Genomic DNA, 115,343 nt, shown 5'->3' on the forward strand with positions numbered 1-115,343 from the left:
GCTCTTTTTTTACGCTGCTGAATACATCTTGAAGTGAAGAGCCCCAAAGAAGATTTTCCTGCAAGATATAAGATTTGACCTCATTGCAGCTTTCGTCGAATGTATCGAGATAATTGCTGCCGGCCTCCTCCAGATGCTTTCTCGCTTGCTTGATCAAGGACTTATATTCATGGTACAGTTCGGATTGTATGAGTTTGGAATCGGGGGAGAGAGCTGCCCAAGCAAATGCTCCGCCTTCGACACATTCGGAAGAGCCTTGAACGTATTCAATATCGGAGTGCACCAATATCAACAGCCGGACCCGATTTTCCAGAGACTTATATTGCTCCTTTAATTGTTCCAGCAACTCCATCTAACACACTCCTTTCCAATTGTATTGCCATTGCAGAAAGAGGGTGTCTTCTTCGCGTTCTTCATTCCCATACCATAGAGTATAAGCTTTTTCCCAATCCTTGTATATATAGAATTTACAAAACCGTAACCTTTGAATGAAAAAAACGTCATTTCATTTCCGAAAATCAGTTAACTTGCTGTCTTCTTGTCAAAAAGCCCGCGTCGATGCATGATCGTAATCACCCGGTAAAAATCAAAACTACCTCCTTCAGGAGTATCGATCAGCGGGTAAGCCCGGTCGTAGCTGGCGGCGGCCTGTACCGCTTCTTTTGCCCAATCGGGTACCGGCATACTCGCTTTCCTTTCCAGTTCGGCAATCCGCTCCGCTTGCTTGGCCACCGTATCCAGCAGGGCTTCAAACCGCTTTTTCTCCTCGGCCGTCATCGGTTCATCCCCTTTCCGGGTATCATATTGATATAAATCATACATATCCATCAATGCGATCAATTTGGAAGCATATGACGGATCGGTCGCATAACCTGCAGCCGCAACCGCTTTAGCCGCCTCCTGCCCGGGACGCCGCAGCACGCCGGCATAACGCTTATTCTCCAACAGCCGCGTATGATCCGCGATCGATTCCGCCCATGAGCGGTATTTCCGGAAGGGGGCATTGATCCGTATCGGCGATCCGTTTCTGTATTCGGTCGTCGGCATCATCACACTGCCCGCAGGCCCGGTACCTTTTATCCCGAATAAATTGTTGGCTTGTCTCGCCAGACCGCTGGATCCCCAATTGGATTCCAGTGCGGCCTGGGCGATGGTAAGGGAAGCGGGAACTCCGCTTTCATGCCAATCTTTTACCGCGTTCGGAGCGAGTTTAGCGATGAATTCGATTCTGTCCATCCCATCACCTCCAAAATAAGCATATGTAGAGGTTTCTCCGGACGCTTGGACAAACGGGACAAAACAGGCTTATTCCATGATCTTGTCCGGATCAGCCGCTTTTTTAATCTTGTGTTCGACCTTCTGGTCGCTGCCGAGATAGTACTTCTCGACAGGTTTTAATTGATCGTCCAATGTGTAGACCAACGGGATCCCTGTCGGAATGTTGACATCCACGATCTCCTCATTGCTCAAATTCTCCAAATATTTCACCAATGCTCTGAGGCTGTTGCCATGGGCCGCGATCACAACACTTTTCCCCGCAAGGACCTGCGGCTTGATTTCCCGTTCCCAATAATCCTCCACTCGCACGATAGTCTCTTTCAAGCTTTCCGTCAGCGGAATTTGCGAATCCGGAACGTCGAGGTATTTCGGATCGTTACGCGGATAACGCTCATCCTCTTGGTTAAGGGACGGTGGAAGAACGTCGAAGCTTCTCCGCCACAACATGACCTGGTCCTCCCCGTATTGCTGCGCCGTCGTTAATTTACTTAGTCCTTGCAGAGCTCCATAGTGCCGTTCGTTTAGCTGCCATGTTTTATGTACTGGTATCCAGAGCAGGTTCATCGCATCCAGGATATAGTACAGCGTTTTGATCGCGCGTTTTAGATACGAAGTGTAAGCTACGTCGAAAACAAATTTTCCCTCCTTCAATAAAATCCCGGCATCTTTCGCCTCTTGGACCCCTTTTGCGGATAAGTCGACATCAGTCCATCCCGTAAACAGATTGGATTTATTCCACTCGCTCTCTCCATGTCTGACCAGCACCAACCGGTACATCCTCCATCACCTTTCTTTTTCTGAGTATGATTTTATTTCCAGAAAACTACATCTTTATCTTATTACAAAAACGCATATCAAGGTATATGGTGGGTAAGCTAACCATGATTCCCAATATCTAAATATTTAGGAGGACAAACTTCATGTTCAACAACGTGTCCCAGCAAGTTCGCGAAATCGAACAGCTTGTAAGACAATTGGAACAGCAAACCCGCCAGTCTACCGCCATGTACCAGCAAATGCTGGAACAGGAACAGCAAAACGCGATTCAACTGGAGCAACTGGCTCAACGTGAACGCAAGGCGGTTCAAACGATCCAAACTGCGATTCAGGAACACCAACAAGCTATGCAACAATTCCAGCAACTTTCGCAATTAACAAGCCAAATTGAGAGAACCTCCTTTACGGGAACCAGCCAATTTGGAAGTCAGGAATACAGACCGTCCAGCTCATTTGGAGCGGGATTTGGCCAATCGGGATTTAACCAAGGAAGCATTGGCTCGTCGATCGGATCTTCCTCGATCGGATCAACCACTTCCGTTGGCGCCGCTTCCGGCGGGTCGTCCATCGGGTCGGGTTCGTCCTTTGGCATGGGCTCTTCCATTGGGTCCGGTTCATCCTTCGGTACGGGCTCTTCCTTCGGTACAGGCGCCCCTATCGGTTCCGGCTCTTCCATCGGATCGGGTTCGTCCTTTAGCTCAGGCTCTTCCGTCGGGTCCGGTTCGTCTTTCGGGGCAGGCTCTTCCATCGGATCTTCGTCCGTAAATTCGTCGTTTGGATCCACCGGATCGTCTGCTGGTTCCTTTGGATCCGCTTCGCTCAGATCGTCGGCTGGAACGTCCTTCGGATCTTCCACCGGCTCCATCGGATCCGTGGGTTCCGCGGGTTCCGTGGGTTCCATCGGATCCGTGGGAACCACCGGGTCCGCCGGATCCATCGGGTCCATCGGGTCCACCGGATCATCCTTCGGATCGTCGATCGGCCAAACGTCCGGGTCGCAATTCAACCCATCCAACACCGGTTCGACTATGCGCGGTTTACAATAACGCACGGACAACGGACCGTTCAGAAGCCGCCCACGGGCGGCTTCCTTTAATGATATCTACTCATTAATACCCAAACAGCCGCTCAACTATAATCCTTCATCGCCTAATCTATGCTATAATTGGGAAATACAAAGACAGGTGGAGGAACTTATGAGCAAGTTTATGTTTTTTATTTTATTGTCCTGGCTGACGGGGAATCCTTTTATCGCGATTATTGTTCTGCTGGCCATAATTTATTTTGTCGATCGGCGCTTTGTCGGCGTTTTCCCGAGCATTTCCAAACCGTTCAAAAGGCATCGCAGCATATTTAAGCTTCGCCAGCAGCTTTCCCTAAGCCCGCATGATGTTTCCGCGAAGCGTGAGCTGGCACGTTTGTTACTGGAACGCAAAAGGTATAAGGAAGCCCATGATCTTCTGGAGGAAGTGAGAGACTACTCCGAGGATTCCGCGGAATATTGGGACGATTTAGGCACGGCTACAATTGGACTGAAACGTGTAAAAGAAGGCGAGGCCATGAAACTTCATGCCTTAAAATTAAATGAACGCGTGAGATACGGCCAACCATATTTAACGCTGGCGTTGGCCTTTCGGGAACAAGATCCCGAACATGCGCTGGCCTATGCCGCCAAATACGGTGAAATCCAGTCCTCCTCCAGCGAAGCCTGCTTTCTGCTCGGCAGCCTCTATCGCTCCCTGGGACGCAAGGAAGAAGCGCAGCGTGCCTTTCAGGAATCCATTGCCATTTACAGAAGCCTGCCAAAATTCAAAAAGCGTCACGAACGAAAATGGGCGGTACGGAGTTATTTTTCTTTTCTGTTTACTTAGCGCGAAAGCCAAAAAAGCCGCATCCCCGGTTTACCCGGCGGCTGCGGTTTTTTCTATTCATCCGATTCTTCTTCCTCTGACCGATACACGCACCGGAACTCCTCATACCCGCTCTGCGAAACATAATCTTGAACCGAAAATCCGATATTCCGGAAAAAATCGGCCCCTTCTTCATCCGTTACCGCCGTGATGACCCGGGGTTGTTTTAGAAGTAATGTTTCCAGTATGATTCCGCGCCCGTAACCTTTCAACCGGTCTTCCGGATGCACCGCAAGATGGAGAATTTCCATCTGAGCGCCCTCCCGGAACGCAAAACCGATTAACCCGATCCATTCGCCCTCCTCTTCATAACCGTACAGCTCGGCTTGTCCGGCCGATGCGTAAAGGTCCCAGGCCTGCCGTTCCCGATCGGAGTCAAAGCCGGTGGCATATTCCATCAGTTCCTGAAGCGCCTCCCCGGCGGGAAAAGATGTCACTTGAACGAGCACGCTTTCGTTCCTCCCTTCTTCCTTTTTATTTCTTTTTCTCGATGACTTCTGTTCTTCCGTCCTCATAACCTACGATAACCGTATCGGCAATATCCACAAACAGTCCATGATCCACGACACCGGTGGTCATTTTTAGTTCATGGCTTAATTGGGCAGGAGAAACGATCTTTCCAAAAGACGCATCCGCAATATAGTTTCCGTTGTCGGTCACATACAGTTGTCCGTCCCGTTTACGCATTTCAAATTCAACATTATAGCGGTTTTGGAGCTGCCCGAGCGTCCACTCATAGCAAAAAGGAACGATCTCGATCGGGAGCTTGAACTGTCCCAAATGAGGCACCATTTTCCCGCTGTCGGCGATGACAATGAACCGGTCGCTGTTGATGGCCACCAGTTTTTCGCGAAGCAAGGCGCCGCCGCCCCCTTTGATCAACGCCATCTGGGGATCCACTTCGTCCGCTCCGTCGATCGCGAGATCCAACCGGGTCACCTCGGAGGCCGCTACCAGCGGAATCCCGTATTTCACCGCGAGCTCTTCGGAAGCCTTCGATGTGGCGATCGCCCGAATCTTCAGGCCTTGACTCACCATCTCTCCAATTTTTTCAATGGCATAATATGCCGTGGACCCCGTCCCCAAACCGACGGTCATTCCGTCTCGAACCCATTCGGCCGCCTTGTGCCCCGCAGCTTGTTTAGCATTCATCCTTATGCCTCCTTATTTTGCCGCATCCTGTTACCGATGAGCAATTCAACACCTTATGTAACGAATTTCATTTTTTTGTGGAACCAGCTAATATCATACCAAAAACAAGCATAAAAAAGAACAGCGCATCCCGATCACTGCCCCTTCGGTGCATTCAGGATAACGCTGTTCTCTATTTGTTCTTAGAAGTGGCGGGATTAAGGATTGTATTCTAATCTTAGTCAGGCCTGATGAATCGGTCTCGGCGCCTTTCCTTTGCCGCCCTCTCCTTTTCCGGATTCGGGCTTGACCATCAGCAGCAGCAGAACAACCGCGATCAGCGCCACGGCCCCGATTGTGATGAACATCATCGCGTGGCCCGCCCCCACGAGCAAGGAGATTACCGGCGGTCCCAACGAAACACCGATAAAGCGCATGCTGCTGTAAATGGACGTGATGGTGCCGCGCAGCTCTTTATCAATCCCCTCGGTGATTAAAGCGTCCGAACTGGGAAGGACGGTCCCGATCCCGACCCCGCACACGATCAGACAGGCGATGACGAAATAAATATTGTTCAAAAAGCTGATCCCGAACAATGCGCCCGTCGCCATGACCAGGCCGACAACACCGCACCATTTCATCAGCTTTTTGTTCTTTCCGATTTTTTTGCCCGTAATGTATGAAGCCAAACATAAGGCCGCCAAAGGAATGGCAAGGACCAGACCTTTCAGTACCCCGTCCAGACCATGCCGTTTTTCCAACTGGTCGGACAGATAAAACAGAACACCGAAGAGCAAAAACATACAAATGCAGCCGATCGCGAATATCGCATACAGCCAGCGTCCTTTTTCGGCAAACACTTTTTTCAGGGAAGTGAAAAACTCCCTCAGAGGCTTGGCCTCATCGCGGCGCTCGGGCTCCTTGACCAGGAAAACGACCAATAGAAGGGAAACCAGACACATTACCGGTATCGCCAAAAACGGCATATACCAAATCCATGCGCCCAGAAGCGCTCCCAAGATCGGGCTGAGCACCTTGCCGAACGTATTCGAGGTCTCGATGATCCCGAGACTGTGGCTCACCTCATCTTCTTCGTCAAACAAATCCCCCACCAGCGGCAAGACGATCGGAAAAGCGCCGGCTGCGCCAATCCCTTGCAAAAAGCGGCCAGCAAGGATAACCCAATATACCGCCAGGCCTTCCGTAAACCAGGGAGCTACTCCGGAAACCGCCCCCCCGAGCCCGGCGATAATCAGGCTGGGAATAATGATTTTTTTCCGGCCCCATTTGTCCGAAAGATACCCGGCCACCGGAATAAGCAGGATGGCCACAACCGCATACACCGTAATCAGCAAACTAACCTGAAACGAGGAAATATGAAGCTTGCGGGCAATTTGCGGAAGAATCGGAATCAGCATGGAATTGCCCAATGTCATGATGAGCGGGATGGAAGCGAGCGCAGCCAAATCGCCTTTTTTACTATCCATTAAGATGGCCACCCTTCACAGTCAATAAATCATTCCATAAAGGGTAGTTTGGTTGTAATTCGCGAAAATATACTCCAGGTCTTTATTCACAGCTATACAAGGATATACGTATCCTCCCGGGCTTCGCGGATAAATCGGCTGGGCGCTCCGACGGAATAAACATGCAGCAGATGCATGGCCCGGGTACATGCCGTGTAAAAGAGCTTGCGCTCCGTTTCACGGGTATATTTCTCGTCCGAACCGTCGTAAATCAGGACGGCGTCAAATTCAACCCCTTTTGCCAGGTAAGCCGGTATAATATGGATCCCCTTCTCAAAGGAGAGCGTCGTCTTCTTGATCAGCTTCACCGGCAATTCTTTCGACAGCTCCTCGTGAGCCTGCTGGCTTTCGGCCGCCGTCTTGCAGATCACCGCGATCATGTCATACCCCTCGGCACGCAGGCCCGCAATATCGCGACGGATTCGCTCATGCAATTCAGAAACGTCGCGCAGTACACGCACCTCTGGTTTTTCGCCTTCCCGGTTAAACGGTACGATCGCTTCACCTCCGGGAATCATGCCGCGCGTAAACTCGACGATCTCCCGGGTGGATCGATAGCTCTGCACCAAAGTAATCAGTTCGCTCTGCTGCTCACCGTAAAGCTCCGTCAGCGACGTGGATTGCTGAAGAACGGAGGCATGCGCGTAAATCGCCTGGTTCAGATCGCCGAGCGCCGTCATGCGGGCACGGGGAAAGAGCCGCTTGAGAAAGTACAGCTGAAAAGGCGAATAATCCTGCGCTTCGTCGATAATGACATGGCGAATCGAGGTATTGGAGCGGAATCCCAAAATAAGTTCTTTCAAATACAGAAAAGGTGTAGCATCCTCGTAAAACAGCTCCCCTTCCCTGATCTTTTCCAAAGTCTGTTCACAAATGGCGTCCCAGTCCGCCGGAAGCTCGTCGCCGTGAATCTCCTTGAACAGCTCCCGACTTTGAAACAACTGGCTGTAAAGCGCCGTCCCATCGACGAAGCGCAGCGACTTCACCCATCTGCGCAACGGTTTCAATCGGTCGCTGACCACCATTTTGGATAAAATGACGCTTTCCTCGTCATAATCGCTGAAATGATCCTCCCGCCCTTTTTGATTGCGGCGCATCCGTTGAAAGGCCCGTTGATAATCCTCTTTATCCAGAAGTTGAATTTGTTCCTCGACCCAAGGCTCACCCAGTTCACTCTTTCCGAAGGCGGCCAGTTCCTTGAGCAGCCAATCCTTTAAAAGCTCGCAGCGGTTGGCCAGCCGAATCGCCGGATCGAAAGCGTAAAATTTCTCCGCGATCGCGTCCGCGTCCACGACCACCTTGCCCATAAACCTTAACGGCTTGAACCTCATCTCCTTGCGTTCCAAAAGCTCCTTATACCGGTTTATCGCATCAAGAAACGAAGCCGAGGACTTATAACGAATCCCGCTGACGCGCGCGGCGTAGGCTTCATCCTCCCGGCTCGAAAGCACATACTCGATCTGGATAAAAGGATCCTCCAGCTGAAATTCGCGGCCAAGCCGGTGTTCCAGGTATTCCTGAAACGTCGTCTGCAGCATGTTCTCTTCTCCGAGCTCCGGCAGAACGGTGGACACATAGCTGTTGAACATCGGATTCGGCGAAAAAAGAATCATCTGGTCCGCCTGCAGCGTGTCCCGATGCTTATAAAGCAAGTAAGCGACGCGCTGGAGAGCGGCGGAGGTCTTTCCGCTGCCGGCGGCCCCCTGTACGATCAACATCCGGCTTTTGTCATTGCGGATGATCCGGTTCTGTTCCCGCTGAATCGTGGCGACGATGCTCTTCATCTGGGCGTCGGAACTGCGGCTCAGCACCCGCTGCAGCAACTCGTCTCCGATCGTGACGCCGGTATCGAACATCACTTTGATTTCGCGGCCCCGAATGACAAACTGCCGCTTCAGCGTCATCGTCCCTTCAATCGTACCGGAAGGTGTCTCGTAAGAAGCCGGCCCCGGGACGCTATCGTAGTAAAGATTCGAAATCGGGGCGCGCCAGTCGTAGACGAGGAACGTCTCGTCCCCTTCTTCCAGCAGCGAAGCGATTCCCAAATAAATCGATTCGGTCCCGTAGCCTTCTTCTTCAAAGTCGATACGTCCGAAATAAGGCGATTGCTTGAGCCGCTTCATTTTTCCGAGCGCCGCCGAAGCGTGCTGGTGACTCTTCTCCCGCTCGGATAACACTTGCGACTGCTGGCGCAAGCTGGTGGAGGTTTCTCCGACATCGTCGGCTTCGGAAAAATTGACGGTCACCTCATCCCAAAATTCCTTCCGCATGGCCACAACATCTCCGCGTACGCTTCCCACTTCGCGCTCCAGCCGCGCGATCTGTTCATCAATCCGGTCGGAGACAAATTCAACGCGCTGCTGTTCTTCTTTCCATGCTTGATCCGTTCCGTTCACACTGATCGCTCCCCTTGTAAACTTCTGTATTCCGATTTTACGGACAAGGCAAACATCCTATTGACAATCAAACGATAATATGATAAAATCCAATTAGGATATTTTCACTTTTCCATAATTAATGAATCCAACTTTTATTGTAACCATTTTATGCAGCTTTTTCAACTTGATATTAACGTTTAATGGATGAAAGTCCTGCCGATCGGCAGGACTTTTTTTTGGTATTTAAGAATCTCCGTGAGTATGGCGGTGATCCGCCAACCGGTTTAGCCTCTCCAGTTGATGACCGTATTCATACATCTCCGCCGAGACGATGGACAGACGCAGAACGCCGACCCGCTCGGAAGCATACCTGTCCAGCATACGGCGGAGAAACTCGTCGTTATCCTGCTCGAACTGCTCGGCCTCACGGTTGTTCGGCTTCAGCTTGTCGTCAAACTTGAGCATGATATGCTCGTGAAATTTGGTCAGCTTCTCGAGCTGCTGATCGAATTCACGGTTCATTTCCGGCGTCCGGACGACCGCTTGAAAGTAATGCTGCTCCACGGCATCCAGCACCTCGTACCCTTTTCTCAGCGTTCTCAGCATTTGTTTATATACGACCAATTGGCGGCTGTCGCTGAACTTTGGCGTTTTCAGTTTCTTCTGATCTTCTTCCATCAACTTATATTTGTCCGTTAGGGCATTGATTTTGTCTTCCAGCTTCCGCTTCTCGCTCCGGAATACCGTTTCTTTCATTTCATCGGAGACCGCCGTCCGCAACAGCAAGGAAAGCTGATCGAATGTCTCCTTGATCTGGTTCAGAAACTGTACCTTGGGCTTGGGCGGCATGACCAGGACATTGATCACGAATGCCGAAACGATTCCGATCAAACTTAGAGCAAACCGATTCAGGGCGAACTCCCATTGTCCCGAAGCTTCCATCACCGATACGACGGTAACCAGTGTAATTCCGATGGTCTCTCCCATCTTCAGCTTCAGACAGATCATAATGACCAGAATACAGACCAGCCCTACCGCAATCGGCTCGTTGGAGAACAGCATTCCGCCCAGCATGGCGAGAACGGCCCCGAGCGTATTGGTCTGGAGCTGGTCGAGCAAATATCTCCAGGACCGGTAAATCGTCGGCTGCATCGCAAAAATAGAGGCAACCGCCGCGATGACCGGCGAAGATAAATTGAGCCAGCTCACCACATATAAAGCTAAAGTTACCGCAAGGCCGGTTTTTAGCATTCTCGCGCCAAACGTCACATCGATACCTCCTGTTGCTTCTCTCTTTCTCATTTTTACCCGAATTGATATGAATCCGCTCATTTTGTCTACACTAAGAAGGCAAGGCCCAAATTATTCTAAACGATGAGGTGAAAAAAGTCTATGGACCAGCTTAAGCGTCCGGCAATTACCACGTTCCTTGCAGCGGTAGTGTTGTGGGGACTCTTTGCTTCCTCTCCCGCATTCGCTCATTTGTCGCCGGCGGATAACTCTTCTCCGAATACGGAGAACGGCGAACGGCAAGGCAAGCCGCATCGCCTGCCTTTCCGGCACTCCCGCGGCGGGCACCTTGTTAAAGATACGGCGGCCATGCTCGGTATGGAGCCGAAAGAGCTCCTCGACCGCCTTCGGAAAGGCAAATCCCTGATGCAGGTCGTGCAAGCCGAGAAGGGCTGGAGTGAAGTCGAGTACATCAAAAAATTAACGGAAGCGGCGTCCCGTCATTTGGACGAAGCCGTTACCGAAGGCAAGCTTGCGCCGGAGCAGGCCGCCAAAATAAAACAACGCCTGCCGGACAAGCTGAACAAAATAATTCACCGGACTTGGAAAAACGGCACCCCCGGACATCCGGCGCTGGATATGCACCATAACCACATTGTTTGGCCTAATCCGGATTTCAAACCGGCGGACGAACAAAATTAAGCAAAAAAGGGACGGAGCCAACCGCCTGCCCGGCGAGGGCTCCATCCCTTTAGCCTCGTTTGATTACTTATTGGCCGGTGACAGCTTCTCCGTCTTCTTCGCCGTACCGATCGGCACTTCCAGAATATCAAGCAAAAACATGAAGATCGGTATCCCGATGATCAACCCCCAAACTCCGAGGAAATGCTCCGAAACGAGCAGGATCAGGAAAGTGTAGAAGATCGGGAGATGCGTTTTATTGGAGTAAAATTTCGGATTCAGGAAATAGGTTTCCAAGGCATGCACCAGGGCGATCATCACGAGGACATAGACGATCTTGACCAGGCCGCCGATCTTAAAAGCGATCGCGCACAGCGGAATCAGCGAGATAATCACGCCCATGACCGGAATCAGCCCCAGCAAAAAGATCATGATAAATAGAGCCACCAAATTCGGGAACCCGAAAATCCACAGAAAGATTGTGGAGAGCGCCGCATTCACGAACGCGATCATAAATTGGACTTCAATTACTTTACCGAAAGACGAGACGAATTTCTTGCCGAAGTATTCCAGTTCGACGAACAGTGCGGAAAACTTGCTCGCTTTAAACCTCGCAGTGAAGTGGGTCACCTTCTCTTTCTCCAACAGGAAGAACAGGCTGAGAATAATGGCGACGAACAGATTCAGACTCCATTTTCCGATATCGGATAAAGCATTGACTGCAAAACTGAACCCATCTTTGATGTAAGCAGAGAGATCGATATCCTTAAGGGAATCCACTAAAAAATTCAAAATGAGATTATCGGGTAAGTCCGTGGGAGGGTTATCGTAAAATGAAATGACCTGATTTACCAGATCCGTCAGTTCGTCGAGAAAGACGGGTAAATATCGGACAATCGCCAGCACGAGCAGAGAAATCATCACGATGTAAATCAAAAGTATTGAAATGCTCCGGTGGATCCGGACAACCTTCTCTACGTTCCGGGCGATGAAATTATGAATCCGGTTAATTAAATAGGTTAAGATAAACGTGATTAACATCATGTTGAGCATGCTGCGCGAAAAATAAAGCACCAGTATGACAAACGACAGGGCCAGCACCCTGCGAAAACCCGGCATTTGAAATAATTCCCTAAAAAACGTCATAATTTGCAACCTGCTCCCCTTAAGTGGTCTTCGAAAAACCTATGGGTTTATCTTATGTCAGCTCCTGCCCGAAAAGCAAGTGAGCAAACAGAACAATTTCCGCTTAATGGCTCCCTCCTTGTGAATAAACCACAGCTTTAACGAAACATTGCGTCACAGTTTCCAAGCGGGATAGCGTTCTCTTGCCAGTTTTTGCGGTAAGGTCTATAATCTCGAATAATTACGTAATTGATAATAAACGCCAGAAACGACGATGACGGAGAAAAGTAAGCGAATGCGACCAGACAGGGACGGCGGTGCCGGAGATTGAGAGCACCCCGATGGAGCCGCGCCGCCGAAGTTCGCTCCCGAGTCGATTTCCCGAACCCTCAGGGTAGTAAGGAGATCCGGCCTCACACCGTTATCCGTGTCCAAGCTGAGAAACCAGAAGGTTGTCTAATGAGGGTGGTACCGCGGAAACTTCCGTCCCTCACGAGACGGCCTTTTTTTGTTTTCAGCCTCCATCCCATCTATTCAGAGGAGTGTTTAAACATGAGCCAAACCTTAGAGGAATTGCGCGCCCAACTAAGCCGCATGAATCACGAGCTGCTGCGCCTGCTAAACGAGCGTGCGGAGGTCTCCCGCGCCATCGGAGAAATCAAGGAGAAACAGGGGGTTCCGAAGTTTGATCCGGTGCGGGAAAAAGCCATGCTCGATGAACTGACGAAACTGAACCCCGGACCGTTCCGCGACGCCGAGATCAAGCATATTTTCAAGGAGATCTTTAAAGCTTCGCTTCATCTGCAAGAAGAAGAGCATAAACGACAATTGCTGGTCAGCCGGAAAAAACAACCGGAAAATACGGTCATCGATGTGAACGGCACATTCATCGGCGGGGAAGCTCAAGTTATGATCGCCGGTCCTTGCTCCGTAGAATCCTACGAGCAGTTAAGGACGGTGGCCTCCGCTCTTCGGAAGGCCGGGATCAAAGTGATGCGGGGTGGCGCCTTTAAACCGCGCACCTCTCCGTACGATTTCCAGGGCCTTGGGGTAGAGGGGTTGAAGATGCTGAAAGAGGTGGCCGAGGAATTCGGTTTGTCGACGATCAGCGAGATCGTTCACCCTGCTCACATCGAGCTGGCGGAACGGTATATCGATATCATTCAAATCGGGGCCAGAAATATGCAGAATTTCGAGCTCCTCAAAGAGGCGGGCAAAGCCGGAATTCCCGTTCTGCTAAAACGGGGGCTTGCCGCCACATTGGAGGAGTTCGTGCATGCGGCGGAATATATCGCGGTGAGCGGAAACAGCCGGGTCATGCTCATCGAGCGCGGCATCCGCACTTACGAGAAGTGGACGCGCAATACGCTGGACATTTCGGCCGTCCCGCTGCTGAAACAGGAAACCCATCTTCCGGTTCTCGTCGACGTGACTCACTCCACAGGAAGAAAGGACATCCTGCTGCCTTGCGCGAAGGCGGCTCTCGCCGCCGGTGCCGACGGGATTATGGTGGAGGTTCACCCGGACCCGCAGACCGCCCTGTCCGACGCCGCCCAGCAGCTTGATATTCCGCAGTTTGAAAAACTGTGGGAAGGTATTGCGTCATCCGGTCTATTCAACAAATCGGTTTCCGCCGAAGTTTAACCGAACAGAACGGGACGCACGCACACCGGCTTCGATACGGATACGGTCTTCCCTGTAAATTGCAGCCGGCCGCTATCCCGATCGACGCGGAACAGGACCAGGTTATTCGCATCCCGGTTTGCCGCGATTAGGTAGCCGCCGTCCGGCGTCAGGGCAAAGTGACGGGGATGTCCGCCTTGGGTAGGCACATGCTCCACGAGGGAAAGCCGGCCGCTGTCCTGATCGATGCTGAACTGCACGATGCTGTCATGTCCGCGATTGGAGCCGTAAAGAAAACGGCCGTCCTTCGATACTGCCACTTCCGCGGTCGTATTTTCGCCTTGGAAATGCTCGGGCAGCGTGGAGATCGTTTCGATTGGCGTCAAACGCCCGGACTCGGCATCATACTGATATGTCGTCATCGAATTGCCGACTTCATTAATGGAGAAAACCCACTTCCCATTCGGATGGAAGGTCATATGCCGGGGGCCGGAGCCGGGCGGCGTGACTGCATCAGAGATCGGGCTGAGCGTTCCCGTTTCGGCGTCAAATGCATAAGTACGCACCAGATCCAGGCCCAGATCAGCAACGAGCATATAACGGTTATCCGGGCTGAACAGCGCGGAGTGCGGGTGCGGCCGATCCTGTCTCTCGGGGTCGGCCCCCTTTCCCGTATGCCGCTGTTCGTCGACAAGGCGGCCTGCAAGCCCTCCTCCTTCCAGTTTGACCAGTCCTACATTCCCGCCATGGTAGCCGGACAAAGCGATGTACCGGTTCTCTCCGTCCAGAGCGATATGTGAGGACGAGGGTTGAATCGTGCGGGCCCGATTCAGTTCACTGAGCCGCCCGGTTTCCGGATCGACAGTGAATGCGACGGCTTCCCCGATTCGTTCGCCCGACTCATTATGGGTTTCGGCAATGCTGTAAATTTTGCGGTGGTCGGCATCCACGCACAGGAACGTCGGGTTTTTCAAGCCGGATACGGCCTCTAAACGATGGAAGGCCTCTTGGGCAGGATCAAATTCATAGACGTAAACGCCGGTGTTGTCCGCTTCGGCATATGATCCCACGAATACAAGCTGACGTTGCGATAAGGTTGACAAGAAAGTCGGCCTCCTTTATATATAGCTTCTTTCTAATATTCTTCCGTAAAAAAAGGAAAAAGTCCAGCCGTTTGTCCCGGAAGTGTTTAAATTTTAATCATATCCCCTACACAAACGCGTAAAAATATGGTATACTGCAAGCGCTTCCACAACATCATCTGAAGGGGGATTTGGAATGATGAATGTCGGATTGGAGAAGAAGGACGTCTATGCGGATTTTGATCCGCATGACACGTATTTCTTCAAAATTGGGGCTCACGGACTCGTTTGTTTTCACGGCAGAAATTATAGTATAAAACAGAGACTTTCCGCCGAACAAACCTCCAAACTTGTATCGGACCCTTCCTTCTACCGCATCAGCACCAACTTTTACGTCAATTTGCCGAAAATCGCGGAGATTCGGGACAATGTCGTATGGTTCCGTGATGAGGTCCACGGGATCAAGACGATTCAGGTACCCCGGCGGAACCTGGAACAGATCAAGCGCCTGCTTCCCGTATCCCACCGCAGAAAGGCCGGTATGAATCAGGTAGGCTGAGTGAAACCCAACAAAAAGCGCGGGTTGCCGGGGAGGATGCTCCCTTCGCAAACCCGCGCTTTTTGCTTTCCATAATTGCCGTGCACCGGAAATTCCCTTGCTCTTACTTTACGTAAAAACGAGCGGTCTCTTCCCAGATTTCCCCCGGCGCCAGACTGAACAGGCCGATTTCCTCCGCAGGCAGATCCACATTCGGCGCGTTCACCAAGTTGATTTGGGGTTCCGGACAGAAAAATCCTTCGGTTGCCCCGTTGTTCCAGATCATCCACTGTTTGTAGGAGGTGCCTACATCATAGACCAGCGTTTTGCCGATCTTCGTGTCGGTCAGTTCCATCCGGTTTCGGCCGTTTTGGGGTACGGCTGTATAGTGATTATCCATCGGCGCGTAGAAAGGATAGACGCCCTCGCCTTGCAGCTTCTTCTCCTCTTCGGTCAGCGCTTGATGGCCGCCTGTAGGGAGCATCCGGTTATCGAGTTCCCAGCGCTTGCCGACCGTCAATTTGACGCGGTAATCCTGCGCCTCGCTGCCCGGCGCAAACGGCGCATTAACCGCCGTGTGAAAGGCCAGCAGACAGGGTATCTCCTGCTCGTCCTGGTTATGCACGAACAAATGTTGGGAGAGCCCTTCTTCGCTCAAACTGTACTTCAATCTCACCGTAAAGCGGAACGGGAGATAGCGGAATGCTTCATGCTGCTCATCCACTGCCGCTTTGACCGTGACATAACTTTCCAGCTTCGTTTGACCGAAATCTTCCACTTCCCAGGCTACCGTGTGAAAAAAACCGTGCAGATGGTTTCCGGTCGCTTCCTCATTCACCGGGAAGCGGTACTCCTTCCCTTTCCAGGGGAATACTCCGTCCTGATAACGGTTCGGCGGAAATAATACCGGAATTCCGTAGATGCCCGGATTGCGTTTGAAATCCTCCATCTCTCCTTCCGCCGGTTCGCGCAGAAAACGGTAACCGCTTTCGGTATCGCGAAAAGCTAACAGATTACCACCGACACTGGGTACCATAGCAGCTTCATATTTGCCGGCTTGCAGCCAGACCGCCGGTTCCCCATGAAACGAACCCTCATATGCCTTCAAGTGTGCCATATTGCCCTCTCCCCTCAAGTCTAAATATGATTGCTTCCTTAACCTGGTAAGGATTATACCGAATGCCGGTTCAAAAGTCATCTTTTCCTATCACATTCCCATGGACCGCTCATGATGTCATCCGGCTAGGCATCCCGCAAAATTCGCCGGCCGATCGTCATCGCCAGCACAATCATCAGGACGCCGACGACCAATTGCAAGCCAAAGACCTGGGTCCATTTCGGCCAATGCTCGATCCACTCATACATTTGCCCGCCGATGAGCGGACCGAAAAAGGACGCTACCCCCGTAATCGCCGAATACATCGCCATGTACATCGGTCTCTCCGCCTTCGGCGTATCGCCGATCATGAAATTAAACGCCAACTGGTTAAAGCCCCCCACTCCGATGCCAAAAAGAATATGCGCAAGAAACAAGACCGGCAGCACCGGAAACACCGAAGTAAGTCCCCAGGTCAAAACGGCCAGCGCGATCAAAGGCATTGTCCAGAGAAGCAGCCTCCGGTTGCTGTATCTGGCATTCAGATTGCCCCAGACATAAAAACTCCCCATCATAAAGAGGGTCTGCGTCACGTTCAGCAACGAGATCGTTTTGTAGTTGATTTCCAGCAGTTCCAGCATGACGTAGGAATACATCGGTACGATCAGATTTTGCAAAAATAGAAAACCGGCGATAAAACCCGTCGCTTTGATAAAAGAACGATCCCGCAGCGGCCGCTTAAGCATGGGCAGAAACTTGGTCTCTTCCGAGCGTTCAAACGGCAGATCAGGGTAGAAGAAAAAGGTCACGATATTGGCGGTGATGCAGATCCAGGCGACGATATACAGATACAGAAAACCCTGCCCTCCGGGGAAACGGTCGAGCAGCATTCCGCCGATAAACATAAAAAGGGTCCCCAGCCCGTTCAAAATCATGTTCCGGATTCCGAAGTACCTTCCCCTTACCCTCGCCGGAACGATATCGCTGATCAAGGAATTCCAAAGCATCCCCACAAACGTATTCAGCAAAAAAGCCGAGACATACAGCCCGATATAGGCGGCGACCCAATATTTCTGGGGAAACAGAAACGGAGCCAGGCCCGTCGCTCCCCACAACACCCGCTGAATGGTGCCGAAGATGACAAACGCCCATTTACGGCTGCGGATTTTTTGAATCAAAAATGCCACAAACAGCTGACCGATATTCACAAAGGTCGTAATCGCCAACACAAAGCCAAGTTCCCCGGAAGTCGCCCCGAGATAAAGTAAAAAGCCTGTTAAAAATTGACCGCCCAACAGCGTCTGAAAAATAACGGAAGGAACTCCTTCCCAGGTCGCCATCGCCAAATTTCTGCGCTGCTCCGACGGTTTACGCTGGGTACTGTGCTTTATCATGATGCCGCCCCTCATAAGACACGCTCCTTGTTTTGTCAACAAAACCTCGATCAACCGGGAAATTCCCCCAGCTTACATAAAATAAACAGACTATTACATACTTCTACATATCCGATCCTTTCCCGAAGGCGATTTTCCATCGTCATTTCCGGGATTTAATCCACAGAATGGAGTGCGATACGCAAATGAGCATTGCTCCGAAAAAAACTTGGGTCCCCCTGCTTCTCGGGCTTCTATTGTTGGCCGCCACCGCCTGCGGGAATCAACAGCCCGGCCCAGCCGCCCGATCCGTCCCCAAGCCGGAAAACCCTTTGATGCGAACCGGCCCGGAGGGCACTCCGGCGGATAACGAATGGATTCCCCTTACACAGGTTGCCGATTCCCTCGGGCTGCGGCTCAAAGAAAGCCAGAACAGCGCGCAAATGGGCTTTACCGATGTCATGTTCGAGCTTACGCCAAGCCAGAGATCGGCCATTTCGTTCGGCAAGCAGGTGACTTTGGCTCAACCGCCATTAAGACAAAACGGCAAAACCTATCTGACGGCCGCTGCCCTTTCAGACCTGCTGCAAGGACAAGTTTCCAAAAATCCGAAGACCGGGGAGCTGCATATCGCTTCCGTCGGCGGCGATCAGGCCCCTAACGTTGCCGCACAGCCCCGAAAGCGGGGATTCCAGGCGTTCGGTCTGGCCGAAAACCGCGATGAGCTCATTTCCTACGCCAGACAATTTTTGGGCGTTCCCTACGAATTCGGAGCCGCCCCTTACGAGCAATCCAACACTTTTGACTGTTCCTCCTTTACGCGTCATGTGTTTAAGCGGTTTGGCATCGATCTTCACCGTCTCGCCAGGGATCAAGCCAAACAGGGAACTCCCGTCGAACGATCCGAGCTGCTTCCCGGCGATCTGATCTTCTTTACGGTACCCGGCCGGTTTGACAGCGAGAAAATTCCCGGCCATGTCGGCATTTATATCGGTAACGGAAAATTTATTCATACATGGGGAGACCCCGGCGTACAGATCAGTTCGTTGGACAGCGGTTACTGGAATGACGTCATCCTGTCGATGCGCCGGGTGCAATAAATCCCTATCAACGCTACTCCTAATACCGGGAGACCTCAGGTCCCCGGTATTTTTCGTCCGTCAACGCCCCCTCTCCCCACCATTTCCCTTCGTTACAAATACAAAGTATAATGAATGGTAGGACTACTATCCATATCATTTCTAGAACAATAGAGAGCAAAAAGCACTTACAATTAGAGGAGATTGGCGATGGACGAACTGAAAAGAGCTTATGAGACTTTAGGACTTTCCGAGAACGCTTCCAGAGAAGAGGTTGAGAAAGCCTTCGAGCGGGTGCTTAAGAAGTCCCGTTCCAAGTCGGCTGAAGACGAAACCGGCGAATCCGATTATGACTTAAAGCTGAAAGCCTACAAAACGATTGTGGAGCATGAAGAACGCAGCAAAATCAACGAAATGAGCCGGAAGCGCTACGACAAATGGGGGAAATTCGCAGGAACCGCCGAGAAAATCGATGATTTTTTTCGATTGTACCGGACCCATGTCATTATATCCGCCATCGCGGTCATTGTGCTGGTAGCCGGAACGGTCGCCTTCATCAACCACCAGGAAGAACAAAAGCGGCTTGCCGCCCTGCCTCCGGTCGATTTGTCGATTATGTTTATAGGTAATTATATGTCTGACCAGAATCAAGGTGGGGATGAAGGTCTCGAACAAGCGATGACCGCCCAATTCCCGGAGTGGAAGCGGCTTGAGGTGCTCCTCACCTATCTTCCCTCGCAAGGCCAGGGGGCGGGAGCGACGGAGATCGCTTTTCAGCAAAAGGCCATGGCGGTCGTGGCGACGGAAACGCCGGATATATATATTTTGGATGAGAGCTCTTTCAAATGGCTGGGCGGCGGTGGCGTTCTTGAACCCCTGGACGATGAGGCCGAAGGCGTACTAAAGCCGCTTCTGAAAGAGGACTCACTCGTAAAGGGCCGTACGGAAGAAGATACGGAGGACCACATTTACGGCATCCGGGTCACCGACAGCGCCCTGGCCAAAGCGCTGCCGCTTGGCATGGACGATATGATCATTACGCTGCGGATCGGCAGCCAAAACAAGGACAAAGCGCTGCATTTCATCGAACGGTATCTGGAACCGGGCGTAGCGGCCAAGTAGCCGCCATTCACCTCCCGAAATCGAAGCGGATTTCGGGAGGTTTTTTGCAACATCAAAAATAAGGAATTGATTTCGTCCGGGGCATCCACTAAAATAGACTCATAAACGCGCGTTTACAAGAAAGTAGGGAACCACATGCGCAGCGAAGATATAGCCAAATTGGCGGGGGTATCCCGAAGCACCGTTTCCCGCGTCATCAACAACTATCCCAACGTTCCCGAAGCTACCCGGGCCAAGGTGCTGCGCGTGATCGAGCAGTACCAGTACGAGCCCAACAGCTTCGCCAGAGCGCTGGCCGGCAAACGGACCGATACGATCGGCCTGTTCGCCATCAGTATGAACGAGAAGGAAAACGCGAGCCGGATATACCAGAACAGCTATTTCGCCCCGATCGTCGACCTTGTCGTCGATACGGCGAATGCCCGCGGTTTCTACGTCCTCATTCATACGGTTTACTCGCCGGAGGATTTCCAGAAGATCAAGCAGGCTTTCTTGCAAAAGCGGATTGACGGAGGCATCCTGGTCGGAACGCAGAAGGACATCGAACTGGTTCGGGAACTGGTGGGCCAGAACGCTCCGCTCGTGCTCATCGACTACGATATTTCCGAAATTATGGCCGAGCGGCTGAACAAGAGCCACCTTGCCGTCATCAATTCCATGGACTACGAAGGCACGGTCGAGGCGATCGAATACTTGATCGGGCTGGGGCACCGGGAAATCGGTATTATTAAAGGCAGAATGAATACGTTCTCGGGACGGGAGCGCTATACGGCCTTCGTGAACACGCTGCAAAAGCACGGTCTTCCGGTCCGGGAGGAATTCATTCTGGAGGGCGACTTTTTGAAGGAAACCGCCTACCGGGAAGCGCAGCGCCTCGCTGCGGGCGGACGGCTTCCGACAGCCTTGTTCAGCTCCAATGACGATATGGCGATTGCGGCGATGGAAGCGTTTGCCGAACAAAACATTTCGGTGCCCGAACACCTGTCGCTTATCGGTTTCGACGATGTGCAGCTCGCCGCCGTCATCAGTCCCAAGCTGACTTCCGTCAAGCTGCCGATCGACGACATGGCCAAGGCGGCCGTCTCGAAGGTCATCGATCTGTGCAGCGCGGAGGAGCCCACGTTCAGCACCGTAAGCTTTCCGACTCGGCTCATTATCCGCGACTCCTGCAAACCGCCGGAAGCTTGACCGACAAAGAACGACAGTCAAGCAAGCTATCGATTCGGCCGTCCATGCCGCCCGTAAATTTGGGCCATCCGTCCGGTTCGCCCCTATTCTGCCCCATGAAGCAGGTTGGGGCGGTACTTTTCACCAAAATAAACGCGCGTTCACAAACGAAGGGAGAGCATTAATTCATGAAATTCGGACATTTTGACGACGTTCGCAAAGAATATGTCATCAGCACCCCGCAGACCCCGTATCCTTGGATCAACTATTTGGGCAACGAGCAATTTTTTGGTCTGATCTCCAATACGGCCGGCGGCTATACCTTTTACCGCGACGCCCGCCTGCGCCGGCTGACGCGTTACCGTTACAACAATATCCCGCTGGACACCGGCGGACGTTACTACTATCTCCGCGATCATGATACGCAGGATTTCTGGACGCCGGGCTGGATGCCGGTGAAGCGAGATCTGGACTTTTACGAGTGCCGCCACGGTCTCGGCTATACCTCGATTACGGGCGAGCGCGGCGGCGTCTCCGTGACTCAACTGGCCTTCATTCCGCTCGGCTACAACGGTGAAGTTCATCGCTTGACCGTCAAAAATACGAGCGCGGCGGCCAAAACGGTCTCCCTCTTCTCTTTTGCCGAATTCTGCCTGTGGAACGCCCAGGACGACATGACAAACTTCCAGCGTAATCTCAGCACCGGCGAAGTGGAAGTGAAGGACTCCGTCATTTATCACAAAACCGAATACCGCGAACGCAGAAACCACTACGCGTTCTATTCCGTCAACCGGGCCATCGACGGGTTCGACACGGACCGCGAATCGTTCGTCGGTCTTTATAACGGCCTTCATGAACCGCAAGCGGTCGTCCAGGGCAAAGCGAACAATTCCGTAGCCAGCGGCTGGTCTCCGATCGGTTCCCACGAAGTGAAGCTGAACCTGGCGCCGGGCGAGGAGCAAAGCCTTGTCTTTATTTTGGGCTATGTGGAAGTGCCGGAGGAAGACAAATGGGAAGCGCCTAGCGTCATCAATAAAAAACCGGCGCTCGCCATGATCGAGAAATTCGCCACGGATGCCGACGTGGATCGCGCGATGGAAGAGCTTGCCGCCTATTGGAATGGACTGCTCTCCAAATATCAAATCAACAGCGGCGATGATAAGTTGAACCGGATGGTCAATATTTGGAATCCGTACCAGTGCATGGTGACGTTCAACATGTCCCGCTCCGCCTCCTATTTCGAATCCGGCATCGGCCGCGGCATGGGCTTCCGGGATTCGAACCAGGACCTGCTCGGCTTCGTACACCAAATTCCGGAACGCGCCAGAGAGCGGATTCTCGATATCGCCGCCACGCAGTTTGAGGACGGCAGCGCTTATCACCAATACCAGCCGTTGACCAAGAAAGGCAACAACGAAGTGGGCAGCGGATTTAACGACGACCCGCTCTGGCTCATTCTCGGAACGGCGGCTTACATTAAAGAGACCGGAGACGTTAGCATTCTGGATGAACAGGTGCCGTTTGACAGCAATCCGAACAACACGGCAACCCTGTTCGAGCACTTGAAGCGTTCCTATTATCATGTCATCCATAACCTCGGGCCTCACGGCTTGCCGCTGATCGGCCGGGCGGACTGGAACGACTGCCTGAATCTGAACTGCTTCTCCAAAGAGCCGGGCGAATCGTTCCAGACGACGGAGAACATCGCCGGACGCACGGCGGAATCGGTATTTATCGCCGGATTGTTTGTGTTTGTCAGCCCGGATTTTGCGGAAATCTGCCGGATGCGCGGCCTGGAAGACGAAGCTTCCGCAGCGGTGGCCCATATGGAAAAAATGCGCTCCGTTACGCTGGAACACGGCTTTGACGGCGAATGGTTCCTGCGCGCTTATGACCACTACGGCCAAAAAATCGGCAGCAAAGAGAACGAGGAAGGCCAAATCTTTATCGAGCCGCAAGGGATCTGCGTTATGGCCGGTATCGGTGTGGAGGAAGGACTTGCCGACCAGGCGATGACCTCCGTGAAGGAAAGGCTCGACACCAAATACGGCATCGTGCTGCAGCAGCCTCCTTACTCCAAGTACTACTTGAACCTGGGCGAAATCTCCACATATCCGCCAGGGTATAAGGAAAACGCCGGCATTTTCTGCCACAACAACCCGTGGATCATGATCGCGGAAACCGTGCTTGGCCACGGGGACAGAGCGTTTGAAGTTTATTCGAAGATCGCTCCGGCTTATCTGGAGGACATCAGCGAAATCCACCGGATGGAGCCGTATGTATATTCGCAGATGATCGCCGGTAAAGACGCGGTTCGTCACGGGGAGGCGAAGAACTCCTGGCTGACGGGAACCGCCGCTTGGAACTATGTGGCGATTACTCAGGCGATCCTGGGCATCCAGCCGGACTTCCGCGGCCTGAAGGTTGAGCCTTGCATCCCTGCCGCATGGGATGAGTTCGAGATTACCCGCGTATTCCGCGGCGACATCTTTGTGATCAAAGTGCTGAATCCGGGCCGCGTTTCTAAAGGCGTCAAGAGCATGACGGTCGACGGTCAAGCGGTGGAAGGCAACATTATCGCTCCGATCGGCGACGGCGGCGTGCACCAGGTTGAAGTGGTCTTAGGCTAACTAAAAAAACAGGGAAGGGGATTTTCTCCCCTTCCCTGTTTTTTTACCACATATCACGCGGGCACGCATTATTGTTCTGCCTCACGTTTATGTAAGATTCAAATACTCTTTTATACCATCGACAATAGCTTGGGCCGCCTTGTATTGCATATCCTCGGAAAACATCGCTTCCTCATCCGACGGGTTGCTTAGAAACCCGACCTCCAAAAGAACCGCAGCCATATGGGTCTCTCTAATGACCTGATAATTACCGTCCTTGACTCCTCGGTCTTTTAAACCCATGGCTTCCACCAACCGCTTATGAATAGATTCGGCTAATTGTTTGCTGCTGCTCCGCTTATAATAAAATGTTTCCGTTCCGGTCGTTTGCGGTGAGGAGGGCACACTATTGCCATGAATCGAGACAAAGACATCGGCATTTCCTTCATTGGCCAACGCCACGCGCTCTGAACGGGTAGGATAAACATCGCTTTCACGAGTCATTACGAGATGAATCCCGGGCTCCCGTAAAAGTAACTCCTGGACTTTCAAGGCTAACGGTAAAGTAAATTCCTTTTCGGCTCTCTTGCTGTAGCTGGTTGTCCCCGGATCGCTGCCGCCATGTCCCGCGTCAATCACTACCGTTTTCATTCCCGGTTCGGCAACAGGATTTTGAGGATTAACAGGGTCAGCAGGATCTAGAGGATCGGTAGTATTCTCCGGATGGTTTAAATTAACGATTAGGTTGCCTTCATTAAATTCATAGTTAAGCGGCATGTTTTGATCCTCGTTTAACTCAACAACGATCCGGACTTGCTTTGGATCTTGATTAAACAGTGAATATCTAATGTCTGCTATCTGTGAATTTCCGCTTACGTCCAATCTCCCGTTTAGGCCGGCATCCACTGACTGGAACGTATCCGCAAATGCGGTATTCGGCAAATCGATTACGATCCTTTTAGGGTCCGGCAGCGAAAATAGGCTTGGAGTAACTTGCCCGTTCATGGAAATAACAAGCTGATTATCGTTAAATTGGATTTCGTTTATATATGTTAATGAGTCATCGGTATGATCTTTGGGCGGAATAACATTTTCTTCTTTACTTGCAAGATATACTGTCTTGTCGGCATTATTCCAATTTACCTCGAGCCCCATTTGTTCACTGACGAAACGAATCGGAACTAAAACTGTATTCTTTTGCACCAGGGGTGCGGTATTTAGCAAAACTTGCTTATTGGTGACTTTAGCTTCTTTTTGACCCACTTTTAAAGAGATCGTATTCGAATTATTTTCAATTTTAACGTTTTGCGTCTTTTGCTCCCACTTTACATTAAATTGTAAATTTTCAGCCACGACTCTTATGGGGATCATCACGTTATTATTTATACTGGCAACTTCCACGCCTTCTGGAAGAACTATTTCCTGGCCATCCAGTACGATTTTTGATGAAGCGGCTTTTGCATGAATTTCATACGGGAAGAGAACGATTAAGAAAATCAAACTTAAAAAATATAAAAAAAATGCCTTTTTCATTTTCACACCTCTATTAATCGTCGCAATCTATGATTTTGTTATGGCTTTTATTTGGCCACAAAGGTCTGCCCCCCCTTGCTAAGTAGTGTAATCAACAAATTGTCATCATGGATATTTCTACATGAATATATACCTTCCCTTCTAAAACTACATTATTTTGCAAAATTTGTTTTGCTTCTAATCGATTATTGCAGTCTGAGGCCCACAGACATCCGAATCTGTATTAAGCCCCCGGCTATCAAGGTGCCGAGCGCATTTCCAAATCCAAAAGATGCAAATCTGCAGGTATTTAGGACGATCCACGGGGCTATGCGAAAAAGGTTGTCTGATGGGACGCTAGATAAAAGACCTATCCTCATTTCATAGTCGGTGATATAATCAATGGTAGATATATCCTATTTTTCAAGGGAGGCATCATACTTATGACATGGTTCAACGGACTTCCTCTATCCAAAAAAATCTCCGCCGCCTGCTATATGGTGGCCGCCATGTTTGCCGTGCCTACGCTGGTTTTGTTTGTGGTCGTCGGGAAACTGCTGGCGGGAATTATTTTGATCATTGTATTGGGAGCGCTTACTTACCCGCTTACCGTTTACGTTCAGAAGTCTTTGACCGGCTCTTTCGACGACATTTCAAACGCGTCCGCCAAAATCGCCAAAGGGGATTTCACCGTTCGGATCATGGAAACCGGGGGCATGGAAGAACTGAACCGCGCCTTCAACAACATGGCCGACAAACTGCGTAAAATTCTGCAAGAAACCTCGGAAATCACCCGGAAAGTGATGGATTCCAGCAGGTCGATCGCCGACCGGAACCAGGAGCTCATCCGCGTCATGACCCAGGTGACCCAATCGTCGAACGAGCTCGCGCTCGGGGCCAACGAAATCTCCGAGGATGTCACCGGAATGAAAGGTTCGATCGGTGAAATCGAGCTTAAAGTGAGTAATTATGCCGGTTCTACGCGAGAGATGAACCAGCGCTCCATGGAGATGCTGAATCTCGTGGAGCGGGGGCAGGAGTCGGTAGCACAGCAGGCCGAGGGGATGCGGCGCAATATTGAAGCGACCAACCGCGTGGCCGAGTCCATCGAGGCGTTGGCTCAAAATGCCCGGGGGATCACGAAGATTACGAGTACGATCTCGGAAATCGCGGAGCAAACCAACCTTCTCTCCCTGAATGCTTCGATCGAGGCAGCGCGGGCGGGCGAACACGGTGCCGGCTTTGCCGTAGTCGCGCATGAGGTCCGCAAGCTGGCCGAGGAGTCCACCGCTTCCACCAAAGAGGTGTTTAGCCTCGTCCGCAGCATTGAGCAGGATGTTGTGCGGGCCGGACAAAATATCAAAATCAATGAAGACGTCGTACGCAAGCAGAATGAGATGATCCGGGAAGCGGAACGCGTCTTTCAGCAAATCGTAGATAGTGTTCAATATATTTCGGAGCAAATTTCCGTCTTCTCCCAGGAAAGCGAAGCGATGCTGGAAGGCGCCCAGCATATTTCGTCGGCCATCCAGAATATTTCAGCGATCACGCAGCAGTCGGCGGCCGGAACCGAGCAGGTTTCCGCTTCTATGAATGAACAGATTACGTCGATTCAGGCGATGGCCGATGAAGCCGAAGAAATGAAGAACGCGGTATTCCAGTTGCAAAAGACGATACATATCTTCAAATTCTAAAATGACTTAAACCGCCGTCTATTTTTGAGACACGGCGGTCTTTTTTTTGGTATATTGGGATAATCAAATCGATAGAACGTATTGAAAGGAGACAACCGTTTCATGTCAACGCCATGGGAAGAATTTTACCGCGGACATAAATCGTCATTCATAGCCATGGCCTATCGGTTAACGGGTTCATGGGCAGAAGCGGAGGATATCGTCCAGGACACCTTTACTTCCTTGATGGAAACCCCCACTTCATTTGAACATGTGCGGAATCCGCTGCCTTACTTTCGGCAAGCCGTCGTCAATCGCAGTTTGAATGTGCTGAAGTCCCCGCGGTTTTCCCGCGAAACATATCCGGGGACATGGCTTCCCGAGCCGCTTTTTCAAATCTCCTCCGGAATGGATGATTCCGTGCTCTGCGAGGAGCAGGTTTCATATGCCTTTTTGGTTATGTTGGAGCGGCTTTCCCCTGAAGAGCGGGCCGTGGTTGTTCTGCGGGAGTCATTCGCAGTGGATTATCAGGAAATAGCATCCATCCTGAACAAAACCGAGGCCGCCTGCCGAAAACTGCTGAGCCGGGCCCGGAAAAAACTGAACCTTAGCGGGCTGGACGAAGCGCAGGTTCCGGGGGACCGGGTTTCCAAATGGGTTCAGGCTTTTCTTCAAGCCTCCCGGCAAGGGGAGTTCTCCCCCCTGCTGGCGATGATACGCGAGGATGCCGTCCTTTGGAGCGATGGCGGCGGAAAAGTGCGGTCGGCGCTGCGTCCGATCTATACCCGGAAACGGATTATGGCCTTTTGGAACGGCATTTTGCGTAAAGGAGCTTTATCCGGCAATTTGGTGCCGGTACTCTTAAACGGAGACTGGGGACTACTCCTTTATCAAGAAGGCCAACCCGTCAAAGCCATCGCTTTTGAAGGGGATGCCGACGGGCGAATCCAGAATATGTATTTGGTTACCAACCCGGATAAATTAGCGCTGGCTCCTCCTCTTTCCCTGCTTGTGTCTCATTAATTTTACGGTCCGGTCACAAAATCCCTTCCTTCTTTGTCTTATCTTTGTAAATCATAAACAGACCATTGGGAGGGATTTGCCATGAAAATGAGACTGAACCATTACGCTGTGAATCCGGAGGTTTACCGGGCCATGACTCAATTGGAGAATCGCGTCAAGGAAAGCGGATTGGACCGGGTTGCGTATGAACTGATCAAAATTCGAGCTTCGCAAATCAACGGCTGCGCTTTTTGCCTCAACATGCACACCGAGGAACTGCGGAAGATGGGCGAATCCGAACAGCGGATCGCTTTAATCAGCGTCTGGAAGGAGTCCCCGTGCTACAGCGACCGGGAAAAAGCCGTGCTGGAACTGACCGAAGCTGTTACCCTCATCTCCAAGGAGGGTGTGCCGGAGGAACTGTATCAACGCGTGCGGAGTTTTTACAGCGAGAAGGAATACGTCGATCTGATTTTTGCCATCAACCTGATCAATGCCTGGAATCGCATCGCCATTTCCACGGGGATGTTTCCCGGGTGCATGGACAAATAATGCCGCTGTTCTCCCCGTACAACAAGAAAGCCTGGAGCCACGCTCCAGGCTTTCTGTGTATTATGATCACACCAAAACTAAAGATTATTGTACGGCTGTCAAACGCACCCACATGCTCGAAAAATCACCATGCAGAGAAGATACCGGTATGCCCGCGTGCATCATACGATCCCCGCCGAACACCTCTCCGCTTGGCTCTAACCGGTAGTTTTTGACCGGATCCAGCCCCTCCAGCTTTACGCTGCGCAGCGGCGCATTCGGTTCCGCCAACACGCGGAAGTAGAACAGCAGCGCCTCTTCCCGATCACCGCTCACAAACATCCAGGAAGTGTCATTGCCCTCAAACGGGCTGCGCAAGCGGTAGAGGTCGCCTTGCTGCACCAGGCCGCGGATTTGCTTGTAGAATTCGATCTGGCGTTTTGCCGTTTCCTTCTCTTCTTGCGTGAACTTGGTCAGGTCCAGTTCGTAGCCGAAATTTCCGGACATAGCGACATCCCCGCGGAAGGCAAGTGAAGTGATCCGATCCACCTGGTGATTCGGAACGGCGGAGACATGCGCCCCCATCGTGGAGACCGGATACACCAGGCTCGTACCGTACTGGATTTTTAACCGCTCCACGCCATCGGTATCGTCGCTGGTCCAAGTTTGCGGCATATAGTAAAGCATGCCCGGATCAAACCGGCCGCCGCCGCCGGAGCAGCTTTCAAACAAGATACCCGGAAACTCGCTCGTCAGACGTTCCATAAGGTCATAGAGGCCGAGGATATAACGGTGGGCAATTTCTTTCTGCCGTTCGGCCGGAACTTGCGCGGAGCCGATTTCCGTCATATTGCGGTTCATATCCCATTTGACGTACGAAATCGGGACGTTTCGGAAAATATCGCTAAGCCGCTCGTACAGATAGTTCCGGACATCCTCCCGGGACATATCGAGCACGAGCTGGTCCCGCGCTTCCGTCCGGCGGCGGTTCGGCACATGCAGGCACCAGTCCGGGTGGCTCCGGTACAGATCGCTGTCCGGAGAAACCATTTCCGGCTCGACCCACAGGCCGAATTGCAGACCGGTCGCTTCAACCCGGCGGGCCAAATCCTCCAGACCGCCCGGCAGCTTGCGGCGGTCCTCAAACCAGTCGCCGAGCGAGCTGTTATCCTTGTCGCGGCGGCCGAACCAGCCGTCATCCAGCACGAACAGCTCGATCCCGAGCTCACTGCCCGATTTTGCGATGGCCTCGATTTTGTCGGCGTTGAAATCGAAGTAGGTCGCCTCCCAGTTGTTGACCAGAATCGGCCGCACTTGATCGCGGTGCTGTCCGCGGCAGAGCCGGGTCCGGTACAACCGATGGTATGTCCGCGACATGCCGCCCAGGCCTTCGTCGGAATATACCATTACCACTTCCGGGGTCTGGAAGCGGTCTCCCGGCTCAAGCCGCCAGCCGAAATCGAACGGATTGATGCCGATTTGCAGCCGTGTCGTCCCAAACTGCTCGACTTCGGCTTCCGCCACAAAATTGCCGCTGTATACGAGGCTGAACCCGTATACGTCGCCTTGACGCTCATTGGCATCCGGACGAAGCAGGGCGATAAACGGATTTTGCTGGTGGGAGCTCGATCCTCTGCGGCTGCTGATCCCCGTGACTCCGGGAGCCAACTTCCGCCGTTGAATATGGCGTTCGCGGGCCCAGGCACCGGACAGATACAAGGCGTCGTAGTCGCTGTCGGCAAAATCGAGGGACGCGCTCAAAACGCGTTCCAATTCCACCGTGTTAGGGCCCGCGTTCGCGATGTTCACCGAACGGATAATGGCGGTAAAATCGGAGAATACCGTATAGAACAAGGTCACCGTTAGCCCGGAAACCGCATCGCTCAGTTCGAGTTCCAATGTCTCGGCTTCGGAATCTCCTTCCGTATAAACGGCGGGCAATCCCGCGAGAGCCGGCTTTCCGGAAACGATCCGGTGCGAACTGTAATTCAATTCCGTAATCCGGGTACCGTCGGCCAATTTCACTTGATAGGCCGGACTGCGGAAATCGCTGGTCCCGTATCCGGGGTATTCCTGCGGCAGCGTGTCAAGGGAAATTCTTTTATCCTCCGGAATCGGGTTTGGAGAGAAAGACGCCCTCTCCGTAAGCTGCACCAGGTTCGACAAATTAGCGTCGTTGCGCAGCTTGGGCCCGTAATATACATGAGCCGGATAGCCACGCACCAATTGGATCAAATAGCTGGAATTTTGCGATTGCAGATGGAACAGACCCTGAACTTTATCAAAGAAAATGGGCATAGTAAAATCCTCCTGATTGGTTATGATATCTGGATTAGCACTTACCTCATTCTACTATGATATCCAGGAGGAGTAACGTTAATAAAGTGATCTGATACATGGATTTTTGTGTCTTTTTTTGTCACACCACATTTTCCTTGTCCCCGCCAACCTGCCCATCGGGAGCCGGCCTGGAAAAGACATAATATCGGTTTTTGCCTAAACGTTTGGCATGGTACATCGCCCGGTCCGCTTCTTCCAGCATCCGGGCCCGGTCCACTTTGGAAGCATGGCACAGGCTAATCCCTATACTGCCCGTTACGGACATATCCCGCTCTTGAATGTGATAGGGCCTGCTGATTTTGCTTAAAATTAAGCCTGCGAGAATCTCAACCTGGTTCGGGTCGCGATTTTTCATAATGAACAAGAATTCGTCTCCGCCCATCCGAAAAGCGAGCAAATTTTTATTCGTCACCTGCTGCAAATCCTCGCTGACCTCCTTGAGCAATTGGTCGCCCGCATTATGACCGTAAGAATCGTTAATCTCTTTAAACCGGTCTAAATCCAGACTTAGCAGGGCCAGATTGTCCTTGCCTTTAAAGGTCGACCAAAAATGTTCGAATCCGTTCCGGTTTAACAACCCGGTCACCGGATCCCGATACGCCAGCTCCCTCAGCGTATTTCTCTCCGCCAAAAGGGTACGGATATAAAAAATTCCAGCGAGCAGTACTATAAAGACAAAACCATAAAGAATATAGTGCAGGTTTATTTCGGATAAATTCATTGTCATCACCTATACATCCCCATTTCTGCCTTACTTGTTGTCTGCCGCTGTTTGGGGACTTGGAATTTCACGGTCGTCCCCCGGTGGGGGACGCTGGAAATCTGTAAACCCTGCCCGTAAATTTGCTTCAACCGGCGATCCGTATTGATCAGCCCGACCCCGCCAGGAGGTGTAAGTGTTCCGACCAACAACTGCTTCATTGTTTCCTCCCCGATGCCCACCCCGTCGTCCGATACCGCGAATTCCCATTCGGCCTGGCATTCCGCAATCCGAATGGTTACCGTGCCGCCGCTGGCCCGGGCAAGTATACCGTGCCGAACCGCATTTTCAACCAACGTTTGAAGGGAGAGAGGCGGTATTTCCGCTTCCACCGAGGCGGGAATCTGCCAATCTATATTGAGCCGCTCCCCGAAGCGTTCTTTTTCAATATATAAGTAAGAATGGAGAAGTTCAAGTTCATGCGCCAACGGTACGACACGCTCCAAATTTTTCAAGTCGAAGCTCTTCCGCAAATAATTGCCGAATTCCTCGAGCAGAATGACCATTCTTGCGGGATCGCTTTCGCTGAGGGAAGCGATGGAATTTAACGTATTGAACAGAAAATGCGGCTGAATTTGAGCTTGGAGCCATGCGGCTTCCATCTGGAGCCGTTCATGGATCGAGTGCTTGAGCTCAACCAAAGCCCGCACTCTCGCTTTCAACTCCATCGCCCCTACCGGCTTGGCGACATAGTCGTTAGCCCCGGAAGAAAAGCCCGTGAACACATCTTCCGGCCGGCTCCGGGCCGTTAACAGCAATACGGGCAGTTCGGAGATGGAGTAATGGAAGCGGATTTTCCGGGTAAGCTCATAGCCGGACATCTGCGGCATCATAACATCGGCAATCACCAGATCCCATTCACGCAGCTCCAGTTGTTTAAGAGCGTCTTCTCCGTTTGTGACGACAACGACATGGTATTGCTCCTGAGCCAGCATGTCCTCTAAAATCTTCAGATTAATGGGGTCGTCGTCCACCGCCAAAATATGCGGCCGATCCTCCGCTAACCCTTGAGAATCAAGCGCGGTTTCTTCAATGACGGGGTCCTCGATTTGTAACGGAGACGTTTCAATTATCCCAACCGCACTCGCGGCCGCCTCCAGATACGACGGGGGCGACAGAGCCTCCTTGTGCTGTAGATCCACCGGGATTGTAAATGTAAATACAGACCCTTGACCGGGGACCGACTGAGCGGTGAGCGTACCGCCATGTAGCTCAACCAACTGCCTGCAAATGCTGAGCCCCAGCCCGATCCCGCCTCCGGTCGCCGTGATCCCCGAATCTCCTTGTTCATAAGGCTCAAAGATCCTTTCCAGGGTTTCCCGATCCATCCCCATTCCCGTATCCTTCACATGAATGCAGACGGTCTCCTCTTTGATCTCGGCTTCCACGGTCACCTTTCCTTCACGAGTATATTTTATGGCGTTATGCACCAGATTGAACAAAATTTGAACCAGACGATTCTCATCGGCAATGACGTTAGGGAACGGGGTTTGAAATCTCTGTTCCAAGGCCACCGGCTTGCCTTCGGTTAAGTAACGCACCATATCGAACACCCCGGCCACTATGCCCTCCAAATTGACGCTCTGTTTTTGCAGCCGAACGTCTCGGTTCCGCAGAAGCGTAGCGTCCAGCAAATCGTTCAGCAGCAAAGACATCCGCTGGCCGACGGTGACGAGCAGTTGCAGTTTGTCCCGGTGCTGAGGCCGAAGACGGCTCCCTTCCTCATCCAGGACCGTCTGCGCCATATTGATCATGCCGTGAAGCGGATTGCGCAGTTCATGAGACGTATTGGCCAGAAAGTCATCCTTTTGCTTGTCCGCCTTAAGCAGTTGTTCCGCCAGCTTTCCGGCACGGATCGAAGTTTGGCTGAACCGGATAAACCAAAAGGAAGCAAAGCTGAGAAACGCAATGACAAGGTCTACCGGATAGTAGGGCATATCCTGCCAAAACCGAGCTTTGACAACTCCACCGATCAAAATATTCATCGACAGGGCCGTTGCCGCCAGGAGGAAGGAAAACGCCGTCTTCTCCCCGCTGCGGATCACATTTACAATCGTCATTGTCACGAGAAGGCTCATACCTACGTTGAGCGCGAGCAGCAGGAGCCGGAAGTAGGTAACATACTCCACCGGCAGGCACAACGTGATAAGCATACTGACCATACCCAGAGCTGTAAGAGCGCGAATCGGTGTTTTTAATTTGCGTTCCTCCAGCAAAGACCTTGTGCACAAGGTGATAAATAAGGCCAGAGCCATATAAATCACGAGCCTTAATTTCACGGACCACACGACATCCAGCTGCAGCCAAGCGATCAGCATCCGATCGTCCTCCGACAGCACGGACAGAACCGCAAAAACGTTCATTACGGCAAAATAAACCAGCCCTTTTCCGCGATACCCCATCATTAGCAGAATCAAGGCGCAAAGGCCGTGCAGCAGCATCACAATCGTGACGATGATTTGCATCGTTTTGGTGAAAAATTCTTCCCGGGTTATGGCCTCCGCCATTCCGAACTTGATGGACTGGTTGATGCCGCCCTTCCCCGAGTACTCGTGATTCGAAACGTGAATCACGATATCCAGATAAGGCCTGTCCGATTTGAACAGCACGGAGTACGGGATATTGCTCGATTGGCTGTCCGGGGCGCTTTCGCCCGGGTTCCCGGCCTGCTTCAGCAACTTTCCGTTGACGAACAGTTTGGACGCCGTATCGATGCTGTAGATGCGCATACCGTACAATAACTCACTGTCTTTAAGAAGTACGCGCAAATGATAAGTGGCAAATTTATGTTTACGGTAGAGTTCGGACTGATTGACCCAATTCGCCGGGACATGAATGAATTGTTGATCCAACCTGCCCTCCGACTTCAAGAACGTTTCCGGCTCCACGAAGACCCCGGGATAAAACTCCCACTCTCCATTTAACGTAATCACCTGGTTATCGGAGAAATTCCATTCCCGCAAATTCTGGATTCCATGCTCCGCTTGCGGATGCTCCGGAATCATCCGGAATTGGAACCATAATAACCGAAGGCCCAGAAGGAGCAAAATAAAGAGGAGCAAATACAGAAGCATCTTTCGCTTGGAGTTCAGCTTGAGAGGTGCGAGCGGCAATCGGTTCCATTCCTTTCGAAGTGTACCCCTAGGACTCGATTCTGGCTTGAATGATCAGCCGATGCGTTGGATTCTTTAAGGGGTGACAAGTAATCAGGGTGAGGATTTTATCTTGGCCATTTCCTTCAAGCACGGACAAATCCGTAGGTTCAACTACCGAAGTATCATAGACGGTATATTCATAGGTCCCGTCCATCGTGCTTATCCTGATCTTATCTCCAATCTCCACTTCATTCAAGCGGTTAAAAAGTCTCCCCTTGGTTCGGGCACGGTGGGCGGCCACCGCCGCATTGCCGACTTGACCAAAAGGCACCGTCTCCATCATATGCGCAGCCGCGTGTTTCATGTTTTTCTGGGTCGCCCCCTCAAGCACGGGAAGCTTTAAATCAATCTTTTCAATTTCGATCGTCGCCAGAGTCCCCTCCTTCACAGTTTCCTTGGCCACAGGGGGCGGAGCTTCTTCTTCCCCGTGATCTTGTTCAAGCAGCCGGGACACTCGTTCATATCCTGCCGCCAGTTCGGAGTTCGGACCTCCGGTGTCCCTTAACCTCTGGAGTGCTTCCGCTTCCTGAAGCAGCTTCTTCTCCTCCCGATTGGCATTCCATTCTATGGCGTAAGGAGCCGCAATCAGAATCAACCCCGCAATGATGAGCAAGTAAGGCCACTTTCGCATCGGTTTTGTCCACCTTTGACTATGTTGTTGAAATCAGCTTAACGCACCCGGCTCTACAATTTCTCAACGAAAAAAGAAGGAATACCGGGTCAAGAGCCGGCCGTTCCTTCTTTCCAGTATTCCAGCGTATCCTCGGCCAGTTCTCCCAATCGCCACAGCGAGAAGCTGTTTATGCCTTCTTCCCGAGCCGTTTGTACCCAGCTGTTAAGGGTCATCCGGTCGGCAAACCATACGGTATGCTGCTCCCCATCCTTCGAGCGGTATTCAAAGTGCAGACTGCCGCTGTCTTTGTCCCTCTGCAGAGAGGCCCCTTCCGCTTGCGCCAGCTCCTTCGCTTTCTTCTCGGTCACGGCCGTCACTTCTCCGGACGCCGACCAGTCGAAGCCGCCGGCGGCAAGCGCGATGACCGGCTTTCCGGGAAGGCTTTTCAGTTTGCCGGACACCTTACGGATGAATGCGAGGTCTGCTTTGGGCCCGGGACCGCTATGGCTTCCAAATAAGTTATAAGCCATCATGACATATTCGGGCCCTTCCGGAAGCGTCACAGATTCAACCGGAGCTTTCGGCTCCAGCACGATGCGAAGTGTTTTCCCTTGCGCCTTCAGCTGTTCGTAGAGCTCTTCATAAAAAAGGCTGACGGACGTCCAGTCTTCCTTGTTGATCTTTTCGTAATCGATTTCCACCCGATTCAATCCATGTTCTTCAAGAGTATCGATGATTTGCCTGATATGTCGGCCGCGGCTTTCCTCGGTAGCCACCAGGCGGGTGACCAGGTCCGCATCCTTTTGCGCCGAGCTCCCGTCCGTCCGGACGATGTCGTTAACGAGGGTTAATCCGATCTCGGCGGCGGGTTCGGCACGGAGCTCGGTTATTCGGGACAGCGCCTTTTTCATATCCTCGCTGAAGTATAACGCGTCCGTTTCATCAAAATAAGCGGCAAACAACTGCAGCCCTTGCGGGGGGCCGCCCGCCAGCTTTTGCGCTTCCTCCATACCGGCATCCAACTGCCAATCGACGAGCCAGGCGGAAAATTCCGCCCGGTCCGCCGGAATGGGGTCCGGCTTGTCGCGGCCGGTCTCTCCCCGCAGAGAGAACCAGACGGCGGCGGCTCCGACCAACAGCAGCGCTCCGGCTCCCGCCAGGGCGATTCGCGTTCCTCTGCCTGCAGGCATTAGCCCACCTCCACTTGCGTTGATGTAATCAACCTAGAATGTTTCGATCGCCCAGTCAACAGCGGCGTTTACCGCCGCTTTTACGCGGTCAGCCGCCCCTTGCCAGCCATGGGGGGCATTGCTGAACAGAACCTGGTCACCCGCTGTAATCTCCATATTTTCAAACCGGGCATCGTAGATATTTTCCTTCTTATTCTTCTCGTTGTATTCCGCTTCGACAGCCACCGTACCGGATCGTATGGAATCATCGATCTGCCGCTTGTCCAGCATCGCCTCGTCGTCCACCCGCACAGTCAAGGAACCGCCGTCCAGCGAAATGTCGACCTGCCGCTCGTCATTGATATTGATCGGATGGGCATCGTCATCCTTATTCACTCCGGCCGAGGTCTGCTCATACGTATAGACGGAAGCCTTGTCAAAGCTCAGATCTTCGGATGACCAGGAGACGGCGTCCAGCTTGCGCGCAAGCAAGACTTCAGGATCGGCACCGGATTTCTTCTGTTCCACTTGAAGGGTGTTGTTGTCCAAAGTGACCCGGATATAAGAATCTTTCGCACGGTCATACCGGACATAAATGCTCTGCTTGCCCACCACATTTCCGGTCACTTTGGCGGAAAAGTGCAAATTCCCGCTCTTTGCCGGTTCCTTTAATTCGAGCCATCCGCTTCTTCCCGGCGGGGAGGTCAGAATCAGCTCATGATCTTTAAACTGCGCCGCCCCATCCTTGACGTTCCACTGTCCGGCATCCTCCTCATTTCCGGTTATGAACGGCAGCGCTTCGCCCGTATCCTCCCGCAGCCTCATTAAAAGATGGTTCGTCGACCAATAAGGTGCGGGCTGAAGCCGGGTCAGATTGAGAATATCGGCACTTTTGGAATTATAAGCCTCACCCTCCCGGTTGAAATGAATCTGGAACAGTTGACGGATATTTTCCTGGTTGGCCTCCGTCACCAGACGGTTCATTCCTTCGCCGAGCGCGTTGGCATGCATGATCATATAGACCGAAGGCACATAACCCATCTGTTTCGTATATATTCCTTGGATATTCTCATAATCGGCGCTGATCCGCGCATTCATCTCATCCCGGTTCTCGGCCGGGATCATATTCTCGTCCCGAATAAAGTCCATTAAATAGTGGTTATAGTACGCCACATTGGACTTATCCCGCAGTTCATTCTCGTTCTTCATCCCGATAAAACGGCCATCATTATCGAACACATTAATGTAGCTGAGACGGTACCCGTTCGTCCCCATTTCCCAAAAACCGGTCTTCTCCATCTTCTTCATTTCTTCCGGCTGGACGAATTTCCGCTCTTTATTGTCTCCCAGCTTGTCGGCATAGGAAAAAAATGTCGCCTTAAAATTATACTTCTCCAGCATCGGACGGGCAAACAAACTCGAATCATTTCTCCCGTCTTCGAAGGACAGGAACAGCGCCTTGTCCGGAAGCGGTTTGCCTTTCGTATAAAAGTTCATGATATCCTGCTGCGATATCGTCTGATAGCCCAAATCGTGCAGCACCCGAAGCTGCTCGTCCAGGTCGCTTTTGTCCACCAATTTGGAGGTCCCGGAACGCCCCACACCGAAATAGGACAGGGCGATAAACCCGCCCTGCTGCTGCCATTTCGCCCGGTCGGGCTCCTGATAAGTCTCTACATCAAACACAGCATGAAACAAAACGACCCCCAACAAGACCAATATGACGGACTGGATCAACGTTTTGACCAGCTTCTTCGTGTTTTTTCTGCGTACATCCAGGGCAGAACCTTGTTTTTTCTTTACCATGTCTGCCATCCTCACTTGACTCGGTTTTTATTTTTAAGTTTCCGTGCTTCTTTCTTCTTCCTGGCCTCTATGTCCTGCGGCGTTTCCCGCGTTCCCCAAGTGGACTTCCAGAAGGTCACCCAAGCTACAGGCATCTGCCAGAGCAAGATGAACTCATAAAAGACACAGAAGACGAAGCCGAATACCCAAAGCCGGCTCTTCCGGAACATCAGGTGCGCCAAACTCATCAGCAAAGCCATCATCAATAACCCCAACAGGAAGGTCGTGGGGAAAACGCGGTAAACCGCCGGTACGTAAACGAGGTTATACAGCACAACAACCGGCGCGGCGATCGGCACGATTAAACCTATGTAGAAAAATAAGGCCATAAAAGGCTCCTTCCGCCAAATAAACGTCGCGGCCCGGAGCGATTCGCGAAGCCAGGAACGTTTCCACCGCATTTGCTGCTTCAGAAATACGTCCATCTTCGAAGGAACGATCGTGGAGCAGATCGCGGAATCCTGGTATGCCGTCCGATGCGTTTTCAATATAAAGTTGGTCATGCTCCGGTCATCCCCGAAGGTTGCGGGCTGTCCAAGAAACTTCTGATTCAGCCAGGCCTCGGCATGCTGCTGAATGAGATCCTTCCGGTAGCATGACAAAGGACCGGAAAGACAGGTGACGCTGTCAAACCAGGATTCCGCCGCCTTCATTATGCGAAATGCGATATAATAGCGAACCGTCTGAAGCTTGGTGACGGTGTTCGTGTATTTGTTCTCCACATCCGTCCGCCCTGCCACGCCGCCCATATTCGGGTCTTGAAAAGGCTGGACCAGATGCCGGATCGCCGTAGGTTCCAGGAAACTGTCCGAATCAACGAAGACGACGAGATCATGTTGGGCCAACTCGACCCCTTTGACCAGCGCCTCCCGCTTTCCGCCGTTCTTCTCCAGAACGGTGTACTTCAGCCGATCCCTGGTAGCAAAGCGCTCCGCCTCGTTATGAATCAACTCCACGGTTTGTCGAATATGGCTCACCGAACCGTCCGTGGAACGATCATCCACCACAATCACCTCCAGCTTGTCCACCGGATAGTCCTGATTGATACAGCTCATGATCGTCCTGCTGATCCATTCTTCTTCGTTAAAGCAAGGGATGATGATAGAAACGCCCGGCGTATAGTCGGGATTGATCGGGACATCGCGGTAAAAGGCGCCGAATAAATAGCGGGTCAGCAAAAAAGCCGCCGCAATCAAGCTGTATAAATAAAGCACCAGGTTGTAGCGGAAGTAAATGACACTCTCCACGCGCATCAGCATAATAAACAAGACGGCTACAAAAAGGATCGCGCTCGCGGAGTAGACGGAATATCCCCAACGTTTTCTTTGAAAGTAAGCAGTCAGAGGCTTGGAAAATTCCACGGCCAACATGAGCTTGGCTTCCTGCCCGTCCTCACGTGTAAAACGGCGTACAACCTTAGCGTCAATGGTAACGGCGGATTCAAACCCCTCCGGCATCGTTCCGGGAGGAATACGGAAGCGGGCGCTCACCCGGTTTCCTTCCATCAAGTCCGCATCTTTCCCCAGTTCGATCAAGAGACCCGTTGCCGAGATATCGACCGCCCTGCCCCGGGTTCCCTCTTTTTTCCGCTTGCCCTCCGGCACGAGCAGTACTTCAAAGTCGGCCATATATCGCAAACTTAACATCCGCAGCTTGTTGATATACTCCGGATCAACATCTCCGTCCCCGGATCCCGCCAATTGCGAGCCTCTTCGGTCCGCGCTCTTGCGGACCTGTTCCGGATCGGGAACATACGAAAGCGTCCGCCGGTCCGTTCGAGTCATTGTTAATTTTTCTTCTTTATTTTCTTTTTTCTTAATGATCACTTGAGAAAACCCCAATCGCTATATTACAGGCTCCAGTAATGGAAGCCTTTGTGTTTGAACACGTTTTTGTCATAAATCCCTTTAATATCGATCATTGCCTTGGGCTGGTCGTCGCTGCACATGCTGTCGATTTCCATCGGACCCATTGAGGCAAAACAATCATGCGCCACAGCCACAACGACTATATTGAGTTCCTTCAGCGCCTCGGCTCCCGATAGCTCCACGCCATACTCCTCACACGCTTCCGCGGGGTCGACCAGCGGATCGAAGACAAGCGGTTCGACGCCGTACTCCTGAAGCTCCCGGATGATATCGATGACTTTGGAGTTGCGGATATCCCGGCAATTTTCTTTGAAGGCCAGCCCTAAAATGCCTACCTTCGTCCGGCTCAGATCCAGGCGTTCCCGAACCATCATTTTAATGATGTTTAATGCGATATATTTCCCCATGCCGTCATTGACATGTCGGCCGGCCAAAATGATTTTGGAATGATATCCGCTGTCTTCCGCCTTATACGTTAAATAATACGGATCGATTCCGATGCAATGTCCTCCGACCAGACCCGGACGGAAATTCAGGAAGTTCCATTTGGTCCCCGCCGCCCGCAGCACGGCATTCGTGTCGATATCCATCTCGTGAAACAGCATGGACAGTTCGTTCATAAAGGCGATATTGATATCGCGCTGGGCATTTTCAATGACTTTGGCCGCCTCGGCGACCTTGATCGTTTCGGCCCGGTGTACCCCGGCCTCAATGATCAGTTCGTACAACTTCGCAACGGTGCCCAGCGCCTCTTCGTCGCTGCCCGAAACGATCTTCACGATATTCTCCAGGCGGTGAACCGGGTCGCCCGGATTAATCCGTTCGGGTGAGTAGCCGACCTTGAAATCGGTGCCGCAGCGGAGACCCGATTGCGATTCGAGCACCGGCACGCAAACTTCCTCCGTCACTCCGGGATAGACCGTTGACTCGAAAACGACGAGCGATCCGGGCCTCATCTTTCCGGCGACCAGCGCGCTGGCCTTCTTCACGAACTGCAGGTCGGGGACGTTCCCGCTCTTGACCGGCGTCGGCACCGCCACAATGAAGCATCGCACCCCGTCAAGATCGGCCGGATCGGACGTAAATTTCACGCGGCAGTCGGATATGGCCTCGTCCCCCAGATCCCCCGTGACATCGATTCCCCGCTGATAACTCGCCACTTTGGCGACATTGACATCGAAGCCGATCACCTCGGCTTTTTTGGAAAAAGCGACCGCGATCGGAAGGCCGACATACCCGAGGCCGATGACCGCGATTTTTTCACGCCGATCGACGATATTTTCATATAGTCCAGTGTTCATATTCTTACTTCCCCGCTGTCCTAATTTTTTTGTTCCTTGATCAAATCCGCCATTTTCACAAACGTATAGCCTTTGCCTTCCAGACTGTCGATCAACCTTGGCAGAGCTTCAATCGTATGAATGTCATCCAGCATATGAAGCAGGATCACGCTGCCCGGCTTCGTCTGCGTTAAGGCGCCGTTCACGATATCGTCGGCGCTGTTGGAGGCATCCCAGTCGAGCATCGTCACATCGTACATCGCGATGTCCGGATAGCCTACCGCCGCGATCGCTTTGGCTCTTTCGTCGTCGACTACACCGGTAGGCGGGCGGAAGAGCATAACCGGCTGCTCTTGAATCGCGTCGGTGATCACCTGGTGCGCCTTGACAATATCCTTCTGCAGTTCTTCGGCCGTCAGGGAAGTGACCACCGGGTGGCTGTAGGAATGGTTGGCGACATCATGCCCTTCCTCCACCATCGCCCTGGCCAGATTCGGGTTGGTTTCTACGCCTTTTGCCCGCAGGAAGAACGTAGCGTGCACGCCCTTCTCGGCCAGGATGTCGAGAATTTTCGTGACGGTTTTGTCGCTCCCCCAATCGTCGAAGGTGAGGGCTATATGTTTCTTGGGAGTGTCCACCTGGTAGATGAGACGATAGTCCGCCTTTTGGTACTCGGGGTTGATGCGCGCCGCATCGTAACCCGGAATCTGCTCGAGCGGCTTTCGTACGCCGCCGCCGCTGACGAGCTTGTCCAGCGTAACCAGCTTATATCCGACCTCGTCCGCCGCCGCGGCGATAAAGGGAATCGACGCGATCACTTCCGGATTAATGTCGGTGTTCAATGAGATAATGCCGCCCCGGTGGATATATTTTTTCACATAGTCGCCAATCTCCTTGGCGCTCTTCATATCCCGGTCCTTCGGGTTGATATTGTAGCTGACCACCGCCTTCATGCCGAGCTGGGCCGCCACCAAAGGCAGATCCGCGGGATAGTCCCCCGAGCGGGTGCGCACATATTTCGGGCGCGTTCCGGTTTTCTCTTCGATCACGTCGCTGGCCAGCTTGACCTCTTTGTAGATTTGCTGGTAGTTCAGCTTGTTCATGTCCAACTGGTTTAATGTGTTGTTCTCAATCTCATGCCCGCCGGCCAAGATCGCCGCGGCAATATCAGGTTCCTCCGCAACCCGTATGCCGGGAAGAAAAAAGGTCGCCTTCACCTTGTATTTGTCCAACTGAGCCAGCAGTTTCGTCATTGTGTCTCTATCCCCCATCCCGTTAAACGTCAGGGATAATTCCTTCTTGGCCGTGTATACAAAAGGGAGTTCCAGACTCTTTCCGCCGGTATACTTCTCGACAACCTCCGTCGGCTTCACGACAGGCTGATCCGAACCCTTTCCGGTCTCCGCCGAACATCCCGCCAACAGAATGAAGAAGGCCGAGATCATCACTCCCGCTTTGCGCAGCGGCCGTTTCATTACTTCCATCTTTCCTTAGCTCCTTTAAAAATCGTAAATAAACATAGTATAATAGGAATTTCCTCACAGCACCAAGATTATTTTTCTAGTAAAATAGCCCCACTATTACAATACCTCATTCTTCTTTACAATTTCTATACAAACTAAGAGAATTTTCGGGCAAAAGAAAAGCGCTCCCCAGGAGAGGAAAGGTCTCCTTTGGGGAACGCTCGGTGTCAAACTACTTTTTGAGTGCCATTCTTCTCTTAAGCAACAAGCCTAGAGCAATCAAGGAAACCCCGGCCAATTGCACCGGCAAAGCGCTCTCTTCACCGGTTTTCGGCAGCACTTTCACGCCACTGCCTTTCTGACCGGCATCAACTCCGGCTTCACCGCCTGAATTTCCTAATGAGCTATTTTTGCCGTCTTGCTTCGTATCCTGATCAGGTTTTTGATCCGGCCCGGTGGTATCTCCGGCAGAACCGTTACCTGTGCCTGGAGCCTCCGTATTTCCTTGATCATTATTGTTTCCTCCGTCCCCATCTTCCGCAGGAGGGGTTGAAGGATCATTCGGCTTATTCGGTTGCGAAGGGGTTTGCGGTTGGCTGGATCCGCCTTTGTTTCCGGATTTTCCGCCACCGCGGTTTCCGTTATTGCCGCCAGAGTTTCCTGGGTTTCCGGGAACCTGCGGCTTTTTGACGTTGGGAATAGGGAGTATGAATTTGCCGTCCACCAGCTCGGTGCTCGAACCGATCGTTACGGGACGCTCGGTCGCATCGAGCAGATAGCCCGCCGGTGCCGCCGTTTCCTTAAGGATATACTCCCCGTATCGAAGATTCGGGAACACCGCCACACCATAAGTATCCGTTGTCACCGTCAACGGGTCCCTCAGCTTTGCGGCATCCTGGAGTACGAAGGTCGCTCCGGCCAGCTTCTTGGAAACATCGTCCTTGTCGACCTTGACGATTTCCAGTGAAGCGACAGGGTCAGGCTGTTTTTCATTCTCCACCGTTAACGTCACGATGGATTCCTTGTCGATGGCGATTTTACGCTCCGTGGGGTCCAGTACATAACCTGCAGGAGCCTCGATCTCTTTCAGGGTGTAATCCCCAAAGGTAAGTCCGTTAATCCGTGCACGCCCTGTTTCATCCGTCGTCAAGACAATCGGGTCTTTTTGCTTACCCGCATCCTGCAATTGGAATTTGGCCCCTGCCAGTCTTTTCGAGGTATCCTCTTGGGCCACTTTCTGGATTTCCAAACCGCCGAGCGGAATGTATGGGATTTTTTCGTTAGGTACCGGGAGCACTTTCACGCCGCCTGTGCTTTGCACCTCTTTATCGATTTTCACCGTTAGAGGAGCCGTCAGCGGTTCATAGCCCGCCGGCGCTTGAAGCTCGGTCAGCGTATAGGTGTCGTAAAGCAGCTTGGTGAACGTAATTTTCCCGTCCGCTCCGGTTTCTTTTACTCCGATCGATTCGCCCTTGCTGTTTTTCAGCTCAAACTTGGCGCCGGGCAATACCGTGTCCGGTCTGTCCTTGTCCACTTTCGTGATTTCCAGACCGCCGCGAACGCCAGAGCCGGTACCGGAACCGGAGGATAAGCGAATTTCAATCTCCTTCCCCGTTTCCCGCGTACCTACCGATACACCGTCTCCCGTAAAGTTCACTTGGTTCGTGATCTTTTCTTTGTCGACGGATACGGCGATTTCCGACTGATATTTCAGGATATAGGCCGTTTCGATGGCCTTGGGAAGAATCACTTCGAAGCTCTTCAATTCACCCGAATCATCGGTGTGAAGCACAACATCATAGTCCTTGCCTTTTTCCTGAAGCTTAGCGGCCGAAACGTTGCCATTTGCATCCACTTTACCTTCGTACAGCTCGAAAGTTTCCGGCTTCACGATTTGATTGGCACTTGGCGTATCGATGATTTTCGGATTCTCGACGTAGGATTGACCTTCGTTGATTTTGATTTGCCAAAAGATTTTGTCGGCGTCTTTGCCGGCGCCGCGTTCACCGGTCTTGCTGACATATACTTCGCCGTGCGGGATTGTTACGGTATGGCCCCAATTCCATTTTGCTCCGCCTTCCCCGCTCAATGCAGCGACGTTCGGTATTTTGTCCGCCACCAATGTGTTATCAAGCTTCGTTTGGAAGGTAATCCAGTAGGGTTCATGGATGTTTCCAAAATCGAGCTGAATCTGGCCGTTGGTGGTATCAACCTTTTTATTAGTGAGATCGACTTCCGAACGTTGCAAAGGATCGCCGTTTTCCTGAACAGACATTTGGTAGACTTTTAGTGAATCCTCGACCAAAGTTTGATTTTCCAGCAGAGGATCCTTAAAGATCGCACTATCTACTTTGAACCCATTGTAATTGGCATAGATTGTCCAGGTTAATTTCTTGGTTTGAGGATCATAGCTGCCTGTCTTGGCACCGTTGTTCTTGGTATAGGGGTTAGGATCAAAAGAATCACTCAAAGTTTGATAATCAGCTGTCTTTTCCGCCCAGTCTAATTTAGCATTGTTCCCGAACTCCGATTTACTAGGATCAAACGCAGTCTTATAAGTGATCACGTATTCTTCGGAGAACTCTCCCGAGAAGCTTAGCTTAAAACCCTGATCAACTGCTATACTACTATCCAAGCTATGGGGTATTACATTTCCGGATTTAGAGGTTACCTTAAGTTCACTTGGAATCAAGGTCAATCCTCCACCTGTGAAGTTGTCATCGATAACTAGGTCCGTCATTTTCTGAAGGTCACTGTTAACAACGATTTTCCAGGTAAGTTCCTTGGTAGCATAATTTGTAGCGGACTTTACAAGGCTCTTAGTTCCGATCCCGCTGCTAAAGGTTTGAGATGCGGACTTCTTGGTTTCTTCCCCTTTGTATGTCGTGGATACTACATTCGTGACCTTAACATTATCGTATACCCTTGATTTGTATTTAGTCTTGTATTTAATCGTGTACCCTGAATTTATGCCTGAATTGAATTTCAATTTGAAACCGTTTTGGCCCGGAGCCAGATCATCGGGTTTTGTTACTTCAAATTTGCTTTTGTCCACTTCCCCGGCTCCAACCTGAGTAACGATGAGGTCTCCAACCAAATCCATGGTGTCAGGAAATCGGTCCACAATAAACGCCTCGGCCTCAATGATAGGTTTTTCCCCGTGATTATAATCAATCGTCCATTCCACCGTCTGATTGACCGGATCATAATTACCGGCTTTTTTTGTCACCAGTTCCTTACGTTGAATGGTAACATCATCGGAGGCACTCACAGTGGTAGAGTTGCTCTTTAACGTGGCTGTATTATTGAAATAGGTTTCTTTCTCATCGATCACGTCCGTTTTAAAGCGAATCCGGTATGCCGAAGTAACCTCAGCATCGTTAAATTTGATGCTAAAAGCGGAACCATCCGGTTCGGCTGCCACTGTGTAGCTCCCGTCCGCAGGGGAAACCTCGCTCCCTTCGCCCGGTGCCCGGTCAATGTTCAGGTTAAGTCCGTAAACCTTGATGCTGGTCTTATCCAACTTAAGTCCAGCAGGAATTTGATCCGAAATCTCAGGAGCGTTCAGTTTTTTAGCATCTGTGTTAACATCCAAGGTCCAATCAATATACTTTTCCCCAGTTGGCGTACCTTGCTTTACTAACGGCTTCCCGCCAAACGGCGCAAATTTAACCTTTGTTACCTGGTCCCCTCCACGTATCGGGAAGGTGATGGGTACTTCGATGCTTCCTTTAATCTCAGTCTTGCTGAATTCGGTGTGCATCTCCATGGTGCCCCGAACTTCCGAGTTATCCACCTGATCATTGAAGACCACCGTTACGTGACCGTTCGTTTCAACGGTAAACTCCCCAATGCTGCTGCCGTCATCAATGAACAGCGGCTGGGTAAACCCACTGTAAATTGTGAATTCCTTAGGGATGTCAAATTCAAACGATTGGCCGCCTGTATAGCCGTGTCCGTTCTCCAATGACCATTCATATTCAATTCGAACGGGATCCCCGGGCTTGGAAAATCCTTCACGGCTCGGATTGTACACCGCATCGATCACGGTGTTGTTTTGGTCCAGGAGCCTAACCTTAGTGATCATGCTCTCTTTCCCGGCAGCCATCAACGAAACCGGTCCATAGACCGCATCCGTTATCGTTGCCGCATCCCCCGGAGGGAAAGCATTCGAATCCGCGCTGGCCGTAGGCATCCACGCTCCAAACACCGTTTGAAGCAGAAGAACCCAGGCTATCGTTATCCCAATCATTCTTTTCTTCATTGGGTTACTTACTCACCTTCTTTTTATTTTTTTTTCAAGGATCAAACGAAGTTTGTTTTTCCTGACCCCTCCTATCAGGTTTGTTGTATAAAAAGTCACAATAAATATACTAGTTCCTGGTTCTGAACAAATTCTCTACAATACTCCACATATTTCTCAACAAGCTTCTCGACAAAAAAAGAGCGCCTTCCGGCACTCTGAAAACTTGCTCCTAGTATTGGAGACTGCTATTAGGTTCGTCTGCCGGCGGCCAGCCTTGTTTTAATAAGCCGCGCAGGAGGGTGCTGCTTATTTTGAAACTTGTCGCCTCGGTGTGGCGAGTTGGATCCGGCGTGCCCCATTTCCCTAACCGCCGTCGCATGAGCAGCCTTGCAAGAAAGACGAAAATTAACGCTAACGGTTGCCACAGCCGTTATTTGTCCTGAAAACGCCGATTTCCCATTCTAACGGTCATCACGGCGCTTATTTTCGCACAAACAGGCTGTTAAGGCGAGTATCCAGGGGAATAACGGCGCTCACGACCGTTAGAATTTCGAAAGGGCTACTTTTCGTTAAATAGCGGCTGCTACAGCCGTTAGACTCCTCCCAGGCGTTAGTACCAGCCGGAAAGCCTGACCTTCTGCAGGAATTCATACTCGATTATATCAATGCAGGTAAGTCTTCATCAAGGAGAATCAAGAGGCGATACCGCTGTGTGCCCTAACCTGAATCGGCTCTAAACCTTCCGGACTGCCTCCCGAGCTTGGCACCAGGCTTCATACCAGTCGGTGATATATTTGCTCGGCGTTACATCCAATTCCTCTTTCAAAATGTATTGAAGCTCTTTATATTGCTGCTCGACCAATACGGAGTTTTGCGCAGAAGCATAGATCTTCATAAGCTCAAAATAAGTTCGTTCTTCCTGCGGATATAGAGATCTCAAACGTTGGTAGCAAGAGACCGCCTTATCCCAAATTTCCTGCTGCTGGTACCATTCCGCGATCGCGAAAGAAACGCCCAGCCCTTGCTCCTTTAAGCGCTGACATTCGCTCTCGGTCCACCAGTACCCGTATTCCTGCAAATAATCCCCTGAATAAAGCTTCATCGTATCTATGTAATCTTCCAAGGAGACCTCGCTGATCGGGGGGAGCTTGCCGATCCGTTCCTCCCACTCCTCGATGTCCAGCCGGACTCCCGTCAAGCTTAAAATATACCCTTCGGTGGTATTTGTAATTTGAATGTATTTCGCATATGGCTTTAACGTTTTACGAATATGATAAACCGCGGTATAGAGCTGCGAATAAACTTTGTCCAGCTCATATTCGGGCCACAACAAGTCGGTCAAGGTAGATTTGCGAACCAACTGCCCGCGATGCTGAAGCAGATACAAAAACAGTTCCTGCGCCTTCGTTGTCCGCCACTGGAGCAAGTGTTGCCCCTCCTCTGCGGCGATACTGAACTGTCTGAACAAGTTCAGGCGAAGATCTTGAGCCGATTCCGTTTCAGCCACAGATGGCTGCTTCAGAGACAAGCTGTCCCGGACACGCGACAAGGTTTTTGAAAGACGCTCCAGACGTACCGGCTTCACAATATAATCCAGTGCATTGAGCTCAAAGGCTTTGACGGCAAATTCGTTGTAAGCCGTTACGAACACAACGGCAAGCTCCGGCTTGGCCTCCAAAATTTGTTCGGCCATTTCGATACCGCTTATCTCCGGCAGATGGATATCCAAAAAAGCTACATCCGCCTGATTTTGCAGCAAAAACCGCTTCCCCTCAAGGGGATCGGTAAACTTCCCGACGATGTCGGCAGAGATATCCGTGATTTTCGCGATTTGCCGCTCCAGGTAATCCAAAGCCAATTGTTCATCATCCACAATGACTACTCTCATAGATTTAACTCCTCAATCGCTTTGAGTGTATTGCACTTACATGGCTTGCTTACTAAGAAGGATAACATAATTAACTTCAACAAAGAAGCCTCGAACCTGCTACGTCCGAGGCGAACCATTCTCCTTCTACCTTACATCTCCTTCATCGGGGCCGGTGGAATCGAGGCTTTCGGGGCGCTCCGCTTCGCGTACGGACTGCCTTTTCCCGCGCTTCTTCCGCAGTGGGACATAAATGGCCACGATCAATGCGGCGATCAGGATAACCGGCAAGGCGCCGGCAATGACGATGACGACCCATTGCAAGATCATCGAAATCACCTTCATACTGCCGTTCAACGCTTGTTCGGCGCGCTGCAGGAGCGGAGCCTGCTCTTTTTCAAGCTTGGTTGCGGCGTCATCCAACGGTTGAAAAACCCGAATCTCCACCGTGGAGAACGCCACGTGATTATCGATAAACCGCATGCGCCCCTTGATTTGTTCGATTTCAGTCTGTATCCGCTCCAGTTCGTTGGCGAACTGAACCAATTGCTCGGTTTTGGTGGCCTCATTCATAAACTTCAGATAGCGCGCCTCCATCGCCTGCTTCACCTTGAGCCGGGACTCCAGATCCACATACTCTTCGGAAACATCCTGCCCGTGAATACTTTGCTGGAAAGATTCGGATTTCAACTTTCCAAGCTCATCGAGAAAGGAAGAGAACCCGCTGGCCGGAACCTTTAGAATGAACGTGCCGCCTCGCTCGCTGCCGGACTGGTTGTCGGAAAATTCAACAATGTAACCTCCAGTCAATGTGACCAGACTGCGGATATCCAATTGAACCTTATTGAAATCTTTCACTTCGAGGGTCACATTCGCTTCGTAGATCAGCTTCTTGTTAAGACCCGTTTCCGAACTCGACGCCTGAAACCCGCCGCCAGCCCCAGCCGAGGAAGAGTAAGAGTCCGCGGCCTTCTCACCCGGCCGAACCGCCGTTTCCGCCTCACTCCCCTCCACCCCGCCATCTGCGGGACTCTTTTCATCCATCACCGCCTTATCTTCTGCGGTAGCAACCGACATCTCTTCCGCCGCATAGCCGCCGGCTCCGCCGGGATCGGCCGAACTGGCATTGCCGGCCGAATTGTGGGCGCTCCCGCAGCCTCCCAACAGCATCGCCAGCACAAGACTTAAAGCAACTGCGCAACTGCCCCATCGTTTCATTTCAATCGCCCCCTGAAATGGATTCGTCAGGAAATCCGGTTGAATCGCGGCGGCTCATCTTTATAAGTTTCTATGACAGCGATCAACCGATCCTGATTACCTGACGTTTCCAGAGGCTGGAAGGTTGCCGGAAAATCCCTAATCTTAATCTATCAGATTGCTTTCCGGAACGGTTTCCGATTCCGTCTTCTTGGTGACTGCAAGCTTACGAATCCGGCGCTGCCCCACTTCCCGAACGGCAAAGATATAGCCGTTATACTCCAGTTGCGGCTTTTCCTGCGTCGTCGGAATCCGTTTCAGTTGACCGATCATAAACCCGCTCAAAGTATCGAAGTCCTCAACCGGGAGGCTGATTCCCAGCAGCTCCTGCGCATCGTGAAGCGACACCGTTCCCCGGAAAAGATAGCTGCCCTCCTGCAATTGCTCGTATTCCGCCTCTTCTACATCATGTTCGTCATAGATATTACCGACGATTTCTTCCAACAAATCCTCCATCGTGACAATCCCGGCCGTCCCACCGTATTCATCGACGACGACCGCCAAATGAATCCGGTTTTGCTGCAGATCTTCAAACAATTCATTCGTCTTCATGGATACCGGGACGAAATAAGGCCGGGTTAACATCGAACGCAAATCCCACAAACGAGGTTCCGCCTGCTTCAGATAACGGATCAAATCCTTCACATGCAACACCCCGATCACGTTATCGATCGTGTCCTCGTATACCGGGAAACGGGTGTATTGTTCCCGGTCCGCCAGTTCAGCCACCGTTTGTAAATCGGCATCCACCGGCAAAGCAACCACATCGATCCGATGGGTCATAATGTCGGAAACGTTCATATTGTCAAAATCGAAAATATTGTTAATCATCAGTTTCTCACTGGCCTGTATCGTCCCGAGCTCGGTTCCGGTATCCAGCATCATCCGGATCTCTTCTTCGGATACTTCTTCATCCTTCGCGTTGGGGTCTATTCCGAACAGACGAACGAGCAGATTGGTGGATAACGTAAGCATTTTGACAAAGGGGGCCGTGGCTTTTGAAAGCACATATAGCGCGTTTACCGCAAACATCGCCATGCCCTCCGCCTTTTTCATCGCTACCCGCTTGGGTACCAGTTCTCCGAGAACAAGTTGAAAATACGAGAGAAACAAGGTGATGATGACGAGTGAAATGGTACTTAAGACCGTTGGCGACAGCGGTACTCCACGCTCGATGAGAAACGCCGCCAGATCCCCCGCAAAGCTGTCTCCCGCATAAGCGCTGGCAAAGAAGCCGGCCAGCGTAATCCCGATTTGAATCGTGGCCAAAAACCGGCTGGGCTCTCCCAGCAGTTCAACCAGTTTTTTCGCCTTCTTATGCCCCTGCTGCGCCATCAACCGGATCTTATTATCGTTCAGTGAAATCAACGCGATTTCCGAGGCGGCAAAAAAAGCATTGATCAGGATCAAAATGAAAATAATGATAAGTTCAAACAAAAGAAAACACCTCCAAATTTATGGAACGCTTTAAAACGCAAAAAGGCACAACCCGACGTCAAATTAGACGCAGGTTATGCCTGGTATGCCTGGATAATATTATTTCCCTGATCAGGGTTGGGGTTGTTACTGTCCGGGTCGTCCGTATCGCTCATCGTAACTAAACCTCTTTCCGAATATTAAAATATATTATAAAGAGCCGATTATCGGGGTGTCAAGCTTTTGCAATTCGAGCCCTCCCAACCCGGTAGATGAGCGGCGGATTCACTCTCCCCTTTGAAGCAGAATGGCGGCGTTATGTCCGCCAAAACCGAAGGAATTCGAGAGGCCGATGTTTAATTGGGCCTGACGGGCAACGTGCGGGACATAGTCCAGGTCACACGCCGGGTCCGGATGATCGAGATTGATCGTTGGCGGAATTACGCCTTCTTTCAAGCTTTGGATCAAGGCGATGGCCTCTACCCCTCCGGCGGCACCGAACATATGGCCGGTCATCGATTTATTGGCCGTAACCGGAGTGCGGGCGGCCTGCTCGCCGAACAACTTCTTAAGCGCGGTCGTTTCCGCCAAATCTCCGACCTGGGTCCCCGTGGCATGGGCGCTGACGACATCCACGTCCGCCGCCGAAATGCCGGCCGATTGCAGCGCCCGTTTCATCGCCAGGAAAGCCCCTTCCCCTTCCGGATGCGAGGCCACGACATGATAGGCGTCCGAACTGGCACCGTAACCGATAACCTCGGCATGGATGCGGGCACCCCTGCGCCGGGCATGGTCAAGCGACTCCAGGACAAGGAGGCCCGCTCCTTCGGCCATGACGAAACCGTCCCGCTCCGCATCGAACGGACGGCTGGCCCGCTCCGGCGCCTCGTTCCGCTTCGACAGGGCCGTTGCGTTGCCGAAGCTGGCGAGGGACAGCGGATGCACCGCCGCTTCGGTCCCTCCGGCGATGATCACGTCGGCCTCGCCGCTTCGGATCAGGCGGAGCGCTTCTCCGATCGCCGTATTGCCGATGGAACAAGCCGTGACGGGGGACAAGGTCGGCCCCATGGCACCGTACCTGATACTGATCTGCGCGGCGGCCATGTTGGAGATCATCATCGGCACGAGACTCGGGCTGACGCGGCCCGGACCGCGCTGCTGATAGGCCTCCATATTGTCCGTCAGCGTCGTGATACCGCCGATTCCGGTGCCGACATATACCCCGAAGCGCTCCCGGTCGATCCGCTCGGGATCAAGTGCGGCGTCCCTCACCGCCTGTTCCGCGGCATATACGGCGAACTGGACGAAGCGGTCCATCTTTCTCGCGTCCTTACGCCCAAACAGGGCTTCCGGATCGAAGTCCCGCACAATTCCCGCGATTTTTGTCCCGAAACCGGACACATCAAAATGATCGATAACGGAAATGCCGGAGCGTCCCGCTTTCAGCCCGTTCCAGAAAAGTTCAACATCATGGCCCAGCGGCGAAACGATTCCCATGCCGGTCACAACAACTCTTTGCATTCGTTTGTGCCTCCTCATAAAGTCCCGTCCCATTCTTGGATCGGGAGCCGTTTGTCCCTATTGTACCCTTTGTTTATCCTATTACAAGTTTTTGGTTATCCTAGTATAATTGATAATACAATAAGAACAGGAGGTCTTTCGCATGCATAATGATCCCCGACTTAAGGCGTTATCGGATTTCCTGAAAAGCCAAAGGTCCAAACTGCATCCGGCCGCGGTCGGTTTGCCGCCGGGCGCGCGGAGGCGGACTCCCGGACTGCGGCGTGAAGAAGTCGCCCAGTTGGCCGGGGTCAGTACAACGTGGTATACCTGGCTGGAACAGGGCCGGGATATCAAGGTTTCCGCCGTCGTTTTGGACGCCATAGCCGGAGCGCTCCGGCTGAATAGCGATGAGCGTAAGTACTTGTTTGATCTGGCGCTCGATAACGGCTTTCATCCCGAGCTTGCCCCGGGGCGGGAGGCCGAGATCAGTCCGTCGCTCAACAAAATCCTCGAAGAGCTGAAATTTTGTCCTACGCTTATTTCCGACCGTCACTGTCATATCGTAGGCTGGAATACAGCCGCTTCCCACGTGTTTCTGAACTTTGAACAGGTGCCCGAAGCCGAGCGCAATTTAATCTATCTTCTGTTTCGCAAAAAAGAGCTGCGTACGCTTGCCGTGAACTGGGCCCAATTTGTTCGGGGATTTTTGGCGATTTTCCGCGCCTACTACGGTCAATATGTGGCCGATCCCTGGTACTCGGCTTTTATCGGGCGGATGTCGGGGGAATTCCCCGACTTTGAGGAGCTGTGGAATCAGAGTGAAGTGAGTGCGGCTCCCGAAGTTATGATCGAATTCCGCCACGCCCGGGCCGGAAAAATGCTGTTTAATCTGTCCTCCCTCCAGGTCCAAGGGGAATCCGACCTCAGGATGAGCATTTACACCCCTGCCCCACAAACCGCTACGGAGACGAAGCTCAGAAAACTGCTGGAGGGGTAAAGCCGCGACAGCGAAACAGGCAAAAAAACAGCGTTCCCCATTCAAGCGGGGAACGCTGTTTTTCCTATCTACCCCGGTGCTTCTGCTTCGCTTTCAGCACCTTTTGCTCGCGCTTGTACGCTTGCTGACGTTCACGCTCGTCCCGGCCGAGACTTTTCCGCTCCTTCTTGCGAAGCAGCAGTTCTTCCTTCAAGGCCTCCTGCGCAAACGTCGAGATTCCTCGACGGTTCAACTCACGAGCAGCCAGGCGGGCCAGCCGTTTCGGATTGACTCTGCGGGCACCGGTATCGAGTTCCCCTTCCACGCCTCTCGAACGCGACAGCACATCCGCAACGCGGGACAGCTCTTGAATCACAAACTGAAAAATCTCGGGATCTTTCGGCTCGGACCCAAAAATATGCCGATACGCTTTCAACTGCCCTCCAATGGTCTCCTCCACCACGCCAACCCAAAACTGTCCCTCAAAATAAACCGTCAACTTCATGGTAAATCCCCCTCTTATTATGCATCGAAGCGCCGGACATCCCGAGGGGGGAAGGTTACTGACACGGCAAAAAACCATGCTTCTGGACTACCAACCAGAATGTGTTTTTGCGCTCCGGGTTTCAGTATAGCAAATCTTGCGGGATTTCGGCATCACTCTTCAGGAAAAAGCGGTGTCGATAAGTAACGTTCGCCCGTATCCGGCAGAAGAACGACGATATTCTTCCCCGCGTTCTCCGGGCGTTTCGCAAGCTGAAGCGCGGCGAAAGCGGCCGCACCGGACGAGATGCCGACAAGCAAGCCTTCGGTCCGGGCGAGCAGTCGGGAAGTCGCGAAGGCATCCTCATCTTTTACCGGGAAAATCTCGTCCACGACCTCGCGGTTGTAATTTTGCGGCACAAAGCCGGCCCCGATGCCCTGAATCTTATGGAATCCGCGCGCTCCGCCCGACAGCACCGGCGATTCATGGGGCTCCACAGCCACGATTTGCACCTTGGGATTTCTTTCTTTCAATACCGCTCCCACGCCGGAAATCGTCCCTCCGGTTCCTACGCCGGCCACGAATATATCGACCTTGCCATCCATATCGCTCCAGATTTCCTCCGCGGTGGTCCGTTTATGTATTTCCGGGTTGGCCGGATTCTCAAACTGTTGGGGAATAAACGCATTTGGCGTCCCATTGGCCAGTTCCTCAGCCCTGCGGATCGCTCCCCCCATGCCTTCCGCGGCCGGCGTCAGCACCAGTTCGGCACCCAGCGCCACAAGCAGCTTTCTCCGTTCGATGCTGAAGCTTTCGGGGAGCGTAATAATCAGCTTATAGCCGAGAGCCGCCGCGGCGAAAGCCAGCCCCACGCCGGTATTTCCGCTCGTCGGCTCGATAATGACCGAACCGGGCTTCAGCAAGCCGCGTTCCTCGGCATCCTTGATCATGGCAAAACCGATCCTGTCCTTTACGCTGCCCGCCGGATTAAAATATTCCAGCTTCGCGACAAGCCGGGCATCCGCCTTGGAAGCGGCGGAGAAATTGTTCAATTCCAGCATCGGCGTATTTCCGATCAGATCCGTTAAATTTTTGGCGATATTCGACAACATTCATCCCTCACTTTTTATAGTTCAACAATTCCACTTTAACACCCGCAATTGGGGATGTAAATTTGGAAACCAACTCCTCGTCCGTCCAATCTGTCAAATCCAGCAACCGAAGGTAAGGATCCCCTTCCAATCCCAGCAAGGAAGCAAAGGCCGGCTCGGTCTTGAAGCCCTGCTGTTTGAGCTGAATCACCGCCCGCTTGAAATCCTCGCCGAAGAGGCGCAGCACCCGGGCTTCCGCCATCATATGCCGATACCCGTTTTGCTGGTGGGCGGGGATCGGCTGCGCAAACACTTCAACAGGCCAATTCCCGCAATTAAAATTGGCCTTGAGTCTTTCTACCCCATGCACCCGCCGGCGGGTAAGCGTAAAACCCGGAAAGTGGCCGAAGTGCCGACGTACATGATCCGCGAAACGATGAAAATGAAAAACTTCACAAATGAGATCAAGGTCACTGCCCGGAATTTGGAGATCAAGCGGAACCGTCCCGACGAGAACCGGATGATAATCTTTTAACATTTCGCAAAGACCGTACCGCTGGATCAAGTAGTAAACTTCCTGCTGAACGGGAGTTCCGCCCATTAAATAATCAAGGTCTTTGCCGTCCGGCAAGGCCATGAAACCTCCTCCTCCGGTTGCTTATTCAAGTTAGTCCAATCGAACCTCATGACGGTTCCCCCTGGTTTCAAACATTTTATAAACATGCCATGGCGCAGGAGGATGGTCATGGAAGCATCGTTCAGTCCCCTCTCACGAAAAAGATATAATCCGTTGCCGGCGGCACAATCTCCGCCATCCTCAGGGAAGCGGCGATTTGTCCCCGATGATAGCTGCCGTGAAGCGCAACATGCGTCAATATATCTTCGATCGATGTAGCGAACGACTCCCCGTTGCTTGTTCGGTAATGAATCTGTTCCTTCAGCTTCCCGTCATTCACTTCGGCCATAAATTGCCGGAATCCTTCGATGCTCTCCTCCGCAAGCTCGGAGTAATGCTCGATCTTCCCCTTTCCGGCGGACCAGAGGGGCCCTGCCTTTCCTTCCGCTCCCTGCAGTCTGGCGAGCCACGTTGCTTCCGCCGCTAAAATATGGCCAAACAGTTGAAGAGGGCGTTCCGGCAATGATTCCTCCTCTTGTAGCGCATTCACGATTTCCCGGTTGGCCCAGGCCATATGCCTAAACATCCGAAGCAGCTGCATTTTGACAGGAGAGCCTTCCTCCAGGCTAGCCCGCTCCCGCTCCAACAGTTCTTCTCTGGCTCCGATCAGCCAGGAATGCACCAGCTTCATTTGCTCCCTTCGCTCCCATACCTGATTAAGATAGGTAAGTACGGCACCGTTCAACTTCAAATCATCCACCAGGCGGCGAATCTCCTGGAGATAGGCATGTTCGCCGGGCAAATCCCAGGCCACCTTATCGGCGATAAAGACCACTTTGTCAAACAGGGAGGCCTGAGGCTTTAACGTGGTATGGCATTCAATGGCCTGCAAGATGTCGGTGTCCCGGATCCCGAAGATCGCTTCAGCCATAGCCCGGGACAGCTTCTGGTGCAGAATGCGGGGATAACGCAGTTCTTCCTCCAGCACCTTAACCCCGCTCAGCTCGGCTACCTGAGGCATCAAGCCGACCGGGATGACGTTGCTGATATCATGTAACAGGGCGGCTTGCTCCGCTTTGCGGGCATCGGCGCCGTAAAGCCGGGCAATGCGGACCGCTTGGGAGGTTACCTTCAGCGTATGGTCCCAGGTATCCTGGTCTTTGTGCAGCTTAAAAAAGGTGCCGACATCCTGAAGCAGGCTTCCCGTCAACTCCAAACCTGCCGAGAAAGCTTTCACTCCGGTTTGCGGCACACGATTTTCTTGACTCTCCATATTGGCCTCCTCTTCTTCCCAAAACAAATTAGGCTATGTCTTTTAATTTAGCATATTTTGCTAATGATGTTTAGGAAGAATCGCGGGCTTATCGGGTCGAGGACCCGAAATCGGTAATATGCAAATCGATATCAAAGGTCACTGGAACCTCGGTAAACACGTCATCCCATCGGTCTTTTACTTTTTCCCAGGTTTTGGGGGACTGAATGCGCAAGCTCTCCCCGAAACCGGCCACCTCCGCTTTATACTGGAATTGAATCTTCCGCATAAATTCGTGGAGCATGACCTTCAGCCTTTCTTCGAACAGCTCCTCCACCTTTTCCAAATACTCCTGTTTGGACGGATTCTCCTGAGCATCCCAATTTTCGATGAATCGTCCTTCGGATTTGATCTCAACATGAAAAGAAATGTCGTCGCCCTTCACTTTCGCTTTTCTCTTACTCTTCATGGATTTGATTTCATAAACGATCGGCTCCCCGCGCCAGTCATACGTTTTTAAGGCTCCGCCTTGTCCGTTGCCCTGAATCCAGGATATACTCTCCACATCGGTCTGACTCAACGCACCGATCCATTTTCCGCTGTGCCCTTTGATGATGCCGGCACCCGAAATCTCCAATTCGCCGTTGGCGGAAATAACATTTTGCAGCACAAAACTTTGCCGGCTGCTCAGCAAGGCATTGAGGCTGGTTAAGTTCACGCCTTTCATGATTTTGTTCGTTCTGAAGCGGTTCTGCAGAAAGTCCCTCATTTGCTGGGCAGGTACCGTACCTGACGAATTTTTTTCAAACGTATCGAGCGCCCGCCCTTCGGTCAAAAAGACAACACAGCTGGGCCGGATGTCATTGTCCCGGTGCACGAAATCCATGATCGAATCAATCCTGTGTTTTTGCAGAAGCCGGGTCGAAACGACGAGCGTCTTGAGATGGTGGCCGATGACGGCCCGTTCCCGGCGGATTGAATAGGTCCGCATGATCTCAAACATGGAGTCCCCGGTTTCCGTTGTGTTTAAAAAATTGGGCGCCTTTCCTTTCGACGACTTGTCCTGATTATTCCCGAGAGAATGAGCTGGCACGATCTGAATGGTCGCGGTGATCTCGTTTTTTTTGTCATAGGCGGCACCTTTTCGTTCCAGTTCCTGTTCCAACGGTGTGGGTTCCCCGACATCCAGAGCCAGGCCCACGTACATACTCAAATCCTCGATTTCTTTACTGCTCCAGCAACCGCTTAATAGCGCCATCACTGCAATAGAAAGGAATCCCCGTCGTATCGAACGCCTACACATTCTGCTTCAACCCCTTCTTCCGAATCCAGTAGATCGCCGAGAGAAGCGCGGGTAACAGGGCGAAAAAAAAGATGCCGATGTAACCGATCGCCCCGCCAAGTTGAAACACATCATTAATTCGCTTAGGGATCATCGCGGAGAGGAAAATGACGGGCATCAGCGCGAAAAGGACAAAACCGAACCTGATCCGAAAAACTTGCGAGACCCCCAGAGAGGCGCTGAAATAAAAGCTCGTGAAATTGCAAAACATCTGCATCATCCAAATGACCAGGAACGGAAATTCCAAACGCTCAAAGAAGAGCCCCGCCACTTCAAAGCTCCGCAATAGGTCGATCGTAGGCCACGTGCTCCTTAAAACCGCATCCACGGACATCCCCCCAATCACCATCACGATGGTGGCAAGGTATATCAAGATCGGTATCCCGATACCGGTAAGCGCAGCCTTAACCGCCCGCTCAGGGTGCTGCATATGGGCAATCAGAACCATGATGACTTCACAGCCCGTGAACACCAGGATGGTATTCTTTAACCCTTTGATCACAGGCATAATTCCTCCGCCTAACACCGGCCGCAAATGATTGAGATCGAAAACCCGGGTACTAAACGAATAGGACAGAATCAGAAAAAAGAGACTGATCGGAAAAATAATCTGAAATACGCGGGCTATAGAGTTTATTCCGCCACAAGCCAAATAAGCCCCCGTCCAAATAAACGGTATCAAAATCGCCCATATCGGCGTTCCCTCCAGCAAATAGAGCATCGCGACTTCGGCGAGTACACGAATTTCAAAACCGCCGACGATGATAAAGTAGATGATCAACAGCAGACATAATATGGCCCCGGGAATCGTGCCTAGAATCCTTTTGGTATATTCAAAGATCGTCTTCCCGGGAAACTGCTGGCTTAATTTCACCATGACAAGAACAAGCAGCAGAATGATCGCGCCGCCCAGCAGAATGGACAGCCAAACATCGGGCGTTTTCACCGCTTCCGCCACCGACCGGGGCAAAGTCAGAATACCGGCTCCCAATACGGTATCCGTCAGAAAAATGGAGGCTTGAGTTGTCGTGATTTTGTCGTCTTTGCGTAAAAACACAGCAGGTCACATCCCTCTCGTTGCTTTTCTAAGATCTGCGGCGGTGATTCCTGGTCTTCATCATTTCCGGTCGGCGTTTCATTAAAGTTAAGGGCGCGCGTATGAACAAATCTTTAAAATCGTTCAGGCGGAACGGCGAAAATGGCGTAATATAGGGAACTCCAAAGCTTTTCAGTTTGGAGATGTGGCTGCAAATCAGCAGGAAGAACAGTATGGTACCGAACATGCCTAGCGTGGCGGCAAACAGCATGCCGGCAAATCTTAAAACGCGCAAAGCGATCCCCGCGCTGTACATGGGAATGGAGAACGAGGAGATTGCGGTGACCGCAACGACGATGACCAGAAAGGGACTGACGATCCCGGCTTGTACCGCCGCTTCCCCGATGATGAGACCTCCGACGATCCCCATCGCGGGACCGATCGGTTTGGGTAACCGGAGGCCGGCCTCTCGCAGGATTTCAATGGAAATCTCCAGAATCAACACTTCGATCAGGGACGGAAAAGGGACTCCCTGCCTGGCCTCAATGATCGTGATGGCCAGCTCCGTCGGGATCAAGCCGGGATGAAACGAGATGAAGGAAATATATAAAGCGGGGGCCATAAGCGCCAAGAAGGATGCAAAAAACCGCAGCGTCCGCAAAAGTGACCCAGGCATCCATCGTTCAAAATAATCCTCCGGCGACTGCAGGAGCATGCTGAACGTAACGGGTACGATCAGAGCAAAAGGAGTGCCTTCCATCAAAATGGCCACTCTGCCTTCCAATAACGCGTTGATTACCCGGTCGGGGCGTTCGGTATTTTGCACCTGTTGAAACGGGCTGAGCGGATTGTCCTCAATCAACTGCTCCACATAGCCGGACTCGGCGATAAAATCGATATCGATTTGGGATATTCGTCCCACCACCTCCTGAAGCAGCTCCGGGTGTACGATATCCCTGAAGTAAGCGATAACAAGGTCTTTTTTTAGCAGACTGCCGACCACATATTTTTTTATCTCCAGGTTTTCGCTTTTCCCCTGCATGCGCAGCATTGCCGTATTCTCGCTCAGCACTTCCGTAAACCCGATCCGCGAACCGCGTAAAAGCGCCTCCGAGGTCGGCTCCGAAATGGCCCTTGTTTTTCCGTTCGGTAAACCGACCAGCAGGGCATGGGGCATCCCATCCATCAAGAGGGCCGTAAATCCCTTCAGAATCGATTGGGTCAACTCGAGCTTCTCCGAAACTTCCATGATATCGATGAGAGGCAGAACCTTTTCCTTGAGGTGAGTAGTAAACTCCGGGGTATTTAGGGCCCCCTCCTTTCCCTTCAATTGCGGATCGGCCTCCCGCATCAACACTTGCATTACATGCTTATTGATGAAATCTTCGGTCTGCATGCCGTCCACAAAAACAAGGGTGGCCCTGACGTTTAATCCGGTGATTTTAAACTCCCGGAAATGAACATCGCTGTTCGTTCCGATCGTTTGTCTAAGAAACCCCAAATCACGCTCGTATTCTCCGGATAACGGGTCTTTGGGAGAGGTTGTGCGCCCGGCGGTCGTTCGTTTCGTCGGGTTGTTCTTATTTGAAATAAGCGAGGAAATTTTATTATATCCAAAGTTTATGATCAAAGGGATCAGCAGCACCAATCCCGCTTGCATAAACGTTTTCCAGTCAGGGATGTAAGAAAGTACTTTGGACCACATCGCATATCATCCTTACCTTATGTACTATCTTCATCCTGCCCTGGAAGTCGTTTTACCATGCATGATGTTCTAATGAGGCCGCCTTTTTGCGGGCAACGATGATAAGATGTTCGGTTGATTCACGGTACTGCGGCGCTTCACTCGTTTCGCTGGCAGCTTGCAGCAAATTGTCGTAGACTTGCCGATCCTCACGGTATAACCGGGTCACCTCCGCCGACATTCCGGCCAAAAAGCTTTCCGCTCCGGCATAGGAAAGGATGTCAAACCCGCCGGCCCGGACCTCTTCCAGCGCTTTTCCCGGTATCGTGAAGTAGCTCTCGGTAAATCCCCGGTTGTCATCCAACTTCTGCTCCCTCAAATAACCGTATATTTGCTCGGGGTCCCGATAAGATTCACTGAACTCGGTGACCCCGGCCTTCAAGACGCCCCAGGAATTAATGTAAGAAAACAGAGCGACGCCGTCCGCCTTTAAAATCCCGGCCGTCTGCCGGATCACCTGCAGGCGTTGCTCCTCCTCTAAGATGTGGTATAGCGGCCCAAGCACCAGGGCGCCTTCATACTGATCCGCCTCCAGAAGATGAAGATTTCTTGCATCCTCGCAAATATATGCTTCCGCTTGCAGTCCAAGCTTGCCGATCTCTTGTTCGGCCAAAGCCAATTCCCTGGCTGACAAATCCATCAGGGTAACCCGATAACCTTGTTGAAGCAATTCGACGGCATATCTCCCGGGGCCCGAACCGATATCGCAAATGTGACCGGTATCCGGAAGATACCGATCCATTAAACGGAGGGTAGACAACCACTCCACCTTGCTGTAGGGCTGCTCCAAGCGCAGCCACTCCCGCTCCGCGCTGTCGTCATAGTAGCGTTTGACCGTTTCGCTCATGTTCTTCCACCCTCCATTCACGTATGACTCGTTTTAAATTTGAATTAACTTCTCGGCTTAATGGGCAAGAAAAGATCCACCTTACTTTTCCCCTCCGGATCCGTCGCCGGATTGTTCATGCAGTATTCCAGACAAGGTTTATCCTCCGCCTCATACCCGCTTTGCGGAAGCCACTGCCCAAATAATGTCTGGTAGGCAATGCCTAATTGGTCTATGGAGTCGTAGAATGAATAAAGCGCATAGGTCCCCCCTTGCAGCGTAACGAATCGGATTTCATCCGCGTGTCCCGTCCGGTCAAATCCCTCCGGCAAGGTGACGCAGGCGTCATAGCGGCAAGCATGCTCCTCGACCAGTGCCGGGTCGTCCAGCGAGATCCCGATAAATTGCTGCTCCGGAGCGTATATACCGTTTCTGGCCGCCCATGTCCCGAGTTTATCCCACGCTTGATAAGTATCCAAGTAACTGCCGACATGCCTGACATAGGCCACCTCAACATCGGCTAATTGACGAATGGAAATGTTCATGTCCCAAATCCTCCTTAAAAAGTTTGTTGTTACTTCTCTAGCATAGGAGGATTGCTTCGATTCATCATCCTGCATCTTGCGGTCTAATAGCGGAATATTGCGATCCGCCCGGGAAGAAATTCTGATTTCGCTCGGCGTCTTCTGAAAATGCCTTTTAAACACCGAGTTAAAGCCCGACGGCGACTCGAATCCGCACAGCATCGAAATTTCCAATACCGTCTTGTCCGTTTCCACCAACAATCGGACGGCCTCCCTTAAGCGCAGGCGGGTTAAATAGACGGCAGGCGTGCTGCCGGTTATGGAGGAAAAAATCCGGCTGAAATGATATTTGGAGAAACCGGAAATATCGGCAAGACGATCCAGCGTGATCTTTTGCGCGAAATGCTTCTCCATGTAACCGACTACGCCGTCCATTCTCTCCTTGTAGTATGAACTCATAGTCCGCTCTCTCTCCTCGGTTATTTTTCGGGCAAGAGCAGCCCCATGCCGATAACATCGACATAATGGCCGTCCTGGAGCTTAATTTGCCGGAGCAGCAGGCTTTCCCGGATAAACCCCATCTTCGTGTAAAGCTCAATGGCTTTGACATTGGTCGCAAACACCTCCAGGCTGATTTTTTCCAGCCTCGGGTGCTTCCCGGCCCACTCGATAAGCGCTTGCAAGAGCGCTTTTCCGATGCCTCCCCCCTGGTAATCGCCATGAACGCTCATCCCGAACGAACCGGTGTGAGCAATCCTCCGTTTCCGCCCGCTCTTAAAATCCAGAAAACCGACAATCCGCCCCTGGTCCTCCGCAATGATGACCAGGTTATTGTCGTTGCCGCGCATCTGTTCAATCCAGCTTCTTTCCTGCTCGACCGTCAACGTAAACTCCTCGGGCACCGTCAGCAGATGGGCTTCCGATGAAATGACGGTCCGGTTATATTCCAAAATGTTCTCGGCGTCTTTCCCTTCCGCGGTCCGAAGATCAATGTAACGGTTGTATTTGTCGACGATTTTGATCGGTGCGATCCACCCCATATTACATCCTCCTCCCAAGCGGGACCTAGTTCTCCTTCCAATCTCCGGCCAACATGCCGTACACCATATGATCGATAAAATGATCATACAGCCACTCCGATTGCCGGATCTTGCCTTCCAGCACAAAACCGAGCCGTTCCGGAATCGCCCGGCTGCGGCGGTTGCCTTCGCCGGCCCGGATCTCCACCCGGTTCATGTCCAACGACTGAAACGCATAGCTCGTTACCGCCCGGCAGGAGCGGGTCATAATCCCTTTTCCTTGGAAATCGCGGCCGAGCCAGTAACCGATGGAGGTCTTTCGGTTGCTTCTTTCGATGCCATGAAAGCCGATACAGCCAGCGATCTCGCCCTTGTAGAAGATACCGGCATGACATCCGTTTCCCGCAGCCGCCTGCTGTTCGGCCGATTCGATATAGGCGAGGGAATCTTCCCAGGTCTTGGTGGCGTCCACCCAGGGCAGCCATTCCCGCAAATACGGCCTTTGTCCGTCAATTAGGGTAAACAGTGGCTTGGCCATCCGTTGATCCAACTGTTTTACATGCACCTCTTCATCGATTCTAACTTCAAACATGCCGGTACGGCCTCCTATGAAGAAATATTTATGTTCCGCACATATCCCCGGGAAGAACGGAAGAAAAACCTGCAAATCTGCAGGTATTTTTGGCGCAATGAACCACTTATTTTGAAATTCATGCAAATCTGCAAGCTTTTTTATACAAGAAGCCCTAATTCCTTAGAAGCGAAGAAAATTCCTGCAGCATTGCATCCTTTTACCTTAATTCTCCTCATTTGGCGGAAATTCCTGCACTATTGCATCTTTTGCAAATGAGGGATCCCTCCGGCAGACTTCTATACGAATCGGCTGCAAGCTTCACTTCCGCCCATGCTGTAGAGCGAGTAAGGTTCCGCATAGGTCCAGCCGGAAATCTCGACGGCCAAATCCCGGGTCATCGGCTGAAAACAAAATAAGGTCTCGATCACGATCACCTCCGCACCGATAATTCCTCCTTAGTCCGTCGATTCAGGTCCTTTTTTCCCCGTTTCTCTTTCGCTCATAAGCCTCGAGCTCTTCCTCTATAATGTAACGTTCCTCCTCTTCAGGGGTGAGAAGATGCCATTTGTTTTTGATTTTTTGCAAATCGGTATGGATTTCCCGGCTTCTCCGGTTCATGTCGAACACCATGGCGAACAGGATCACAATACACAACGCCACTCCATAAGGTCCGGCAAAAAGGCCAAGCGCCGCTATTCCGGCCCCGAACAGCAAACCCAACCAGCTCACGGGAGTCCCTCCTTTCCTCATAGATAACCGTTCAAGTCCCGGAGATCCCGGATGAACGCGCGGGGAAAGACCTCCATCTCCTTCATTTTAGCTTCGTCCCCGCAATAGGCGATAAACGGGATGCCCGCAAGCGCGGAAGCTTTGCCGTCTATCCAGGAGTCGCCCACCGAAATCCACGCCCCGGGGGACAAACCGCCATAGTGGCGCAGCACGTGTAAAAAAGCGTCGGGGGCCGGTTTGAGCAGCCGAACTTGTTCCCTGCCAACAACCTGATCAAAAAAGCGCAAAACGTCATGGTCCCGAAGGGCTGCCTCCGCCGCCTCGAGGGAATTGTTCGTGACGACGACCAAATGATACAGGCCCTGCCACTCATTGAGCAGTTCTTTTACGCCGGGCTCAAGCTCCGCATCCTTCATGCCAATAAGCTCGTGTTTTTTGGGAACATCCCACAGGTCCTTCATCAAAGACTCATTCATCCGGTTTGTCTTTACGGCCGCTTCAATCAAGGTGGAGGCCGTGTGCCGGTTTAAATCAAAGCCATCCGGTAATATGCCGTGTGACACTAAAAATTGATATACGTCTTGTTTCATCGCCTCGAAATCAATCCGGGACCGCAGCAGCGTATTGTCCATATCAAAAATAACGCCCTTAACCATCGGCCACCCTACGGAAGCTCCAATCTTAAGCGGACCATATCCCTGCACTGAATTCCGTTTTCAAAGATTTCCTCATCATAATGTCGGACAAAAAAGTCCGGATCCACGCCTACGATACGAAACCCGCATTTTTGATATAACGCCAGCTGCTGGACCCCCGAGTTGCCGGTGCCGATCTCCACGGTCTTCATATTGTCCTTTTTGGCCGTTTCAATCGCGTGCAGGACCAGCTTCTTTCCGATGCCTCTGCCCTGATAATCTTCACGCACGGCGACATTGACGATTTCAACCGTTTCGGGGCGGGTTTTGATCAAGACGTACTCACCGATGATTTCATCATTCAGATAAGCCGCATAACAGATCCCCCGATTTACGTACTCTTCCACAATCCCCCGCGAGGGGTCCGCCAGAAGCAGCAAATCATAGGGAAATCCGTCTGCCTGTATGATTTTTCTAATTTCAAGTTCCATTCCGGAGATCCAATCCTCCCATATACCGTCTTTTCAATTATATTATCGTTGCACAGTACCCCGTGCCTCTCCCTTTTTCTACCGCCTGCATGTAGCCCGAAAAATAGAAGGGGATATTGTCCTCCGTCCCGTTTCGAATTCGCCCCCTTACTTTATCGAAAGCGAATAGCGAGACCGAAAAGTCCGGTTCCCCCGTAATCAAAACAGGCTGCTGCCGATCCGGGCTCCAAACGTAGACGCCGCCAAAATTTCTTCGGGCCACCTCAAACATATAACAACCCGCCATAGAGGAGATGGAGTCCAGTTGTTCTTCTTCCAGATCGAAGTCGCCAGCCTCTTCCAGCAATTCATCGAGCGACTGCAGACTTTCAATACTAAAATCAAAATTCCCGCGATCCGCAAAGTTACGGGCAAGGCTCTCCGCCGTGAATCTAATGTCTTCTTCTAATTTTCTTGTCATGGGTGAACTGTCCTCCCTTATCCGTTCTCCGGCTCCGTTTCCACAATTCCAGCAGCATTGTCCGGGCCTCTTCCAGCTTCCCCGATTCTCATAACCGGATGGCCGAATCTAAATTTCTCATAATCCCTCCCTTCCTGATACGAGTATTGTACCAGCTTCTGCCAACCGGGAGAATAGCGCTTCATTGACAACTAATTAGTTTAAACACTAAACTATGGGAGAAACATCTGCCATGTGAGAAGAAGCGAAAGGAAGTTACAAACATGGACAAAAAACAAGGATCCCGTTCTACCGGCAAAGAAGTCATCACGGGAAGCCAACTCTTGGGACGCCTGTTTATGCAATTGCAAAAAATGGATCGCCAGCCCCGCCATTATGGCGATGCGGGACCGTTGACACCGAGCGAAATCCATACGATCGACGCCATTGGCTGCGGTGACGGGATACTAATGAGCGAGCTTGCTTCCCGGCTCGGCGTGACGAAAGGGGCCGTAACCCAGTTGATCGGCCGCCTGGTGTCCAAGCAGCTTGTCCGGCGTTCCCCCCATCCGCAGGATTCCAGGGCCGTGCTGCTTTCGCTGACGGAATCCGGACGAAATGCCTACCGAGCTCACGAGCGGGTGCATCAAAGCTTCTATCGGAGCTCAGTGAGCAATTAAGCGAAGAAGAAATGCTTATTTTCGAAACCAGCATTCAAAAGCTGATTGAATTTATGAAGGATTAATCGGAGCGGGCGCTCAGGGAACGGGTTTGCCGTTCAGTCTGGCCTCCATGGTGACGGACTCCCGAATGGACGGCAGCACGTCTTCAAGCTCAAAGAGCTGCTCAATATGAAACACGCCTTGCGGGAATCGGGTTACATAGAGCGCGGCAGCTACTGCGGCGGCTACTTTACCGGTGATTTCGGCTTCCCGATCCCCGTGGATGGAGCATTCCAGAACGGCTTTCTCGCCCCCCTGCTTGCCATAAGCCTCGATTTTTACCGCATAACTCTCCGCCCCAAACGGAAGTCGCATTCCGCTAATGAGCTTGGTAACCGCGCTGCGAACCAGGGCAGTACGTAAACCGTGATACAATCCCGACGCCCGTATCCATCTTAGCAATCGAGTTCCCCAGGCCGCATCAAAGCAAAGTCGGGTTGATACCGAAGGGATTCCCAATGTCCGCGGAATGGCATGCTGATCCGAAAAATTAAACCGGTACGCTTTTTTGCGTCCAACCCCCGTGCCGAAGTCCACGACTTTTCCGTCGCTAAAGCTTGCCACTTGCATTCGCCTGCCCTCGTGCAGCACCTCAAAACGGGTGCCGAGATGGTCGAGCATCCACTCCATGGCCGCCTTGCCGTGTTCATCCCCGAGCCCCAACATGACGCTAATCTCTATAGCATCTGTCTCATCCAACCGGGCATGGGCATACTTCGCCAGTAAATTTCTGTCAATCATCTATTTTTTAAATAGCTCTTTTGATCCTGACACCCGTGATGTCAGAATTAATGGAGTAGGATGATAACGAACCACCGATAAGTTTGGAATCGAGGAGCGAAACGGAATGGTACGGAAACCGCTAGAACGGTTGAGCCCGCTCCAGCTGTACTGGGAGCAAGGGGCTTGGTACTTAAAATGAAAGAGATGCACTACCATAGGGTGTGCATCTCACTATTCTACTCTGCAACGAATTGTTTACTGTTTTTGTCAAAGCTATATTTTGTAGTTAATGTATCACTCTCTGTCTGTCCTTCGGTATTTCTCGTGGTTACGACCAGCTTTTCGTTTGTATTAACAGGAATACTACCTTTTTCATAGTTAATAGTTTCTTGAACATTTTCAGCCTTTTAAAAGTGATTGCAAATCCTTCTCCACTTTTTTTATCAATGCCAAAAGCATAAGAATTATATCCTCTTGAAGCTGTGTATTCAGGAGTGAGCAAGAAAACGTCCATTTCTTTAAAACTGATTTTCTCGAAGGAAATGGGTTGCTCAGAAGGTTGAATAAAAACAAGCTTCTTAAATTCTTTTATTTCTTTTATTTCCTCATTATGCTTGTAATTCACGGAGTAATTACCTTGATAAGAAAAATCGCCTTCACTTCCTAGAACACTTGGTGTAGTGATGTGGCCAAGCGCTTCTTTTCCTTTAGAAACAACATAAAGCTCACCACTATCCGTGTTTATCCGTGCACGAACTGTCGGATTTTCTTGAGTGGTATCAATCTTAATTATATTAGTATAAACCGAATTGGGATCTTGAGTTTCCAATTCACTACTCTTATTCGTTTCCGTCGACGAAGTTTCTTGTTTGACAATAGGTTTTTCTGAACTCCCAGTACCACATCCAGATAATAAAATACTTAATGTACTTACTGCAACTACGGAGTTTAGAACGAATCCAGGCTTCTTCAAAATTACAAACGCTTCCTTTCTAAATGTTAGTAAATTTTACAGAGATCATTATACATGATAAATAACCCACAAAAAGTTGAAAATATGTAGTTTATTTCTTAAAAATTAGTAACTTACGAATCATAACGTTAAAGGGCGTTCCCGGAATTGTGAGGAGCGTCTTTTTTCATGTGCGCCCGGCATGGGCGATAACTTAGCGGTGAAAGTTCGCTACAGGCAGGGATACTGCCTGCTGCGGCAGGCCAACCGGATGTTCCGGGTCTCCAGAATCTCCGGGTTGCAGGTGACCGAAGAAAAGTTTACGGCAAGGAACGCAGAGCCGGAGGAAGACGAGGAAAACCATCCCCAAGGCATAGGGGTGCACCTAAGGTTTGCACCGGGGGTCAGGCTGCGCGCGATGGAGCAGTTTCCATGAGAATACCTGGTTCGCGACGGCCATCTGGAGGTCAAAACGGTCTGCTACATGAAAGACTATGCTCTTTCTATCGTACATAGCTATCCCATTAGCCTGGTTGTCACCGCCGTCCGGGGACTTATGAACGGAACGGCCGGGGCGGGAAATCCGCCCCCACCCCGGCCTGTTTATCTCAGCTTATTGTACGCTCTGGTTATATCCGCTCTTCGTCGTCACGGTACTCTTTTAACTCGACAAACTCAAATCCCGATGCTTGCAAGAAGTCCTGCAAATAGGCCTCCTGCTTGTCCAAAGGGACGTGATAGGGGCCCGAAACCTCCTTTAAGTTTGCGAACAGCACCCAGCCTACGTCCGGATGGGAAAACTTGCTTTTTCCCTCCACATCCCGATTCGGATAAATTTCGACATAAACCTGCATCTCTTTGTTCAAATTCCAGTAGAAATGCCGATAGACATATGGAAGCCTGGCTTCCAGCATTCCTTTATTTTTTGACTTGGAGAACGTCCGGTTCAAAGGCTCCAGAAACCCCAAGAGCGCGTTGATCAGTTTCTTCTCGTCTTTGGCCTCGCACAAAAAGCCGTATTCCAGCATTCTTCCCATTTTCCTTATCTCCTCGGTACGCACCATTTATTTCGATTTGTACTCCACCAGCTTCATTTCCACGTAATTCCAGGCGTCCTCCAGACTGCGGAACACCCAGCCCGTTTCTTCGATGCCTTTGGGACTATACAGCCCCTGCAGCAAAGTTCTTATGCCTTCCTCGCATCTTTCGCTGACGACCATGGCTTTGGGGAAAGGGCGGTTGGCATACTTATCCACCCCCAGATCAAAGACATAATCCAACATATCTCCCCACTCATATTCAAGATGACTCAAATCCAGGATAAGCGCGTCCGGATCCCAAGCCTCCAACGCTGCTTCCCCCATGGCCCGCATATAGTTGGCGTCACTATTACCGCCCGAACCGAACCCGTAGCTGCCGATAAATTTCAGAATCATCACTTCACGGTATTCCACGGCCGCCGACTTGCCGATATGTATTTCATAATCGATTTGACTTAAATCTTCCAGCCTTACTCGGGTTGTTTCTAGATTCATCGATCTTTTCTCCTCTCCGCTTGTTAACAGCATTACAGCTTTGTCCAGGTCGCTCGGGTGTACCCGATTTTCATCCCTGCCCGCTCCAAAACGTTTCACTTCAACCCCCTCGGGATTTCCTTCTCGAGCTCGAATCGCCTCCAGACCATCCGACATACAATCCGTTTCGGATTGCTCCAGCATATCCGCTAACGCCTGGCTTATGATCACTGTGAGGGCTCCTCTTTTTCGGATGCTTAAGTTCGGCGGCTAAACGTCATGATTCCCTTTTTCGTAATCACATGTCCCTCCGGTAAACACGTGGTGCCGGGGTGGTTTTTGCAGCGCTCATAAAGTTCTTTCAGATCGTTTTGAAAATCGCCCCGCGGCTTTTTGGGTTCGGGAATCCCCCAATTTTCCATACATTCGAGAATCAGGCTCTGCGTTTCGGGATAGCGAGAGGCTGTATCCAGGAGGCACCCCACCGCCCCTAGTCTTGTATCCTCGTCTATCTTTTTCTTCATCTTCGCCACACAGCTTGTGACAAGATGCCAAAGCCAAATGTGGCAGGTTTTATCGCTCCCCGGAATCGGAGAATCGAAAAATCCCTGGCGGACGGCCGCCCAGAGGGCTAATATACTATTTTGCGCCAAGATAGGCGTCTCATAATTGTGAAGCGACGTTAACAGCGAATTCAGGCGACCGGAAATATCGATTCCCCGTTCGGCTAATGCCCACCATATATGACATATTAATTCTTGGGTCAACGGATCTCTGATGTAAAAGTCGGTAAGCAGCAGTTCAACGGCCTCCCGCGTCAATGGAACTTCCGACATAAGCAAATGGTCCATTAGGGCAGCCGCCCGATATTGAACATATTCTTCCGCCTTCGACTTGTCGGAAGCCCTTTTGTCGATATATAAAAGCCTTGCCACCGGGGTTACATAGGGCTCGGTGGTTTCCGCTCCGCTTAGGGTTTCGTGTGCCAGCTCCATCAAATCCGCGGTGAGATCCGGGTCCTCCAAGGCCGTAAAAAATCCCTTCTCCCCCTGCTCACTGCCCGCGCAGGAAAGACGGTTTGCAATCCAGGCGGCAGCTTCCGACGCCGTGCCGGAGGAACAAATCTCGTCGATCAATTCCCCTTTTATCGCCTCTCTCATGCCTCGGTCCGTTTCAGCAAATCGCTCCAGCTTTTCAAGTAATGTTAGATCCCTTGTCATCGTCCGGTCGTTCTCCTCCAGTTACTGAATTTTAGACCCAAATCACCGGGTTTCCCGTCTGAATCGAAGCTTCAAACAGCTTTCTTAATACTCGAATTGCCCGCACATCCGAACTTGTCAGCCCCCGGTTCACAACCTGGAAAGATGCGGGATAATACAGTTCCTCGACCCCCCAGATTTTCTTGGAGATCGGAGACGTTGTTTCGCAGGTGCTTCCGGTATCCGAATCACTAAACCGCGCATTGAACCGCTGCCAACCGCTTCGGTTTGTCTCCACAGCTTCTTGGGTAAAAGCCCTGGACTGGAACAATACCCGCCCTTCCCTATTCTGCACACAAAATCCTTCCGGGTTAAGCCGGTAAGTGATTTCGTTACCCGCTGAGTAAAACCACCTGTCCTCGCCTACGAGCGTCATCTGATATTCCTCCATGGACCCCGATTCCAGCAGGAAAATGCCTTCCACCTCCCCCATCCTGCGCTCAAGCTGCTCGAGCTCGGTGAGAGCCTTATGCGATTCCTCGGGGGTAAAAGGCGAGCCCCAGATGCGGCGCAAAAGCGGAAACCGCTCTTCCCCCAACCGCTCCAGCACGCCATAGTAGACGTTCATTCCAGACGTATTCCCTACACGGTCCGAGTAAATTTGCATATCCTCATGGGGACAAGCATGTTCCTTCCATTCATGATAAAGATAAAAGATTTCGTCTTCCACCGTGTCCGGCATTTCTATCCCGTCATCCGTCCACTCCAACAGACTTAAATCAAAGGGGGCCGGCTTTACCCTGCCCTCTTTGAGACAATTGCAGTTCACAAAAGCATCCAATCCCATGTTCGGCCCGCTCCCCTTACCCTATATCTTCGCACCTAATCGTTTATTCCCTCCAGGTTATCCGGTCAATAAGTACGTAACAAGCGCAATGATGAGAAACGGGATCCCAAACAGAAACAACACCTTCGCCGCCTTGTTTCTGAACGCCCTGTCCTCGGGAGTCTCAATGCTTTCATTGGCTCTGGAACGGTCCCCGTTGATGTAGGACCCGGTAAAAATCCCGGCCACCAGCCAGGCACCAATACCGATTCCACCCGTTACTTTTAAAGACATGCTCCAGGAGTCCAGTATCCCGAATCCCAGTGCGATAAGGAAACCAGAGGTAGTTGCGAGAAGCAAAGTGATTCTCACGTTTCTCACGTTTTCCCCTCCCCTTAGAGATAGCTCAATTTTTCTACCGCCTCATGCTCGCTGGTCAGGAAAAAGATGTCTTTACCGTGGTTGCACTCGTAGATAAAATCGCGAAGACTCTTGCTGGAGTAAGCGGAAAAGTCACCCACGATGGCAATTTTCGTTTGATAGTTAATAAACTTTTGCAAAATCTCCCCGGCCAGTTTCGTTTTCAAATCAAAGAAAGTTTCCGTAATCGCCGTTTTATGAAGTACGATCCGATGGCACCCGGTTTCATAATGGACGGTCGCTATGAAGTCCAAAGCCGATTGAACATCCGTAATCAGTTCTTCATTGCTGTGAATTAGGGCTATATCCGCCCCGTTGTTTTGAACCGTCTTAAAATTCATCCTAAATCCCCCATTTACGTATCATTTAGAAAAAAAACCTCACACCGAGGTCTTTTCAAGGACCTCTTGAATCAAGGACTTTTGGGAATCCGGTAACCTGCCGGCCAGGAGCCGACCCCGCAATAAAGAATGTCCGAGATCTCCGCACAGGGTCTGAACGTCCCGCTTCGTACTTTTCCGCGAAAAATCAATTCCACTCGGTCGGGATCTTTTTGATAGACCGCACGGTAAATCCCCGTAATCTCTACCGAAAGCCCGGTTTCTTCCTCGATTTCACGCTTGAGTCCTTTCTCCGGGGCCTCCAGCTCCATCCAGCCTCCCGGGATGCCCCAAGGCTCTTCACGATAAACATGGTTTAACAACAGAACCTGGCCCGACTCATTCGTGATGACCCCCAGAACCGCAACAAGAAACTTATCCTGGGCTTTATAGACGATCCAGTTTTTTAGTCCTTTAAAGGGCATAGCTCTGTATAAACGCACCAGTAAGTCGCTGGGGAGCCGCCTCATTAATCTTTTTATCATCGCCCGCACCAACTTCGCTTAAATGGCTATTGCCAATTTATTTTTTCAACGTCGTGATAGATCAGCCTTAAATTTTGCGGCAGCGGCAGATCGTGGTGAAAATGACCGAAAAACCAAGACCGGTAGGTCAAACGCTGCTGAATATGTTCCAAGTAATCGCTTAACTCGTCCGCTTCGACAGGGGTGCCCAGCGCCTCTTTCAACGATGTTACGGTGGATGTGGGACAAGTGTGCGTAATCACGAGATCGACTTCCCAATGATGCCTCGCCAAATTGTCCAATCCCTCCTGGTACTCCTCCTGTGTCGGCATTTCTCCCCGCCACCAGTTGACGTTTTCTTTTCTGTACGCTTTATCATGGGACTGGGCTCCGCCAAAAGTAAACACCTTTAGCCCGTGGATCGAAAAGACCTGGCCCCTCATCAAATGAAGAATGCTGTCGTTAATTTTATGGATCTTCCCGCCGTTCCATTGCTCTACAGGATAGGAGTTTAACAAATCGAAGTTCTCATGGTTTCCGTCGATAAATAACGTGGTGAAGTTCTTGCGCGCCAACCATTTTCTCCAATACAGCTCATCTTGCTGATGATTCCACACAAGCCCAAAGTCGCCCGCAACGATCACATAATCTTCTTTGGTCAGGTGCTTATTGGCGGGAAAGCGTTTGGAATTCAGTTTACTGATGTCCTCATAGCCATGCAGATCCCCTGTAACAAACATACCGTTATGACCTCTGTTGATAACTGCCGGTTAAGGCAACGATCAAATCGGCTAACGTAGACATGAAAATGCCGTTGGGGTCCTGCTCCAGATTGCCGAAGCTCCCGTAATCCGTATCGATCCATTCGACAGCACCCGTTTCATTGTTAAAGACCAACAGGATCTGGCCGATATTCGCAAAGATTTCCCCGACCCAAAACCGCTGGCCGAAGTCATATCCGCCGGTCCAGACTTGATAAGCTCGCATGATCTGTTCTTTCAAATCTTTGCCTCTTTCCGGACCGTGTAGCGTGACGGGGAGTTTGAACTCCTGATTAAATTCAAACCAATGCCCCCATTTCTCCGTGGCTGGGACCTGGGATGAAGCCAGGATTCCTTCAATTTCATCAAAATAATAGCTTCCGAAATAAGCCTGCAAATCAGGGTGAAGCTTAAATCCCAATTCCTGCTCGATCATTGAGAAGTCGTGGAAATCGGTGTTTTCCACTAGTGAGTTAGGAGCATTAGTTTTAAAATAGTCGTAAATCATATCTTTGAGGTTCATCGTTTCTTCTCCTATTGCGATAGATTAGGCTGTGGCTATATATGTCCTGCTATTTTTTGACCTCACCCGTCAGCTCAATATTCAATCCCTCATCTAAACCTTCAGGTATGAATGGAACCCATAGCTTTTCAAATCCCGTTTTGTCATTCACCAGGGTGTAGTAAGCCATCAATATGCCTTTAACGGCATTTTCGCGAACCGGTTCGCATACCAGCATTTCAACGATGCTTACTTCTCTTTCATTCTCAGCATGTTCCAGAGCAACATGAAAATCAAAAAAAGGGATGGAACTCTTGCTTCCGGCCCGACATATGATCGGAAAGCGCTGCTTGGCAAAATCGTGAACGACAGCCTCAGCTTCTTCCTGCGTGAACGTCTTGGGGACAGCATCCAGGTTACTTATTCCACGACGAATTATCGGTGCATAGGGAAAGTTGATGAGGTGATCTTTAAACTCCTGAATTAACGCACCTCTTAGAAAACCGGGACCGATCATTTACAAAGCCTCCTATTCCTCATTCAGCCATTCCTCCCATATAGGGCTTAGAAGCTTATTTTTCTTCAAATACGCTTGAAGTTGGGACAGATAGGTTTGACATATGAGGATGTATTCGGTTCGTTCAAAATTCCTTGCTTGCATTTCCCTTCTTGCCCTCCGAATAAATAAGGCTGCCTCATCATAGGAACCACTGAGCAGCAGTGCGATGGTATGATTGATATAAGAAATTAATGGATAGTATATCGAGTTGCGTCTTAACCCGGTCTCGGGGAGCGTCTCCTTGGTATTTAAACGTTCGATGAGCTCCCATAGTTCGCTATTTAACGTCGGCTTCAATATTGCCCCCTCCAAAAAAAAGGAATTCCGTATCAAATCCCATCTGATCCAAAATATCCAGCCCATTGGGATATTCAATACTTGTTTCTCCGGTCCATCCGTGATCCAGCGCGTATATAATTAACTCCTTGATCCGTTTAGGGTGGTGCAAATTAAAACGCTCCGTGTTGTTCGTTTTTTTGTTTCTAAGGTCCACTCCTGTTAGAAGCGGACTACCTGCTATGGGATGATCCCATGTGGAAAATTTGAAGATGCAGGTAAATTGCTTATCTTCCTTCGAGGAGATATTTAGTCTGACTAAACTCTCTCCGTTAGAATACTTGGAGGTCAGCACATAGACGTATTCTTTTTCACGTACAATGATTTCTCTCGTCTTTTTCTTCATTCCATAGTCCTCGAATCATTCAGTTCTTCTCCAAACCATGCTTGCAAATAGAAGCGTAGGTTTATCCCTAAGGTTCATCATGATTCACCTATTGTATTTTCCGGCCAACGATGTATCTCAAATTATATTCCTTTGTGCTGTGATCGTTATAATTCAAAATCTCCTTACAGGATCCTGTTTCCAAAATTTGAAGTTGACTGAAATGTTGCAGCAAATCCTTCTCACTAAAAAAATGAGCATATTTCCCTTCTATGTATTCGTATGTTCCCTCTTCGATCTTCGGTCCTACGCCGTAATTCTTGTCTTGGTCCGAAAAACAGGTGAAGTACACGAGGCCGGATGGATTAAGATGATGCAAGCAATTCTCGATCAATTGCTTTCGTTCCTTCGCTAAAAATAAATGCAATACATCGAAGCAATAGACCGCATCGTATGTTTTATTCGGTAAGATGGGTTCCAGGCAAGAACCCTGAATAAATCGGCTGTCCGGGTCCCATTCTTCCGCTATGGCCAAAGCCTCGGTCGATATTTCGAGCCCTTCAACATCAAAAATGGACGAAAACGCCTTGGTATTCCTACCATAACCCGAACCGGGGACGAGTACAGATTGCACATGATGCTCCCTAAAGATCTCAAGTGCGTGATAAGCCGTCCTGCTGGGGGATTTGCCCCAAATCATTCCTTCACTGCTAAATCTTTGCTCCCAATAGTCTCCCAATGTCCGTTCCTCCTTTTTAAGAAAGCTGCCCTCTGCTAGCGGTATCTTCGATGTAAGCTTCTATGTATCGCAATAATTCTTCCTTACTATTGCAATCAAACCACTCACTCTTTCTATTCAACATGTATAAGGTCTCAAGGCCGTGGTAATTCAATAACATTTCCCATCCTTCTTTGTAAATGACGGCCTCCATGATCTGACAGTAATCGAACAGGATTTCAACCGTTTCCGGTTGGAGCAAATCGGTATACCTGTAGCTCGTTCCATGCGGCAGGGGATAGATGCGAAACGCCAATTCCTTTTTTTCCTGAGAATTCATTCTTTAGCCTCTCTGCTTTTATAACTTTGAATGGCCGTTATATATTGATCTCTATCATATTGAAAATTCAGTTCATGTGAACAACACATTCCCCTGACTTCTTCCAGTTTATCTACCAAAGCTTGGGCAAATGCGCTCATTTCGTCATTCGGGAACACAAATCGCTGCTGACCGGGGACGGATTTATCCATAAACGGCGTTTGTTCCGTTATCCAGATCACCGAATGGTCCTCATGATAGACATCCACATAGTAACAGCCACACCCGAATATGCCGCAAGTGCAGGTAAACATCGGGTATTTCCCCGGCGCCAACAGCGATTGAAAAAACACATCCACTACAAACACTTCGTCCTCATCGAATTTGTGACCATTCACGTAAAGGTCGAGTCTGTATTTCAGCACTGGCAATAGCGCTCGTTTATGTTTGGCAACATTCCTGTACTCTTTCCTGACCTCCGCCTCAATTTGAACCGAGATCGTATCGCGCTCTAACTTCATATTTTGTAATCCCCAAAATCATCGATGTAGTACCCTTCCGACTCCCAACCAAACTCCCGATCCGCATAACGATGTGCCATAAACGCCGTGAAATCCATGCCCATGAAACTGCCTCCGAACTATGATAGACGTGTTGTTGAAATCTACCTCGAAAGTTAATTGCATATGATGCATCCAAACAGGGACAAGTAAACTCCATGTTTCTCGCACTTCGGATAGCCGTAAGGAATCGTGGGACACGGGTCCCCTTCTTCAATCTCCGTCCATTCCAGATAATTCTCCAGAATCACGCTTCTTCTCTCAAATGCCTGGATCATGAATCCAAATTGCCGTAAGCAATTCAGGACTATATCTTTATTTGGCTCATAATCGAGCCGTTCCCATCCCAGTCCCTCTATGGCGGCATCAATCGTACGGAGCATAAAGGCTTTCTCCGCTTCAAAAGAGTCCAACGTCCAGGGCATCTCATCGAGGTCGAAACCCACCGTCCCGATCCCGACGGCAGCCTGGTCTCTTTGCGCCAGCCAAATAATCAACTCTTTGTCCCGATCCGTTGCGGCCAGAATGGACCCGCTTAGAACAATGACTTCCAACAAAACGGAGGTCAATCCGTTAGACATATGTAATGTTTCAATGGCATAGGCCGGGTCATCCGGCAATCCAATGTAATTCCCCATTATACATCCGCCTTTATGAAATTGTAGTCAAAATCAAAGTGTGCATGTATCCGGTGGCCGCCAAACATTTCACCATCATCATACTCTAAATATATCTCGTCCGTCCGAATGTCGATATGCAGAAGGGAGATGGAAGCCGCAAACGCCTCCTTGCTTACCGCATACTCTCCGGCATCCACAGCATCCCAATCCAGATCCTCATCATCTTCGTCATATTCCGGCCAGAAGTCATTTTTATAGTCTATTAACTCTTCCGCGATGGCCGCTTTGGCTTTGGGTTCAAAAACCGCCAAGTCCTTATGCAGCTGTTCTGCTTTTTGAATCAAATCCCGAACTTCATGGTCATCTTCATTTGATGGTTGCAATGCCCAATATATTTTTCCGTCATCGAGTTCATAGGATTGAAAATCCTCTTGATAGTGAAAAATGTCAAAAGATGCTTGTATCGATCCTTTTTCTTTCATGATTTTCCCTCCTTCCGCCCCCGGCTGCTCAACCTATCCGAGCAAGCGCACGCTTAGCGGCTGAGCGGGCATTAGGCAGTCCGTGCTCCGCGATCTCCCGCAACTTTTCTCTGACCGGTGCATATTGGTGATATCCCAAAATATCACAGGCCCGTTCTTGAACAAACATATCGTCTTCATCCAAAAACTGCACCAGAGAATCCAAATGGTCATAGGGGGTTAGCGCCAAGACACTGTAGATATACTGGCATCTCACTTCGTCTTCCAAATCGGGGTTTTGCAAAATGTAATGGATCTGCTCGATACTTTCAAGATCCGCGGCGATCCACTCGCTATTTTCGGGATGTGCATTCGGATAATCTCGTTCCAAGTCATCCCATTCGCTCTGCGGATTCGGCTCCAATGCGGCAATAAATGTACCGACATTTCTATAACCTGGGGAAAGATCGGTCTCTTCATGATTCATGTAACATACTCGGTAACTTAGCGGGCCTCGATAATACATGCAGACGTAGTTGGAATTGTCATCGGTCCAGATGGGAAGCAAGTCTTGAAACCCGTCCAGATCGGACATAAATTCAAGCATCTCCACGATCTCTTCATGACTCAACATCCGCAAGAAAAAATCCACCTCTTCCTGGAGACGGAAGTGTCTGTTCAATGGCTCCAGGGTCTCATCAGGCAATTTGATATTTAAAGATTTAATGATATCTTTGAAAAACATGTTCTCCAACTCCTAGTTGATTTTAGTCAAGCTCCACCGTATATTTCTTTCTATATTCTTTATCCAGGATGGAATAAAAATATTGATCATGCCACTGTCCATCCAGAAGCAATTCTTCCTGGAAAATCCCTTCCCTTCTCATGCCCGCGCGTTCCATAAGTTTAATGGATTTGAGGTTACGACAATGGCACATGCCGACAACTTTATGAGCTTGCAATTGCCTGAATGCAAAATCCAGTAGAAGTTTTGTCGCTTCCGCTCCGTACCCCTGCCCCTGGTAGGAAGGAAGGATAGCAAAACCGAGCTCCCAACTGTTTCGATGATCGACGTAACTCCAGATCTGCGCCAAACCGATTCGCACATGCTTTCCATCTATATCCGCTGTAACAACAAAGTCATAACCGGTCTCCGAGTCCATTTTTTCCAAATAATCCGCTCTGACGGTTGCGCGATCCGATTCCACATATTCTTCGTAAACCCATATTTCCTTGTTGCATTCCAGTTCGCTAATGAAATCAAGATCATCCACGGTAACCCGTGAAAGATTTACGTTCATTCCATTAAGTATCATTGTGGTCAAGTCCCCCTTGTTCCCTATTCAAGATTTCAAGAACTTCGTGGATATCCCGTACGACAGGATAAGCCGTGTTTAAGTTTACAGTTTGGCGGTACTGTTCAAGATCTCTGCATAGCACAATTCCGGCAATCCCCAGCTTGGCGGCGCCGTCGCAATTTCGCACGTTATCATCCACAAATACGACTTCTTCCGGCGATAGTCTCAGCTCTTCCAAAGCGGTCCGGTACATTTGTTCATGAGGCTTGCTCACTCCGATAAGGGAAGATATAACAAACGACGAGAAGTAACTTCTCAGCCCCGCGTGTTTAAACACACTTTCCAATGATGGCCAGGCATCGGAGACAACGGCAAGTTGATACGTCTTGCTCAGTTCAGGCAACACTTCGATCACGTCGCTGTAGAACCTGTATTTTTCATAGTTGTATACTAAATCGTGTGTTATGGAAGCGAGCGAATCAGGAGCTAACCCCATTTCGGGCAGCTCATTTGCAAATAATCGATAGAATTCCGCGAAATGTGTATATTCTTCTTCCTCCGTAGTAATCCAATTTTGCTCCGACAGATAAGCATGTGCGATCTGAAACGCTTTATATAAAGTGATCTGGTCGATGGCTCTGAACTTCTCCGGGTCCACGAACGAAAAGAAATTGGGCGGCATAAACCATTGCCCTGTAACAGGTTCATTTAACACCCTGCCCGAATCGAAAAGAATTGCTTTGATATTTCCCCGCTTAAATTTTACCTTTTCCATACACGGCAACCCCTCAGTCACATGTCCTCGATACTAAATTCCCTAAGCGTAACCAATGGTTTGACGCCTCTGTTCCCTTTTTTCGTTACAGTGCGTCCTTGGTCATTCGTTCTTTTCTGAATATAGTCGCCGGTTAGCAAATTGTAGTCGTCTTCTTCCACGCTTTCCATCGGCGTCCCATTAAAATAACTGCCTGTCGTCGCCCCGATCAAATACCAATCGTCATTCTGATACCTGAATCTGTATTTTTGATACCATCGCCAATTACTTCCGCCGTAGTGGCTCACAACGACAGACCCCCGGTTAATCTCCAAGCTTTCAAAAGGATCGCCCCATACACCGCCTTCATCGGCTTTCAATAGAACTTTATCCGCAATAATGGATAGCCGGTAACCCCGTTCTTTGTCTCCAAAGGCAATCAAAAGGGAACGCGGAGGCGCGGTATCCTCACTTGAGATACCTTCAATCACGGCCGCGACATCCATGATCCCGTCCTTGTTTAAATCGCCTTCGGCTATAACGGGCTCATCATCCGCTAAAAGGTTGTGCCAACCTGGGGGGATCAACGAAGTCCAATCGCCCTTAAGGTCGATTTCGTCCTTGGTTCTAGAAGCCTCCGGCTGAGGAGATCCCTTCGAATTTTGATTTTCCTGTGGAAGATTCGAATTTCCCCCGCACCCGGACAGTAAGCTTGAAAGTAAAACCGTCCCGCATAAGATTCGTATCATAGCCTTTTTCACATGTCTGCTCCCTATCTGCTTCTATATCTTTTTTTACGAAGAGTACCCGTTACAACAATGTATCCAGATCTCTAAGTGAATGAATGACAAAATCAGGCTTCACTTCGTGCCCCCAGGATCTCCTCTCCCGATTCAACCAGCAACTCACGATACCTTCCCGCTTGGCTCCAACAACATCGGATATGGAATCTCCGATATGGATCACTTGACTGGGATTTACATGATAGGTAAGAGGCAATTGTTTAAACATCGCATTGTGGTCATCATTTTTATAGGATTGATACTGCTCGGAAGTGAATATGCGCAGCCTATAGTCCAAGTAAAACTTGGGCAGCATCGCCTCATCCGTATCACTAACGATACAAACCTTATATTTATTTACAACCCCTTCCAAAAACCCCGCTGTATCTTCGTACAATTCCGAATGGGTGTGTTCGCTGATCAAGATCCTGGTAGCCTCTAGCGGATCGTAAGTCATGCCCTTTTCCCTAAACAAACTTTCAAAACACCGTTTATAAATGTCTTGGGTAAGATGAAATGGTTTCGTCGACCTGAGATCGCTGGAATGATCCCAAAAAAGCTCCAGTAACCGTTCTCCGCATTGTTCAGCCAGGTCAGATGTAAAGAACCCGTTTAGGATCGGCCTCCAAACATATTCTCTTCTGGAATTTACGTTGACTAAGGTTTGAAACATATCGAGACTTATTACTTCGAACGGTTTCAGAGGGTTCAACCTTCCTTCAAATTACTCGCGGTCTTTTTCAATTCTTGTTTATATAGTTCGTAGTTGATTTCATCAAAGCATACGAAAATAATCCTCTTTATGCTGGTTCCGCTATTTACCAAATAGGCAGCCACTTCATCAATAGCCAAAATACAGGCTTGTTCTTTCGGGTATCCGTAAATTCCCGTACTTATGTTGGGGAAGGCCATGCTTTCGACGTTCATAGAATCAGCCAGCTTTAATGAGCTTCTATAGCAGCTTTTTAATTGCTCTTCTTCCTGCTTGGCTCCGCCGTTCCAAACCGGACCCACCGTATGAATGACATAACGGCATTTCAAGTTCCCTCCGGTTGTCACCACGGCCTCGCCTACGGCACAGCCGCCCTTCTGATTGCGGATTTTCAAACACGCCTCCAGGATCGCCTTTCCTCCGGCCCGATGGATAGCACCATCCACTCCGCCCCCGCCCAGCAAACTTGTATTGGCCGCGTTGACGATCGCGTCCACTTCGCATTTCGTGATATCACCTTGAATTAATTCGACTATGGTATTTTTGATGGTAACTTGCACGAATGATTCCCCTTCCTCTTGCGAACATAGAAACTCCCGTGTCATCCCTCATTTTGGCGCGTTTCTCAACTTTTCCAAATGAAATTTGTTATAATCATAGTACCTTAAATTACCATGGGGAGAAAAGAATAAGAATGGATTGTAGAAATTATAAGTTGCTTAAGGAAGGCCGCTATCAAAGCGTCGGGATTCTGGAGAATACGTATGTATTTGAAATCAAGACAGGGGTCGCGGATGTCCCCGAGTATTACCGTATTACGAAAAAGGAATTCGACACCTATGATCAGTGGAAAGACGAGTGGATCAGCGACGAAAAGACCATCTACACCATCGTGAATCGAAAATGCTTCTGCAGTGCCTATAAAAACCACGGGGATCATCCACCACGCAACTACCATTACGCTGTGGTCCAATGTCCGGAATGCAAAGTTGAGACGGTCACCCACATCGGCAATTTGCCGTTAGGTGCCCGTTACGAGGTAACATGCCCGCAGTGCGGCACTATTTTCTCCGAAACGAAGGATTAGGCATAAGAAGCAAAAAGCCCCCCCGCTCCAAAGAAAGCCTTTCCGAGACGGGGGGTTACACTTGATCCTTTAACGCTTTGAGTCGTAACAAAATACAGGTGATATGTCCGTTCAAAACGGCCCGAATAAACAAGCCTTCATTGAACCGGTCTCCACGGATATAGCTGGTCATTAATTTTCTCAGCGTGTCCAGGTCCGCATTCCTGATGGGTTCTTCGATCGGTTGGGCCAAATCCGTGAATTCCTCGTGATCCGCCAGCCATTCATGCCAGTTAAAAACGATCAGGAAGCCGGTGCGATCCAATTCCTCTCGAAAGCATCCCACCTCCGGACTCTCCTTATAATATCCGTTGACCACTTCGTAAAACGTATTGCCGGAATTCTGAAAGTAATCAAGAAAACCGATTAAACTCTCGATCTCTTGTTTCGTAAGCTCTTTATGTTGCGACATCTGCCACTACCTCATTTCGAGACGAATTAAAATTTTGCGCAGGACGTAAAGCCTTATCCTATAAATACTATAACCCCTTCTTCGGAGAAGGCTTCCGTCAGCTTGGTCTTTAATAAATCTACTCGGGAACAAAGATGTACGCCATCCTCCTTACTTAAATTTTGTTCAGACCAATTCATGAGTTGCGAAAGCTCCTGAAATAAGTGGGGGAGATCATCTTTTGGATATCCACCCCGGTCCGGGGTCATAGCTGCCTCTACTTTCCGTTCAAAGTTAGCCCCTCATCTAACCATGGATTGTTCCGGATGATTTCATTCACGCGTTTTAAAATGGACGATTCTTGGGACAAATCGGACATCCGGCTTAACAAAATCCAGCGCAAACACGCTACAGCTTCAAAAATTTCAGCATCCTCCGAGGAAAAATCAGGGGTAGATGCCCTGAATTCAGAAGCATACATCCGGCCGTACCGTTCACCGGCGTAAACCCGCATTAAAAAAACAGACCAAGCTATGTCATATCTAATGTCGCCCAACTGTCCATTTGTCCAATCGATGACCGTTAACTTGTCCTGATGCTCCAAAATATTCCCTAAATTATAATCACCGTGGATGAAGCGATCCTGCCGAAGTTCTATCCGGTCCAGCAGCCTAACTAAAGAATTTTTCAGATCCTGATGTTGCTCCAGCCGAGGAAAAAAGTAAGCCACAAAATCGTGCTTCGGAATAGACGTTATATCCCTACTTACGTGATAGTTATGGACTTGGACCAACATATGTACGATTTTTTTCAATTTACTTTTGTCCAACTTGGAAATAGGCACCCCGTCGTAGCTGGTCAGCAATACGGGATTTTGATTCACATCCGTTCCCCAACCGTACGGTTTGGAAACGCGGATTCCCTTGTTATACAGTTCGAATAGAAGGTGATACTGCTTTCCGACATTCGGTTTCGAATCCTTGTTCCATATCTTGAGAACATATGCGCCATGTTCGGTTTCTACCTTGACGACTTCAGCTTCAAGTCCCGGATTTAGAGAAAACAGCTCGTGACGATTTTTTATATGGGTAATTGCCTCCTGGTCACCTTCGACCCATTGAATCTCGGGAATTTGAGTAATGGTGTTCTCCCGCCTTTCACAAAAATGAACTTAAAATTACTCATAGCTCTAATTCTTCAATTTTTTGATTCAACGTATTTACTCTATACATCTGTACGACATTACCGGATTCATCTTTTCTATTCACCACCTCGACTTCAGGGCCGGCGTCTAATTCTTCATTCCATTCCGCACCGCTATTAATCTCTAGATTATTTACATCCTTCAAATGCAAATAATTCCTAAGAAGTTCAAGGGGATCGAATCGTTTTAAGCCCTTATATGGATCCCTAACCAATATTCTTTCTTTATGATATATTTCACTCATTTCATCACTTGCTTGCTCCAAGTCTAATCGAATATGTATTTCATCTTTTAAAAAAGTAAGGGTTCCCCTACCTTTTCCGACGGAATCATCAAATATAAAACTAGCTTTATTCCCCTCCAACTGAAAATCACTCGTTGAATCCGTTAGTCTGTACGGATTATATAGGAATATACTGATACTCCCTAGATCTCCATTATTTTGACTCACATCTATCTCCGCGCTATTTAAACAATCACTGCATGTGAATTGATTAAAATCCTTGTCTGTCCATGATCCCTCATAATTTTGCAGATCTATTTTTGAGGGTTCTATAGGCTCAACTGTATTTGCGTTGTTTGGATTGGCATTGCATGCAACCAACAAGATCAGCAAAACCCATCCGCAAATGAATTTGTATTTCATCCGAATCACGACTTCTTTCCCGAGTAATTTTACAGTGCTCTGTTAATCCGACAAATTCCGTTCATTTTCTCCTTTAACGACTTAATCCATCATTCAGCGCTTCTTTTGATCAACTCCTGTAGCCATTACAGTTCCTTCTTTGTCTTAAAAGGTCGTCACGACTTTTTCCGAACTTGATTGTATTTCTTCGGGACCATTCACACCATAAGGGGAAACATGTGAAAATAAAAGCGCCAGCAAAAAAAATAAAATAATATTCAATTTCATGGACTTACTCTCACTTTCTAAGGTAGTCCTTCAAGGGTTTCATATGATGCCGATCATGCCAAATAAAATCCCTCAAGTATTGTGGAATATGAAAGACATTACCGTCCCCGTCCGTATAATTTTGTTCCACCACCTCTTCCGGCAGCGCTTCAATCGTTTCTATGATTTTTTTACGATAATCTATGGCTTCTTCCACCAATGCGTCTGTCGTTATCGCTTTACTGTAAACCACAGCTTCCCGGTTGAATTCATCATAGTTCAAATGCTTGAGCGTCAGTTCCTGGTGCGTGGCAATCTTGTGAATGGCTTCTTCATAAAAGTACTTATCCCATAACATCATGTGACTAACAATCTCTTTGATCGTCCATTTTCCGGGTTTCATGCTAGAGTTCCATGTGTTCTCATCCAGTTGTTTTAAGGTGCTTACGAACGCGATCCATTCTACAAAAGACTTGATTAATTTTTGGTTTTTCACAGACATTGACATTTTTTCACCCATCCTTAATTTTTTTGAGATCTATCCATTTGTGACTCATTCATCCTCAAACGTACTACCGAAAAACGGCCCCGCCACACCCTTGACGTAGTTTTCAATCATGTTTCTCACCGGCACGGGGAGCAGGTTGTGTTTTTCCATTTCATCTAAGGGAATCCAATAAAACTCCAAGTGGTCCTCTTGGGATGTTGGATTAGTTCCAGGATCCGGGTGGTCCAAACGGGTAACAAAAACATGACCGATCTCTTGGTGGTACACTCCCTTATCTTCATATGCGGCCTCCGCCGCCCCGATATAAGCACCGACCTCACACGCCAGACCTAGCTCTTCATGAATCTCTCGTTGCAATGACGTTCGTATACTTTCATGAAATTCCACATGACCGCCCGGTAAAAACGTGTTATCCATGCCTTTACAATGAGCAACCAGGAGGTGATGATCCGCCAAAATGGCACCTCGAGCCAATACGTGGTATTTCTGTGGTTGAGCTTGCTTTTGCACGTAAAAACCTCCCTTTCTTATACTACAGCCGGGTCTTCCTTGCTATTACGAGCCACAAACGTAATTCATTATGAATGGACTGCATTCCTGTATTCATACAAAAACCCAGCCCTAAATCAAAAGGAGGCTGGGTCACTGAATGTTTTTCTCCCATGATTATACAGGCAAACTCCCTCGTTAGGCTAGCCCTAACGATTACAATGCCATTTTGGCAGCTTTAAAGCTAAATCAATTTAGGGTTTTCCCTAATTACCAATGAAAACCATTGTAAATTGATAGGAAATTATGGCTTTAAAATGGTACGTTTCTCAAGCCATTTTTTTGCTGGTTTTATTCAATCCCAGGGGGATTATTCCGATAATTCAAGTATATACAGTTTGGTGTTTATTGTAATGGGGATGAAAACTTTTTGAAAAAAGACCGATTTTCAAGGTTGACACGGAGGTGCAGACGAAAGTGACCACGATGATGTCTCACAGAGGAGGTTGATGATCTGAAATAATGAAGTGTGAAAATAAAATAAAACGAATTCGTCGTTACGTGGCTGGTTTACTGGTTGTTTGGTTGTTCTGTATACATAGTGTTCCCGCTTTTGCAAACAGAGCCTTTAACGATATAGAACATTCCTATGCGGCCGATGCGATTGAGGCCATGGCTGCTCAAGGTTATGTAACTGGTTATGGGGATGGGAGCTTTCGGCCTTTGCGTTTTATTTCGCGGCAGGAATGCGCAAGCATTTTCGCCAAAGCCTTAAAGCGAACATCTAATAACAAAGGTCTAATTTCTTTTCGTGATGTGTCAACATGGGCTCTCCCTTATGTACAGATCTTGCAGGAAGAGAGCATTACTAAGGGAATCGGTGACCAATTATTCGGTGCCAAGTACAATTTGACGCGCCAGGATATGGCCGTTTGGTATGCCAGGTATTTCGGAGTTTCTGAAGATACCCCATCCGCTGGGATCTCCAGCTTTGTGGATCGGTCCGATGTATCGGACTATGCCCAAACGAGCGTGTGGCTGGTGGAGCAATTAGAGCTGATTGAGGGGGATACGAATCATTATTTCCACCCCAAACAATTTGTGAACCGGCAAGATGCTGTGCTAATTGCTTATCGAGTCTGGCTTGGCGGGGACGATCTGAGCGAACGCGCCCAGCGCTTACTGGAGTCATTAGGAAAAGGAGCTGCGACGGAGAATCAGCCGACCAGCCCAACGGAACCGAAGAAGGCAGCGGTCGATCTGGCGCCGGAAATTAGCAGCCAGCGTGCGAATTTGGAAACCAAGGGACCTAGAAGCCATAGTCCTAGACCTGATCCACCGGCAGGTCCAGTTACACCAACTGAGCCGGTAACACCAACTGAGCCGGTAACACCAACAGAACCGGTAACACCAACAGAACCGAAGCCGGAGCAACCGGAGATTCCACCAGCGTCTGACCCTAAACCACCAGTGACACCACCAGTGACACCACCGGTAACGCCACCAGCGACAAGACCAACTCCGCCAAAACCACCGGTGCTTCCAGTGGATGATTCTGTGGGTTTTGTAGCGGATAAGGTCATCATCAAGGCGCCGGATCTGGTAAATCAACCGGAAACGTATCCTTCGTATCAGTTATCCTTTCAGCTCTACAATGAAGGGCGGCCGGTAATCATTCCTGCTGCCAGCGTCACAAGTGTAACTTATGCATTTAGGGATGAATTAGGTGTTTTTGATGAACAAGGGAAAATCGCCCATGCCGAAAATATACCGACGGCTGACAGCTTCATTCCTGTAGGGGTAAAAGTCACCATTGCCAAGCCTTATCAGGTACTTACAGCACAGACCAAGCTGATCGTAAAAGGGAAGACTCCTCCAGCAGAGGAACCGAGTGTAATCAGGTCCGTGTACTTGGCTACGAATAACATTCCGCAGTCTACTACTCTAGACCCTGCATCCTGGAGTATGCCCTATGTATTTCAGAATGCAAAAGGAGAGGTAATACCTTCAGGTTTGTTACCGTCAGACTTGAAGCTTCGGATCGAGGATTCCAAGGGAATATTTGATGAGGATGGGCACATAGCCAACCTGCACCTGATTCCTACGGTGAACTCTGTCATACCATTCAAGATCGAAGTTGAATCGCCATCCCAGGGAATTCACTTCATCTCCGATGCCGAATTGACGGTAGTACCGGGAGAACGCAAAAAGCAATATTTTGCTGTCTCACTAATGCTGCAGGGGCAAGATCCGGGCAGTACGACCACGGTGGAACAAATCGAACAGGCTCGTCAAATGCTGATGGACCACTTTGGCCCTAACATAAAAGTAACTTGGGCCATGGAGAATAGATTTGTTTTCGTAGAAACGAATCGCCCGCAGCTTAAAAAGGTTTTGGAATACGTCGACCAGTATGGGGATGAAGTCGGTATTTTGGACGGGTATCCGAATAACCTGTATGAGCTCCCTTTATGGGAATTGCGGATGAACGAGTGGTTGTATATGTATCGTTATAATGCGCTCACTGAGCTGCACCAATCCGGTACGATGAGATCACCTTCGGTGTTTGAAAGCATGGATACAGACCAATATCGGAAGTATCTGCCTAAATCATTGACCAGCTTTACGGTGAATCCCGAGCAAACCCAATGGCTCAAAGATCACTTTAAGATCACTTCCGCGATGGGGTGGTCGGCTACACAATATAATGTGAACGGCATGTATGGTGAGGGTTCACCGTTGATGCCTTACTGGTCCAATAAAGACAATCCGATGGTACCTGCGCAGAGAGTTTCGGATAATAGCGGCACCGTATTCATGAATTCGATTACGATTGATCCGATTGGATCGCGCTATACCAAAGATTCCTCACGCTGGACTCTCCATCCGGGTGACCCTTATGTATATGAAACGGATGCGGCACCACAACTGTATATAGCACAACAATATTTGGATAATCCGTTTCAACGTATCAATACGGTAAATTATATGTCCATTATTTTGGACATTAACTGGCTTGCCGGCAATCATAACATGTCTGAAATCTGGGAGAACTTTGTGAACCACTTCCCTGTAGACCGCGAGGTCGAGGTTGTAGGCGTGGACGGACTGAAACAGGTTTATGAATCATTGGCCGGATCGAATAATGATCATGCGGAATTTACGCTCATGTTCAGAGGCTCCGGCTTTAAGACAGCTATGGACTCCAATAATTCACCGGCCAATCTGCGCTATTTGTGGACAGAAAACGCCGCACAGCGGATTATTTTATCCAAAGAGGATGGAGACGAGGCATGGTCCGTTATTGATTTCACCGACTATACTCGTAGTCCGGTTCCAAAGACACCTTACAACCTGAACAAGAACACGGATGTAAGCTACATCACCGGAAGGAACTTCAAGCTAAGTCCTACGGCTCCGTTAACCGCAGAGGAAACTCAGCGCATAAAGGATCGTTTGAAGGAGATTTACTTCGCCGAGGAAGTGAATTATCAGTAAAAGTCCTAAGCGGAGAACGTTTGAGGAACTGAGGTTTAAAGAAAAAGAACCGAGAGCATATCGCTTTTGGTTCTTTTTTTAGGCTGCTCGATTGTGAAAATACTCTATAAGGGGTTTCCCGGTCATCTATTGGAGACTACTAATCCACTTTCCGGCCCACAAAGAGCCCGTGATTGCTCATTCCCAGGATGGAGGGCTCCGAACAAGTTCGTAAATGGTACGCCACCCATTGTTTAAATTCTTCTTCACTTAAAGCGTTCACCATATCCCGCAAGTATTGGCTCACCCCATCGGTGGCTACATTTGCGATTTTGCCTATATTTCGTTGGGTTAACAGTTGTTCAATTTCGCTCGGCGAGTGAAAATAAGCATCCGTCCAAAAGCCTGGAACTTCGTGAGAAAAAATCCTGCCGTCATTCAATATTTTACTCACCCAGGGTTCTTCTAAGTATTTTCTGTCTTTTTGGATCAAATGGGGGAGAATAAAGAATTTATTGACATACGCTACGGCAAGAATCCCCCCTGGTTTTAAAACCCTAATGCATTCACGAATACACCGTTCTTGATCCCCCAGGTCGGTTAGATGATAAATAGGCCCTAAGCACAAGACAACATCAAAACGCCCGCTTTTGAAACGGGAAAGGTCCCTCGCGTCGATCACCTTAGTCCGGACATGATTCATTCCTAATTCATCCGCCTTGGCCTTTATCATCTGGACATGTCTAGGCGTAATGTCGGTGGAGACCACGGGATTCCCTTTTTCTGCGTAATAAAAAGAATATATTCCCGTCCCCGCTCCAAGATCCAAAATTTCATCATCAATCGAGATATGCTGATCCAGCACATGGGTGGTGGTGATAAATTCAAGTCTTCTGGAATAGTCCGTTGTGAGCCTGGACGATTCGTCATATTGGTTATAGTAACGAATGATTGCCTCCATGGTTTATTCTCCCCTTGGTTTGCGTCTATGAGAGTTTCTCCTCACAACAACATTTCAAATTCAATTTCATGCTTTATCGGAATCCCGTCTTCACTTGTGAAGGGAATCGACGGTTTAAGCTTTCTCGCCGCTTCCACCGCATTTCTGTGTAGGGCCTTCATTTCAAATCTGCGCCTTTGATAAAACCGAATCGCCCTCAAATTCTCATTGGTTGTGACTAACCATACTCTTCCGCAGTTTGCTGTCCGGGCATGGTCAATGACACGTTGGACCAGTGCGGAGCCTACGCCCAGGTTCTCTTTCCGGCTTTCAAGGGAAACGATCTCACATGCATGATTTTCAATGAGATAAAATACCGTCCCTAGAGTCCCTTCGTCCGTTAAAGCCGCAAACCCGGGGAGCTTATTTAAATCATGCATTCTGCCGCAAGTTGCAACAAAACCGCTATCAACAACGGCGGATTCATGCATGGCTTTCATTTCGTCGATATCTGTAATTAGCATGAGTTGAGTTCCCCCTAAACATAAAACTGGTCAAAATATATGGAGAAAACCCGATATATTTCTTTAAAACGAGATACTTCCAGCTCATAATGTCCTGTAAACTCGATATTCGTATGCTCGCCTTCGTAACAAATAATCCTGTGAGCATATCCATCATTCCACAAACTCTGATAAGTCAGCTTGGCCGAGACTTCCCTGCTCAGAGTTACAAACCAATGCCGGACCGATTCGGATTGGGAAAACAACTGATCTGTCTTCCACTTTTTTGGAATAAATCGTACCGCGACCCTATCTTCTTCGCCGCCAAGTTCTTCTTCCGAATAATCGATCCTCTCGATTTTCACTTTGTAATCCGGCTCTATATACTTATAGACGATTTCTTTGTTGAAGTATGGAATACCGCCTTGAGATATACCATACTCTTGCTCGCCATGCCCTTTTTCCAGATACCTCATAAGCGCCGAGTCCAGATCAAACTTTAAAACAACCTGACCGTTGTCAAAATGCCCATGCCTCTCAATATAGCTTCGCAATTGTTCGAGACCGGCTTTCCTCAAGATCAAAGTATACTCTTCTTCAAACTTGTAATTCGTCTCATAAGAATCGAGGATGTCCGGTAAATTTTTAGAGAATTCATCCATAGCCCCAAGAAAATTTTTTTGACTTACCTCAAACAGGCCATCCCCTTTAAACGCTAAAAAGGCTTCCGAACCCTTCAAAAAGACGATCCTGCGCCCTTCCGATTCCAGATCCAAATAAGTCATCTTGGCGTCTACCCTTCTGCTCAGCGCCACAAACCAGTTTCTGACGGACACGGAGTCACCAAATAACCGGCTCATATCGGATGTGACCGCCGTAAATCTCACCACGAGCTCCTCGTCATTTGCCTGAGGAATCCGTTCATCATAATCAATGCCGCCGATCCTGGCCTGGTTGTCCGGCAGCAGATACTTTTGAATTTCCGCTTTATCATAGTGCGGTTTCCAATCATATCCCCCTTCCAAATACTTCAGAACATGGGAGTCCATTTCGAAATAAGCACTGAAACTATCTGATAGATCAACCTCTCCATGCTCTTTTACGAAATGAAATAATTCATCTCTTTTATCTTTCTTGATCACAAGTACATAACTGTAGTCGAGCCCCATCTACATGGCCTCTCCTTTCTGGCGGCAAATCTCAGGCTATTCTTAAACTCATGACGATTTGTTCTCCGATCGGCCCTATTCTTCTTTCCCCCGTGTCCACAAATCCCACTTTCAAATACAGCTGTTGAGCCGGAATATTTTTGTGATTGACCACCAAGACGACTTCATCACAACGCTCAAATTCTTTTCTCACAAAAAGAGGCAACTCAAGCATTCCTTTTCTCGCATAACCCTTGCGCTGCTGTTGTGAATTTATGGATAAAGCCGTTAATAGCATAGCGTTTGGATTGGTGGTATAGTCTTTAACCCGGTCCGTGGCATGGAGCAGAAAAAATCCCACAGCCACCCCTTCATCTAATATAACGATGGGATACTGACTTTCCGTTACGTTGAGCACTTCACTTGGCAGCGCCGTAAATTGCCGTTGTTCCTCAGGAAGCTCAAATTTGTTCAACTCAGCTACATGTTTTTCCGCCAAATGAACCAATTTAATGTCGTCTAGTTTTTCCATGCTTGCTCTCCTTAATCAAAAATATCTTAACTTCTGTTCGACCCATGAAGCATAAAATCTTCACCGCAAAGCGAATTCGTTACTTCAATTTCCGTATGATGGGTTTCTACTCCTCCGACACTGGTTCCGCCGGTTCCCCTAATGTTCACACAAGTCGGGTCGATGGCCGTCCGGTTGCTTTTTTCATCCACATAAAAATACTGATCGATAACCTCTCCGTAATCATACATAGGGTTCGATGTCTCGTATTTCCCGCTTGAATCTACGGGTATAACGTCGTATTTCCCCTCCCTTTCGAGGAGTGGAGCTTCCTTTATATTATAAGTGACCCTAATAATCCCCTCGTAACCTTGCGGTATAAGGTAGAGGTCATAAGTTCCTCGTTGGTATGGGGAAGCACAGCCGACCGTAAAGGCTAAACACAAAATAGTAAGGAGCATTTGCTTCATACGCCAGGTCCTTTCACTAAAGAGTTCTAAGATAATCCGTTGTCCCCGTTAATTCGGACCATCTGGCCGAGAGAAATTTTGCATAGTTTAAAGGGCTGATCCCGTAAGTCCCCAAAGAATGACCGTCGTTGATCTCCACCAACTTCATTTCGCCATTGGGGTCAACTCCGAAATCCATTCCGTAGGCGGCTGGTGCATCGATAAAATCACGGATTGCATTCTCGACAACCCCGAGATCTATTTTAGAATCCCAGGCACCTTTATAGTAGCGGACATCAAGGATCTGACCGTATCGGATAAAACAACGCCATTCCGTTTTAAAATGCACCACTTCGGAGCACCAAACCGTCGTCCGTTCATCCCCGTCATTCAATCCTATAAAATCCCGATACTCTTTCACAACTCGCCCGGCAAACTGTTTGGTCGTGTCTTTAGGTTTAATAAATACATTCCAGTCCTGTGGTTTCTGGATAAGTTCCTGAAGGGTGGTGGCCCAAATTTTTCTGCCGAAATAGCGTGACAAGGAAGGCGGATAATCGATTTCGCCCTGTTTTCTTTCAAACCCCAAAATTTCAAGGCGCTTTCTCACGTTTCCGATCCCGCCAACCAGGATATGTTCAGGATCAAACTCCATGATCTCCTGTACGTCATGGAATTTAACGGTTTCCCAACCCAAGGAAGTAAAACCTTCATTCGCGATAAACGCGTTTACGTTGTAAAAATTTCCGTTCTTATCGGTCTGAATATAAGCTCTCATCATTGATACTCATCCTTTAAAAGACCATGATAAACAAGATCCTCAAAATGATCCCACTTTTTAACATGGTGTCTTAATTTCCCTTCATATTTCATGCCTAATTTGGTCATTACTTTTCCCGAGGCGGGATTTTTCCCTAAATGAAGTGCAAATATGCGGTTTAACTGCATATCTCTAAATCCGTAATCAATGATTCCTCTGGCCGCTTCAGTACAGTAACCATGATTTCTATACTTGCTTCCAATCCAATATCCAAGCTCTGCATGCTCAAACTTTCTGTTAATTCCTAAACTAATAGCGCCGATTAAATAACCGTCATCCTTATGTACGATAGCCAATTCAAGTGCCCGATCTTCATTAAAATGGTTAGCATGCGTTTCAATCCATTGTTCCGCCATCCCATCCTCATACGGATGAGGAATCGTTAACGTCATTTCAGCAACAGATTTGTCACCTGCCAAGGCTTGAACTTCTTTGGCATCATCTAAACAAAAAGGTCTTAATATTAGTCGTTCCAGTTGTATGGTTGGCAATTTTTTCATTTACGTCCCCCCATAAAAGTCGTATTTTTTCTCACGTTACTCTTCCCGTCCTGATCGCAACAGCGTAATCCATTCGTCCGTTTGACTCGGCCATCGAGCCGGCTTGCTCCCAATCATACTGAACCATAACATGCTCTATATTCCATACGCTCATCTCCGTCTGATAGGCAATGACATAATCCGCATAAGGGGACAGCGACTCCATTTTATGCGGAAATGGCAATTCCTCCTCATAGGCGGGCAACCCCACACTGCCCGGATTGACGATGAGCTTGCCATCGGGCAAATATATGGATTTGGGGACATGGCTATGGCCGCAAAAAATATATTTTTGCGAAATGGAGCCAAGTTCTTTCATGAGTAATTCAGGCTTCTTGTAACTAACCCCATCTTCATCTATGGTCTCTAATAAGTATCGATCGTTTGCATAAGGAGTTCCGTGACAAAAGAACAGGTCCTTATATACCCATGTATCTTTAAACGTTCTTATCCATTCCTCAATCTTGCGCCCCAGTAAAGGTTTAACATATTGGAAAGTAGCTGAATCCATCTCTTTTTCCAGTAAAGCCGCGTCACAGTTTCCCATGATATGAACCATATTAGCGTGCTCCATTAACCTTTTGGCTGTACCCAATGGGTCAATGGGACCGAACAGACTATCCCCCAAATTTACGATCCGTTGAATGTTTCGCGTGGATATATCTTTTAATACCGCCTCTAATGCAAAACGGTTACTATGTATATCCGAGATAATAGCAATGGCATCCTGCATAATCTCTCTCCCCTTTTAAAAAAAGCCAAGCGCTGCAACGCTCGGCATGTACGACCCGGCTCTCCGACCTGATAATTTACTCTTACTCTACAAAATCTTCTTTAAATTCGTCCACGGGATCCCAGATGGACCAAGCCGCTTCTAACAGATTACCTTCAAGATCTCTGAAATAAAAGTACTTGGCTTCTCCATTACCCAGCGTATGTAGATCCTCCACCGTTACGCCTCGGTCCTTCAATAATTGATACGTGTATTCAATATTGGGACAGTTCATGGCCATGACGGGAAATGGTTTTCCGTTTCTTGTGATTTCCATGGTTTGCTTGTCTTGTGTTTCAATGAGCAATAAAGCTATGGAGTTCTGATGCGGGTGGTGTAATACGGCAACAAATGTCCCGCGGTCTTGAAACTTATTCATCAGTTTAAAATCCAAATTCTCCGTATACCAATGAATGGATTCATCGATTTGCGTGGTGGGAATATAGACGTAACCTATTCTTGAAAAAGCAAACTCCTGTTTCATATGACAGGCCTCCCTTGTTTATTGATTTCATTTTCTTCGGCTACCCTGACAAGATGGTTGTATCGATCTCTTCGAGTTGCTTCAGGAATTTTAAGCATTGATTCATGCATTCCATATAGTCTTTACGGCTATAGGCTCTGAAAAACGGATTCATAAAACCATGTTCGGCATGTATGGCTGTTACATGGATATTCTTCTTGTTCTTCAGTTTGTCGATGAGCTCCGGAACATGAAACGATCTTTCCGATTCCGGAAAAAATAATAAGGTCGGACATCCCGGTTCCATCTCAACATAGTCCCGAATTCTGGATCCATAGAACCCAATCACGCCGTCAATCTCAAACTCGCTGCATATCCATGCCGTCGTAGCTCCGACGCTAAAGCCTATAATGTAAATTTTCTCATAGTTCATTCGGTTTGCCGCTACAATTTGCTTTACTTCATCCTTCGGTCCGTTAAATCCGACTTCGTTAATAAAGTAGTGATAGGCTTCCTCTTCCTGATCGTAAGAAAAAGGATCCCTATGTAATAGATTTGGAGTAATGACATCATAACCTTCTTGCGTCATGACATCTTTCATGAAATCCATATGATTGTTAGCACCATAGATCTCGTGGAGAAGAATTACTAAAGATTTTGCTTGACCGGTTTTCATTCGCTTTTCACGTCTTTCTCTATGATATTCATCATAACATTCTCGCTATCCTCATTTCCATAATCTCTCAACCTCTATTAACTCATCATCCTTAAATTCCATCCTGTAAACATCCGGTTTTGAAGTTCTCATTAAAAAATCAAAATCATAGCTGCTATCAAAGTGTTCCATGATCAAAGTCATCACGGCCCCATGAGTCCCTATCGCAATGCGCTGACCGCGATTTTTCGTTAAAATCTCCTTGAGGACAGCTACTGCACGTGTTTGACATCCGAAAGCGGACTCTCCACCAGGCGAGAGTGCTGCCCGATTTGAAAACATCTTACTTACCAGAGGGTACAGTTCACCGTCTGACATGATCTTGTCATCGCTCGAGAACGTTAACTCTCTAAGGTCTTCATGAAGTTGCATTTCCTTTCCTGCCGTCCGCGCCAATTCTTCGAGAGTCATTATTGCTCTGGAGTACGGACTTGAGAAAAAAATATCGATTCCTTCTTGCTTCAACAATTCTGTAATTCGCTTTGCATCCGTCTTCCCTTTCTCGGTTAACCCCCGAGTCCGCTCATTACCCTCAGCTTTTGGCGATTCGCCATGTCTTACCATATAAATGATTGTATTCATGTATTACGTCCCTTCCTCTCCGACTCGGCTGATTTACTTGTTCTGCATCACTTACATATATCTTTGAATAATTTGTTCATCCCATATTTGCACTTCTATGTATCTTTCCGGTCCCTTGGCTCCATCATAGTTCCAATCTTGTGGTAAGCCAAATTGATCAATAACTTTAATAATTTCATCTTTAGTATACACTTGTTTTCTGTATGGTTTTTCATCGGGATATCGCATAGTTGGGAATAAATCACCGTATGTAAAACTCATTGATTCCTTAGCGATTTCATTCCAATCTATTGTGATGATCCCCGGTTCCAAATACCATGTCTGAAGCCAACTACAAGCTCCCAGAGTCATATAGTGAGGAAAAGTATTGACTGGCTTCCCGCCTTTACTAATAAATAGGTCTCTCGCTGTTCTTTCCAATTCTCTTCTGATCATCAAATATTCATCATTTCTTCGACTGGCAAATACCTTACCCTCATTCTTAATTTGATTAGATACTTTTGTTGCATCATCCATTGATAACTTTGACAAGTTCTTGAATGGACCGATTTCTTTTTCAAAATAATGATACAAATAATAAGCCATGAATACCGTCCTATTCATAGTCAGTTAAAAAACTTATGAAATTGATGGTAAAAGCAAAGAGGATACTAACAACATTCAATTTTATGAATTTCTTCAATATGGAACACTCCCCCGATTAGGGATGAGCCCAGCCATAGATCACTCGTATCTAGGCTGAGCCGCTTGGTGTCTAGCTTACTCTGTTCTCACATAGCTGTATTTTGCAATCATTTCTCCCCACGGAGCCAATCCATCTTCTATGAATCCGGCTTTCGAATACAATCTTCTTGCTCGCTCGTTCTCAGGTTTATACCCTAAAACCAGTACCTCCGTGCGATCCGCGCGGTTTCTGATCTCTTCAATGATGCTGCAAACAGCCTGGTACCCGTACCCTTGACCTTGAAAACGCCGATCGATCATAAAACGATAGATCCAATAATTATGATCATCCGGATCTATTCCATATAGAGCATACCCAATCATCGTCTCCTGCTTAAATATGGCCACACTCGAAAATCCCTGCAAAAACTGGGCTTCAGCAATAGAATATACATTCGGCGCAATAAGGGATTGTTGTTCTTCTGCCGGCTCCAGCTCAGCACATTCTTCCCAATTATCTTTATCAATTCTTTCTAATCTAATCATAGGAACCCTCCGATTCGTGGAGAGACCTGTTTTCAAGCTCTCCACCTAAAATTTAGCCTTCACCGACAAGCCGATTTTCAAAATACTAGGGTTACTTCTCATACCACATCACACCTTTCAAGAAATTTAAACATTAGCTTTCCAACGGAACCTCCGCAGAGCATGTTATATCGGGGCCTGGGTTGCGGTTGCTCCGTTTCCTACAATATCAGAACTTTACCGATAGTCTAAGGCTTCAATCGTTTTTAAATGATCTTTACCATCAAGCACCTTGTAGAGTTGGTGGCCCGACCCCTTAAAAATAACCATGTACTCCATATCCTACTTCAAAGCCGATGTTTTTATCTTTCAAATATATCCTTACTGCATATTCCCGATCCGCGGAAATGTCTCTCACCTTTTTCAACTCAATATCCGACTGTTCGGCTAGCATCTGATCGATGCTTCTCGTATCCTTAGTGATCGTTTCTTTATCGTCCGAATATCTTCTAAAAGTAACTTTAACTATATTAGTTAGGCTGATCTCGTCCATAACTTCTTTTCTCATGGATGTGTAGGTTGCTTTGTTCGAGATATACACGATGCCTATAATCACAACTATGAAGGAAAGAGCAAGCGCCACCACTTTTTTCAAGCTTGCACCACATCTTTTCTATTATTCTTATTGTTCAACTACTTCAATTTCAAAACCTCTGCATTTGTAGCGCTGTACCTGTTCAAAGCCTAATCGACAGGCCAGTTTTTTTGATGCTTCATTATCGAGCGAACAGTCCCAATACGGAGTATACCCACTGTCACGTATATCTTTTACTAATCGATATCCCAAATAGGTTCCCACTCCCTTGTTCTGATATCGAGATACCGTTTCAATACCAATGGCATGAGTTTGATTAGTCACAAAACTGGAGTAACACACTCCAATGACTTCTGATTCGTCTAGAGCAGCATACCCATATCCCTTTTTCTTAAATTCTTCTTTGGAGGACCAAAACAAATCGATATGGCTATTTATAAGTTCTACATTTCTTATACTTCCGTTATTCCACTCATCAGTTTTTAGATTGATGATTTGGTATGTGCCCGTATTTTCAATCGTTTCTAAGGGTTCCTTCCGCATTTCTAAAACCAATTGCTCGAACTGATAAAGTTTTCTGGAAGCAAACATGCTTTCAAAATCCCACTTCTCGTGATGGCCCGAGATTTCAAAATGGGTTAAGGAAACCGCCTTCATCCTGGGCTCAATATACTCAGCTATAAAACCATCTAGAGATTGGTTAAAGTAATCATTTCTGTAATCCCCGATAAGATAAAATCCTTGAATCCCCTGGCTCCAAACTAATGCACTCCTTGGATTCAATAATTGATCCACGTATATGGCACCCGGATTATTCCGTTCAATTATGGATAGAACCTCAGGATGCTGAAAACCGTCATTTGGTAATTTTTCAATCGTATAATAATATTTCGGCGCTAAAGCCTGCATGGGAATCCCTCCTTACATCGCAAGCTAAAATCAATTTATATCCTTGATAAAAGCGACGATTCTTCCCGCTTCTTTAAATCCTATCTTCTTATGAAATTTCTGACTTATAACATTATCCAACTGCGTATCCGAGGCGATTTGATGGCAACCGAGCGACTTCGACCATTGCTCTCCGGCTTCAACTAATTTCTTGGAGATGCCTCTGTTTCTGTAGTTCTCTTCAACATAGATTCCTTCAACATATCCGACGGGACTCGAATTGGAGCCCTCGACGTAATCGACTCTTAGTGACATATGAATAAATCCCACAAAACCACCTTCAACAGTTGCTAAATAAAGGATGTCTCTCTTCGAATCCAATAGCTCTTCAAATTCGGCTCTTAAATGCTCCTGTTCGTTGTCTGGCCAAAGTTTCAACGCTAGCTCCGTTAATTCATTTAAGTTGGATGGATCCGCTTTTACAATCTTCATCAGAAACACCTCTCTTATTTAGTCTTATGGATTTGAGGTAATTCATTACTATTAAATCGCCAAACCGACTGCCGAGGTCCCTGCGGATCTGTGCTCTATAGCCGCCTATTTCTTTTTTCCTCCAAATGGATATCCAATGCTTCGATCGCTCGAATCAATAATTTAATCAGCAAATATAAGCAATATAGCCCAAGAAGAATAAACAATCCGTAGACAATAAACAGAAACATCGGTATGAATGAGAACACTCGGAACAACTCCTCATAGCAAAATGGCTTGCTTACACACTTAAATTCACATGGTCATGACGTCACCACGGATTAGGTGGAGGTTGGCAGGCTTCCCTCCTGCCCTTGATAATTTGCTGTGAAATCATTACCTCATTTTTAAGATGTAATGCTGAAGTCAGCAGCTTAAGCCATACCACCTCTACTCTATTTTAGGGGATGGATGAAGGTTTTTCCATTTTTTAAAAATCACGTACCCCAGATTAGCAAAATCAAGCTATTCCCCTGCTCTATGTGTCTACACCATTCTCAAAAACTGCAATACACTATATCAACCTTAAAAAAGGAGTGATATAGTTGGCAAACAGTGATGTACGCCTTGCACTTTGGTCAGGTACTAATTTTTCTGGTCGTCGGATCCTCTTCAGACGCGGTGGAGTTGCGGTTCGTGATCTTGGAGCGTTTCGGTTCAACAATGCGCTTTCGAGCTTCCGACTCAGAAATGTTGTGCAAAGCACTCAAGTAACACTGGTACTGTTTTCGGGAACTAACTTTCAGGGATCCTTCCGGGTTTTCCGTGGCAGTCAAAATGTGGCTAACTTGGGTAATTTGAATTTCAACAACGTTACATCATCGCTAATTCTGGTAGGCCGCAATCTAACTAACAGCGAAATATCCCGAATCCAAAGCACTGGAAGACCACCTCGTGACATCCTGATTATAAGACAATAGTACTACAATGTTAGTTTACTAAACCAGCGGCAGTCTGGGGCTTGTTTTATCGCCCAGGCTGCCTCTTCACACGCCTATTAGCTTTTACGTTGTTTAATCATACTGCCATACAAGCTGTCCCTTCCTTATTTTTGCTATGTATATTATTTGCCCTGTGTGATAATGAATTTCTCTAACCATGGCTATCATTAGGTTAAGAGCGGATGTCTCATTATTGAATTGACTATAGGTAAGAGGCGGACGATTGAGAAATGGTTGAGACAATAACAATTCCGGGTTTCTATTGAGGTGTTCGAGATATTGAATAATTACATCGAATGCTTCCTTCATCAGGTTATAAGCTTGCTCTTTAGTCATTATTAGTCCGTGTTCAAATTCCTTTTCCCTGTCCCTTGTATCGGGCATATTAAAAAAGATTGTTTCGATTCGTGAGTGAACGCAACCTCGAATATGAGCAATTAGATTCGCAATACTGTTGCTTTCCGAGTTCGGAGACCAGGAGATATCTTCCTCTGACAGTTGTTCAATTGCTTGAAGAGTCCATTTCCTTTCAGACTTAAATTTAACCAACATACTTTCAATAACTTCATAAGCTACGTCCATTAGTAAACCTCCATTTATTATTTGTTATCAGACGTTAGTTCTTCCATGTAAACTACAGTAACCTTCTTAGAGATTTTTTGTAAGCACTATTTCAAGGGGTTGGGTCTCCAGTATTAGACATCCAGCATCACGATAACCAATTTTCCTATAAAAATGCTGTGCTCCTTCATCAGATTGCGTTGACGTCATTACTAACTCAAATCCTTTTTGACGCATAAGTTCCTCCCAATACAATACAATTTTTTTACCGATACCTTGTCCCCTATATTCTTCTTCAATCCATAGCATATTCATAAAAGGAGTGTTATCCCAGAAATATCCGTATCTCATCCATCCAATTTCATGCTCTCCATCTTTAAGTATAAAAATTTCCTTTTCATTAATCTTTGTACTTACAAGTGTCTTAGGAACATGTTTATCTCTTTCAACTATGTACTTATAATCTTTTTCTGTTGCTAATTCTATCTTCATTGTAATCTCCTTTAAACTGTTCTTCATAAATTTATCTTTATATTTTCTCCGTGCTGATTTCTGATAACGTGCCTTGATAAATCACCGTAAGAGATTTCATTGATAACTTTGATAAGTTTTTGAATGGACCAATTTCTTTCTCGCAATAATGATACAAGTAATAAGTCATGAGTACCGTCCTTTAAAATTAGTTACACATAACATTCTTGCATTGGTGTTAACCGATCTTGCTGTTTTCTTTAAATTACTAAAAATAGATCTTTACATCTATGTAATCATGTATCCCGGTTCCATGTCTGGCTAGTCCTTTATTTAACAGCTCTTGGCAAGCCTTGCATATCTATCTCTTTTACCGATCTTTGAAGTTCCTCCATCTTTTTTAGGCTTGCATATTGATTCCCAATAATCCCTGCAAACCCAATAATCAGTCGATAATCAACATTAAGGTCATCTCTCCGAGTTTCCTTTCCACGTACTTTTTTCGTCACTCGTTCCCTTCTTGGTTTCATCCTTAATCCCCAAAAGCATTTTTGATAAGGTTACCTTCCCCTGATCTTCTTCACCCGCTTGAAACTTAAAGTACTCATTCTTAAATCTATGAATCGGCGAATCTTTTTCATTTTCGTTTAGTAATCTCATGGGATCCATCCAATAATCAAACCATGCAAAACCTTCCCTTAGGATAAATTCCATCATTTCTTCAACACATTTCAGTACAGAATCTTCAGTCCTTCCATAAGACAAGCTGTACTTTTTACGGAAACTGTCACTATCAATACCGTTTAATGCAACTGCTTCAAAGTCATCACAAAAAAATCTCGCACCAATATGCACTCTAAATGATGGGCCGGAAGTAAACTTGTGAATATGAATAAATTCGATTCGGTCACTTTTCACCCTGGTATAAAAAGTAGGTTTACTCCTCTTGAAACCATAAGGTTTTAGTTTTTTTGCCAAATCGCTCCTTATCCGGTTTGAATATTTTTTCTCAAGAAGTTTATCCATTTGGTACGGTTCATCTCCTTTGCTTATACCGACTATCCGTACTCTTTTCTCAAAAAATGGCTGATGCGGCACTAGTGCCTTCTAGTTACTACCCAATCCACTAACCACATGATTTGAATAAGGAAGTGGATAGCAGGTAAAAAAACGCCCAATTCTATTTGATAATCCGGGAAAATTGAAAACCCACCTGGTGAGGTCGGTTGATATTTTGCCCAGACAATAAAAAGGCAACCTGGGACAATACTTGTAATAAGCCAAATCCATCTTTTCCTTCTATTAGTTGATCTATAAGCCAAAGTAGAATTAGACACTAATAGCAATAAGGGGACGGTATAAAAAAAAACAGCACGGTTTCGGATGTGAAATCCTCAACTCGGATCCCCAAAAATAAAATAAAAATAAAATGTGCAAAAATAACAGTCAAAATGCTAATGAAAGCTTTCAAATATTTTGGCCCCTTTACTTATTAGTAACTCTTAACTATGGCCCGAACAGGGGGACTTATCGTTTCTGGCAAACCATCAAGATCAAAAAAACGAATATCTTTGCATTCGACCGCGGTTGGGTAAATGGATGTATCGCCCGAATCCGCTTCCATGAGTTATCTTCTGGCAACCGAGGGGCGTATGCCCCGATGCGTGAACACATTGTTAGGTGAGGTTCATATCTACTGGTTACACTTTCAATCTTTTTCTAATCGTTCTGATTTGTCCTCTATGATTGATCTCATCTTCAAACACGTGAAACCACATAAAATAATGGTTAGCTTTATTCCACCAGAATTTCTCCTCTATATATAACCAATCATCGTTAACTGTTTTGAATAATTCAAGCGTCTTATTTCTTACAACATCTAATTTATTGAGATAATATGCTAAATCATTACCTTTAATTTTTTCTTGACCTTCCTTCCCCAAATTCAGAGCAGGACCCCATATTGAGAGTTCTTCTTCGTTCAATTCCCGTTTTTCAAATGTAGAGACCTGGTAAGCATATTCAACCGCTGCAAAGTGCAATAATAATGCTCCAATAGAGTTACTTTGGGAATCAAGCAAAAAATCAAGCTGTTCTTGTGAAAGATTCTTTACAGCATCTAGTGTTGTAAATCTAGCATAGTTCATCATTGATAATAAACGACTGATTTGAGGGGTATAACCGGGAATATCTGTTATAAGCAATATGTTCTCCATGTTTAGCATTTGTTGTTCCTCCAATTTCTTATTTGAACTTCACTTAACGTTCTTTGTATTTCACGAAACGACCCAGCCTTAGATAGCTCTTATCTTAGGCTGGGTCGTTAGTTGTCTGAGCTTCTTCCATGATTATACATCTGATAATCGAGGGGCGATAGCCCCGATGCGTGAACACAGTGTTATGCGCCGTTACTGTCTTCGAAGCATCACCTAAAAACCTTTGATCAAGATTCCAGCTCTATTTTTTACTTTGGTATAAAAACTCAACTTCACCATCTAGCAAATAGCGATATTCAAATAATTGCATGGTTCTTTCCCTAATTCTCTCCTTTATAACCTTCCCTAGGCTTACCGATCCTTGTGTTCCTAGGTAACCATTATCAATAAATGTCTTCTCTACAAATTTTGTTTCCTTTAAGTGATACTGTAACCATTCTTTCTGTGATTCAATTAGTGCTTCCCTTGGTTCTCTATCCAACTTTGAAAGAAGCTTTTTATATATTTGATTCAACTCTTTATCCCAAATCTCTGTATATTTGCTTTCCAACGCTCCCCATCCCAATGTTGTAACCTCATCGGAGTTTTGTAATGCATTAAATTCCACTTCATAATCATGATCTATAGGATTTCGAAGCATTTCATCATAAAATTCTCCAGTCAAATCATAGTTCCCAACGCTTATGGATAACACTTCATTGTTAGAAGGATCTGATCGACCTTCAGTTATTTCTTTCGATTCTGTTCCATTACCTGTACTCACTACATCAGGAGGCAGTTCAGAATTCATTATTGATTTAGTTTCGCTGTTCAAGGTAGTCGATTGACTAATATTTTGACAAGATGACAACACTATCGTAATAAAAAATAATAAGAGTATCTTACCTTTCATAAATTCTCTCCTTAAAATCTTTAAAATTTTTGCCGGTAATGGCTCATAACGTTGTTGTATTCACGAACCTCACTGGCTTAAGAGGCTCTAGCCCCAGGTCCGATGGACTTAGCCAGTGCAGGGTTCTCTGCTGATTCCGCTTCTCCGAAAATCCTTTTGCAGACCAAGGGACCGTTAGGTCTCGCCGTGTAAATTTTATTTCTTTAATATTTCTTGAGCGGTTATATGTACTTCTTCAAGTTCTTCTCCTTTTGTTGGTCTATATGCAATTCGCTCAAGATCTTCTTTTAAGTTTTCTCTTAGTTCCGTAGGTAAGTCCTTTACAATATATCTCAAACACCATTCTTTCCAAATATCATCGTCACCCGCAAGAACATTTCGGATAAATGGAATCGTTTCTACGGGAACTGTTAATAGTAATTTAGATACATCCATAGCTATTGGCCAGTTTATATCCTGCAGCCACTCGATTAATTTTGGTATTAGTTTTATCAGGTCTTCTTTATCTATATATTTTAAAACATCTACTCTCTCAAAGTCATGTTTATCTCTAGGTAATAAATTGTAGAGATCACTCATGTTTTCAGATCCTTTCATTTATTGCAATCATTTCTGATAACGTTCTTGAATTCACGAACCCTCACTGGCTTAAGTGAGCGATAGCGAACGGGTCGTCAGACTTAGCCAGTGCAGGGTTGTCCGGATGCTTCCGCTTCCTTGAAATCCCCCTGCCGGACCGAAGGCGTATGCCCGAAGCGTGAATTTGGTGTTAGGCGATGCCGCTCAGAAATAACCCTCAATTAGTGTCATTAGATCTTTGTAGTGAACTCTTGAATATATTTTTTTCGTTCTTCTCTATATCTTTCTGTGTAATTGCCTTCTTTAAATTCATTTATTACGCTTCTCCAAAAGGATATTGCCGTAATATTTTCTTCCATCTGAGACGCCTTATACATGTTAAATGCCATTATTGCTGCTTTACGACCTACACCTGCTCTTCTATACTTCTGTAAAATCATAAAATCGTATATTACATGTGTTGGATCGGGATCAATATCCATATTCTCAAATAGAACTACCAAAAAACCTAATTGAACCTTCCACTTCAATAAAGAAAGGGTTCCACCTACCGTCACCATCCCAATAAAAATCTAAGTTAATTTCATACTTTCCATTCCTATTTACATCTCGATTTGTGTATTTACTAAAATCATATTCATAAAATTGATACAGATTAGTTAATGTGTCTTTATTCTCCGGCTTAACCGGAACAAGTTTTAGTTCCATATTGGCTCCTTTTGGTTTCGCTCTTCGCTGTTTCGCCTAACGTTTCCGCATCTGCGACGCGACCCGGCCTCAGATAGCTCTTATCTTAGGCCGGGTCGTTTGTTGTCTGAATATTCTTCTATGCATTTAACTTCTGACAACCAAGGGGCGAATGCCCCGCAGCGTAGATGCATTGTTAAGTGATGTTACTGCCATCTTGAATACACTGAATAAAAAAACTTTGGATAGTTATCACCCTTAATTTGTAGGAGTAAAGTTATCAATATTATGTTGAGCTACTATCCTTTCAGCCTCTTTGATTCCGCTAGACAATAGTTTGTGAAATGCCCTTTTCTTTTCTGTTTTTTTATCAAACATAGTGCCACCTTTATCAAATGAATACTGAACCTGTCTTTCAGTTGCAGGAAGCCTAAACTTATTTTTAAAAACTGCTACTATATCATCATATGAGAAATATTCAATTCCCTTCTCTCTTGAGTATATCAACATTACAACCAATAACTGATCGATAAACTTTTCTAAAGAAGAAACATCACAATACTTCTCCAAGTTAAGTTCATCCAAAGATATATTTAGTAAACTAGATTCCGAAGCAACCTTCCGGCTCTTTGGTGATTTCTTTACAGGGGTTGTGGCTTCTGAAGGAGTATAATCTTGACACCATTCAATTCCAGAGGTTAATACATAGAATGATTTAAGGCCATCCTTCTTTTCTTTTGATTCACCAAGATATCCTTTAGTTATATTTTTGTTGATAGCATCGCTTATATTTTTTGGTTTTGAAATTCTTGCTTCAGTATATTTAGCCTCAATATCTTTAACTGTAAAAGGACTGATGTCTTCTATTTGATCTAAAAAATAAGCAACACCCAACACTCTTTCCACTTCTTTGCTAAATGATTTAATTTTTAAAAAGGTGGCTATTGAATCATAGGAATTAATATTATTGTTCGACGAGATATTAGTCAAAGCAGGAGTACCAGATGCTTCTGTAATATCTTGTACCACCTCTAATATTTGGGGGCCAGTTGAAACAACAGGAGAAACAGCATTTATGGCAGTTGGCAATAAGCTAAAAAATTGCTCTCTTTCTCTTTCAATTAGTTCACTATCTCCTTCTACTTCAAATTCAATAGTGCCTAATTTAATGCGTAATTTATTTGTCAAGCTTATCTCCTCCTAGTGAATTAATCCTGCAATATAAAATAATTCTTCAAGACAGACACGGTAAGTTTGTTTTATGTCATCAATATCGCTTTTTCGCGTATTAAAATGTATTTTATGTGCGGCAAAATTCCCTAAATCTCTAATTGAATCGTATTCTTTACGTGACCTTGATATATTTAAAGTTCTATTCTGTATAGCGTTTGCTACAATTCTTTCAAGCATTACATAATCACCGTGTCCATCCTTAATTTGATCTTGGATTCCTTTACTTTCATACGCGAGAATTAAAGAAACTTCAAAAACTCGCCGCATAAGTACAGCGCAAGCATCATAACAATTATTCTTATAGCTGCTATTAATTTGCTTAATGAGTTTATCTATAAATCCTCGCTTTCCCAAAAACAAAGCTTCATCAAGTATTTCACTCGAAGATATAACTTCTTCGATATTATTAAATATAGGCCCAATTTCATCTTGTAGTTTTTGCTTAATGGTAGGTGTTATCATATACTCAGTTCCTTTGCCAATCTTTTTGAAATCTTTTGATTTAGAAAGGTAACTTTTGATTCGTGATACATTCGAGATAGGATGACCAATTTCTTTTAGCATTTGAACAATGTTATCAAGGGCGAAGGAAGTAGTCTTCTCAGTAATATTCAAAAAAAAGGCAAGTAATTGTACTTTCTCCAATTCTGTTTTTTCTGCTAGATTTACAGTCATTATATATTTGTTAAGATTCATAATACTCTCCCTAATTTATATCTTGGGTACAATGTAATTTATTAACTCTTACACACCATTATACTTCATTTATATAACATATATAGATCCATTATTATTGAGGTGACTTATTGGAATTTTATTTGCAGTAATTTCACTTAACGTTCCGCATCTATGACGCGACCCGGCCTTAGATAACTCTTATCTTAGGCCGGGTCGTGTGTTGTCTGAATCTATGTCTGTGAGTTTGCTTCTGACAACCAAGGGGCGAATGCCCCGCAGCAATAGATGCATTGTTAAGTGATGTTACTGCCTTCTCTGTGTTTACATTCTCATATACGGTTTTGTTTCCTATGTATTCTAGATAATTATAGTATATTAATGGTATTTGATCATGTCTTATATGTTATAATTTTCTAGTACAATATACGGCTATAAGGGCGGTCGGCTAATCTCCCAGAAGGGAGGTGATGCCCATGGAGGTCAAAGATGCACTTTCCTTAATGTTCATGTTCGGCATGTTCATTCTGGCATTGCTTACCTACATGAAAAAGAAGTAGACCGCCCTGCCTAAGGAAACGGTCTATTCTGCGACCTGACTAGTGTGGCCGACTGCTCTTTATGCAGTTATTGTACTTTGGAGCCGTGTTAGCGCACGGCTCCTTACTTATTCTTACCTCAGTATAACTCATTTTATAACGCTTTTATAGGTTTTGTTGATTATTTTTATTTATATAAGGTCTGTAATGTTGTCTGCAGTAATTTCACTTAACGTTCTTTTATTCACGAAACGCCCCAGCCTTAGATAGCTTTTATCTTAGGCTGGGGCGTTTGTTATCTGAGCTTCTTCCATGATTATACATCTGATAACCAAGGGGCGAAAGCCCCGATGCGTGAATACGGTGTTAACTGAAGTCAACGACTTCCTCGAGCTACGTTACTCTCTAATATATCATCCGTCTTTAAAATTCTTCTTTATTTTCCATCAGCATAAGCTTCCGTTACAATTTGAACACCCATTTTGAAACCATAGATGAATACTTCGGTTGAATATATCGAAGAAGACCTTCCCAATAGATCATATATTTTTTCAAGAAGCTCCACCTCATCCTCCGTCAGGCTTGTTATTAACTTCTCCTTGAAGCTTGAAATTTCGCTATTCAACAATTTATACTCTGGATTCTTCGGTATAATCTTTTCTTCTGGTCTAATTTCTCCAAAATACAATTGCTCTAATAAGCTACTCATCCTACATTCCCTCCATTGTATTTCTCATAAGAGCATTTTAGCGATTTTATCGCTAAATCTCAATAGCGAATTACTCGCTAGAGTATTTTTATGTTGGAGGTGTTTGTATGTACCCAAGAATTAGAAGCTTGCGTGAAGATAAGGATTTAACTCAATCTCAAATTGCTGCATATCTCAACTGTAGTCAACGTATATACAGTAATTATGAACGCGGTGAAGTTGATATTCCAACCGCCATACTCATTAAACTTGCCGACTTCCACCAAACCAGCACCGATTATCTTCTTAATAGAACTAACATTAAACAAGCTTATCCCAAAGATTGAAAAAATTTTTGGGGTTCTTATTTCACTATCGTTGATTTCACCTAACTCCTATATCTCTGCACGTCGCGAACATCCTCTACAATTTAGTATTCGCGCACCTGACTATTATCCATAATTATATCTCCATTTCATGTTTCTGTAAGCGAATATTTCACATCCTTTCTATTGACCATCTCCTCCTCATCCGGCTGATCGTAATCCGATCCAGCGGGCTTTGGATTTTCTTAAGGTTCTTAGTGCTGACATGGGTATAGCGCTCGGTGGTGGAAGGGTTGGCATGGCCCAGCAGTTCTTGGATAAACCGGAGGTCAGCGCCGTTTTCGAGTAAAAAGGGTGGCAAAGGAGTGTCGAAGCACGTGGATGCGACCTTTTTCTTGACGCCAGAGCGTGTCAGTGCTTCCGTAAAAACTTTTTGAAGCGATCGTTCATGGAGGTGGGTTCCTGGATATTGACCCGGAAATAGCCATGCGGATGGCTTCTCTGATTTCATGTATTGTTGCACCAGTTCCCATGCCGCTCGCGACAAAAGGGTATGGCGGTCTTTTTTTCCTTTTCCCTGCCGAACGGAAATGATTCCCCGATTCCAATCCAAGTCGGTAAGCTTGAATCGTACCGCTTCACTTACACGCAATTCGGAGGAATAGGCCAAAAAAAGCATGGTACGATGCTTCAAATTGTTCAAGGCCTTGAGAACGCGAAGCACTTCTTGCTCAGATAAAACGTAAGGAAGCTTCTTTTCCATTTTGGGACGCAGGTAACTGGCTTTTTCTGTAGAACATTTCAGGACGTCGGCAACACGCAGAACGCATACTCTTCAAATCCTCTGATTGAAAATGCTGTAATTTTACCCATAACTCCTTGTCATTGACCCGCCCGATATGAATGATCATCGCTTTACCCCTTCCCTTCTTTTTCCCAACAAAAAAGACAGCCCTCCGCAGAGTTCTGCCTTCCATTGCTTTTGGATACCCGGTTATGTATGATCTGGGCGTTCCTCTACCCCTTCACCTTCAACCCCAACAGCTTCGCAAACCCGATCGCCTGCTCCGGCGCTACGGTGCATCCCGCCAGTGCCTCTACCGGAATGTCGATTCGGTCATACGTGCACGTACTGATATCCATGCCCTTCAGCGAGGTGTTGTTGAAGTCCGCTTCGTTCAGGTCACACACGTCGAGCTCCACATCCTTGAACTTGCAGCCATAAAACGTCGCATTCTGCAAAACACTGCCGGTAAAGCGCACCTGCTTGAGCGAAGCCTCGCCGAAATCGGACAGGTTCATGACACAGTTTTCAAAGGTGACGAACCCGAGGTTGGCCTTGCTCAGATCGATGCCGGTCAATTTGCAGTCCTTGAAATGGACGCGGTGGATCACGCCTTTTTGCAAGACGGCGTTGGACAGGTCGCAGTTTTCCAGAACCGCGTCGGTCAGGTCCATCCGGTCGAAGGTGGTATGGGCAAAAGAACATCCGCGCAGTCTCACTTTGGCCAAAATGCACCGATCCATGACCTCATGTTCGAACCGGTCGCCGCTGAGCAGCCCGTTCACCAGTTCACGGTCCTCGTCCTCCAGGACATCCTCCCACCGTGCCTCGTTCAACTCCGCCGGAAGCTGAGGTGCCATCATTTTTATTTTCGCTGCCATGTCTTTATCCCCTTCAAAAATTAAATTTAATGCGTATCTAAAGCGCTCCTGCTCCGCTAGCTGTTCAGTTTTCAACCGGTAAAACTGCCACAAAAAGCACGGACCCGATCACCGCAAACAAGTAAACTCAACAAGGTGCCACTATCCGGCAAAACCATCCCCCGGAACGCCGTTCAACGCTTCCTTCAAGCCCTTCAAATCCAATCCGTCCACGGCAAAAGCGCGCCGCACCAGCTCAGGCGGAACAAACTCGTCGTACTTCCCCAGGTAAGGGGCCTCGCTTGCGTCGAGCAGCGCCTCCGCATCTCTCACCTCGGACAACTCGGTCTGGATCGCGGCCAGAAGCTCCGGCGCTGCCGTCTTTCCGGCGACGACCATGTAATACGGCTCCATCGGGACAACCTGCCGCAGTCCCATGGGCTCGGTCAGGTTGTGCTTCAGCAAACGCTCCAGCGTGCGGAACTGTTTGCTTCCCGTCCACGGCAAAATAAACACCGAATCGCCCCCTGCGGGAATCACCGGACTTCGCAGCAGCCCGCTTTCGCGGGCCAGCCGACGCGCGCGTTCCAGCCGGTTCACCGCGCCGGGGGCCAGGTACGGGTAGAGCGTGGATTCTTCCAGCACCTGGCGCATTTTTTGCATCACCCGGGTGTGCACATCCCCGCCGGCGCCGAGCCAGAGCGTGTCCACCTTGCCCCGGAAGGATTTGACATACACCGCTTTATGCTTGTTGTCCACCTCTTCCACCTTCCACAGCTTCCCGGCCAGCGAGAAGCAGTAGCCCGGCGGCGGCACGGTGGTGATGCTGCCGATTTCTTCGGAGCCGTTGTACACCGCATGCTCTTCGTCATCCTTGAACACGGCGTAGAAGCGGAAGTTGTTGACCACCTTCTCCCCGCCGAGCCCGATGATCAGCGTCCCTTCCTCCGTCTGCAGGATGTGGTCGGTCTGCAGCAAATACTGCAGCAGCTGCTTGTATTCCTCCGGCTCGAAGCCGCGAAAAGAAGGCAGCGTCAGCACCGCCCGCGCCAGCTCGGCGGGCTCGGCTTCGCCGATGCTTTTGAGCGTGCTCATCGTTTGATGGTAGAGCACACCGACCGGCTTCCGCCGTAGATCGAGCGGCTCCACCCAGCGTTCGCGGACGTACAGCTCGATGACGGCGATCGCCCGCAGCAGCGTCCACGGCATGCGTGCGGGGAGTTGCGCCTCCTCGTCCTCTTCCTCCGCGACGAGGAACATCATTTCGGACGCCATGTCGCCCCGGCGTCCGGAGCGGCCGAGCCGCTGCACAAAGCTGGAGCAACTGTACGGCGCCCCGAGCTGGATCACCCGCTCCAGCTCGCCGAGGTCGATGCCCAGCTCTAGCGTGACCGTCGCAGCGGCGACCGCGGGCCCGGGGCCGGAGCGCAGTGCGGCCTCGGTCTCTTCGCGCAGCATCGCGGAAATGCTCCCGTGATGCACATGAAACACATCGCGCTCCTCACGCTTCGCGGCGATCCGCCGCATCTCCAGCGTCGTCAGCTCCGCGTCCGAGCGGCTGTTGGTGAAGATGAGCGCTTTTTTGCGGTGCGTATGGTCGTAAATGAAGCTGTAATAGTTCTGCTTGGCCAGTTCCAAATGCTCCGCTTCCCGTTCATTCCGCGCGTCCGGGAACGAAAAATGCTCCACCGACAGCTTCAGCTTCCGCCCGCCCTGCGGCGAGACGACCTCGACGGGCTGCTTCGTGCCGGCCCCCAGCCAGCGCGCGGCCGTGTCATAATCGCTCAGCGTCGCCGACAACCCGATCCGGCGCGGCGAGCAGGACGCCATGCGCGTCAGCCGGGTCAGCTGGCTCAGCACCTGAATCCCCCGGTCCGCCCCCATAAACGCGTGCACCTCATCGATCATGATATACCTTAGATCATGGAACAGCGCGGGGATCGCATTGGGCCGGTTCATCAGCAGCCCTTCCAGCGATTCGGGCGTAATCTGCAGCACGCCGCAGGGGCGCTGCATCAGCTTGGTTTTCTCCGCCTGGGAAACGTCCCCGTGCCAGTGCCAGACGGGCACCTCCCCCTCGCGAAGCAGCTCGGTGATCCGCTCGAATTGGTCGTTGATCAACGCCTTGAGCGGCCCGATATACAGAATGCCGACCGATTCCGACGGCCGTTCGAACAGCTCCGTCAACGCCGGAAAAAAGGCCGCCTCCGTCTTCCCCGACGCCGTCCCCGAAGCGATCAGCAGATGATG

General features: G+C 48.7%; 123 protein-coding genes (2 of these 123 cut by a window edge). 19 read left to right on the plus strand and 104 right to left on the minus strand.

The window, feature by feature from the left end:
* The 5 genes from V4U88_RS09555 to V4U88_RS09575 form a co-directional block, all read right to left on the minus strand.
* Positions 1-352 carry the 5' portion of a hypothetical protein gene (locus V4U88_RS09555; RefSeq protein WP_334073030.1) on the minus strand. It extends 44 nt beyond the left edge of the window, so only the first 352 of its 396 coding nucleotides appear in the window; the start codon lies at positions 350-352; its stop codon lies beyond the left edge, outside the window.
* Positions 353-522: 170 nt separating this feature from the next.
* Complete coding sequence (locus tag V4U88_RS09560) at positions 523-1,236, minus strand: glycoside hydrolase family 73 protein (RefSeq protein ID WP_334073031.1); 714 nt, start codon at positions 1,234-1,236, stop codon at positions 523-525.
* A gap of 69 nt (positions 1,237-1,305) precedes the next feature.
* Complete coding sequence (gene gpmA / locus V4U88_RS09565; protein WP_334073032.1) at positions 1,306-2,055, minus strand: 2,3-diphosphoglycerate-dependent phosphoglycerate mutase; 750 nt, start codon at positions 2,053-2,055, stop codon at positions 1,306-1,308.
* Positions 2,056-2,153: 98 nt separating this feature from the next.
* Positions 2,154-2,411 carry a hypothetical protein gene (locus V4U88_RS09570; protein WP_334073033.1) on the minus strand — a complete coding sequence of 86 codons (258 nt, stop codon included), beginning with the start codon at positions 2,409-2,411 and terminating at the stop codon, positions 2,154-2,156.
* A gap of 71 nt (positions 2,412-2,482) precedes the next feature.
* Positions 2,483-3,106, minus strand: a complete 624-nt coding sequence (locus tag V4U88_RS09575) for a hypothetical protein (protein ID WP_334073034.1) — start codon at positions 3,104-3,106, stop codon at positions 2,483-2,485.
* A 145-nt stretch (positions 3,107-3,251) separates the two neighbouring features.
* Here V4U88_RS09575 and V4U88_RS09580 point away from each other — a divergent pair, with 145 nt between their 5' ends.
* A complete protein-coding gene (locus V4U88_RS09580; RefSeq protein ID WP_334073035.1) occupies positions 3,252-3,926 on the plus strand; it encodes a tetratricopeptide repeat protein in 675 nt (224 codons plus the stop codon).
* 53 nt (positions 3,927-3,979) lie between these two features.
* Here V4U88_RS09580 and V4U88_RS09585 read toward each other — a convergent pair whose 3' ends face one another.
* The 5 genes from V4U88_RS09585 to V4U88_RS09605 form a co-directional block, all read right to left on the minus strand.
* A complete protein-coding gene (locus V4U88_RS09585; protein WP_334073036.1) occupies positions 3,980-4,414 on the minus strand; it encodes a GNAT family N-acetyltransferase in 435 nt (144 codons plus the stop codon).
* A gap of 25 nt (positions 4,415-4,439) precedes the next feature.
* Entirely contained in the window at positions 4,440-5,117 is a 678-nt protein-coding gene (gene rpiA, locus V4U88_RS09590) for a ribose 5-phosphate isomerase A (RefSeq protein WP_334073037.1), read from the minus strand.
* A gap of 221 nt (positions 5,118-5,338) precedes the next feature.
* The gene (locus tag V4U88_RS09595) at positions 5,339-6,583 is read right to left on the minus strand and encodes an MFS transporter (RefSeq protein WP_334073038.1); all 1,245 of its coding nucleotides are present in this window, start codon (positions 6,581-6,583) and stop codon (positions 5,339-5,341) included.
* 92 nt (positions 6,584-6,675) lie between these two features.
* Positions 6,676-9,018, minus strand: a complete 2,343-nt coding sequence (helD, locus tag V4U88_RS09600; RefSeq protein ID WP_334073039.1) for an RNA polymerase recycling motor HelD — start codon at positions 9,016-9,018, stop codon at positions 6,676-6,678.
* Between the two features lie 225 nt (positions 9,019-9,243).
* Positions 9,244-10,269, minus strand: a complete 1,026-nt coding sequence (locus tag V4U88_RS09605; protein ID WP_334073373.1) for an FUSC family protein — start codon at positions 10,267-10,269, stop codon at positions 9,244-9,246.
* Positions 10,270-10,392: 123 nt separating this feature from the next.
* Here V4U88_RS09605 and V4U88_RS09610 point away from each other — a divergent pair, with 123 nt between their 5' ends.
* The gene (locus V4U88_RS09610; RefSeq protein WP_334073040.1) at positions 10,393-10,932 is read left to right on the plus strand and encodes a hypothetical protein; all 540 of its coding nucleotides are present in this window, start codon (positions 10,393-10,395) and stop codon (positions 10,930-10,932) included.
* 63 nt (positions 10,933-10,995) lie between these two features.
* Here V4U88_RS09610 and V4U88_RS09615 read toward each other — a convergent pair whose 3' ends face one another.
* Complete coding sequence (locus V4U88_RS09615) at positions 10,996-12,057, minus strand: AI-2E family transporter (RefSeq protein WP_334073041.1); 1,062 nt, start codon at positions 12,055-12,057, stop codon at positions 10,996-10,998.
* A gap of 531 nt (positions 12,058-12,588) precedes the next feature.
* Between V4U88_RS09615 and V4U88_RS09620 the strand changes: the two genes are divergently transcribed.
* Positions 12,589-13,680 (plus strand): bifunctional 3-deoxy-7-phosphoheptulonate synthase/chorismate mutase, encoded by a 1,092-nt coding sequence (locus V4U88_RS09620; RefSeq protein WP_334073042.1) that lies wholly within the window; start codon positions 12,589-12,591, stop codon positions 13,678-13,680.
* Here V4U88_RS09620 and V4U88_RS09625 read toward each other — a convergent pair.
* Positions 13,677-14,762: a lactonase family protein gene (locus tag V4U88_RS09625; protein ID WP_334073043.1), complete on the minus strand. Its 1,086-nt coding sequence runs from the start codon at positions 14,760-14,762 to the stop codon at positions 13,677-13,679. The genes V4U88_RS09620 and V4U88_RS09625 overlap by 4 nt on opposite strands.
* A gap of 175 nt (positions 14,763-14,937) precedes the next feature.
* Here V4U88_RS09625 and V4U88_RS09630 point away from each other — a divergent pair, with 175 nt between their 5' ends.
* Positions 14,938-15,300 (plus strand): LytTR family transcriptional regulator DNA-binding domain-containing protein, encoded by a 363-nt coding sequence (locus tag V4U88_RS09630; RefSeq protein ID WP_334073044.1) that lies wholly within the window; start codon positions 14,938-14,940, stop codon positions 15,298-15,300.
* A 103-nt stretch (positions 15,301-15,403) separates the two neighbouring features.
* Here V4U88_RS09630 and V4U88_RS09635 read toward each other — a convergent pair whose 3' ends face one another.
* Positions 15,404-16,396, minus strand: coding sequence for an aldose 1-epimerase (locus tag V4U88_RS09635; protein ID WP_334073045.1), 993 nt, complete (start codon positions 16,394-16,396; stop codon positions 15,404-15,406).
* Positions 16,397-16,521: 125 nt separating this feature from the next.
* The gene (locus V4U88_RS09640) at positions 16,522-17,769 is read right to left on the minus strand and encodes an MFS transporter (RefSeq protein ID WP_334073046.1); all 1,248 of its coding nucleotides are present in this window, start codon (positions 17,767-17,769) and stop codon (positions 16,522-16,524) included.
* Between the two features lie 185 nt (positions 17,770-17,954).
* Between V4U88_RS09640 and V4U88_RS09645 the strand changes: the two genes are divergently transcribed.
* The 4 genes from V4U88_RS09645 to V4U88_RS09660 all read left to right on the plus strand — a co-directional run bounded on the left by V4U88_RS09645 (position 17,955) and on the right by V4U88_RS09660 (position 23,746).
* A complete protein-coding gene (locus V4U88_RS09645) occupies positions 17,955-18,848 on the plus strand; it encodes a C40 family peptidase (RefSeq protein WP_334073047.1) in 894 nt (297 codons plus the stop codon).
* Positions 18,849-19,037: 189 nt separating this feature from the next.
* Positions 19,038-19,949 (plus strand): molecular chaperone DnaJ, encoded by a 912-nt coding sequence (locus V4U88_RS09650; RefSeq protein WP_334073048.1) that lies wholly within the window; start codon positions 19,038-19,040, stop codon positions 19,947-19,949.
* A gap of 135 nt (positions 19,950-20,084) precedes the next feature.
* The gene (locus V4U88_RS09655; protein ID WP_334073049.1) at positions 20,085-21,137 is read left to right on the plus strand and encodes a LacI family DNA-binding transcriptional regulator; all 1,053 of its coding nucleotides are present in this window, start codon (positions 20,085-20,087) and stop codon (positions 21,135-21,137) included.
* 167 nt (positions 21,138-21,304) lie between these two features.
* On the plus strand, positions 21,305-23,746 hold the full coding sequence (locus V4U88_RS09660) for a GH36-type glycosyl hydrolase domain-containing protein (protein ID WP_334073050.1): 2,442 nt from the start codon (positions 21,305-21,307) through the stop codon (positions 23,744-23,746).
* Positions 23,747-23,833: 87 nt separating this feature from the next.
* Here V4U88_RS09660 and V4U88_RS09665 read toward each other — a convergent pair whose 3' ends face one another.
* The gene (locus V4U88_RS09665; RefSeq protein WP_334073051.1) at positions 23,834-25,258 is read right to left on the minus strand and encodes an N-acetylmuramoyl-L-alanine amidase family protein; all 1,425 of its coding nucleotides are present in this window, start codon (positions 25,256-25,258) and stop codon (positions 23,834-23,836) included.
* Between the two features lie 422 nt (positions 25,259-25,680).
* Here V4U88_RS09665 and V4U88_RS09670 point away from each other — a divergent pair, with 422 nt between their 5' ends.
* The 3 genes from V4U88_RS09670 (at position 25,681) to V4U88_RS09680 (ending at position 28,464) form a co-directional block, all read left to right on the plus strand.
* A complete protein-coding gene (locus tag V4U88_RS09670; protein WP_334073052.1) occupies positions 25,681-26,931 on the plus strand; it encodes a methyl-accepting chemotaxis protein in 1,251 nt (416 codons plus the stop codon).
* Positions 26,932-27,033: 102 nt separating this feature from the next.
* Positions 27,034-27,933, plus strand: a complete 900-nt coding sequence (locus V4U88_RS09675) for a sigma-70 family RNA polymerase sigma factor (protein WP_334073053.1) — start codon at positions 27,034-27,036, stop codon at positions 27,931-27,933.
* 81 nt (positions 27,934-28,014) lie between these two features.
* Complete coding sequence (locus V4U88_RS09680) at positions 28,015-28,464, plus strand: carboxymuconolactone decarboxylase family protein (protein WP_334073054.1); 450 nt, start codon at positions 28,015-28,017, stop codon at positions 28,462-28,464.
* Positions 28,465-28,548: 84 nt separating this feature from the next.
* Here the strand turns inward: V4U88_RS09680 and V4U88_RS09685 are convergent, their stop codons facing one another.
* The 14 genes from V4U88_RS09685 to fabF all read right to left on the minus strand — a co-directional run bounded on the left by V4U88_RS09685 (position 28,549) and on the right by fabF (position 53,243).
* Positions 28,549-30,741 carry an alpha-galactosidase gene (locus V4U88_RS09685; RefSeq protein ID WP_334073055.1) on the minus strand — a complete coding sequence of 731 codons (2,193 nt, stop codon included), beginning with the start codon at positions 30,739-30,741 and terminating at the stop codon, positions 28,549-28,551.
* A 121-nt stretch (positions 30,742-30,862) separates the two neighbouring features.
* Positions 30,863-31,510: a GGDEF domain-containing protein gene (locus V4U88_RS09690; protein ID WP_334073056.1), complete on the minus strand. Its 648-nt coding sequence runs from the start codon at positions 31,508-31,510 to the stop codon at positions 30,863-30,865.
* Positions 31,510-34,656, minus strand: coding sequence for a hybrid sensor histidine kinase/response regulator (locus V4U88_RS09695; protein ID WP_334073057.1), 3,147 nt, complete (start codon positions 34,654-34,656; stop codon positions 31,510-31,512). Before V4U88_RS09695 ends, V4U88_RS09690 begins: the two co-directional genes overlap by 1 nt.
* A 28-nt stretch (positions 34,657-34,684) precedes the next feature.
* On the minus strand, positions 34,685-35,329 hold the full coding sequence (locus V4U88_RS09700) for a class D sortase (protein ID WP_334073058.1): 645 nt from the start codon (positions 35,327-35,329) through the stop codon (positions 34,685-34,687).
* A gap of 89 nt (positions 35,330-35,418) precedes the next feature.
* The gene (locus tag V4U88_RS09705; RefSeq protein ID WP_334073059.1) at positions 35,419-36,501 is read right to left on the minus strand and encodes a glycosyl hydrolase family 18 protein; all 1,083 of its coding nucleotides are present in this window, start codon (positions 36,499-36,501) and stop codon (positions 35,419-35,421) included.
* Positions 36,502-36,534: 33 nt separating this feature from the next.
* Entirely contained in the window at positions 36,535-38,286 is a 1,752-nt protein-coding gene (locus V4U88_RS09710) for a polysaccharide deacetylase family protein (RefSeq protein WP_334073060.1), read from the minus strand.
* A gap of 11 nt (positions 38,287-38,297) precedes the next feature.
* Positions 38,298-40,109, minus strand: coding sequence for a glycosyltransferase (locus tag V4U88_RS09715; RefSeq protein WP_334073061.1), 1,812 nt, complete (start codon positions 40,107-40,109; stop codon positions 38,298-38,300).
* Positions 40,110-40,174: 65 nt separating this feature from the next.
* Positions 40,175-41,494 carry a nucleotide sugar dehydrogenase gene (locus tag V4U88_RS09720; protein ID WP_334073062.1) on the minus strand — a complete coding sequence of 440 codons (1,320 nt, stop codon included), beginning with the start codon at positions 41,492-41,494 and terminating at the stop codon, positions 40,175-40,177.
* Between the two features lie 20 nt (positions 41,495-41,514).
* Complete coding sequence (locus tag V4U88_RS09725) at positions 41,515-42,957, minus strand: polysaccharide deacetylase family protein (RefSeq protein WP_334073063.1); 1,443 nt, start codon at positions 42,955-42,957, stop codon at positions 41,515-41,517.
* 211 nt (positions 42,958-43,168) lie between these two features.
* The gene (locus V4U88_RS09730; RefSeq protein WP_334073064.1) at positions 43,169-47,200 is read right to left on the minus strand and encodes a collagen binding domain-containing protein; all 4,032 of its coding nucleotides are present in this window, start codon (positions 47,198-47,200) and stop codon (positions 43,169-43,171) included.
* A gap of 715 nt (positions 47,201-47,915) precedes the next feature.
* Entirely contained in the window at positions 47,916-49,070 is a 1,155-nt protein-coding gene (locus V4U88_RS09735; protein ID WP_334073065.1) for a response regulator, read from the minus strand.
* A gap of 126 nt (positions 49,071-49,196) precedes the next feature.
* The gene (locus V4U88_RS09740; protein ID WP_334073066.1) at positions 49,197-50,267 is read right to left on the minus strand and encodes a DUF4349 domain-containing protein; all 1,071 of its coding nucleotides are present in this window, start codon (positions 50,265-50,267) and stop codon (positions 49,197-49,199) included.
* Positions 50,268-50,411: 144 nt separating this feature from the next.
* Positions 50,412-51,743, minus strand: coding sequence for a hemolysin family protein (locus V4U88_RS09745; RefSeq protein ID WP_334073067.1), 1,332 nt, complete (start codon positions 51,741-51,743; stop codon positions 50,412-50,414).
* A 264-nt stretch (positions 51,744-52,007) separates the two neighbouring features.
* On the minus strand, positions 52,008-53,243 hold the full coding sequence (gene fabF, locus V4U88_RS09750; RefSeq protein WP_334073068.1) for a beta-ketoacyl-ACP synthase II: 1,236 nt from the start codon (positions 53,241-53,243) through the stop codon (positions 52,008-52,010).
* A 142-nt stretch (positions 53,244-53,385) separates the two neighbouring features.
* Here fabF and V4U88_RS09755 point away from each other — a divergent pair, with 142 nt between their 5' ends.
* Positions 53,386-54,222: a helix-turn-helix transcriptional regulator gene (locus tag V4U88_RS09755; protein WP_334073069.1), complete on the plus strand. Its 837-nt coding sequence runs from the start codon at positions 53,386-53,388 to the stop codon at positions 54,220-54,222.
* Positions 54,223-54,286: 64 nt separating this feature from the next.
* Here the strand turns inward: V4U88_RS09755 and V4U88_RS09760 are convergent, their stop codons facing one another.
* From V4U88_RS09760 to V4U88_RS09835, 16 genes are all read right to left on the minus strand, one after another.
* Positions 54,287-54,706, minus strand: coding sequence for a YjdF family protein (locus tag V4U88_RS09760; protein WP_334073070.1), 420 nt, complete (start codon positions 54,704-54,706; stop codon positions 54,287-54,289).
* A gap of 152 nt (positions 54,707-54,858) precedes the next feature.
* Positions 54,859-55,794: a cysteine synthase A gene (cysK, locus tag V4U88_RS09765; RefSeq protein WP_334073374.1), complete on the minus strand. Its 936-nt coding sequence runs from the start codon at positions 55,792-55,794 to the stop codon at positions 54,859-54,861.
* A 10-nt stretch (positions 55,795-55,804) separates the two neighbouring features.
* The gene (locus V4U88_RS09770; RefSeq protein ID WP_334073071.1) at positions 55,805-56,413 is read right to left on the minus strand and encodes a DUF4269 domain-containing protein; all 609 of its coding nucleotides are present in this window, start codon (positions 56,411-56,413) and stop codon (positions 55,805-55,807) included.
* A gap of 121 nt (positions 56,414-56,534) precedes the next feature.
* Positions 56,535-57,665, minus strand: coding sequence for a bis(5'-nucleosyl)-tetraphosphatase (symmetrical) YqeK (gene yqeK / locus V4U88_RS09775; protein ID WP_334073072.1), 1,131 nt, complete (start codon positions 57,663-57,665; stop codon positions 56,535-56,537).
* Positions 57,666-57,753: 88 nt separating this feature from the next.
* On the minus strand, positions 57,754-58,947 hold the full coding sequence (locus tag V4U88_RS09780) for a Ger(x)C family spore germination protein (protein ID WP_334073073.1): 1,194 nt from the start codon (positions 58,945-58,947) through the stop codon (positions 57,754-57,756).
* Complete coding sequence (locus tag V4U88_RS09785; RefSeq protein WP_334073074.1) at positions 58,940-60,043, minus strand: GerAB/ArcD/ProY family transporter; 1,104 nt, start codon at positions 60,041-60,043, stop codon at positions 58,940-58,942. The genes V4U88_RS09780 and V4U88_RS09785 overlap by 8 nt, the downstream gene beginning before the upstream one ends.
* 28 nt (positions 60,044-60,071) lie before the next feature.
* Positions 60,072-61,727 (minus strand): spore germination protein, encoded by a 1,656-nt coding sequence (locus V4U88_RS09790; RefSeq protein WP_334073075.1) that lies wholly within the window; start codon positions 61,725-61,727, stop codon positions 60,072-60,074.
* A gap of 52 nt (positions 61,728-61,779) precedes the next feature.
* Positions 61,780-62,613, minus strand: coding sequence for a class I SAM-dependent methyltransferase (locus tag V4U88_RS09795; RefSeq protein ID WP_334073076.1), 834 nt, complete (start codon positions 62,611-62,613; stop codon positions 61,780-61,782).
* Between the two features lie 44 nt (positions 62,614-62,657).
* Positions 62,658-63,575 (minus strand): AraC family transcriptional regulator, encoded by a 918-nt coding sequence (locus tag V4U88_RS09800; protein WP_334073077.1) that lies wholly within the window; start codon positions 63,573-63,575, stop codon positions 62,658-62,660.
* Between the two features lie 20 nt (positions 63,576-63,595).
* Positions 63,596-64,156 (minus strand): GNAT family N-acetyltransferase, encoded by a 561-nt coding sequence (locus V4U88_RS09805; protein WP_334073078.1) that lies wholly within the window; start codon positions 64,154-64,156, stop codon positions 63,596-63,598.
* Between the two features lie 25 nt (positions 64,157-64,181).
* Positions 64,182-64,727 carry a GNAT family N-acetyltransferase gene (locus tag V4U88_RS09810; RefSeq protein ID WP_334073079.1) on the minus strand — a complete coding sequence of 182 codons (546 nt, stop codon included), beginning with the start codon at positions 64,725-64,727 and terminating at the stop codon, positions 64,182-64,184.
* 278 nt (positions 64,728-65,005) lie between these two features.
* Entirely contained in the window at positions 65,006-65,137 is a 132-nt protein-coding gene (locus V4U88_RS09815) for a hypothetical protein (RefSeq protein WP_334073080.1), read from the minus strand.
* A gap of 40 nt (positions 65,138-65,177) precedes the next feature.
* Positions 65,178-65,438, minus strand: coding sequence for a hypothetical protein (locus tag V4U88_RS09820; RefSeq protein WP_334073081.1), 261 nt, complete (start codon positions 65,436-65,438; stop codon positions 65,178-65,180).
* A gap of 17 nt (positions 65,439-65,455) precedes the next feature.
* Positions 65,456-66,094 carry an HAD family hydrolase gene (locus V4U88_RS09825; protein ID WP_334073082.1) on the minus strand — a complete coding sequence of 213 codons (639 nt, stop codon included), beginning with the start codon at positions 66,092-66,094 and terminating at the stop codon, positions 65,456-65,458.
* Between the two features lie 8 nt (positions 66,095-66,102).
* On the minus strand, positions 66,103-66,564 hold the full coding sequence (locus tag V4U88_RS09830) for a GNAT family N-acetyltransferase (protein ID WP_334073083.1): 462 nt from the start codon (positions 66,562-66,564) through the stop codon (positions 66,103-66,105).
* A gap of 37 nt (positions 66,565-66,601) precedes the next feature.
* Positions 66,602-67,024: a hypothetical protein gene (locus tag V4U88_RS09835; protein ID WP_334073084.1), complete on the minus strand. Its 423-nt coding sequence runs from the start codon at positions 67,022-67,024 to the stop codon at positions 66,602-66,604.
* Between the two features lie 263 nt (positions 67,025-67,287).
* On the opposite strand from V4U88_RS09835, the gene V4U88_RS09840 reads away from it, so the two are divergent.
* Positions 67,288-67,683 (plus strand): MarR family winged helix-turn-helix transcriptional regulator, encoded by a 396-nt coding sequence (locus V4U88_RS09840; RefSeq protein WP_334073085.1) that lies wholly within the window; start codon positions 67,288-67,290, stop codon positions 67,681-67,683.
* A 78-nt stretch (positions 67,684-67,761) separates the two neighbouring features.
* Here the strand turns inward: V4U88_RS09840 and V4U88_RS09845 are convergent, their stop codons facing one another.
* Together V4U88_RS09845 and V4U88_RS09850 are read right to left on the minus strand one after the other, a co-directional pair.
* A complete protein-coding gene (locus V4U88_RS09845) occupies positions 67,762-68,466 on the minus strand; it encodes a hypothetical protein (RefSeq protein WP_334073086.1) in 705 nt (234 codons plus the stop codon).
* Between the two features lie 310 nt (positions 68,467-68,776).
* Positions 68,777-69,421 carry a hypothetical protein gene (locus tag V4U88_RS09850; protein WP_334073087.1) on the minus strand — a complete coding sequence of 215 codons (645 nt, stop codon included), beginning with the start codon at positions 69,419-69,421 and terminating at the stop codon, positions 68,777-68,779.
* Positions 69,422-69,602: 181 nt separating this feature from the next.
* On the opposite strand from V4U88_RS09850, the gene V4U88_RS09855 reads away from it, so the two are divergent.
* Complete coding sequence (locus tag V4U88_RS09855) at positions 69,603-69,836, plus strand: WYL domain-containing protein (protein ID WP_334073088.1); 234 nt, start codon at positions 69,603-69,605, stop codon at positions 69,834-69,836.
* 193 nt (positions 69,837-70,029) lie between these two features.
* Here V4U88_RS09855 and V4U88_RS09860 read toward each other — a convergent pair whose 3' ends face one another.
* The 23 genes from V4U88_RS09860 to V4U88_RS09970 all read right to left on the minus strand — a co-directional run bounded on the left by V4U88_RS09860 (position 70,030) and on the right by V4U88_RS09970 (position 83,470).
* Entirely contained in the window at positions 70,030-70,437 is a 408-nt protein-coding gene (locus tag V4U88_RS09860) for a hypothetical protein (RefSeq protein ID WP_334073089.1), read from the minus strand.
* 27 nt (positions 70,438-70,464) lie between these two features.
* A complete protein-coding gene (locus V4U88_RS09865) occupies positions 70,465-71,145 on the minus strand; it encodes a hypothetical protein (protein ID WP_334073090.1) in 681 nt (226 codons plus the stop codon).
* Between the two features lie 26 nt (positions 71,146-71,171).
* Positions 71,172-72,134, minus strand: a complete 963-nt coding sequence (locus tag V4U88_RS09870; protein WP_334073091.1) for a hypothetical protein — start codon at positions 72,132-72,134, stop codon at positions 71,172-71,174.
* Positions 72,135-72,165: 31 nt separating this feature from the next.
* Positions 72,166-72,960 carry a hypothetical protein gene (locus V4U88_RS09875; RefSeq protein ID WP_334073092.1) on the minus strand — a complete coding sequence of 265 codons (795 nt, stop codon included), beginning with the start codon at positions 72,958-72,960 and terminating at the stop codon, positions 72,166-72,168.
* Positions 72,961-73,017: 57 nt separating this feature from the next.
* On the minus strand, positions 73,018-73,320 hold the full coding sequence (locus tag V4U88_RS09880) for a DUF5316 domain-containing protein (RefSeq protein WP_334073093.1): 303 nt from the start codon (positions 73,318-73,320) through the stop codon (positions 73,018-73,020).
* A 14-nt stretch (positions 73,321-73,334) separates the two neighbouring features.
* Positions 73,335-73,700 (minus strand): DUF4180 domain-containing protein, encoded by a 366-nt coding sequence (locus tag V4U88_RS09885; RefSeq protein ID WP_334073094.1) that lies wholly within the window; start codon positions 73,698-73,700, stop codon positions 73,335-73,337.
* A 71-nt stretch (positions 73,701-73,771) separates the two neighbouring features.
* On the minus strand, positions 73,772-74,182 hold the full coding sequence (locus V4U88_RS09890; RefSeq protein WP_334073095.1) for an NUDIX hydrolase: 411 nt from the start codon (positions 74,180-74,182) through the stop codon (positions 73,772-73,774).
* 68 nt (positions 74,183-74,250) lie between these two features.
* Positions 74,251-74,943, minus strand: coding sequence for a metallophosphoesterase family protein (locus V4U88_RS09895; RefSeq protein ID WP_334073096.1), 693 nt, complete (start codon positions 74,941-74,943; stop codon positions 74,251-74,253).
* A 4-nt stretch (positions 74,944-74,947) separates the two neighbouring features.
* Positions 74,948-75,487, minus strand: a complete 540-nt coding sequence (locus V4U88_RS09900) for a SecY-interacting protein Syd (RefSeq protein WP_334073097.1) — start codon at positions 75,485-75,487, stop codon at positions 74,948-74,950.
* A gap of 49 nt (positions 75,488-75,536) precedes the next feature.
* Complete coding sequence (locus tag V4U88_RS09905) at positions 75,537-75,983, minus strand: hypothetical protein (RefSeq protein ID WP_334073098.1); 447 nt, start codon at positions 75,981-75,983, stop codon at positions 75,537-75,539.
* Between the two features lie 12 nt (positions 75,984-75,995).
* Positions 75,996-76,322: a hypothetical protein gene (locus V4U88_RS09910; RefSeq protein WP_334073099.1), complete on the minus strand. Its 327-nt coding sequence runs from the start codon at positions 76,320-76,322 to the stop codon at positions 75,996-75,998.
* Entirely contained in the window at positions 76,303-76,707 is a 405-nt protein-coding gene (locus V4U88_RS09915) for a hypothetical protein (RefSeq protein ID WP_334073100.1), read from the minus strand. The genes V4U88_RS09910 and V4U88_RS09915 overlap by 20 nt, the downstream gene beginning before the upstream one ends.
* 88 nt (positions 76,708-76,795) lie before the next feature.
* Entirely contained in the window at positions 76,796-77,425 is a 630-nt protein-coding gene (locus V4U88_RS09920; protein WP_334073101.1) for a class I SAM-dependent methyltransferase, read from the minus strand.
* Positions 77,426-77,441: 16 nt separating this feature from the next.
* Entirely contained in the window at positions 77,442-77,744 is a 303-nt protein-coding gene (locus tag V4U88_RS09925) for a hypothetical protein (RefSeq protein WP_334073102.1), read from the minus strand.
* Positions 77,741-78,244 (minus strand): hypothetical protein, encoded by a 504-nt coding sequence (locus V4U88_RS09930; protein WP_334073103.1) that lies wholly within the window; start codon positions 78,242-78,244, stop codon positions 77,741-77,743. The genes V4U88_RS09925 and V4U88_RS09930 overlap by 4 nt, the downstream gene beginning before the upstream one ends.
* Before the next feature lie 155 nt (positions 78,245-78,399).
* Positions 78,400-78,921: a hypothetical protein gene (locus tag V4U88_RS09935; protein ID WP_334073104.1), complete on the minus strand. Its 522-nt coding sequence runs from the start codon at positions 78,919-78,921 to the stop codon at positions 78,400-78,402.
* On the minus strand, positions 78,921-79,385 hold the full coding sequence (locus V4U88_RS09940) for a DUF2262 domain-containing protein (protein WP_334073105.1): 465 nt from the start codon (positions 79,383-79,385) through the stop codon (positions 78,921-78,923). The genes V4U88_RS09935 and V4U88_RS09940 overlap by 1 nt, the downstream gene beginning before the upstream one ends.
* A gap of 28 nt (positions 79,386-79,413) precedes the next feature.
* Positions 79,414-80,109: a HEAT repeat domain-containing protein gene (locus V4U88_RS09945; protein ID WP_334073106.1), complete on the minus strand. Its 696-nt coding sequence runs from the start codon at positions 80,107-80,109 to the stop codon at positions 79,414-79,416.
* 22 nt (positions 80,110-80,131) lie between these two features.
* Entirely contained in the window at positions 80,132-80,665 is a 534-nt protein-coding gene (locus tag V4U88_RS09950; protein WP_334073107.1) for a GNAT family N-acetyltransferase, read from the minus strand.
* 4 nt (positions 80,666-80,669) lie between these two features.
* Positions 80,670-81,437: an HAD-IA family hydrolase gene (locus V4U88_RS09955; RefSeq protein WP_334073108.1), complete on the minus strand. Its 768-nt coding sequence runs from the start codon at positions 81,435-81,437 to the stop codon at positions 80,670-80,672.
* 17 nt (positions 81,438-81,454) lie between these two features.
* On the minus strand, positions 81,455-81,922 hold the full coding sequence (locus V4U88_RS09960) for a hypothetical protein (RefSeq protein WP_334073109.1): 468 nt from the start codon (positions 81,920-81,922) through the stop codon (positions 81,455-81,457).
* 304 nt (positions 81,923-82,226) lie between these two features.
* Positions 82,227-82,871 carry an HAD family hydrolase gene (locus V4U88_RS09965; protein ID WP_334073375.1) on the minus strand — a complete coding sequence of 215 codons (645 nt, stop codon included), beginning with the start codon at positions 82,869-82,871 and terminating at the stop codon, positions 82,227-82,229.
* A 35-nt stretch (positions 82,872-82,906) separates the two neighbouring features.
* Positions 82,907-83,470: an O-acetyl-ADP-ribose deacetylase gene (locus V4U88_RS09970; protein WP_334073110.1), complete on the minus strand. Its 564-nt coding sequence runs from the start codon at positions 83,468-83,470 to the stop codon at positions 82,907-82,909.
* A 134-nt stretch (positions 83,471-83,604) separates the two neighbouring features.
* Between V4U88_RS09970 and V4U88_RS09975 the strand changes: the two genes are divergently transcribed.
* Positions 83,605-83,997 carry a hypothetical protein gene (locus V4U88_RS09975; RefSeq protein WP_334073111.1) on the plus strand — a complete coding sequence of 131 codons (393 nt, stop codon included), beginning with the start codon at positions 83,605-83,607 and terminating at the stop codon, positions 83,995-83,997.
* A 55-nt stretch (positions 83,998-84,052) separates the two neighbouring features.
* On the opposite strand, the gene V4U88_RS09980 is transcribed toward V4U88_RS09975, so the two are convergent.
* The 5 genes from V4U88_RS09980 to V4U88_RS10000 form a co-directional block, all read right to left on the minus strand.
* Positions 84,053-84,448, minus strand: a complete 396-nt coding sequence (locus V4U88_RS09980) for a DUF6508 domain-containing protein (protein ID WP_334073112.1) — start codon at positions 84,446-84,448, stop codon at positions 84,053-84,055.
* Positions 84,449-84,704: 256 nt separating this feature from the next.
* The gene (locus tag V4U88_RS09985; RefSeq protein WP_334073376.1) at positions 84,705-85,568 is read right to left on the minus strand and encodes an aminoglycoside phosphotransferase family protein; all 864 of its coding nucleotides are present in this window, start codon (positions 85,566-85,568) and stop codon (positions 84,705-84,707) included.
* A gap of 40 nt (positions 85,569-85,608) precedes the next feature.
* On the minus strand, positions 85,609-86,277 hold the full coding sequence (locus V4U88_RS09990) for a hypothetical protein (protein ID WP_334073113.1): 669 nt from the start codon (positions 86,275-86,277) through the stop codon (positions 85,609-85,611).
* A gap of 277 nt (positions 86,278-86,554) precedes the next feature.
* The gene (locus V4U88_RS09995) at positions 86,555-87,031 is read right to left on the minus strand and encodes a DinB family protein (RefSeq protein WP_334073114.1); all 477 of its coding nucleotides are present in this window, start codon (positions 87,029-87,031) and stop codon (positions 86,555-86,557) included.
* Positions 87,032-87,076: 45 nt separating this feature from the next.
* Complete coding sequence (locus V4U88_RS10000) at positions 87,077-87,541, minus strand: NUDIX domain-containing protein (protein WP_334073115.1); 465 nt, start codon at positions 87,539-87,541, stop codon at positions 87,077-87,079.
* Between the two features lie 501 nt (positions 87,542-88,042).
* On the opposite strand from V4U88_RS10000, the gene V4U88_RS10005 reads away from it, so the two are divergent.
* A complete protein-coding gene (locus V4U88_RS10005; protein ID WP_334073116.1) occupies positions 88,043-91,018 on the plus strand; it encodes an S-layer homology domain-containing protein in 2,976 nt (991 codons plus the stop codon).
* A gap of 139 nt (positions 91,019-91,157) precedes the next feature.
* Here the strand turns inward: V4U88_RS10005 and V4U88_RS10010 are convergent, their stop codons facing one another.
* From V4U88_RS10010 to aac(6'), 16 genes are all read right to left on the minus strand, one after another.
* Positions 91,158-91,958, minus strand: coding sequence for a class I SAM-dependent methyltransferase (locus V4U88_RS10010; RefSeq protein WP_334073117.1), 801 nt, complete (start codon positions 91,956-91,958; stop codon positions 91,158-91,160).
* A 41-nt stretch (positions 91,959-91,999) separates the two neighbouring features.
* Entirely contained in the window at positions 92,000-92,461 is a 462-nt protein-coding gene (locus tag V4U88_RS10015; protein ID WP_334073118.1) for a GNAT family N-acetyltransferase, read from the minus strand.
* A gap of 14 nt (positions 92,462-92,475) precedes the next feature.
* A complete protein-coding gene (locus V4U88_RS10020) occupies positions 92,476-93,609 on the minus strand; it encodes a hypothetical protein (RefSeq protein WP_334073119.1) in 1,134 nt (377 codons plus the stop codon).
* Positions 93,610-93,640: 31 nt separating this feature from the next.
* Positions 93,641-94,120, minus strand: coding sequence for a GNAT family N-acetyltransferase (locus tag V4U88_RS10025; RefSeq protein WP_334073120.1), 480 nt, complete (start codon positions 94,118-94,120; stop codon positions 93,641-93,643).
* Positions 94,121-94,146: 26 nt separating this feature from the next.
* The gene (locus V4U88_RS10030; RefSeq protein ID WP_334073121.1) at positions 94,147-94,569 is read right to left on the minus strand and encodes a DUF6843 domain-containing protein; all 423 of its coding nucleotides are present in this window, start codon (positions 94,567-94,569) and stop codon (positions 94,147-94,149) included.
* A gap of 16 nt (positions 94,570-94,585) precedes the next feature.
* A complete protein-coding gene (locus tag V4U88_RS10035; RefSeq protein WP_334073122.1) occupies positions 94,586-95,329 on the minus strand; it encodes an ATP-grasp domain-containing protein in 744 nt (247 codons plus the stop codon).
* Positions 95,326-95,868, minus strand: coding sequence for a GNAT family N-acetyltransferase (locus V4U88_RS10040; protein ID WP_334073123.1), 543 nt, complete (start codon positions 95,866-95,868; stop codon positions 95,326-95,328). The genes V4U88_RS10035 and V4U88_RS10040 overlap by 4 nt, the downstream gene beginning before the upstream one ends.
* A 31-nt stretch (positions 95,869-95,899) precedes the next feature.
* The gene (locus V4U88_RS10045; RefSeq protein WP_334073124.1) at positions 95,900-96,640 is read right to left on the minus strand and encodes a metallophosphoesterase family protein; all 741 of its coding nucleotides are present in this window, start codon (positions 96,638-96,640) and stop codon (positions 95,900-95,902) included.
* Between the two features lie 82 nt (positions 96,641-96,722).
* Positions 96,723-97,163, minus strand: coding sequence for a VOC family protein (locus V4U88_RS10050; protein WP_334073125.1), 441 nt, complete (start codon positions 97,161-97,163; stop codon positions 96,723-96,725).
* A 40-nt stretch (positions 97,164-97,203) separates the two neighbouring features.
* The gene (locus V4U88_RS10055; protein ID WP_334073126.1) at positions 97,204-97,818 is read right to left on the minus strand and encodes a dienelactone hydrolase family protein; all 615 of its coding nucleotides are present in this window, start codon (positions 97,816-97,818) and stop codon (positions 97,204-97,206) included.
* A 51-nt stretch (positions 97,819-97,869) separates the two neighbouring features.
* Entirely contained in the window at positions 97,870-98,439 is a 570-nt protein-coding gene (locus V4U88_RS10060; RefSeq protein ID WP_334073127.1) for a histidine phosphatase family protein, read from the minus strand.
* 51 nt (positions 98,440-98,490) lie between these two features.
* A complete protein-coding gene (locus V4U88_RS10065) occupies positions 98,491-99,024 on the minus strand; it encodes a hypothetical protein (RefSeq protein ID WP_334073128.1) in 534 nt (177 codons plus the stop codon).
* Between the two features lie 174 nt (positions 99,025-99,198).
* Complete coding sequence (locus tag V4U88_RS10070) at positions 99,199-99,648, minus strand: GNAT family N-acetyltransferase (protein WP_334073129.1); 450 nt, start codon at positions 99,646-99,648, stop codon at positions 99,199-99,201.
* Positions 99,649-99,943: 295 nt separating this feature from the next.
* Entirely contained in the window at positions 99,944-100,282 is a 339-nt protein-coding gene (locus V4U88_RS10075; RefSeq protein WP_334073130.1) for a hypothetical protein, read from the minus strand.
* Positions 100,283-100,309: 27 nt separating this feature from the next.
* A complete protein-coding gene (locus V4U88_RS10080) occupies positions 100,310-101,131 on the minus strand; it encodes a GNAT family N-acetyltransferase (protein ID WP_334073131.1) in 822 nt (273 codons plus the stop codon).
* Positions 101,132-101,161: 30 nt separating this feature from the next.
* The gene (aac(6'), locus tag V4U88_RS10085) at positions 101,162-101,602 is read right to left on the minus strand and encodes an aminoglycoside 6'-N-acetyltransferase (RefSeq protein ID WP_334073132.1); all 441 of its coding nucleotides are present in this window, start codon (positions 101,600-101,602) and stop codon (positions 101,162-101,164) included.
* 584 nt (positions 101,603-102,186) lie between these two features.
* Here aac(6') and V4U88_RS10090 point away from each other — a divergent pair.
* Complete coding sequence (locus V4U88_RS10090; RefSeq protein WP_306433462.1) at positions 102,187-102,561, plus strand: hypothetical protein; 375 nt, start codon at positions 102,187-102,189, stop codon at positions 102,559-102,561.
* Between the two features lie 93 nt (positions 102,562-102,654).
* Here V4U88_RS10090 and V4U88_RS10095 read toward each other — a convergent pair whose 3' ends face one another.
* The 9 genes from V4U88_RS10095 to V4U88_RS10135 all read right to left on the minus strand — a co-directional run bounded on the left by V4U88_RS10095 (position 102,655) and on the right by V4U88_RS10135 (position 109,917).
* Entirely contained in the window at positions 102,655-103,164 is a 510-nt protein-coding gene (locus V4U88_RS10095; protein ID WP_334073133.1) for a DinB family protein, read from the minus strand.
* Positions 103,165-103,230: 66 nt separating this feature from the next.
* A complete protein-coding gene (locus V4U88_RS10100; RefSeq protein WP_334073377.1) occupies positions 103,231-103,635 on the minus strand; it encodes a GNAT family N-acetyltransferase in 405 nt (134 codons plus the stop codon).
* A 447-nt stretch (positions 103,636-104,082) separates the two neighbouring features.
* The gene (locus tag V4U88_RS10105; protein ID WP_334073134.1) at positions 104,083-104,640 is read right to left on the minus strand and encodes a DUF4304 domain-containing protein; all 558 of its coding nucleotides are present in this window, start codon (positions 104,638-104,640) and stop codon (positions 104,083-104,085) included.
* A 674-nt stretch (positions 104,641-105,314) separates the two neighbouring features.
* Positions 105,315-105,839 carry a DinB family protein gene (locus V4U88_RS10110; protein WP_334073135.1) on the minus strand — a complete coding sequence of 175 codons (525 nt, stop codon included), beginning with the start codon at positions 105,837-105,839 and terminating at the stop codon, positions 105,315-105,317.
* Positions 105,840-106,071: 232 nt separating this feature from the next.
* Positions 106,072-106,722: a lysozyme inhibitor LprI family protein gene (locus tag V4U88_RS10115; protein ID WP_334073136.1), complete on the minus strand. Its 651-nt coding sequence runs from the start codon at positions 106,720-106,722 to the stop codon at positions 106,072-106,074.
* Positions 106,723-106,917: 195 nt separating this feature from the next.
* Positions 106,918-107,319: a DUF5071 domain-containing protein gene (locus tag V4U88_RS10120; protein WP_334073137.1), complete on the minus strand. Its 402-nt coding sequence runs from the start codon at positions 107,317-107,319 to the stop codon at positions 106,918-106,920.
* Positions 107,320-107,531: 212 nt separating this feature from the next.
* Complete coding sequence (locus V4U88_RS10125) at positions 107,532-107,861, minus strand: hypothetical protein (protein WP_334073138.1); 330 nt, start codon at positions 107,859-107,861, stop codon at positions 107,532-107,534.
* A 385-nt stretch (positions 107,862-108,246) separates the two neighbouring features.
* The gene (locus tag V4U88_RS10130; RefSeq protein ID WP_334073139.1) at positions 108,247-109,176 is read right to left on the minus strand and encodes a hypothetical protein; all 930 of its coding nucleotides are present in this window, start codon (positions 109,174-109,176) and stop codon (positions 108,247-108,249) included.
* A 12-nt stretch (positions 109,177-109,188) separates the two neighbouring features.
* Entirely contained in the window at positions 109,189-109,917 is a 729-nt protein-coding gene (locus tag V4U88_RS10135; RefSeq protein WP_334073140.1) for a hypothetical protein, read from the minus strand.
* A 455-nt stretch (positions 109,918-110,372) separates the two neighbouring features.
* Between V4U88_RS10135 and V4U88_RS10140 the strand changes: the two genes are divergently transcribed.
* Positions 110,373-110,456: a putative holin-like toxin gene (locus V4U88_RS10140; protein WP_220687457.1), complete on the plus strand. Its 84-nt coding sequence runs from the start codon at positions 110,373-110,375 to the stop codon at positions 110,454-110,456.
* Between the two features lie 415 nt (positions 110,457-110,871).
* On the opposite strand, the gene V4U88_RS10145 is transcribed toward V4U88_RS10140, so the two are convergent.
* A complete protein-coding gene (locus tag V4U88_RS10145) occupies positions 110,872-111,144 on the minus strand; it encodes a DUF6809 family protein (RefSeq protein ID WP_068783347.1) in 273 nt (90 codons plus the stop codon).
* A gap of 107 nt (positions 111,145-111,251) precedes the next feature.
* On the opposite strand from V4U88_RS10145, the gene V4U88_RS10150 reads away from it, so the two are divergent.
* Positions 111,252-111,470: a helix-turn-helix domain-containing protein gene (locus V4U88_RS10150; protein WP_036714644.1), complete on the plus strand. Its 219-nt coding sequence runs from the start codon at positions 111,252-111,254 to the stop codon at positions 111,468-111,470.
* A 151-nt stretch (positions 111,471-111,621) separates the two neighbouring features.
* Here V4U88_RS10150 and V4U88_RS10155 read toward each other — a convergent pair whose 3' ends face one another.
* From V4U88_RS10155 to V4U88_RS10165, 3 genes are all read right to left on the minus strand, one after another.
* Positions 111,622-112,212 (minus strand): tyrosine-type recombinase/integrase, encoded by a 591-nt coding sequence (locus tag V4U88_RS10155; RefSeq protein ID WP_334073141.1) that lies wholly within the window; start codon positions 112,210-112,212, stop codon positions 111,622-111,624.
* A gap of 254 nt (positions 112,213-112,466) precedes the next feature.
* Complete coding sequence (locus V4U88_RS10160; RefSeq protein WP_334073142.1) at positions 112,467-113,114, minus strand: pentapeptide repeat-containing protein; 648 nt, start codon at positions 113,112-113,114, stop codon at positions 112,467-112,469.
* 141 nt (positions 113,115-113,255) lie between these two features.
* Positions 113,256-115,343, minus strand: the 3' portion of a protein-coding gene (locus V4U88_RS10165; protein WP_334073143.1) for a DEAD/DEAH box helicase. 123 nt of this gene lie beyond the right edge of the window; only the last 2,088 of its 2,211 coding nucleotides appear in the window; its start codon lies off the right edge, out of view; its stop codon occupies positions 113,256-113,258.

It is taken from the genome of Paenibacillus sp. A14 (genome assembly GCF_036864815.1).
GTDB classification, from domain to species: domain Bacteria; phylum Bacillota; class Bacilli; order Paenibacillales; family Paenibacillaceae; genus Fontibacillus; species Fontibacillus sanfengchensis.

Coding starts and splice junctions, on each gene's coding strand:
- V4U88_RS09560 (WP_334073031.1), bottom strand. CDS start 1,236: ATGGACAGAATCGAATTCATCGCTAAACTCGCTCCGAACGCGGTAAAA.
- gpmA (WP_334073032.1), bottom strand. CDS start 2,055: ATGTACCGGTTGGTGCTGGTCAGACATGGAGAGAGCGAGTGGAATAAA.
- V4U88_RS09580 (WP_334073035.1), top strand. CDS start 3,252: ATGAGCAAGTTTATGTTTTTTATTTTATTGTCCTGGCTGACGGGGAAT.
- rpiA (WP_334073037.1), bottom strand. CDS start 5,117: ATGAATGCTAAACAAGCTGCGGGGCACAAGGCGGCCGAATGGGTTCGA.
- V4U88_RS09595 (WP_334073038.1), bottom strand. CDS start 6,583: ATGGATAGTAAAAAAGGCGATTTGGCTGCGCTCGCTTCCATCCCGCTC.
- V4U88_RS09610 (WP_334073040.1), top strand. CDS start 10,393: ATGGACCAGCTTAAGCGTCCGGCAATTACCACGTTCCTTGCAGCGGTA.
- V4U88_RS09615 (WP_334073041.1), bottom strand. CDS start 12,057: ATGACGTTTTTTAGGGAATTATTTCAAATGCCGGGTTTTCGCAGGGTG.
- V4U88_RS09620 (WP_334073042.1), top strand. CDS start 12,589: ATGAGCCAAACCTTAGAGGAATTGCGCGCCCAACTAAGCCGCATGAAT.
- V4U88_RS09630 (WP_334073044.1), top strand. CDS start 14,938: ATGATGAATGTCGGATTGGAGAAGAAGGACGTCTATGCGGATTTTGAT.
- V4U88_RS09635 (WP_334073045.1), bottom strand. CDS start 16,396: ATGGCACACTTGAAGGCATATGAGGGTTCGTTTCATGGGGAACCGGCG.
- V4U88_RS09640 (WP_334073046.1), bottom strand. CDS start 17,769: ATGATAAAGCACAGTACCCAGCGTAAACCGTCGGAGCAGCGCAGAAAT.
- V4U88_RS09645 (WP_334073047.1), top strand. CDS start 17,955: ATGAGCATTGCTCCGAAAAAAACTTGGGTCCCCCTGCTTCTCGGGCTT.
- V4U88_RS09650 (WP_334073048.1), top strand. CDS start 19,038: ATGGACGAACTGAAAAGAGCTTATGAGACTTTAGGACTTTCCGAGAAC.
- V4U88_RS09655 (WP_334073049.1), top strand. CDS start 20,085: ATGCGCAGCGAAGATATAGCCAAATTGGCGGGGGTATCCCGAAGCACC.
- V4U88_RS09660 (WP_334073050.1), top strand. CDS start 21,305: ATGAAATTCGGACATTTTGACGACGTTCGCAAAGAATATGTCATCAGC.
- V4U88_RS09665 (WP_334073051.1), bottom strand. CDS start 25,258: ATGAAAAAGGCATTTTTTTTATATTTTTTAAGTTTGATTTTCTTAATC.
- V4U88_RS09670 (WP_334073052.1), top strand. CDS start 25,681: ATGACATGGTTCAACGGACTTCCTCTATCCAAAAAAATCTCCGCCGCC.
- V4U88_RS09675 (WP_334073053.1), top strand. CDS start 27,034: ATGTCAACGCCATGGGAAGAATTTTACCGCGGACATAAATCGTCATTC.
- V4U88_RS09680 (WP_334073054.1), top strand. CDS start 28,015: ATGAAAATGAGACTGAACCATTACGCTGTGAATCCGGAGGTTTACCGG.
- V4U88_RS09685 (WP_334073055.1), bottom strand. CDS start 30,741: ATGCCCATTTTCTTTGATAAAGTTCAGGGTCTGTTCCATCTGCAATCG.
- V4U88_RS09690 (WP_334073056.1), bottom strand. CDS start 31,510: ATGACAATGAATTTATCCGAAATAAACCTGCACTATATTCTTTATGGT.
- V4U88_RS09700 (WP_334073058.1), bottom strand. CDS start 35,329: ATGCGAAAGTGGCCTTACTTGCTCATCATTGCGGGGTTGATTCTGATT.
- V4U88_RS09705 (WP_334073059.1), bottom strand. CDS start 36,501: ATGCCTGCAGGCAGAGGAACGCGAATCGCCCTGGCGGGAGCCGGAGCG.
- V4U88_RS09710 (WP_334073060.1), bottom strand. CDS start 38,286: ATGGTAAAGAAAAAACAAGGTTCTGCCCTGGATGTACGCAGAAAAAAC.
- V4U88_RS09715 (WP_334073061.1), bottom strand. CDS start 40,109: ATGACTCGAACGGACCGGCGGACGCTTTCGTATGTTCCCGATCCGGAA.
- V4U88_RS09720 (WP_334073062.1), bottom strand. CDS start 41,494: ATGAACACTGGACTATATGAAAATATCGTCGATCGGCGTGAAAAAATC.
- V4U88_RS09725 (WP_334073063.1), bottom strand. CDS start 42,957: ATGGAAGTAATGAAACGGCCGCTGCGCAAAGCGGGAGTGATGATCTCG.
- V4U88_RS09730 (WP_334073064.1), bottom strand. CDS start 47,200: ATGAAGAAAAGAATGATTGGGATAACGATAGCCTGGGTTCTTCTGCTT.
- V4U88_RS09735 (WP_334073065.1), bottom strand. CDS start 49,070: ATGAGAGTAGTCATTGTGGATGATGAACAATTGGCTTTGGATTACCTG.
- V4U88_RS09740 (WP_334073066.1), bottom strand. CDS start 50,267: ATGAAACGATGGGGCAGTTGCGCAGTTGCTTTAAGTCTTGTGCTGGCG.
- fabF (WP_334073068.1), bottom strand. CDS start 53,243: ATGCAAAGAGTTGTTGTGACCGGCATGGGAATCGTTTCGCCGCTGGGC.
- V4U88_RS09755 (WP_334073069.1), top strand. CDS start 53,386: ATGCATAATGATCCCCGACTTAAGGCGTTATCGGATTTCCTGAAAAGC.
- V4U88_RS09760 (WP_334073070.1), bottom strand. CDS start 54,706: ATGAAGTTGACGGTTTATTTTGAGGGACAGTTTTGGGTTGGCGTGGTG.
- V4U88_RS09770 (WP_334073071.1), bottom strand. CDS start 56,413: ATGGCCTTGCCGGACGGCAAAGACCTTGATTATTTAATGGGCGGAACT.
- yqeK (WP_334073072.1), bottom strand. CDS start 57,665: ATGGAGAGTCAAGAAAATCGTGTGCCGCAAACCGGAGTGAAAGCTTTC.
- V4U88_RS09780 (WP_334073073.1), bottom strand. CDS start 58,947: ATGTGTAGGCGTTCGATACGACGGGGATTCCTTTCTATTGCAGTGATG.
- V4U88_RS09790 (WP_334073075.1), bottom strand. CDS start 61,727: ATGTGGTCCAAAGTACTTTCTTACATCCCTGACTGGAAAACGTTTATG.
- V4U88_RS09795 (WP_334073076.1), bottom strand. CDS start 62,613: ATGAGCGAAACGGTCAAACGCTACTATGACGACAGCGCGGAGCGGGAG.
- V4U88_RS09800 (WP_334073077.1), bottom strand. CDS start 63,575: ATGAGTTCATACTACAAGGAGAGAATGGACGGCGTAGTCGGTTACATG.
- V4U88_RS09805 (WP_334073078.1), bottom strand. CDS start 64,156: ATGGGGTGGATCGCACCGATCAAAATCGTCGACAAATACAACCGTTAC.
- V4U88_RS09810 (WP_334073079.1), bottom strand. CDS start 64,727: ATGTTTGAAGTTAGAATCGATGAAGAGGTGCATGTAAAACAGTTGGAT.
- V4U88_RS09825 (WP_334073082.1), bottom strand. CDS start 66,094: ATGGTTAAGGGCGTTATTTTTGATATGGACAATACGCTGCTGCGGTCC.
- V4U88_RS09830 (WP_334073083.1), bottom strand. CDS start 66,564: ATGGAACTTGAAATTAGAAAAATCATACAGGCAGACGGATTTCCCTAT.
- V4U88_RS09835 (WP_334073084.1), bottom strand. CDS start 67,024: ATGACAAGAAAATTAGAAGAAGACATTAGATTCACGGCGGAGAGCCTT.
- V4U88_RS09840 (WP_334073085.1), top strand. CDS start 67,288: ATGGACAAAAAACAAGGATCCCGTTCTACCGGCAAAGAAGTCATCACG.
- V4U88_RS09845 (WP_334073086.1), bottom strand. CDS start 68,466: ATGATTGACAGAAATTTACTGGCGAAGTATGCCCATGCCCGGTTGGAT.
- V4U88_RS09855 (WP_334073088.1), top strand. CDS start 69,603: ATGGGCGATAACTTAGCGGTGAAAGTTCGCTACAGGCAGGGATACTGC.
- V4U88_RS09860 (WP_334073089.1), bottom strand. CDS start 70,437: ATGGGAAGAATGCTGGAATACGGCTTTTTGTGCGAGGCCAAAGACGAG.
- V4U88_RS09870 (WP_334073091.1), bottom strand. CDS start 72,134: ATGACAAGGGATCTAACATTACTTGAAAAGCTGGAGCGATTTGCTGAA.
- V4U88_RS09875 (WP_334073092.1), bottom strand. CDS start 72,960: ATGGGATTGGATGCTTTTGTGAACTGCAATTGTCTCAAAGAGGGCAGG.
- V4U88_RS09885 (WP_334073094.1), bottom strand. CDS start 73,700: ATGAATTTTAAGACGGTTCAAAACAACGGGGCGGATATAGCCCTAATT.
- V4U88_RS09895 (WP_334073096.1), bottom strand. CDS start 74,943: ATGTTTGTTACAGGGGATCTGCATGGCTATGAGGACATCAGTAAACTG.
- V4U88_RS09900 (WP_334073097.1), bottom strand. CDS start 75,487: ATGAACCTCAAAGATATGATTTACGACTATTTTAAAACTAATGCTCCT.
- V4U88_RS09905 (WP_334073098.1), bottom strand. CDS start 75,983: ATGATCGGTCCCGGTTTTCTAAGAGGTGCGTTAATTCAGGAGTTTAAA.
- V4U88_RS09915 (WP_334073100.1), bottom strand. CDS start 76,707: ATGAAGAAAAAGACGAGAGAAATCATTGTACGTGAAAAAGAATACGTC.
- V4U88_RS09925 (WP_334073102.1), bottom strand. CDS start 77,744: ATGAATTCTCAGGAAAAAAAGGAATTGGCGTTTCGCATCTATCCCCTG.
- V4U88_RS09930 (WP_334073103.1), bottom strand. CDS start 78,244: ATGAAGTTAGAGCGCGATACGATCTCGGTTCAAATTGAGGCGGAGGTC.
- V4U88_RS09935 (WP_334073104.1), bottom strand. CDS start 78,921: ATGGGGAATTACATTGGATTGCCGGATGACCCGGCCTATGCCATTGAA.
- V4U88_RS09940 (WP_334073105.1), bottom strand. CDS start 79,385: ATGAAAGAAAAAGGATCGATACAAGCATCTTTTGACATTTTTCACTAT.
- V4U88_RS09945 (WP_334073106.1), bottom strand. CDS start 80,109: ATGTTTTTCAAAGATATCATTAAATCTTTAAATATCAAATTGCCTGAT.
- V4U88_RS09950 (WP_334073107.1), bottom strand. CDS start 80,665: ATGAACGTAAATCTTTCACGGGTTACCGTGGATGATCTTGATTTCATT.
- V4U88_RS09955 (WP_334073108.1), bottom strand. CDS start 81,437: ATGGAAAAGGTAAAATTTAAGCGGGGAAATATCAAAGCAATTCTTTTC.
- V4U88_RS09960 (WP_334073109.1), bottom strand. CDS start 81,922: ATGGATGTCGCGGCCGTGATTGAAGGTATCTCAAGTGAGGATACCGCG.
- V4U88_RS09965 (WP_334073375.1), bottom strand. CDS start 82,871: ATGTTTCAAACCTTAGTCAACGTAAATTCCAGAAGAGAATATGTTTGG.
- V4U88_RS09975 (WP_334073111.1), top strand. CDS start 83,605: ATGGATTGTAGAAATTATAAGTTGCTTAAGGAAGGCCGCTATCAAAGC.
- V4U88_RS09980 (WP_334073112.1), bottom strand. CDS start 84,448: ATGTCGCAACATAAAGAGCTTACGAAACAAGAGATCGAGAGTTTAATC.
- V4U88_RS09990 (WP_334073113.1), bottom strand. CDS start 86,277: ATGAAATACAAATTCATTTGCGGATGGGTTTTGCTGATCTTGTTGGTT.
- V4U88_RS09995 (WP_334073114.1), bottom strand. CDS start 87,031: ATGTCAATGTCTGTGAAAAACCAAAAATTAATCAAGTCTTTTGTAGAA.
- V4U88_RS10005 (WP_334073116.1), top strand. CDS start 88,043: ATGAAGTGTGAAAATAAAATAAAACGAATTCGTCGTTACGTGGCTGGT.
- V4U88_RS10010 (WP_334073117.1), bottom strand. CDS start 91,958: ATGGAGGCAATCATTCGTTACTATAACCAATATGACGAATCGTCCAGG.
- V4U88_RS10015 (WP_334073118.1), bottom strand. CDS start 92,461: ATGCTAATTACAGATATCGACGAAATGAAAGCCATGCATGAATCCGCC.
- V4U88_RS10020 (WP_334073119.1), bottom strand. CDS start 93,609: ATGGGGCTCGACTACAGTTATGTACTTGTGATCAAGAAAGATAAAAGA.
- V4U88_RS10025 (WP_334073120.1), bottom strand. CDS start 94,120: ATGGAAAAACTAGACGACATTAAATTGGTTCATTTGGCGGAAAAACAT.
- V4U88_RS10030 (WP_334073121.1), bottom strand. CDS start 94,569: ATGAAGCAAATGCTCCTTACTATTTTGTGTTTAGCCTTTACGGTCGGC.
- V4U88_RS10035 (WP_334073122.1), bottom strand. CDS start 95,329: ATGATGAGAGCTTATATTCAGACCGATAAGAACGGAAATTTTTACAAC.
- V4U88_RS10040 (WP_334073123.1), bottom strand. CDS start 95,868: ATGAAAAAATTGCCAACCATACAACTGGAACGACTAATATTAAGACCT.
- V4U88_RS10045 (WP_334073124.1), bottom strand. CDS start 96,640: ATGCAGGATGCCATTGCTATTATCTCGGATATACATAGTAACCGTTTT.
- V4U88_RS10050 (WP_334073125.1), bottom strand. CDS start 97,163: ATGAAACAGGAGTTTGCTTTTTCAAGAATAGGTTACGTCTATATTCCC.
- V4U88_RS10055 (WP_334073126.1), bottom strand. CDS start 97,818: ATGAAAACCGGTCAAGCAAAATCTTTAGTAATTCTTCTCCACGAGATC.
- V4U88_RS10060 (WP_334073127.1), bottom strand. CDS start 98,439: ATGAATACAATCATTTATATGGTAAGACATGGCGAATCGCCAAAAGCT.
- V4U88_RS10065 (WP_334073128.1), bottom strand. CDS start 99,024: ATGGCTTATTATTTGTATCATTATTTTGAAAAAGAAATCGGTCCATTC.
- V4U88_RS10070 (WP_334073129.1), bottom strand. CDS start 99,648: ATGATTAGATTAGAAAGAATTGATAAAGATAATTGGGAAGAATGTGCT.
- V4U88_RS10080 (WP_334073131.1), bottom strand. CDS start 101,131: ATGCAGGCTTTAGCGCCGAAATATTATTATACGATTGAAAAATTACCA.
- V4U88_RS10095 (WP_334073133.1), bottom strand. CDS start 103,164: ATGGACGTAGCTTATGAAGTTATTGAAAGTATGTTGGTTAAATTTAAG.
- V4U88_RS10100 (WP_334073377.1), bottom strand. CDS start 103,635: ATGAAGATAGAATTAGCAACAGAAAAAGATTATAAGTACATAGTTGAA.
- V4U88_RS10105 (WP_334073134.1), bottom strand. CDS start 104,640: ATGGATAAACTTCTTGAGAAAAAATATTCAAACCGGATAAGGAGCGAT.
- V4U88_RS10110 (WP_334073135.1), bottom strand. CDS start 105,839: ATGCTAAACATGGAGAACATATTGCTTATAACAGATATTCCCGGTTAT.
- V4U88_RS10115 (WP_334073136.1), bottom strand. CDS start 106,722: ATGAAAGGTAAGATACTCTTATTATTTTTTATTACGATAGTGTTGTCA.
- V4U88_RS10120 (WP_334073137.1), bottom strand. CDS start 107,319: ATGAAAGGATCTGAAAACATGAGTGATCTCTACAATTTATTACCTAGA.
- V4U88_RS10125 (WP_334073138.1), bottom strand. CDS start 107,861: ATGGTGACGGTAGGTGGAACCCTTTCTTTATTGAAGTGGAAGGTTCAA.
- V4U88_RS10135 (WP_334073140.1), bottom strand. CDS start 109,917: ATGAATCTTAACAAATATATAATGACTGTAAATCTAGCAGAAAAAACA.
- V4U88_RS10140 (WP_220687457.1), top strand. CDS start 110,373: ATGGAGGTCAAAGATGCACTTTCCTTAATGTTCATGTTCGGCATGTTC.
- V4U88_RS10145 (WP_068783347.1), bottom strand. CDS start 111,144: ATGAGTAGCTTATTAGAGCAATTGTATTTTGGAGAAATTAGACCAGAA.
- V4U88_RS10150 (WP_036714644.1), top strand. CDS start 111,252: ATGTACCCAAGAATTAGAAGCTTGCGTGAAGATAAGGATTTAACTCAA.
- V4U88_RS10155 (WP_334073141.1), bottom strand. CDS start 112,212: ATGGAAAAGAAGCTTCCTTACGTTTTATCTGAGCAAGAAGTGCTTCGC.
- V4U88_RS10160 (WP_334073142.1), bottom strand. CDS start 113,114: ATGGCAGCGAAAATAAAAATGATGGCACCTCAGCTTCCGGCGGAGTTG.